The organism is Stenotrophomonas sp. GZD-301 (assembly GCF_049310345.1).
In the GTDB taxonomy this organism is placed as follows: domain Bacteria; phylum Pseudomonadota; class Gammaproteobacteria; order Xanthomonadales; family Xanthomonadaceae; genus Stenotrophomonas.
In genome coordinates this window covers 1-96,205 of the sequence record NZ_JBMOWY010000005.1, presented here as the reverse complement: position 1 = coordinate 96,205, position 96,205 = coordinate 1, and the positions used below count along the sequence as shown (strand labels likewise).

General features: G+C 68.4%; 84 protein-coding genes and 1 tRNA gene. 29 read left to right on the top strand and 56 right to left on the bottom strand.

Annotated elements, in window-relative coordinates:
• Positions 1 to 196: 196 nt before the first annotated feature.
• On the top strand, positions 197 to 2,194 hold the full coding sequence (locus ACO6VK_RS01345) for an AsmA family protein (protein ID WP_422505095.1): 1,998 nt from the start codon (positions 197 to 199) through the stop codon (positions 2,192 to 2,194).
• A 57-nt stretch (positions 2,195 to 2,251) separates the two neighbouring features.
• On the opposite strand, the gene ACO6VK_RS01340 is transcribed toward ACO6VK_RS01345, so the two are convergent.
• The 3 genes from ACO6VK_RS01340 to mtgA are packed head-to-tail and all read right to left on the bottom strand — an operon-like array spanning position 2,252 to position 4,453.
• Positions 2,252 to 2,683 carry a CBS domain-containing protein gene (locus tag ACO6VK_RS01340; protein WP_422505094.1) on the bottom strand — a complete coding sequence of 144 codons (432 nt, stop codon included), beginning with the start codon at positions 2,681 to 2,683 and terminating at the stop codon, positions 2,252 to 2,254.
• The gene (locus ACO6VK_RS01335) at positions 2,643 to 3,662 is read right to left on the bottom strand and encodes a glycosyltransferase family 2 protein (RefSeq protein ID WP_422505093.1); all 1,020 of its coding nucleotides are present in this window, start codon (positions 3,660 to 3,662) and stop codon (positions 2,643 to 2,645) included. The genes ACO6VK_RS01340 and ACO6VK_RS01335 overlap by 41 nt, the downstream gene beginning before the upstream one ends.
• A gap of 38 nt (positions 3,663 to 3,700) precedes the next feature.
• Positions 3,701 to 4,453, bottom strand: a complete 753-nt coding sequence (mtgA, locus tag ACO6VK_RS01330; RefSeq protein ID WP_422505092.1) for a monofunctional biosynthetic peptidoglycan transglycosylase — start codon at positions 4,451 to 4,453, stop codon at positions 3,701 to 3,703.
• Positions 4,454 to 4,532: 79 nt separating this feature from the next.
• Between mtgA and ACO6VK_RS01325 the strand changes: the two genes are divergently transcribed.
• The 3 genes from ACO6VK_RS01325 to ACO6VK_RS01315 all read left to right on the top strand — a co-directional run bounded on the left by ACO6VK_RS01325 (position 4,533) and on the right by ACO6VK_RS01315 (position 9,608).
• Positions 4,533 to 5,429 (top strand): Hsp33 family molecular chaperone HslO, encoded by an 897-nt coding sequence (locus tag ACO6VK_RS01325; RefSeq protein WP_422505091.1) that lies wholly within the window; start codon positions 4,533 to 4,535, stop codon positions 5,427 to 5,429.
• Positions 5,430 to 5,581: 152 nt separating this feature from the next.
• Positions 5,582 to 6,406, top strand: a complete 825-nt coding sequence (locus ACO6VK_RS01320) for a hypothetical protein (protein WP_422505099.1) — start codon at positions 5,582 to 5,584, stop codon at positions 6,404 to 6,406.
• A gap of 442 nt (positions 6,407 to 6,848) precedes the next feature.
• A complete protein-coding gene (locus tag ACO6VK_RS01315; protein WP_422505090.1) occupies positions 6,849 to 9,608 on the top strand; it encodes a TonB-dependent receptor in 2,760 nt (919 codons plus the stop codon).
• Positions 9,609 to 9,744: 136 nt separating this feature from the next.
• Here the strand turns inward: ACO6VK_RS01315 and ACO6VK_RS01310 are convergent, their stop codons facing one another.
• The gene (locus tag ACO6VK_RS01310) at positions 9,745 to 10,344 is read right to left on the bottom strand and encodes a TetR/AcrR family transcriptional regulator (RefSeq protein WP_017354611.1); all 600 of its coding nucleotides are present in this window, start codon (positions 10,342 to 10,344) and stop codon (positions 9,745 to 9,747) included.
• A 139-nt stretch (positions 10,345 to 10,483) separates the two neighbouring features.
• Between ACO6VK_RS01310 and ACO6VK_RS01305 the strand changes: the two genes are divergently transcribed.
• The 3 genes from ACO6VK_RS01305 to ACO6VK_RS01295 all read left to right on the top strand — a co-directional run bounded on the left by ACO6VK_RS01305 (position 10,484) and on the right by ACO6VK_RS01295 (position 14,475).
• Positions 10,484 to 11,404 carry an alpha/beta fold hydrolase gene (locus ACO6VK_RS01305; RefSeq protein WP_422505089.1) on the top strand — a complete coding sequence of 307 codons (921 nt, stop codon included), beginning with the start codon at positions 10,484 to 10,486 and terminating at the stop codon, positions 11,402 to 11,404.
• Positions 11,401 to 13,878 (top strand): acyl-CoA dehydrogenase, encoded by a 2,478-nt coding sequence (locus ACO6VK_RS01300; protein WP_422505088.1) that lies wholly within the window; start codon positions 11,401 to 11,403, stop codon positions 13,876 to 13,878. The genes ACO6VK_RS01305 and ACO6VK_RS01300 overlap by 4 nt, the downstream gene beginning before the upstream one ends.
• A gap of 87 nt (positions 13,879 to 13,965) precedes the next feature.
• Complete coding sequence (locus tag ACO6VK_RS01295; protein WP_422505087.1) at positions 13,966 to 14,475, top strand: hotdog fold domain-containing protein; 510 nt, start codon at positions 13,966 to 13,968, stop codon at positions 14,473 to 14,475.
• 521 nt (positions 14,476 to 14,996) lie between these two features.
• On the opposite strand, the gene ACO6VK_RS01290 is transcribed toward ACO6VK_RS01295, so the two are convergent.
• The gene (locus ACO6VK_RS01290; protein ID WP_422505086.1) at positions 14,997 to 15,353 is read right to left on the bottom strand and encodes a DUF1304 domain-containing protein; all 357 of its coding nucleotides are present in this window, start codon (positions 15,351 to 15,353) and stop codon (positions 14,997 to 14,999) included.
• A 28-nt stretch (positions 15,354 to 15,381) separates the two neighbouring features.
• Positions 15,382 to 16,716, bottom strand: coding sequence for an NTP/NDP exchange transporter (locus ACO6VK_RS01285; RefSeq protein WP_422505085.1), 1,335 nt, complete (start codon positions 16,714 to 16,716; stop codon positions 15,382 to 15,384).
• A 204-nt stretch (positions 16,717 to 16,920) separates the two neighbouring features.
• On the opposite strand from ACO6VK_RS01285, the gene ACO6VK_RS01280 reads away from it, so the two are divergent.
• Together ACO6VK_RS01280 and ACO6VK_RS01275 are read left to right on the top strand one after the other, a co-directional pair.
• On the top strand, positions 16,921 to 18,525 hold the full coding sequence (locus tag ACO6VK_RS01280; RefSeq protein ID WP_422505084.1) for a GMC family oxidoreductase: 1,605 nt from the start codon (positions 16,921 to 16,923) through the stop codon (positions 18,523 to 18,525).
• A 154-nt stretch (positions 18,526 to 18,679) separates the two neighbouring features.
• Positions 18,680 to 20,074, top strand: a complete 1,395-nt coding sequence (locus ACO6VK_RS01275; protein WP_422505083.1) for a serine hydrolase domain-containing protein — start codon at positions 18,680 to 18,682, stop codon at positions 20,072 to 20,074.
• A gap of 142 nt (positions 20,075 to 20,216) precedes the next feature.
• Here the strand turns inward: ACO6VK_RS01275 and ACO6VK_RS01270 are convergent, their stop codons facing one another.
• The 9 genes from ACO6VK_RS01270 to nudE form a co-directional block, all read right to left on the bottom strand.
• Positions 20,217 to 20,768, bottom strand: a complete 552-nt coding sequence (locus ACO6VK_RS01270; protein WP_422505082.1) for a hypothetical protein — start codon at positions 20,766 to 20,768, stop codon at positions 20,217 to 20,219.
• Positions 20,769 to 21,728: 960 nt separating this feature from the next.
• Entirely contained in the window at positions 21,729 to 22,124 is a 396-nt protein-coding gene (gcvH, locus tag ACO6VK_RS01265) for a glycine cleavage system protein GcvH (protein ID WP_422505081.1), read from the bottom strand.
• A gap of 96 nt (positions 22,125 to 22,220) precedes the next feature.
• Positions 22,221 to 23,333 carry a glycine cleavage system aminomethyltransferase GcvT gene (gene gcvT / locus ACO6VK_RS01260; protein ID WP_422505080.1) on the bottom strand — a complete coding sequence of 371 codons (1,113 nt, stop codon included), beginning with the start codon at positions 23,331 to 23,333 and terminating at the stop codon, positions 22,221 to 22,223.
• 94 nt (positions 23,334 to 23,427) lie between these two features.
• Positions 23,428 to 23,859: an NfeD family protein gene (locus ACO6VK_RS01255; RefSeq protein ID WP_422505079.1), complete on the bottom strand. Its 432-nt coding sequence runs from the start codon at positions 23,857 to 23,859 to the stop codon at positions 23,428 to 23,430.
• A 1-nt stretch (position 23,860) separates the two neighbouring features.
• The gene (locus tag ACO6VK_RS01250) at positions 23,861 to 24,823 is read right to left on the bottom strand and encodes an SPFH domain-containing protein (protein WP_017354599.1); all 963 of its coding nucleotides are present in this window, start codon (positions 24,821 to 24,823) and stop codon (positions 23,861 to 23,863) included.
• Positions 24,824 to 24,883: 60 nt separating this feature from the next.
• A complete protein-coding gene (locus ACO6VK_RS01245; protein ID WP_422505078.1) occupies positions 24,884 to 25,207 on the bottom strand; it encodes a YnfA family protein in 324 nt (107 codons plus the stop codon).
• A complete protein-coding gene (gene mazG, locus ACO6VK_RS01240; RefSeq protein ID WP_422505077.1) occupies positions 25,204 to 26,016 on the bottom strand; it encodes a nucleoside triphosphate pyrophosphohydrolase in 813 nt (270 codons plus the stop codon). The genes ACO6VK_RS01245 and mazG overlap by 4 nt, the downstream gene beginning before the upstream one ends.
• Positions 26,017 to 26,034: 18 nt before the next feature.
• Entirely contained in the window at positions 26,035 to 26,838 is an 804-nt protein-coding gene (cysQ, locus tag ACO6VK_RS01235; RefSeq protein ID WP_422505076.1) for a 3'(2'),5'-bisphosphate nucleotidase CysQ, read from the bottom strand.
• Positions 26,835 to 27,383, bottom strand: coding sequence for an ADP compounds hydrolase NudE (gene nudE / locus ACO6VK_RS01230; RefSeq protein ID WP_422505075.1), 549 nt, complete (start codon positions 27,381 to 27,383; stop codon positions 26,835 to 26,837). The genes cysQ and nudE overlap by 4 nt, the downstream gene beginning before the upstream one ends.
• 56 nt (positions 27,384 to 27,439) lie before the next feature.
• Here nudE and bioA point away from each other — a divergent pair, with 56 nt between their 5' ends.
• Together bioA and ACO6VK_RS01220 are read left to right on the top strand one after the other, a co-directional pair.
• Complete coding sequence (gene bioA, locus ACO6VK_RS01225) at positions 27,440 to 28,831, top strand: adenosylmethionine--8-amino-7-oxononanoate transaminase (protein WP_422505074.1); 1,392 nt, start codon at positions 27,440 to 27,442, stop codon at positions 28,829 to 28,831.
• Positions 28,822 to 29,556, top strand: coding sequence for a 16S rRNA (uracil(1498)-N(3))-methyltransferase (locus ACO6VK_RS01220; RefSeq protein ID WP_422505073.1), 735 nt, complete (start codon positions 28,822 to 28,824; stop codon positions 29,554 to 29,556). Before bioA ends, ACO6VK_RS01220 begins: the two co-directional genes overlap by 10 nt.
• A gap of 33 nt (positions 29,557 to 29,589) precedes the next feature.
• Here the strand turns inward: ACO6VK_RS01220 and ACO6VK_RS01215 are convergent, their stop codons facing one another.
• From ACO6VK_RS01215 to pilG, 7 genes are all read right to left on the bottom strand, one after another.
• The gene (locus tag ACO6VK_RS01215) at positions 29,590 to 30,060 is read right to left on the bottom strand and encodes a chemotaxis protein CheW (RefSeq protein ID WP_422505072.1); all 471 of its coding nucleotides are present in this window, start codon (positions 30,058 to 30,060) and stop codon (positions 29,590 to 29,592) included.
• 34 nt (positions 30,061 to 30,094) lie between these two features.
• Positions 30,095 to 31,405: a chemotaxis protein CheB gene (locus ACO6VK_RS01210; RefSeq protein ID WP_422505071.1), complete on the bottom strand. Its 1,311-nt coding sequence runs from the start codon at positions 31,403 to 31,405 to the stop codon at positions 30,095 to 30,097.
• Positions 31,392 to 38,126 carry an Hpt domain-containing protein gene (locus ACO6VK_RS01205; RefSeq protein WP_422505070.1) on the bottom strand — a complete coding sequence of 2,245 codons (6,735 nt, stop codon included), beginning with the start codon at positions 38,124 to 38,126 and terminating at the stop codon, positions 31,392 to 31,394. The genes ACO6VK_RS01210 and ACO6VK_RS01205 overlap by 14 nt, the downstream gene beginning before the upstream one ends.
• A gap of 94 nt (positions 38,127 to 38,220) precedes the next feature.
• Positions 38,221 to 40,257, bottom strand: a complete 2,037-nt coding sequence (locus ACO6VK_RS01200) for a methyl-accepting chemotaxis protein (RefSeq protein WP_422505069.1) — start codon at positions 40,255 to 40,257, stop codon at positions 38,221 to 38,223.
• 43 nt (positions 40,258 to 40,300) lie between these two features.
• Positions 40,301 to 40,831 carry a chemotaxis protein CheW gene (locus ACO6VK_RS01195; protein WP_422505068.1) on the bottom strand — a complete coding sequence of 177 codons (531 nt, stop codon included), beginning with the start codon at positions 40,829 to 40,831 and terminating at the stop codon, positions 40,301 to 40,303.
• The gene (locus ACO6VK_RS01190) at positions 40,831 to 41,193 is read right to left on the bottom strand and encodes a response regulator (protein ID WP_422505067.1); all 363 of its coding nucleotides are present in this window, start codon (positions 41,191 to 41,193) and stop codon (positions 40,831 to 40,833) included. The genes ACO6VK_RS01195 and ACO6VK_RS01190 overlap by 1 nt, the downstream gene beginning before the upstream one ends.
• Before the next feature lie 18 nt (positions 41,194 to 41,211).
• Positions 41,212 to 41,613, bottom strand: coding sequence for a twitching motility response regulator PilG (gene pilG, locus ACO6VK_RS01185; protein ID WP_017356958.1), 402 nt, complete (start codon positions 41,611 to 41,613; stop codon positions 41,212 to 41,214).
• A 258-nt stretch (positions 41,614 to 41,871) separates the two neighbouring features.
• Between pilG and gshB the strand changes: the two genes are divergently transcribed.
• Entirely contained in the window at positions 41,872 to 42,822 is a 951-nt protein-coding gene (gene gshB, locus ACO6VK_RS01180) for a glutathione synthase (protein WP_422505066.1), read from the top strand.
• Positions 42,819 to 43,706 carry a TonB family protein gene (locus tag ACO6VK_RS01175; RefSeq protein WP_422505065.1) on the top strand — a complete coding sequence of 296 codons (888 nt, stop codon included), beginning with the start codon at positions 42,819 to 42,821 and terminating at the stop codon, positions 43,704 to 43,706. Before gshB ends, ACO6VK_RS01175 begins: the two co-directional genes overlap by 4 nt.
• A gap of 37 nt (positions 43,707 to 43,743) precedes the next feature.
• On the opposite strand, the gene tsaB is transcribed toward ACO6VK_RS01175, so the two are convergent.
• The 8 genes from tsaB to ACO6VK_RS01135 form a co-directional block, all read right to left on the bottom strand.
• Positions 43,744 to 44,448: a tRNA (adenosine(37)-N6)-threonylcarbamoyltransferase complex dimerization subunit type 1 TsaB gene (tsaB, locus tag ACO6VK_RS01170; RefSeq protein WP_422505064.1), complete on the bottom strand. Its 705-nt coding sequence runs from the start codon at positions 44,446 to 44,448 to the stop codon at positions 43,744 to 43,746.
• Between the two features lie 5 nt (positions 44,449 to 44,453).
• A complete protein-coding gene (locus ACO6VK_RS01165; RefSeq protein WP_422505063.1) occupies positions 44,454 to 46,505 on the bottom strand; it encodes an ATP-dependent DNA helicase in 2,052 nt (683 codons plus the stop codon).
• Positions 46,506 to 46,672: 167 nt separating this feature from the next.
• On the bottom strand, positions 46,673 to 47,203 hold the full coding sequence (locus ACO6VK_RS01160) for a hypothetical protein (protein ID WP_422505062.1): 531 nt from the start codon (positions 47,201 to 47,203) through the stop codon (positions 46,673 to 46,675).
• 8 nt (positions 47,204 to 47,211) lie between these two features.
• Entirely contained in the window at positions 47,212 to 49,662 is a 2,451-nt protein-coding gene (gene mrcB / locus ACO6VK_RS01155) for a penicillin-binding protein 1B (RefSeq protein WP_422505061.1), read from the bottom strand.
• Between the two features lie 84 nt (positions 49,663 to 49,746).
• Positions 49,747 to 50,694 (bottom strand): glycosyltransferase family 2 protein, encoded by a 948-nt coding sequence (locus ACO6VK_RS01150; protein ID WP_422505098.1) that lies wholly within the window; start codon positions 50,692 to 50,694, stop codon positions 49,747 to 49,749.
• Between the two features lie 5 nt (positions 50,695 to 50,699).
• Complete coding sequence (locus ACO6VK_RS01145; RefSeq protein WP_422505060.1) at positions 50,700 to 51,689, bottom strand: glycosyltransferase family 2 protein; 990 nt, start codon at positions 51,687 to 51,689, stop codon at positions 50,700 to 50,702.
• 161 nt (positions 51,690 to 51,850) lie between these two features.
• Positions 51,851 to 53,404: a hypothetical protein gene (locus ACO6VK_RS01140; RefSeq protein WP_422505059.1), complete on the bottom strand. Its 1,554-nt coding sequence runs from the start codon at positions 53,402 to 53,404 to the stop codon at positions 51,851 to 51,853.
• A gap of 29 nt (positions 53,405 to 53,433) precedes the next feature.
• Positions 53,434 to 55,587, bottom strand: a complete 2,154-nt coding sequence (locus ACO6VK_RS01135) for a RelA/SpoT family protein (protein ID WP_422505058.1) — start codon at positions 55,585 to 55,587, stop codon at positions 53,434 to 53,436.
• 117 nt (positions 55,588 to 55,704) lie between these two features.
• Here ACO6VK_RS01135 and ACO6VK_RS01130 point away from each other — a divergent pair, with 117 nt between their 5' ends.
• Positions 55,705 to 56,241 (top strand): hypothetical protein, encoded by a 537-nt coding sequence (locus ACO6VK_RS01130; protein ID WP_422505057.1) that lies wholly within the window; start codon positions 55,705 to 55,707, stop codon positions 56,239 to 56,241.
• A gap of 39 nt (positions 56,242 to 56,280) precedes the next feature.
• On the opposite strand, the gene hrpA is transcribed toward ACO6VK_RS01130, so the two are convergent.
• The gene (hrpA, locus tag ACO6VK_RS01125; RefSeq protein ID WP_422505056.1) at positions 56,281 to 60,432 is read right to left on the bottom strand and encodes an ATP-dependent RNA helicase HrpA; all 4,152 of its coding nucleotides are present in this window, start codon (positions 60,430 to 60,432) and stop codon (positions 56,281 to 56,283) included.
• A gap of 89 nt (positions 60,433 to 60,521) precedes the next feature.
• On the opposite strand from hrpA, the gene ACO6VK_RS01120 reads away from it, so the two are divergent.
• The 6 genes from ACO6VK_RS01120 (at position 60,522) to ACO6VK_RS01095 (ending at position 67,076) form a co-directional block, all read left to right on the top strand.
• Positions 60,522 to 61,073, top strand: coding sequence for a Dps family protein (locus tag ACO6VK_RS01120; RefSeq protein ID WP_411851866.1), 552 nt, complete (start codon positions 60,522 to 60,524; stop codon positions 61,071 to 61,073).
• A 209-nt stretch (positions 61,074 to 61,282) separates the two neighbouring features.
• Positions 61,283 to 63,088, top strand: coding sequence for a DNA helicase RecQ (recQ, locus tag ACO6VK_RS01115; protein ID WP_422505055.1), 1,806 nt, complete (start codon positions 61,283 to 61,285; stop codon positions 63,086 to 63,088).
• Between the two features lie 94 nt (positions 63,089 to 63,182).
• Entirely contained in the window at positions 63,183 to 63,572 is a 390-nt protein-coding gene (locus ACO6VK_RS01110) for a CopL family metal-binding regulatory protein (RefSeq protein WP_422505054.1), read from the top strand.
• 104 nt (positions 63,573 to 63,676) lie between these two features.
• The gene (locus ACO6VK_RS01105; RefSeq protein WP_422505053.1) at positions 63,677 to 65,455 is read left to right on the top strand and encodes a copper resistance system multicopper oxidase; all 1,779 of its coding nucleotides are present in this window, start codon (positions 63,677 to 63,679) and stop codon (positions 65,453 to 65,455) included.
• Positions 65,452 to 66,477, top strand: coding sequence for a copper resistance protein B (locus ACO6VK_RS01100; RefSeq protein ID WP_422505052.1), 1,026 nt, complete (start codon positions 65,452 to 65,454; stop codon positions 66,475 to 66,477). The genes ACO6VK_RS01105 and ACO6VK_RS01100 overlap by 4 nt, the downstream gene beginning before the upstream one ends.
• Positions 66,478 to 66,563: 86 nt before the next feature.
• Entirely contained in the window at positions 66,564 to 67,076 is a 513-nt protein-coding gene (locus ACO6VK_RS01095) for a GNAT family N-acetyltransferase (RefSeq protein ID WP_422505051.1), read from the top strand.
• A 21-nt stretch (positions 67,077 to 67,097) separates the two neighbouring features.
• Here ACO6VK_RS01095 and ACO6VK_RS01090 read toward each other — a convergent pair whose 3' ends face one another.
• Positions 67,098 to 67,394 (bottom strand): zf-TFIIB domain-containing protein, encoded by a 297-nt coding sequence (locus tag ACO6VK_RS01090; protein ID WP_422505050.1) that lies wholly within the window; start codon positions 67,392 to 67,394, stop codon positions 67,098 to 67,100.
• A gap of 152 nt (positions 67,395 to 67,546) precedes the next feature.
• Between ACO6VK_RS01090 and ACO6VK_RS01085 the strand changes: the two genes are divergently transcribed.
• The 3 genes from ACO6VK_RS01085 to ACO6VK_RS01075 all read left to right on the top strand — a co-directional run bounded on the left by ACO6VK_RS01085 (position 67,547) and on the right by ACO6VK_RS01075 (position 69,532).
• Positions 67,547 to 68,317: a CPBP family intramembrane glutamic endopeptidase gene (locus ACO6VK_RS01085; protein WP_422505049.1), complete on the top strand. Its 771-nt coding sequence runs from the start codon at positions 67,547 to 67,549 to the stop codon at positions 68,315 to 68,317.
• 57 nt (positions 68,318 to 68,374) lie between these two features.
• Complete coding sequence (locus ACO6VK_RS01080; protein ID WP_422505048.1) at positions 68,375 to 68,776, top strand: response regulator; 402 nt, start codon at positions 68,375 to 68,377, stop codon at positions 68,774 to 68,776.
• A 90-nt stretch (positions 68,777 to 68,866) separates the two neighbouring features.
• Entirely contained in the window at positions 68,867 to 69,532 is a 666-nt protein-coding gene (locus tag ACO6VK_RS01075) for a DUF3011 domain-containing protein (protein WP_422505047.1), read from the top strand.
• Between the two features lie 12 nt (positions 69,533 to 69,544).
• On the opposite strand, the gene ACO6VK_RS01070 is transcribed toward ACO6VK_RS01075, so the two are convergent.
• On the bottom strand, positions 69,545 to 70,204 hold the full coding sequence (locus ACO6VK_RS01070; RefSeq protein ID WP_422505046.1) for an MliC family protein: 660 nt from the start codon (positions 70,202 to 70,204) through the stop codon (positions 69,545 to 69,547).
• A gap of 164 nt (positions 70,205 to 70,368) precedes the next feature.
• Here ACO6VK_RS01070 and ACO6VK_RS01065 point away from each other — a divergent pair, with 164 nt between their 5' ends.
• A complete protein-coding gene (locus tag ACO6VK_RS01065) occupies positions 70,369 to 70,761 on the top strand; it encodes a hypothetical protein (protein ID WP_422505045.1) in 393 nt (130 codons plus the stop codon).
• A gap of 125 nt (positions 70,762 to 70,886) precedes the next feature.
• Positions 70,887 to 71,042: a hypothetical protein gene (locus ACO6VK_RS01060; protein WP_422505044.1), complete on the top strand. Its 156-nt coding sequence runs from the start codon at positions 70,887 to 70,889 to the stop codon at positions 71,040 to 71,042.
• A gap of 82 nt (positions 71,043 to 71,124) precedes the next feature.
• On the opposite strand, the gene ACO6VK_RS01055 is transcribed toward ACO6VK_RS01060, so the two are convergent.
• Positions 71,125 to 71,373, bottom strand: coding sequence for a hypothetical protein (locus ACO6VK_RS01055; RefSeq protein ID WP_422505043.1), 249 nt, complete (start codon positions 71,371 to 71,373; stop codon positions 71,125 to 71,127).
• 68 nt (positions 71,374 to 71,441) lie between these two features.
• Positions 71,442 to 71,912 (bottom strand): PA2169 family four-helix-bundle protein, encoded by a 471-nt coding sequence (locus ACO6VK_RS01050; protein ID WP_422505042.1) that lies wholly within the window; start codon positions 71,910 to 71,912, stop codon positions 71,442 to 71,444.
• Positions 71,913 to 72,072: 160 nt separating this feature from the next.
• Between ACO6VK_RS01050 and ACO6VK_RS01045 the strand changes: the two genes are divergently transcribed.
• Positions 72,073 to 73,551 (top strand): S41 family peptidase, encoded by a 1,479-nt coding sequence (locus ACO6VK_RS01045; RefSeq protein WP_422505041.1) that lies wholly within the window; start codon positions 72,073 to 72,075, stop codon positions 73,549 to 73,551.
• Positions 73,552 to 73,650: 99 nt separating this feature from the next.
• Here ACO6VK_RS01045 and ACO6VK_RS01040 read toward each other — a convergent pair whose 3' ends face one another.
• The 20 genes from ACO6VK_RS01040 to aspS all read right to left on the bottom strand — a co-directional run bounded on the left by ACO6VK_RS01040 (position 73,651) and on the right by aspS (position 90,638).
• Positions 73,651 to 74,250, bottom strand: coding sequence for a DUF922 domain-containing protein (locus ACO6VK_RS01040; protein ID WP_422505040.1), 600 nt, complete (start codon positions 74,248 to 74,250; stop codon positions 73,651 to 73,653).
• Between the two features lie 160 nt (positions 74,251 to 74,410).
• Positions 74,411 to 74,486, bottom strand: a tRNA-Lys gene (locus ACO6VK_RS01035).
• A gap of 75 nt (positions 74,487 to 74,561) precedes the next feature.
• Entirely contained in the window at positions 74,562 to 75,227 is a 666-nt protein-coding gene (gene queC / locus ACO6VK_RS01030; RefSeq protein ID WP_422505039.1) for a 7-cyano-7-deazaguanine synthase QueC, read from the bottom strand.
• Positions 75,228 to 75,320: 93 nt separating this feature from the next.
• A complete protein-coding gene (gene queE / locus ACO6VK_RS01025) occupies positions 75,321 to 76,019 on the bottom strand; it encodes a 7-carboxy-7-deazaguanine synthase QueE (protein WP_422505038.1) in 699 nt (232 codons plus the stop codon).
• A gap of 123 nt (positions 76,020 to 76,142) precedes the next feature.
• Positions 76,143 to 76,946 carry a tol-pal system protein YbgF gene (gene ybgF, locus ACO6VK_RS01020; RefSeq protein WP_422505037.1) on the bottom strand — a complete coding sequence of 268 codons (804 nt, stop codon included), beginning with the start codon at positions 76,944 to 76,946 and terminating at the stop codon, positions 76,143 to 76,145.
• A gap of 3 nt (positions 76,947 to 76,949) precedes the next feature.
• Positions 76,950 to 77,468 carry a peptidoglycan-associated lipoprotein Pal gene (pal, locus tag ACO6VK_RS01015; protein ID WP_017357010.1) on the bottom strand — a complete coding sequence of 173 codons (519 nt, stop codon included), beginning with the start codon at positions 77,466 to 77,468 and terminating at the stop codon, positions 76,950 to 76,952.
• Between the two features lie 63 nt (positions 77,469 to 77,531).
• Positions 77,532 to 78,851: a Tol-Pal system beta propeller repeat protein TolB gene (tolB, locus tag ACO6VK_RS01010; protein WP_422505036.1), complete on the bottom strand. Its 1,320-nt coding sequence runs from the start codon at positions 78,849 to 78,851 to the stop codon at positions 77,532 to 77,534.
• A 143-nt stretch (positions 78,852 to 78,994) separates the two neighbouring features.
• Complete coding sequence (gene tolA, locus ACO6VK_RS01005) at positions 78,995 to 80,053, bottom strand: cell envelope integrity protein TolA (protein ID WP_422505035.1); 1,059 nt, start codon at positions 80,051 to 80,053, stop codon at positions 78,995 to 78,997.
• The gene (tolR, locus tag ACO6VK_RS01000) at positions 80,043 to 80,471 is read right to left on the bottom strand and encodes a protein TolR (protein ID WP_017354679.1); all 429 of its coding nucleotides are present in this window, start codon (positions 80,469 to 80,471) and stop codon (positions 80,043 to 80,045) included. The genes tolA and tolR overlap by 11 nt, the downstream gene beginning before the upstream one ends.
• A gap of 24 nt (positions 80,472 to 80,495) precedes the next feature.
• Complete coding sequence (gene tolQ, locus ACO6VK_RS00995) at positions 80,496 to 81,275, bottom strand: protein TolQ (protein WP_411851888.1); 780 nt, start codon at positions 81,273 to 81,275, stop codon at positions 80,496 to 80,498.
• A 10-nt stretch (positions 81,276 to 81,285) separates the two neighbouring features.
• Positions 81,286 to 81,717, bottom strand: a complete 432-nt coding sequence (ybgC, locus tag ACO6VK_RS00990) for a tol-pal system-associated acyl-CoA thioesterase (protein ID WP_017354677.1) — start codon at positions 81,715 to 81,717, stop codon at positions 81,286 to 81,288.
• Positions 81,707 to 82,747, bottom strand: a complete 1,041-nt coding sequence (gene ruvB / locus ACO6VK_RS00985) for a Holliday junction branch migration DNA helicase RuvB (protein ID WP_411851889.1) — start codon at positions 82,745 to 82,747, stop codon at positions 81,707 to 81,709. Before ruvB ends, ybgC begins: the two co-directional genes overlap by 11 nt.
• 299 nt (positions 82,748 to 83,046) lie before the next feature.
• On the bottom strand, positions 83,047 to 84,897 hold the full coding sequence (locus tag ACO6VK_RS00980; RefSeq protein WP_411852699.1) for a potassium transporter Kup: 1,851 nt from the start codon (positions 84,895 to 84,897) through the stop codon (positions 83,047 to 83,049).
• A gap of 121 nt (positions 84,898 to 85,018) precedes the next feature.
• The gene (ruvA, locus tag ACO6VK_RS00975; protein WP_422505034.1) at positions 85,019 to 85,609 is read right to left on the bottom strand and encodes a Holliday junction branch migration protein RuvA; all 591 of its coding nucleotides are present in this window, start codon (positions 85,607 to 85,609) and stop codon (positions 85,019 to 85,021) included.
• 10 nt (positions 85,610 to 85,619) lie between these two features.
• On the bottom strand, positions 85,620 to 86,141 hold the full coding sequence (gene ruvC / locus ACO6VK_RS00970; RefSeq protein ID WP_017354673.1) for a crossover junction endodeoxyribonuclease RuvC: 522 nt from the start codon (positions 86,139 to 86,141) through the stop codon (positions 85,620 to 85,622).
• Between the two features lie 129 nt (positions 86,142 to 86,270).
• The gene (locus ACO6VK_RS00965; protein ID WP_422505033.1) at positions 86,271 to 87,002 is read right to left on the bottom strand and encodes a YebC/PmpR family DNA-binding transcriptional regulator; all 732 of its coding nucleotides are present in this window, start codon (positions 87,000 to 87,002) and stop codon (positions 86,271 to 86,273) included.
• Between the two features lie 94 nt (positions 87,003 to 87,096).
• On the bottom strand, positions 87,097 to 87,729 hold the full coding sequence (locus tag ACO6VK_RS00960) for an esterase/lipase family protein (protein ID WP_422505032.1): 633 nt from the start codon (positions 87,727 to 87,729) through the stop codon (positions 87,097 to 87,099).
• Positions 87,730 to 87,848: 119 nt separating this feature from the next.
• Positions 87,849 to 88,373: a GNAT family N-acetyltransferase gene (locus tag ACO6VK_RS00955; protein ID WP_422505031.1), complete on the bottom strand. Its 525-nt coding sequence runs from the start codon at positions 88,371 to 88,373 to the stop codon at positions 87,849 to 87,851.
• Between the two features lie 22 nt (positions 88,374 to 88,395).
• Complete coding sequence (locus ACO6VK_RS00950; protein ID WP_422505030.1) at positions 88,396 to 88,740, bottom strand: DNA primase; 345 nt, start codon at positions 88,738 to 88,740, stop codon at positions 88,396 to 88,398.
• Positions 88,741 to 88,886: 146 nt separating this feature from the next.
• Positions 88,887 to 90,638 (bottom strand): aspartate--tRNA ligase, encoded by a 1,752-nt coding sequence (gene aspS / locus ACO6VK_RS00945; RefSeq protein ID WP_422505029.1) that lies wholly within the window; start codon positions 90,636 to 90,638, stop codon positions 88,887 to 88,889.
• Positions 90,639 to 91,073: 435 nt separating this feature from the next.
• On the opposite strand from aspS, the gene ACO6VK_RS00940 reads away from it, so the two are divergent.
• Positions 91,074 to 91,757 (top strand): DUF3011 domain-containing protein, encoded by a 684-nt coding sequence (locus ACO6VK_RS00940; RefSeq protein ID WP_422505097.1) that lies wholly within the window; start codon positions 91,074 to 91,076, stop codon positions 91,755 to 91,757.
• 25 nt (positions 91,758 to 91,782) lie between these two features.
• On the opposite strand, the gene ACO6VK_RS00935 is transcribed toward ACO6VK_RS00940, so the two are convergent.
• Positions 91,783 to 92,409, bottom strand: a complete 627-nt coding sequence (locus tag ACO6VK_RS00935) for a hypothetical protein (RefSeq protein ID WP_422505028.1) — start codon at positions 92,407 to 92,409, stop codon at positions 91,783 to 91,785.
• 124 nt (positions 92,410 to 92,533) lie between these two features.
• Here ACO6VK_RS00935 and ACO6VK_RS00930 point away from each other — a divergent pair, with 124 nt between their 5' ends.
• Together ACO6VK_RS00930 and ggpS are read left to right on the top strand one after the other, a co-directional pair.
• On the top strand, positions 92,534 to 93,799 hold the full coding sequence (locus ACO6VK_RS00930) for an MFS transporter (protein ID WP_422505027.1): 1,266 nt from the start codon (positions 92,534 to 92,536) through the stop codon (positions 93,797 to 93,799).
• A 62-nt stretch (positions 93,800 to 93,861) separates the two neighbouring features.
• A complete protein-coding gene (gene ggpS / locus ACO6VK_RS00925; protein ID WP_422505096.1) occupies positions 93,862 to 96,108 on the top strand; it encodes a glucosylglycerol-phosphate synthase in 2,247 nt (748 codons plus the stop codon).
• The last annotated feature ends 97 nt before the right edge of the window (positions 96,109 to 96,205 follow it).

The window sequence follows — 96,205 nt, the reverse complement described above, 5'->3', positions numbered from 1 at the left end:
GGCGCCCAGGATGGCGCCCACGAGCCTCCACGGACGGATTCACGGCGTGTCCCGTAAACCCACCCGCGCCACGCCAATCAGCACCCTCCGCAGACAACGGCCGTTGCCGTTGACGTAGCAGTTGCCACCGTCGCGCCCCCACCCTGACACCATCCTTACCAATGCTTCGCGTTGCCTGCACGATGAACAGGCAAGGATGGAACATGTGGATACCGTCGACTCCCCTGCTGCGTCTCCCGCACTTCCTCCTGCCGCGCGCCGCTGGCGCTGGCGTCGTCCCGGCAAGCGCGGGCAGCGCTGGTTGGCCATCCTGCTGTTCCTGTTTGCCGCGCTGCTGATCCTTCTTGCGCTGTGGGACTGGAATTGGTTCAAGGGACCGGTCGAACGCGCGGTACAGGCCAAGACCGGCCGCGCGTTCCATATCAACGGCGACCTCGACGTCGACCTCGGCCGCACCACCGTCATCCGCGGTGACCGCCTCACCTTCGCCAATGCCGAGTGGGCGAAGACCCCGCAGATGGCCACCGCCGATCGTGCCGAGATCGCCATCCGCGTCTGGCCGCTCCTGCGCGGTGAAGTGCGCATTCCCGAAGTGCGCCTGACCCGGCCCGACCTGCTGCTGGAAACCGGCCCCGGCAAGGACACCCCCGGCAACTGGGATTTTCTTGGCCCCTCCACCGGCAACCCGCCGCAACTGCGGCGCCTGCTGGTCGACGACGGCCGCCTGCAGTTCCTCGATGCGGCCGGCAGGACCGACGTCCTCGTCGCGCTCAACAGCGGCAAACCGCGCAGCCAGGACAGCGCACCGCCCCTGCTGGTCAAGGGCAAGGGCCGCTGGAAAGGCAACCCGTTCACCCTCGACGGCAACACCGAATCGCCGCTGGAACTGACCAACAGCGACCACCCGTTCCGCATCCACCTGGATGGCCGCGCCGGCGGCACCCACGCCATCGCCAGCGGCACACTGACCAATCCGTTCGCACTGCGCACCTTCGACCTGGAGCTGATGCTCAGCGGACAGGACATGGAAGACCTGTACCCGCTGATCGGCCTGGCCATTCCCTCCACACCGCCGTATCGGCTCAAGGGGCGGCTCAAGCGCAGCAACGACATATGGCGCTACGAGAACTTTACCGGCACTGCCGGCGACAGCGACCTCGGCGGCACCGCGCAGATCGACGTCAGCGGCCCACGGCCGTTCCTCAAAGCCGACCTGGTCTCCAAACGACTGGACTTCGACGACCTGGCCGGATTCATCGGCGCCCCGCCGAAAACCGGCGCGGGCGAATCGGCCAATGCCGAACAGAAGGCCAAGGCAGCCGCGCTGGCGGCGCGCGCCAAAGTGCTGCCCGACACGCCCTACAACCTGACCAAACTGCGTGCGATGGATGCCGACGTGCGCTGGAAGGCACAACGCATCAACTCGCCGGTGCTGCCCCTGGATGACATGGATGCGCACCTCAAGCTCGATGCCGGCCTGCTCCGCCTGGAGCCGCTCAACTTCGGCGTCGCCGGCGGCGACATCCGCAGCACCATCCGCCTGGATGCGCGCAAGAACACCATCGCCACCCGCCTGCAGGCCACCATCCGCAAAGTCCAGCTCGGCCGCCTCTTCCCCGATGCCAAGCTGGCCGAACAGGCCTCCGGCGGCATCAGCGGCAACGTCGACCTGGCCGGCACCGGCAACTCGGTGGCCGCCATGCTCGGCAGTTCGGATGGCAACGTGGGCGTGGCGATCGGCCGTGGCCATGTCGGCAACCTGATCATGGAACTGGCCGGGCTGGACGTCGCCGAGTCGTTGAAATTCCTGTTCACCGGCGACAAACAGATTCCGCTGCGCTGCGGCTTCGGCGATTTCAGCGTCGGCAACGGCGTCATGCGGTCACGCGCGTTGGCGCTCGATACCACCGACACACTGATCGTCGGCGAAGGCACGGTCGACCTGAAACAGGAACAGCTGGACCTGCTGCTGCGCCCGCGCCCCAAGGACATCAGCATCCTCGCGCTGCGCTCGCCGCTGCGCATCGGCGGCACCTTCAAGGATCCCTCGTTCCGCCCCGATTTCAAGGCGCTGGGCCTGCGTGGCGCGATCGCCCTGACCCTGGGCAGCATCACCCCGCCCGCCGCGCTGCTGGCAACCATCGAGACCGGGCCGGGCAAGGACAGCGACTGCGGTGGGCACTACGCCAAGTGAGGTCTGCCGGGGAGTACCGGCCGACCGCCGGTACCCACCGCGTCCGCACCGGGACGGTCAGCCGGCGACGATGTACTGCTGCAGCTGATCCAGCTTCTGCGCCTGCTCGTCGATCACCGACTTGACCAGGTCGCCGATCGAAATCACCCCGAGCACACCGCTGCCGTCCACCACCGGCAGGTGCCGGATGCGGTAGTCGGTAACCAGTTGCAGGCAGTGCTCGACCTGTTCGGACGGCGCGACGGTAACCACCTTGGCGGTCATGATCTCGCTGACCGGGGTGGTCCGTGACGAGCGCTCGTGGAGCACGATCTTGCGCGCGTAATCGCGCTCGGACAGGATGCCGACCAGCCGTCGGCCCTCCATCACCAGCACCGCACCGATGCCCTTCTCGGCCATCAGGCGGATCGCATCGATCACCGCCGTGTCCGGGGCAACCGCGAAAACCTCAGGGGACTTGCCTTCCAACAGCTGTCGAACCGTGGTCATGGCCTTGCTCTCCACCGACGGGATGCGCTGCCGAGTCTGCCACGATCGGCGCCTGCCAGGTGTCAATCAGGTACAGCGGCCGCTGTTTGGACTCCTCGTAGAGCCGCCCCAGGTATTCACCGATCAGCCCCAGCGCGATCAGCTGGACACCCCCCAGGAACAGGATCACCGCCATCATCGTCGGCCAGCCGGCCACGCGGTCGCCAAACAGCGCCGCCTTGGTCACCACCACCAGCGCAAACAGGAAGGCGAAGCTCGCCGCCGCCAGGCCCAGATAGGTGGTCACCCGCAACGGCGCGGTGGAAAAGCCGGTGATGCCTTCCAGCGCGAAATTCCACAACCGCCACAGACCGAACTTGCTGTCGCCCACCAGCCGGGCATGACGGTGGTAGGGCACCGCCTTGCGACGGAAGCCAACCCAACCGAACAACCCCTTCATGAACCGGTGGCGCTCGCGCAACTGGCCCAAGGCCTCCAGCGCGCGCGGCGACAGCAGACGGAAGTCGCCGGTATCGGCCGGAATCGGCGTCTTGGACAAGCGCCCGATCACCCGGTAGAACGCTGCGGCGGTGCCGCGCTTGATCCAGCCTTCGCCGTCGCGCGCCAACCGCGTCCCATAGATGTTGTCGTACCCCTCGCGCCACAGCGCGACGAACGCGGGAATCAGTTCCGGCGGGTCCTGGCCATCGGCGTCGAGGATCATCGCCGCGCCGCTGTCGACGAAGTCCAGCCCCGCGGTCAGCGCGGCCTCCTTGCCGAAATTGCGCGACAGCCGCAGCACGCCAACCCGCGGGTCCTGCGCGGCCAGCGTTTCCATCACCGCCCAGGTCGCGTCGTGGCTGCCGTCGTCCACATACAGGATGCGCCCGTCGATGCCATCCAGCGCGTCGAGCGCGGCGCACAGGCGCGGGTGCAGCAACGGCAGCGCCTGCGCTTCATTGTGCGCGGCAATGACAAGAGTGAGGCGATCGGCGGGCATGGCCGCGATTGTACGGGGCTGCCCGTGCGCACGGACCGTCACGGTTCCTCGGCAAGATAGCCCTGCCCGCCCAACTGGCGCGCCTGGCGCTGGATCCAGGCCGCACGCCGCTGCACATAGGGGCCGGGGCGGGCCGCGTTGTAGCGCCGCGGGGCGGGCAACACCGCCGCCAGCCGTGCGCTCTCCGCCGGGCTCAACCGGGCGGCGTCCTTGTTCCAGAACTGCCGCGACGCCGCCTGCGCACCGTAGATGCCATCGCCGAACTCGGCGATGTTGGCGTACATCTCCAGGATCCGCGATTTCGGCCAAAGCGCTTCGATCAGCAGCGTGTACCAGACCTCCAGCCCCTTGCGCACCCAGCTGCGGCCCTGCCACAGGAACAGGTTCTTGGCGACCTGCTGGCTGATCGTGCTTGCCCCGCGCAGCCGCCCGCCCCGGGCGTTGTGATCGCGTGCCTTCTCGATCGCCTGCAGGTCGAAGCCATTGTGATCGGGGAAGCGCTGGTCTTCGGCGGCCACCAGCGAAATCGGCAGGCTCGGCGCCATCTGGTCCAGGTCGCGCCACTGGTAGTGCAGGCGGTAGTCCCAGTCACGCTGGCCCAACGCCTCGCCATAGCGCCACATCATCACCGTGGACACCGGCGGGTCCAGGAAGCGCAGCAGCACCACCTGCAGGACCGTGATCGCCACGAACAGGACCGGCAGCCAGAGCAGGCGCTTCCAGCGCCAACGGCGCGCGCGCGGTGGGTCCAGGCCCGGGTCGGCCTTGTGGTTGCTGCGCTCTGCCCCCATTAGTGGTGCATCCTCTGCTTGCACGGTTGTCGGCGCATTATCCGGCAACTGCCCCTCCTTTCGCGCAGCCTTCGAACCGATGACCCACACCACCGACACCCTGACCCGTTTCCTGCTTCCCGATGCCGGCGTGCGTGGCGTCCACGTCACGCTCCAGGCGTCCTGGCAGGACATCCTCGCCCCGGCCAGCTATCCGGCCAACGCCACCGAACTGCTCGGCCAGGCCAGCGTCGCCTCGGCGCTGTTCACCGGCCACACCAAGGTCGACGGGCGCCTGTCGATCCAGCTGCGCAGCAGCACCGCGATGCGCACCCTGTTTGCCGAATGCACCGCGGCGGGCACCCTGCGCGGCATCGTGCAGCTGGCCGATGGCGGTGGCGACGCGCCGCGCGACCTGACGGCCCTGGGCGATGACGCCCTGCTGGCCATCACCATCGAGAACCCGGGCCTGGACCCGCGCGAACCGCAGCGCTACCAGAGTCTGGTCGGCCTGACCGCGCCCAGCCTGGACGAAGCCTTCGAAGACTATTTCCGCCAGTCCGAGCAGCTGCCCACGCGCCTGCTGCTGGCCGCCGATGGCGACCGCGCCGCCGGCCTGCTGCTGCAGAAGCTGCCCGGCGACCAGGGCGACGACGATGGCTGGTCGCGTGCCAGCGCGCTGTTCGAGACCCTGGGCAGGCAGGAGCTGCTGGAAGTGGCCCCCGAAGACCTCGTGCATCGCCTGTTCCACGAAGAGGCACCGGAACTGCTGGCCCAGCGCCCCCTGCGCTTTGACTGCTCGTGCTCGCGTGAACGGGTGCAGGGCATGCTGACCTCGCTGGGCGAGACCGAAGCCCGCGCCGCCGCCGAACCCACCGGCGCCGTGGAGATCCGATGCGAATTTTGTGGACGGGAATATCACTTTCCGTTGACGGAATTGGACATACTGTTCAGCGAGCCGACGGCCACCTCGCCGGCGCCTGAACGTCTTCAGTAATCGACGTACGAGTTTTGTTCTGGGGAGAACCAAGACTTGTTAAGAAATCATAAACGCCCTAGGATCGGTATCCCGCTTCGGCGGGAACTTGTGTTCATTGCCGCTGTCTGAGAGTTCCCATGCGTGCCCTTCTGCGTCTACCGCTTGCCCTGATGATCGCCCTCACCGCGATCCCGGGCGCGTATGCGCAGTCCAAGGGCAAGCAGGATGGCACCGTGCTGCCGATCTGGAACAAGGGCAGCGGCAAGGTCGAGGCCCTGCTGTACCTGGAGCCGACCGGAGAACAGAGTGCCGGTGCCCGCTGGCACTTCGGCCGCAGCTCGCTCGATGCCGCCTTCGGGCTGTCCTCGGGCGATTCGCTGGGTCTGCTGTGCAACAGCAGCCGCGGCACCAGCATCAGCGGTCTGGCCAGTCACTGCATGCTCGCCAGCCTGGGCGACGATGACGACGCCACGCTGTCGCGCCGGGTCACCGGTACGGCCGCCTTCAACCGTCCCGGTGGCCGCCTCGGCATCACCGCCGGCAGCGGCCGCGACACCCTGCCGGCCTGGTTGGCGGGGCCGAACAAGTCCCCGGCGATGCGCGCCGAACAGAACGACCTGACCGTGTTCGGCCAGAAGAACATCGGCCGCGAAGGGTTCGTGTCCATCGGCGGCACCTATGCCAAAGCGCGCCTGGTGCCGTTGTCCGACATGTCCCCGGCCCTGGTGGACCGCTGGGACAGCAAGAGCCTCACCATCGGTGCGGGCTACGGCAATTTCAGCGGGAACATCATCGGCCGCGTGGTCGATGTCCCCGGCCAGCCCGGCAAGTGGGAAGGGCTGGGCGTCGGCCTGACCTGGCGCACGCCGTGGAGCGGCCAGCTGACCGTCGGTGCCGAGAACGTCATTACCCGCGGCAAGAACCCCTTCGCGCCGCGCAACGAGAGCACCGAAGAGGGCACCGTGCCCTACGTGCGCTACGAACAGGATCTCTGATTCCGTCGGATGGCGGCATCGCCCAACAAAAAACGCGCTCTTCAGCGCGTTTTTTTGTGCCTGCGCCTCCTGCCCGGCGCCCCGTCGGACCTGCCCGGCGAGCGGATCGGCGCAGCGCGATGGGAGACGTTCGCATTCATGCCACATCCCGTCTGAACTGAATAGGAACATTGATACATTCGGTGACAAATTTGTCGCCCAATTTTCATCACACAGCCTTAATGATTGGGACCAGAATTGCCATATGTCTCATCAAGCCATTGTTTTAACTGAAACTTTTCAAACTTCACGCCGTCCACATCGTTTGTTAACGATGCTTTAATTCTTTGGAATCCGCAGTTACTATCGAGTCAGCCTAGTGGTCTTTGAAGCGCACTTTCGCTTCGCCACAGGCAGACACCCCAGTGATGTACCCAAGATTCCCCTTGGAGAGAGAGAGCAAATGAACGTTAAGTCCAACCCGCTGCGTGATGCAGTGGTGGTCGCGCTGATCGCGTCCGCCGCTGTTTCCACCGCGCAGGCGCAGGAAGCCGCCAACCCGACCAACCTGGACCGCATCTCGGTCACCGGTTCGCGCATCAAGAGCACCGACGTCGAGACCTCGCAGCCGGTCCTGAGCCTGAGCCGTGCCGACATCGACAAGCAGGGCGTCACCTCCGTGGCCGACATCCTGCAGCGCATCTCCGCCAGCGGCGCTGCCCTGAACCGTACGTACAACAACGGCGGCGACGGCAGCTCGGGCATCAGCCTGCGCAACCTCGGCAGCGAGCGCACCCTGGTGCTGGTCAACGGCCGTCGCTGGACCACCGGCATCACCGGCAGCGTCGACCTGAACACCATCCCGACCGCGATGGTCGAGCGTATCGACATCCTGAAGGATGGCGCCTCGACGATCTACGGTTCGGACGCCATCGCCGGCGTGGTCAACATCATCCTGAAGAACAACTTCGATGGTGCCGAAGCCAACGTCTACAAGGGCCAGTACAGCCAGGGCGACGGCGAGCGCGACGCCTATGACTTCACCCTGGGCACCACCACCGACCGCGCATCGCTGATGCTGGGCGCTTCCTACGTCAAGGAAGGCAAGGTCATGGCCGGTGACCGTGCGATCTCCGCCGGCGGCCCGCCGTTCTTCAGCGGCCAGAGCACCACCGGTGTGCCGGGTTCGTACATCCGTAACGGCGAACGCTACGTGATCATCAACGGGGCGGAAACCCTGTTCGATTCGGACATCCACGGCTACAACACCTCGCCGGACAACTACCTGCTGACCCCGCAGGAGCGCACCTCGCTGTTCGCGACCGGTTCGTACAACCTCACCGACAACATCACCTTCAAGACCGAAGCGCTGTACAACGAGCGCAAGTCCGAGCAGCTGCTCGCGGCGATGCCGGTGACCGGCCAGCGCCTCAGCGCCAACAGCATGTACAACCCGTACGGCGTTGACCTGACCAGCGTTGCCCGCCGCTTCAACGAAACCGGCGGCCGTTCGTTCAACCAGAACGTCAAGAACTGGCACTTCTACGGTGGCTTCGAAGGCTTCTTCGAGTTCGCCGACCGCACCTTCGACTGGGATGCCGGTTACCGCTACGACAAGACCGACGAGAACGTGCTGACCTACGGCCTGTTCAACCGTGCCAACCTGGCGGCCGCCTATGGCCCGTCGGAAATGCGCGATGGCAAGCCGGTCTGCGTCACCGCCCCGGGCGGCGCCGTGATCGCGGATTGCGTGCCGGTCAACCCGCTGGGTGGCGAAGGCTCGATCTCGCAGGATGCGATCAACTACACCGCCTTCACTGCGCACGACTCCTCGACCCTGATCTCGAAGGGTTACTACGCCAACATCTCCGGCACCATCGTGCCGCTGCCGGCCGGTGACCTGGCCTTCGCTGCCGGTTACGAGTACCGCAAGGAAAGCGGCCAGTTCGATCCGGACGCGTTCATTGCCTCGGGCCTCAGCACCGGCAACGGTGCCAAGCCGACCAAGGGCGGCTACGACCTGGACGAGGTCTACCTGGAACTGTCGATCCCGGTGCTGGCCGATCTGCCGGGCGCCAAGCTGCTCGACTTCAGCGCCGCAACGCGCTATTCGAAGTTCAGCAACTTCGGCAACACCACCAACAACAAGTTTGGCTTCCGCTGGAAGCCGATCGACGACCTGATGCTGCGTGGTAACTACTCCGAAGGCTTCCGCGCACCGAGCATCAACGACCTGTACGCAGGCGATGCCGATTCGTTCGAAACCTTCGTCGATCCCTGCTCGCTGCACAGCGGCCGCCGCTCCGGCGCGATCGCACAGCGCTGCGCCGCCGAAGGCGTCCCGGGCAACTTCGTGCAGCCGGGTGGCGGCAGCGGCGGTCGCCAGGGTCCGGAAGCCTTCACCTGGACCTCCAACGACAACCTGAAGCCGGAAACCTCGACCAGCAAGACGCTGGGCCTGGTGTGGAGCCCGAGCTTCGTCTCCGGCCTGAACGTGACCCTGGACTGGTGGCAGATCGAAGTTGAGAACGCGATCACCCGTCCGGACATCCAGGACATCGTGAACTACTGCTACACCGGTTCGGCGCAGCAGCAGGCCGTGTACTGCCCGCTGATCACCCGCGATCCGACCTACGGCACCGCGGTGCAGAACTACGCCATCACCAACGTGCGCATGCCGCTGCTGAACCTGGCCTCGTACAACGTGGAAGGCTGGGACCTGGGCATCGCCTACCGTCTGCCGGAAACCAGCTTCGGCCAGTTCAGCATCAACCTGGATGCGACCTACCTGAGCAAGTGGGAGACCAAGGCGACTGCCGACGCAGTGGCTGATGGCCGTCAGGGCACCTACCTGAACCAGGATCCGTACTGGCGCATCCGTGGCAACCTGTACGTCGACTGGAGCTTCAAGGACTTCGGCGTCAACTACGGCCTGCGTTACAAGTCGGGCCTGAAGGAAGAATGCCCCTTCGATCCGGATGAAGATCCCGTCGCGTTCGCCTACTGCTCCGACGGAGCGGCTGGCAACTACATCGGCGCCACCACGTACCACGACATCCAGTTCCGCTACAACACCCCGTGGAACGGCACCATCAACGTGGGCGTGAACAACCTGTGGGACAAGCAGCCGCCGACCTCGTACGTCGTGGCCTACAACATGTTCGACCCGCAGTACGACCTGCCGGGCCGCTACATGTACATGCAGTACAAGCAGAAGTTCTGATCGATCCACTGATCGGTACCTGATGCAGCAACGGCCCCGAAAGGGGCCGTTGTCATTTGCGCCGCCGGACGCGGTGCACGCATGAAAAAAGGCCGCGTTTCCGCGGCCTTTTCGTCTTCAGTTCATGCAGCGCGGATCAGCCCGGGATCAGCGTCTCGATCACGTGCTCGACGTAGGCCTCGAAATCCTCGCGCGCCTGCTTGGGCTGCTGCAGCTGCAGCGACAGCTGCAGGAAGCCGACGTAGGCGGCATAGGCCAGCCGTGCGCGGTGCTGGGCATCGGTGCGGCTGAGGCCGGCCTGGCGGAACGATGCCACCAGGTATTCGAGGCGACGATGCGACACGCGATCGATCACCGGGCGCACCATCGGATGATCCAGCGCCTTGAGCAGCTCGCTGTAGATGATGTGCGGCTGCACTTCGTGGGCCACCACCTGGAACAGCTGGCGCAGGCGCACACGCGGGTCGGTCACGTCGGCCAGGCTGCCGAACACCTGCTCCTGCTCGAACAGTTCCCAGCGCTCCAGCGCGGCCTGCAGCAGCGCATCGCGCGACGGGAAGTGCCAGTAGAAACTGCCCTTGGTCACCCCCAGCCGACGGGCCAGTGGTTCGACTGCAACGGCGCCAACGCCCTGCTCGGCAATCAGATCCAGTGCGGCTTGGGCCCAGTCCTCGGCACTCAGGCGGCTGTTGCGGCCGGCACGTGGCTCGCCGGCGGAAGCTTCAGGTTCATTCATGAGGTAATTTAACCATACGCTGGGGTTGGTTGCAGTACGTGGTTGCATCGGCAACCGCCCTATCCCAGTCAGGGCAAGGGATCTGCTCACCATACCCCCAAGTATTGACATCGACCAGCACCGGTCCATACTAGCGAGTATGGTCACCCCTTCTTCTACCCTGCCCCGTTTTGACGATGAGCGACTGACCGGCGCGCACGATGCCGTGCTGGCCGCCACCCGCTCATCCCCCGGGCGCCGTGGCACGGTGCTGTTCGCACATGGCTTCGGCCAGACCCGGCATGCCTGGACCGCCGCCGCGCAGACCCTCGCCGGCGCCGGCTACCAGACCCTGGCCTACGATGCACGCGGCCACGGCGACTCCGACTGGAATTCCGCCGCTCTGGCCTATCACGGCGAACAGTTCGCCGACGACCTGATCGTGCTGGCCGGCGAACAGCCGCAACCGCCGATCCTGGTCGCCGCCTCGATGGGCGGGCTGTTCGGTCTGCTCGCCGAGTCACGCTGGCCCGGCCTGTTCTCGGCGATGGTGCTGGTGGACATCACCCCGCGTTGGGATACCGCCGGGGTCGAACGCATCCTGATGTTCATGACCGCGCACCCGGACGGCTTTGCCTCGCTGTCGCAGGCGGCGGACGTGATCTCGGCGTACATGCCGCACCGTCCGCGCAAGTCCGAGGACTCGCTGCGCGCCCTGCTGCGCGAGGATGGCCACGGCCGCTGGCGCTGGCATTGGGACCCGCGCCTGGTCGCCGAACTGGCGCGCGACAGCGAACAGCACCAGGATGCGCTCGCCGACGCGGCGCGCCAGGTGAAATGCCCGCTGCTGCTGGTCAGCGGCGGGCGCAGCACCCTGGTCACCCCGCAGACGGTGGCTGAGTTCCTCGCGCTGGTGCCGCACGCGCGCCACGTGCAGTTGCCGGAGGCCACCCACATGGTCGCCGGTGACGACAACAGCGCCTTTACCGCTACTGTGTTGGACTATCTGGACGTGTTGCCCTCGGCCTCCGCCGTTGCACAGTCCGTCACTACCGAGCACGTCACCGGAGCACGCTCATGAGCATTGTCGTTCCCTTCCTGGCCATCCTGCTGGCGGGGGCCATCGTCGCCTACCACCGCATGCGGCTGATCACCTGGACGATCGTCAGCGTTGCGCTGTTGGCCGCCTGCTGGTTCATTCCCTACGTCAACCAGACCGCCACGATCGTGGCCGCCGCCATCGTCGCGGTGATCGCCGTGCCGCTCCTGCTGCCCTTCATCCGCAAGCCGCTGCTGACCGCGCCGATGATGAAGGTGTTCCGCAAGGTGCTGCCGCCGCTGTCGCAGACCGAGCGCATCGCCCTGGAAACCGGTTCGGTCGGTTTTGAAGGCCAGCTGTTCACCGGCGACCCGGACTGGAACATCCTGCTGAACTACCCCAAGCCGCAGCTCACCGCCGACGAACAGGCCTTCCTGGATGGCCCGGTCGAAGAGCTGTGCAGGATGGTCAACGACTGGGAAATCACCCACGTCTACGCCGACCTCCCGCCGGAACTGTGGAGCTTCATCAAGAAGAACAAGTTCTTCGGCATGATCATTCCGAAGGAATACGGCGGCCTGGGCTTCAGCGCGCTGGCGCACCACAAGGTGATCCAGAAGCTGGCGTCGGTGTCGAGCGTGGTCAGCTCCACCGTCGGCGTGCCCAACTCGCTGGGCCCGGGCGAACTGCTCAACCACTACGGCACCCAGGCGCAGAAGGACCAGTACCTGCCGCGCCTGGCCGATGGCCGTGAAGTGCCCTGCTTCGGCCTGACCGGCCCGTTCGCCGGCTCGGACGCGACCTCCATTCCCGATTACGGCATCGTCTGCAAGGGCGAGTGGAACGGCGAGCAGGTGCTCGGCGTCAAGCTCACCTTCGACAAGCGCTACATCACCCTGGCCCCGGTGGCCACGCTGATCGGCCTGGCCTTCCGCATGTACGACCCGGATGGGCTGATCGGCACCACCCGCGACATCGGCATCACGCTGGCGCTGCTGCCGCGCGACACCGCCGGTGTCGAGATCGGCCGTCGTCATTTCCCGCTCAACTCGACCTTCCAGAACGGCCCGATCCGCGGCAAGGACGTGTTCATTCCGCTGACCCAGCTGATCGGCGGCGCCGAGAAGGCCGGCAAGGGCTGGAACATGCTCAACGAGTGCCTGGCCGTGGGCCGCTCGATCACCCTGCCCTCCACTGCCAGTGGCGGTGCCAAGGCCGGTGCGGTGGTGACCGGCGCCTATGCCCGCATCCGCAAGCAGTTCGGCCTGTCGGTCGGCCGCTTCGAAGGCGTGGAAGAAGCGCTGGCGCGCATCGGCGGCAAGGCCTATGCGATCAGCGCGCTGTGCCAGGCAACGGCCGCCGCCGTGGACCGCGGCGACGTGCCGTCGGTACCGTCGGCGATCGCCAAGTACCACTGCACCACCATGAGCCGTGAAGTGATCTCGGACATGATGGATGTGATCGGCGGCAAGGGCATCATCCTGGGGCCGCGTAACTTCGCCGGCCGCAGCTGGCAGGCCGCACCGATCGCGATCACGGTCGAAGGCGCCAACATCATGACCCGCAGCCTGCTGATCTTCGGCCAGGGTGCGATCCTGTGCCACCCGTGGGTGCTGAAGGAAATGAAGGCCGCGCAGGATCCGGACACCCGTGCCGGCCTGCAGGAGTTCGACCGCAGCCTGTTCGGGCACATCCGCTTCGGCATCTCCAACGCCGTGCGTTCGTTCTGGTTCGGCCTGACCGGCGCCCGCTTCGGTGCCGCCCCGGGCGATGCCTACACCCGCCGCTACTTCCGCAAGCTGGACCGTTACTCGGCCAACCTGGCGCTGATGGCCGACATCTCGATGATGACCCTCGGCGGCAAGCTGAAGTTCAAGGAATCGCTGTCCGGTCGTCTGGGCGATGTGCTGAGCCACGTCTACATGACCAGCGCGATGCTCAAGCGTTACCACGACGAAGGCGCGCCGGCTGCCGACCAGCCGCTGCTGGCCTGGGCCTTCCATGACAGCGTGCACAAGATCGAAGAGTCGCTGTCGGCCGCGCTGCGCAACTTCCCGATCCGTCCGATCGGCTGGCTGATGTGGCTGCTGATCTTCCCGTTCGGCCGCCGCGCCGAGGCCCCGGGCGACCGCCTGGGCCACCGCGTCGCCGCGCTGCTGATGGCACCCAACGAAGCCCGCGACCGCCTGGCCAGCGGCGTGTTCCTGACCCCGTGCGAGAACAACCCGGGTGGCCGCATCAACAGCTACCTGTCCAAGGCGATCATGGCCGAGCCGGTCGAGCGCAAGTTCATCAAGGCGGTCAAGACCAAGGGCATCGAAGCCCTGGACTTCACCACCCAGCTGGACGAAGCCGTGGCCGAAGGCGTGATCACCCAGGACGAGCGCACGCTGCTGGAAGAGCTGCGCACGCTGACGCTGGAAACCATCACCGTGGACGACTTCGATCCGCACGAGCTGCGTTCGGCCAGCTACTACGATCGCGAACGCAAGGACGCGCGCTCGGAAGCAGCGTAATGCCTGCGTTGACGTAAACGGGAACGGCGGACTTCGGTCCGCCGTTTTTCATTGCAGCGGCACCCGGCCGCTTTCCAGGAGACCCCGATGTCCGCTCCCCTGCTGACCCTGTACCGTCGCATGCAGCGCTGGCCGGCCGGCCAATGGCTGTTCGCGCGCGCGGTGTGCTTCAAGGCGCCCTACTTCGCCAGCATCGCCCCGCGCATCACCGTGCTTGAACCCGGCCGCTGCGAAGGCCACATCGCGCACCGGCGCAGGGTCACCAACCACATCGGCACCGTCCATGCGATCGCGCTGTGCAACCTGGCCGAACTCACCGCCGGGCTGATGGTCGACGCCTCGCTGCCACGCGGCATGCGCTGGATCCCCAAGGGCATGGAGGTGCAGTACCTGGCCAAGGCGACGGGCACCCAGCACGCCGTCGCCACGCCCGCCCAACCGATCATCGCGGCCGACACCGGCTACGCCCTGCCGGTGGACGTGCAGATCCGCAACAGCGCCGGCACGCCCGTCTTCAGCGCCCGCATCCAGATGTGGCTCTCACCGCAGGACCGATCACGGAACGTGCCCACCACCGGTCACGTCATCGATCGGTAGGTGCCGACCGCTGGTCGGCACGCTCTGTGCCTTTAAACGCCAGAGCCAAAGCCAGAGCCGCCATCTGGATTCTCCCTGGCTTGGCTGGCGTGTGTGGGCATGCGGGACACGCCGTGAATCCGTCCTTGGAGGCTCGTAGAAAACATCCATGTTTTCTACGGTCCCACATACCCACACCCGCCAGCCATTGACAGTGGGTCGCGCGGATTCCCGGTAGGTGCCGACCGCTGGTCGGCACGCTGTACTCCTTCCGGGATGGCTGTTGCCCCGGCTCTCCCTGCACCGCCCGCCACAGGTCAAAGGCCGGTGGGAATGGGGGTACGGGACCGTAGAAAACATGGATGTTTTCTACGAGCCTCCAGGGATGGATTCACGGCGTGTCCCGTACCGCCATTCCCGCCGGCCACGCCCGGGAGAATGCGGATGAGGGCTGTGGCTGTGGCTGTGGCTGTAGCTCTGGCTCTGGCGTTGAAAGGCACAGAGCGTGCCGACCAGCGGTCGGCACCTACCGGAGACGTCGCCTACGCCGGCACGAAGTACCAGGCGATGGCGGCCAGGATTGCCGGGACTGCCTGGATGACGAAGATCCGCTTGTTGACGCTGTAGGCGCCGTAGCAGCCGGCCACGATCACGCAGCCCAGCATGAAGTTCACCAGCATCGGCAGATGATCGAACAGGCCCCAGAACAGGCCGGCGGCCAGGAAGCCGTTGTACAGCCCCTGGTTGGCCGCCAGCACGCGCGTGGCCTGGGCCTTCTCCGGCGTGTTGCGGAACGTCTTCAGGCCCAGTGGGCGCGTCCACAGGAACATTTCCAGCACGAGGAAGTACACGTGCAGCAGGGCGACCACCAGGGTCAGTATCAGTGCGGTCCAGTACATGGGCAGGCCTCGGAAGGATGGGGAGAGCTTACTCCGGGCGCTCGGCCGGCAGCTTCTTTTCTTCGCGCAGCAGACCGAACGCAGCGAACGTCATCAGCCCGGCCACCACCAGACCGCCCGCAAACAGCACGTGCGAACCGAACAGCGACAGCCCCTTGTGCACCCACGCAAAGCTCAGGTCCGCGCCGCGGTACACCACCGTGTCGATCGCCGCACCGGCCTTGTAGCGCCACTGCCGGTCCACCCGCGTGTACAGCGTCTCGCGCGCCGGCTTGGCCAGTGAGAACTCGCTCGCGCGCGTCATCACCTGCACCATCGCCACCAGCAGCGGCAGCGGCGAGGCCGCCAGCACCGAGAAGCCCACGATGATCGCAAAGCCCGGGATCAACAATGCCGGCGCGATCCCGTAACGCGACAACAGCCACCGGGTCAGCCCCAACTGCATCAGCAGCGTCAGCGCATTCACCGCCAGGTCCACCCGCGAGAAGAATGCCGTACTGGCCGCCGGGTCGGTGTACAGCCGGCGCACGATCGCCGCCTGCTCGTTGTACAGCAGCGTCCCGACGCCCACTCCGAACAGCACCATCAGCGCCAGCCAGCGCAGCAGCGGCTCGCGTGCGATCAGCTTCAGCCCGTCCAGCACGCTTCCGCCCATCGGCGTCTCGCCCGACACCAGCTGCTGATCCTGCTCGCGCGCCACCGCCCACAGGCGCAGCCGCCAGATGCAGAACAGACACACGCAGAGGAAGCCGGCCGAGACCAGCATCAGGTTGGCGATGCCCACCCGCTGCACCAGCGCCGAGGTGATGATCGGGCCGAGGAACGCCCCGATGGTGCCGGCCGCGCCGATGTAGCCGTAGAAGGCCCGAGCCTGCGTGTTGGAAAACACATCGGCCATGAAGCTCCAGAACACCGCCACCGCGAACAGGTTGAACACGGTGATCCAGAAGAAGAAGGCCATCCCGCGCCCGGGCACCCCGCTGTCGAACAGCACGTAGAACCCCAGCAGCGTGGCGATGAAGAACCCGTACACCACCGGCAGGAACACCCGGCGTGGGTAGCGGCTCACCAGCGCGCCGTACAGCGGCTGCATCACCAGCATGATCAGGAACACGCAGGTGAACAGAAACTGCAGCACGAAGTCCTGCAGGGCAATGCCGTGGCCGGCGAACCATGCGATCAGGGCAGACGGGAACAACGTCTGCAGGTCCGCCGAGGCGGCCATCGCCTCGCGCACGGGGCGCAGCACGTAGTAGCCGCTCAGCAGGCAGAAGAAGTACAGCGAGGCCCAGATCAGTGGCGGCGACTGGCGCAGCGCATCGCGCAGCCCCGATCCTCCAGCCTGCGTGGTCGCGGCGGTCATCGCACCCGCTCCGCGCTCAGGCGGCGTCGCAACGGCAGCATCGTGGGAACTCCGGGCGGCAAAGCGCGCAAGGTAAACGATGCACCGCAACATCGCCAGTAGCCGACCGTCGCACCCGCGCAACGCTGCGTGGCCCACACCGGCCGACCCGCTCACCGTCCGACTGCCCTATGCTCCGGGTAGACCGTCGGGGAGCTGCTGGCATTGGCACGGGACAGGTACGACTACATCATCGTCGGCGCCGGCTCGGCCGGCTGTGTACTGGCCAACCGGCTCAGTGCCGACCCGCAGTGCCAGGTGCTGCTGCTCGAAGCGGGTCCTGCCGACCGCAACCCCTTCATCCACATGCCGGCCGGCCTGGCGCGGCTGGTCAACAACCGCCGCATCAACTGGAACCTGGACACCGAGCCGGAGCCCGCCCTGGACGGCCGGCGCCTGTGGTGGCCACGCGGCAAGGTGCTCGGCGGCTCCAGCGCGATCAATGCGATGTGCTACATCCGCGGCGTGCCGGCCGACTATGACGGCTGGGCGGCAGCCGGTGCCACCGGCTGGGAATGGGCGCAGGTGCTGCCGTGGTTCCTGCACGGCGAAACCAACAGCCGCGGTGCCAGCGCACTGCATGGCGCCAGCGGGCCGCTGTCGGTCGCCGACCTGCGCCACCACAACCCGCTCTCGGCCGTGTTCGTGGCGGCCGCACAACAGGCGGGCCATGCCCGCAACGATGACTTCAACGGCGTCGACCAGCTGGGCGTCGGCCTGTACCAGGTCACCCAGCGCGATGGTGCCCGCTGCTCCAGTGCCACCGCCTACCTGCGCCCGGCGCGTGCACGGCGCAACCTCACCGTGCTCACCGGCGCACAGGCGGTGGCGCTGAGCTTCGCCGGCACCACCGCCACCGGCGTGCACTACCGGCGCGGCCGGCAGCATCGGCATGCCGCCGCATCCGCCGAAGTGATCCTCAGCGCCGGCGCCATCCATTCGCCGCAGCTGCTGATGCTCTCCGGGATCGGCCCCGCCCACACACTGCGCGGCCACGGCATCACCCCGCGCGTGGACCTGCCCGGGGTCGGCGGCAACCTGCAGGACCACCTGGATATCTGCACGGTCGTCCACACCCATCCCGGGGTGAGTTACGACCGCAGCAACGAGCTGCGCATCGCCATCGACTACTTCCTGCGCGGGCATCGCGGTGCCGGCACCAGCAACCTGGCCGAGGCCGGTGGCTTCGTCCGTTCGGCGTTGGCAACGGATGCACGCGCCGACGTCCAGTTCCATTTCGTGCCGGCCATGCTCGACAACCACGGCCGCCATCGCCTGCCCGGCGATGGCTACACCCTGCATGCCTGCCCGCTGCATCCGCGCAGCCGCGGGCGGCTGTACCTGCGCGATGCCGACGCGCGGTCGCCGCCGCGCCTGCAGCCCAACTACCTCGGCGATGCGGACGGCCACGACCTGCGGATGATGATCGAGTGCGCCCGGCTGTCGCGCCGGATCCTGGCCCAGCCCGCGTTCGATCCGTGGCGCGGTGCCCCCGTCTTTCCTGCCCGCGACGATCTGGATGATGACGCCCTGGCCGCGTTCATCCGTGCCAAGGCCGAGACCATCTACCACCCGGTCGGCACCTGCGCGATGGGCCAGCACGCCGATGCCGTGGTCGACCCGATGCTGCGCGTGCATGGCACCCAGCGGCTGCGGGTGGTCGATGCTGCGGTCATGCCCAGCCTGATCAGCGGCAATACCAACGCACCCACCCTGATGATCGCCGAACGGGCGGCGCAGTGGCTGCGCCAGGATGCCGGGTCAAGCTGAACAGGGCGGCGCCACGCAGGCGCGGCGGGCCGGGTTCAGCAGCGCAAAAACCCGCGCGTTTTCAATGCGATACGTATTCATCTTCGCTTCGTTTGTGCAATCAGGAAAAGCGGCGCTAGAATCCCTCACAGCAGTCGCGCACGGGCCCTACACGATGAATCAGAACAGCAGGCGCCGACCGATCCGTTCGGCGGCAACCGGGTTGCTGGGCATGTTGATGCCCATTGCAATGTCTTCCACTGCACAGACCCCCAGTGCCTCGCCGTCCGCGTTCCCCGTCAACATCGAGAACAGCGTCCCGGCCAACGTGCCGCATACCCAGCCGGCCGCGTATCGCGCCGCGCCGGCGGCGCAGCAGGTGCTGCCGCCCGCCGCGGGCTTCAATGTCGCCGCGATCGAATCGATGGCCCAGCAGCTCACCTATGGCGAGCGTGTGCCCGGCATGGCGGTGGCAATCGTCCAGGGGGGCCGCGTGCTCAGCGCGCGTGGCTACGGCGTTACCGACGTCAACAATCCGCAGCAGGTGGACGCGCACACCGTGTTCCGCCTCGCCTCGCTGTCCAAGGCCTTCGCCGGCACGATGGCCGGTCTGCTGGTCAACGATGGCACCCTGCGCTGGGACAGCAAGGTCACCGACTACGTCCCCGGCTTCCAGCTGAACTCGCCGGAAGCAACCGAGCGGCTGACCGTGGCCGACCTCCTCAGCCATCGGGTCGGCCTGCCCTACAACGCATACGACCGCGACGTGGAAGCCAACGCGGAGTACTACACCCTCACCCACAAGCTGGCCTCCACCTCGCTCAAGTGCCAGCCGGGCGATTGCTACGCTTACCAGAACGTTGCCTTCAGCCTGATCGGCGATGTGGTGTACGCCGCCTCCGGCAGTTTCTACGAACAGTCGGTCGAGCGCCGGCTGTTCAAGCCGTTGGGCATGAATGATGCCAGCCTCGGCCTGGCCGGCATCCAGGCCAGCTCGCGCTGGGCACGCCCGCATGTGCGCAGCCGCAACGGCTGGGTCGCGCTGACTCCCAAGCCCACCTATTACCGGTTGGCACCGGCAGCCGGCGTCAATGCCAGCGCCAGCGACATGGCGCAGTGGCTGCTGGCCCACACCGGACACCGGCCCGACGTGCTGCCGGCGCCGCTGCTGGCAACGCTGCACTCCACCCTGATCAGCACCCCGGGCGAAATGCGCTCCGGCTGGCGCCGCGAACGCCTGCACTCGGCCGGCTACGCGCTGGGCTGGCGCAACTTCGATTACGCCGGCCATGAAGTGGTATTCCATGCCGGCGCGGTGCAGGGCTACCGTGGCCTGGTCGCGCTGGTGCCGGAACGCGACCTCGGCATTGCGATCATGTGGAACGGTGAAAGCAGCCTGCCCAGCGGCCTGCTGCCGACCGTGCTCGACGCGGCGATGGGCCTGCCCAGCCAGCGTTGGCTGGACGTGGATACCGACTTCGGCAGCGACAGCCTGATGGCCGAAGACGCCGCCCCGCAGAACAAGCGCAAGGGCGTTTCGTCCAACCGTGCGGTGGCCTCGCCGCACTGATCGCAGCGACTGCCTGTTTGGAAAAGGCGGCCGCTTGGCCGCCTTTTTTCTGCCGGCTCCGCCCAAAAACGCGCCCATAAAAAAACTCCCTCCCCGCTGGGCTGCCGGGGAAGGAGTTTCAGGTGCGGCTATCGGGAAACGCTTAGATCAGCGGTGCCGGGGTTGCCGGCAGGGCGACCGGGGCAGCCTTCTTCTTGCGGGCCGCCGGCTTGCGCTTTGCAACCTTCTTGACCGCCTTCTTGGCGGTGGCCTTCTTCGCCGTGGCCTTCTTCGCCGTGGCCTTCTTGGCTACCTTCTTGACGGCCTTTTTAGCCGTCTTCTTGGTGGCCTTCTTGGCCGCAGCCTTCTTGGCTACCTTGCGGACGGCTTTCTTCGCGGTCTTCTTCGCGGTCTTCTTGGCAGCCGCCTTCTTGGCTACCTTCTTGACGGCCTTCTTCGCCGTCTTCTTCACTGCCTTCTTCGCGGTCTTCTTGGCAGCCGCCTTCTTGGCTACCTTCTTGACCGCCTTCTTGGCGGCTGTCTTCTTCACTGCCTTGCGAGCAGTCGCCTTCTTGGCGGCCTTCTTCACCGTCTTCTTGGCCGCTGCCTTCTTGGCGACCTTCTTCACGGCTTTGCGGGCAGTCGCCTTCTTAGCGACCTTCTTGGCTGCCTTTTTGGCGGCCGGCTTTTTCTTCGCAGCTTTCTTGGTTGCCATGGGATGGCTCCTCGTCAGTGATCTATGGAGTTGAAACGCCCAGGTAAAGCAAACCCGCCGTTGCTGCGTTGCGGGGACCGCCGTCGCGTCATGCGCGTCGTGACGGATACGGGGACACCTACCGGGATCGGCCAGGCAGATGTCGGATCAGGGGTGCCCTTGCATTTCACCGAAGGAAGCGAAGCCGACTCCACCGTCATCGGATGCAAGGTGGATGTCCTGGTTGTGCTTCGCGACTGGATGTCGATTCTGCTCACTCTCTTGGCAGGCAAGGTCTGCTTGGCGAAACCTAATCACGCTTTTTTTCACTGTCAACAACCCCGGCGAAAAATTTTCACACCGGACACGTCCAACGCGCCGCGCCGACCACCCGTTGGACACCCCGTACCGACACGTCGTGCCCGCACCAACGGGCATGCTGATGCCCTGGCAGCGGCAAGCCCTGAAACAAAAACAACTTAAAAGAAGCACTTTCGCGAAACGCGCCACGGTTGGCCGCATGCGTGCCGGCAGGTGTGCGAGCGGCGGCGCGCGTGTCTGACCGCCTGCCAACGAAGGGGTAAAACCCGTTGGAAAAGTTTTCACATCCGGCTGCGCTTTTTACTACCCGATTCACGCAAATGCGCAAACTTTCTGCCGTGCTGCGTCGACGCGATCGCACCGTCGGCAGGTCGGCAACGGTCGTCCTGCCACCGCATGTCGATGCGCGGCGACACGCATCGACATGCTCATGACCGGTCGCGATCGGTTCCCAACCCGACGGCATGAGCCGATGCCGGACGCGCCGACGGCGCGCGCGCACCGCAATATCGTCACGCGTCGCTAACGCCGCCGCGTCGGTGCACGCCGTTCGTCTGCCCGTCCGCGCCGACCGAGGCCGGTACGCACGCCCCCGCGCGGGGAACAGGAACCAAAAAAAAACGGCCGCACGAGGCGGCCGTTTTTCGGAGCGACGCAGGATCAGTGATCCTCGTTCTCCAGCAGCTCGGCGTAGTCGTCCGGCGCCAGCAGCTCGTTCAACTCTTCCGTGCCGGTCACTTCGACCACGAAGATCCAGCCATCGCCGTACGCATCTTCGTTGATGGTTTCCGGCTTGTCGGACAGGGCGCTGTTGACCTCGACCACGGTACCGGTGATCGGGCTGTAGACGTCCGAGGCGGCCTTCACCGACTCGACGACGGCGGCCTGCTCGCCCGCCTTGACCGTGTCGCCGACGTTGGGCAGCTCGACGTACACCAGGTCGCCCAGCAGGCCCTGGGCATGGTCGGAAATACCGACGGTGACGCGGCCATTGCCTTCGACGCGCGCCCACTCGTGGGACTTGAGGAATTTGAGGTCGCCGGGGATCTCGCTCATGGAACTGCTCCGAGAAAATTCAGGGGTTCGGGAAACGGGGGTAGTGTAACCAACCGGCGCGGGCCGCTGGGCAACCGCGCGCCGGAAACTGCTGGATCAGGCCTCGACCAGCACGCCGGGCTGGGCCTGACCTTCGCGCACGAACGGGAACTTCACCACGCGCACCGGGACCTGCTTGCCGCGGATGTCCACGTGCACCTGGCCCAGCTCGCCGGCCGGCACGCGGGCGAACGCGATGCCCTTGCCCAGCGTCGGGGAGAACGTGCCGGACAGGATCTCGCCCTGGCCGCTGGCGGTGAGCACCGCCTGGCCGTGGCGCAGCACGCCCTTCTCGTCCATCACCAGGCCGATCAGCTGGCGTGCGTCGCCGGCCGCCTTCTGCGCTTCGAGCACGTTGCGGCCGATGAAGTCGCGGCCTTCGTCCAGCGCCACGGTCCAGGCCAGCGCCGCTTCGTACGGGGTGATCTGCTCGTCCATGTCCTGGCCGTACAGGTTCATGCCGGCTTCCAGGCGCAGGGTGTCGCGCGCGCCCAGCCCGGCCGGACGCACGCCGGCCTGCGCCAGTGCGTTCCAGAAGGCGACCACGTCGCTCTGCGGGATCAGGATTTCAAACCCGTCCTCACCGGTGTAGCCGGTACGCGCCACGAACAGCGGCGCACCGCTGGCAGCGTTCGCCTCGACCGCAGCGAAGCGACCCAGCTTGTCCACGGCAGCGCGGTCGCCCTCGGCAACCAGGCCGATCACACGCTCGCGTGCGGTGGGACCCTGCACGGCGATGATCGCCAGGTCCTCGCGCTCGGTGACCTGCACGTCGAAGGCGGCCGCCTGTTCACGGATCCAGGCCAGGTCCTTCTCGCGGGTGGAGGCATTGACCACCATGCGGAAGAAGTCGTCGGCCAGGTAGTAGACGATCAGGTCGTCGATCACCCCGCCCTGCGGGTTGAGCATGCACGAGTACAGCGCCTTGCCGGTGGCCTTGAGCTTGTCCACCGAGTTGGCCAGCAGGCGGCGCAGGAACGGCTTGACCTGCGCGCCGCTCAGGTCGACCACGGTCATGTGGCTGACGTCGAACATGCCCGCGTCGGCACGCACCAGGTGGTGTTCGTCCAGCTGCGAGCCGTAGTGGATGGGCATGTCCCAGCCACCGAAATCGACCATCTTGGCGCCGAGTGCGCGGTGGGTGTCGTTGAGAAGCGTCTTCTGGGTCATGACCGGTTCCGGGGGAATGAAGGCAAGAGCGCCATTATCCCAGAACCGTCTTCACAACGCCTGCGGCGGTGCGGAATGCACCGCCGACGGCCGCTCAGACCGGCTGCACTTTCAGCGTCATGCCCGCCACCGCCACCACCCGTACCGCGCTCCCGGCCGGCAGGTCCGGGCCATCCACCACCCAGAACGCGTCGTCGATCTTGGCGCGGCCCTTGCCGGCGACGATCGGCTGGTCGAGCAGCACCACCCGCCCCACCAGCTGTTCGGCGCGCCGGTTCAACAACGGGGCGTCGCTCTGCCGACCGTGGGAGCGGCCCCAGCGCCGGTAGCACTGGATCGATACCACGCTGAGCAGCACGAACGCGACCACCTGCCACAGCAGCGGAATGTCGGCGAACACGGCCACCAGCACGAACACCGCTGCCGCCCCGATGCCGATCCACAGCATGAACGCGCCCGGAGCCAGCGCTTCGGCCGCGAACAGCACCAGTGCCAGCGCGCCCCAGCCTACGACCTCCCAGCGCATGTCAGCCTCCGATCCGCGGCGGTACCGCGCGCGCGGCCTTCTTCTCTTCCTGCTTGGCGAACGCTTCCTTGGCCAGTTCGGCCACGCCGGCGATCGACCCGATCACGCCGCTGGCCTCCATCGGCATCAGCACCAGCTTCTGGTTCGGCGAGGTCGCCAGTTCCTTGAAGGCTTCCACATACTTCTGTGCGATGAAGTAGTTGATCGCCTGCACGTCGCCCTTGGCGATCGCATCGGACACCATCTCGGTTGCCTTGGCTTCGGCCTCGGCCAGACGCTCGCGCGCCTCCGCATCGCGGAACGCGGCTTCCTTGCGGCCTTCGGCTTCGAGCACGGCGGCCTGCTTCTCGCCTTCGGCACGCAGGATCTCGGACTGGCGCGAGCCTTCGGCTTCCAGGATCTGCGCGCGCTTCTCGCGCTCGGCCTTCATCTGCCGCGCCATCGCGTCGAGCAGGTCGCGCGGCGGCTGGATGTCGCGGATCTCGATGCGGTTGACCTTCACGCCCCACGGGTTGGTGGCGTGATCAACCACGCTCAGCAGCTGGGCATTGATCACCTCGCGCTGGCTCAGCGATTCGTCCAGGTCCATCGACCCGATCACGGTGCGGATGTTGGTCTGCACCAGGGCGATCATCGCCACTTCCAGGTTGGCCACTTCATAGGCCGCCTTGGACGCATCGAGCACCTGGAAGAAGACCACGCCGTCCACGCGGACCGCGGCGTTGTCCTTGGTGATCACTTCCTGGCTGGGCACGTCCAGCACCTGCTCCATCATGTTCACCTTGCGGCCCACGCCGTAGACGATCGGAATCAGGAAGTGCAGGCCGGGGGACATGGTGTGGGTGTAGCGGCCGAAGCGCTCGACCGTCCATTCGTAGCCCTGCGGCACCATGCGCACGGCCTTGAACAGGATGACGACGGCCACGAAGGCGAGCACCAGCGAGAACAGCATGGTCGGAAACATCGGAAACTCCTTTCCCTGTGATGGTCCGATTGTACGGTCAGTTGCGCTGCGACACCCGGTTCAGGTACCGCGGGGCGCGAACATGATCACCGTCATGCCGGCCAGGCACAGGCCGACGCCGAGCAGATCCCAGCGGCTGGGACGAATGCCGTCCACCAGCCACAGCCACATCAGCGCGGTACCGATGTACACGCCACCGTAGGCGGCGTAGACGCGGCCGCTGGCGGCCGGATGCAGGGTCAGCAGCCAGGCGAACAGGGCCAGGCTGGCCGCTGCCGGCAGCAGCAGCCACACGCTGCCGTCCTTGCGCAGCCACAGCCACGGCAGGTAGCAGCCGACGATTTCGGCCACGGCGGTCAGCACGAACAGGAGCAGCGTGTTCACGCGCCGGATTCGTCGTTTTTGACCTGCTGCCAGAGGCGTTCCTGCGCGTCCAGGTCCAGCGCATCCATGCGCTGCCCGGCAGCGGCGGCGTGGGCCTCCATTGCGCGGAAGCGGCGCTCGAACTTGTGGTTGGCCTGACGCAGCGCCGCGCCGACATCGACCTTGGCATGCCGGGCCAGGTTGGCGCAGACGAACAGCAGGTCGCCGAGTTCTTCCTGCAGGCGCGCGTGGTTGTCGTGGACAGCACCGTGGGCGAATTCCGCCGCCACCTCATCCAGTTCCTCGCGCACCTTGTCCAGCACCGGCTGCGGGCCGGGCCAGTCGAAGCCGACCCGGGCCGCACGCGCCTGCAGCTTCACCGCCCGCTGCCACTCGGGCAGCCCGCGCGAAATGCCGGCCAGCGCGGAGGTATCGGTGTGGCCCTTGGCCGCGCGTTCGGCGCGCTTGATCGCCTCCCAGTTCAGGTTGACCTGGTCGGCGTCGTCGACCTGCACGTCGGCGAAGATGTGCGGGTGGCGCCGCTGCATCTTGTCGCTGATCGAACGCGCGACGTCGGCGAAGGCGAATTCGCCCTGCTCGCTGGCCATCTGCGCGTGGAAGACCACCTGCAGCAGCAGATCGCCCAGTTCGTCCTTCAGGTCATCCAGGTCGCCGCGATCAATCGCGTCGGCCACTTCGTAGGCCTCCTCGATGGTGTACGGGGCGATGCTGGCGAAGTCCTGCTGCAGGTCCCACGGGCAGCCCTGCGCGGGGTCGCGCAGGCGCGCCATGATCTGCAGCAGGCGGTCCAGTTCGGCGCTGGGGGTCATGCAACGTCCTCGGTGGGGTCAGGCGGGCAACCAGTCGCGCCACGGCAACCGGGTATCGCCCAGGGCGATGAAGTCGCCGTTCAACAGCGTATCGCGGCGGTTGTAGCGGAACGGCTTGCCGGTGGCCGCAGACAGCACCGCGCCACCGGCCGCGTGCAGCACGCACTGGCCTGCGGCGGTGTCCCATTCGGCGGTCGGGCCCAGCCGGGGGTAGACGTCCAGCGTGCCTTCGGCGAGGCGGCAGAATTTCAGCGACGAGCCCTGCGCGACCAGCTCGATTTCGCCCATGCGGTCCAGCAGCGCCTGCGTCTGCGGGCTGCGGTGCGAGCGGCTGGCAGCGACGTTCAACGGGGGCACGGCCGGCGTGCGGGTGCGCAGCACCGAGTCGCGCATGCCGTCGCGGCGATACGCCAGCTCGCCGCGCATCGCGTGCCAGACCGCGCCAGTGGCCGGCGCCAGCACCACGCCGAAGGCCGGTGCGCCCTGGTAGATCAGCGCGATGTTGACGCTGAATTCGTCGTTGCGTTTGACGAACTCGCGGGTGCCGTCGAGCGGGTCGACCAGCCAGTAGGCGCCCCAGTGCTGGCGCACCTCCCACGGCACCTGCGCCGATTCCTCGGACAGGATCGGCAGGTCCGGGGTGAGCTGGCCAAGGCCGCGCTCGATCACCTGGTTGGCGGCCAGGTCGGCGGCGGTGAGCGGGCTGTGATCGGATTTGATCTCCACATCGAACGCCGTGGCATACACCGCCATGATGGCGGCGGCGGCGTCCTGGGCGATGGCGATGACGGTTTCGCGCAGATCCGTCGTGAGTTTGATCATTCCCGGCGTCCCAGCCACTCACGGGCGATGAACAGGGCCGCCAGCGATCGCCCTTCGGAGAAGTCCTCGCGCAGCATCAGCTGGTCCAGCTCGGCCAGCTTCCAGGGCACCACCTCCAGCTCCTCGGGTTCATCGCCGACCAGGCGTTCCGGGTAGAGGTCGCGGGCCACCACCAGCCAGGACTGGTGGCTCATGTAGGTGGGCGCCAGCGTCATCGCGCGCAGCACATCAATGCGGCGGGCACCGTAGCCCGCCTCTTCCTTCAGTTCGCGGTCGGCGGCCTGCTCGGGGCTTTCGCCGGCATCGATGCGCCCTTTGACCAGGCCCAGCTCGTAACGGTGCACGCCGGCCGCGTATTCACGCACCAGCAGCACGGTCTCATCGTCCAGCATCGGCACCACCACCACCGCACCGTGGCCCCGGCTGACCAGGCGCTCGAAACGGCGGCGTTCGCCGTTGGAGAATTCCAGGTCCAGGTGCTGGCGCTGGAAGGGCCCGCTTTCCTCGTCCGTGATCTGGTGGATGATGGGCAGGCGACGGCTCATGCGAACAGGCTCTTGGATAGAATGTGTGCAGGTGAAAACGTGTTCATGAGCCCGAAATGCTAGCAGACCCAGCCCCCCTCACGCTGGCCGACCGGTGGCGGCAACGCGACCTGGCTGTGCTGTGGCACCCGTGCACGCAGATGCGCGAGCACCCCGACACCCTGCCCCTGGTGCCGATCGCGCGTGGCGAAGGCCCGTGGCTGATCGACCATGATGGCCGCCGCTACCTGGATGCGGTCAGCAGCTGGTGGACCAATCTGTTCGGTCACGCCGAACCCCGCATCGGCGCCGCCATCGCGCACCAGGCCACGCAGCTGGAGCAGGTGATGCTGGCCGGCTTCAGCCACGAACCGGCGGTGGCCCTGGCCGAGCGCCTGCTGGCGATCGCACCGCGGCAGCCCGGGCGCGACCCGCTGGCCAAAGTGTTCTACGCCGACAACGGGTCGGCCGGGGTGGAAGTGGCCCTGAAGATGGCCTTCCATTACTTCCGCAACCGGGGCGAGACGCACCGGACCCGGTTCGTGGCACTGGAGAACGGCTACCACGGCGAGACGCTGGGCGCGCTGTCGGTCGGGGACATCCCGCTGTACCGCCGGGTGTACGCGCCGCTGCTGACCGAGGCGTTGTTCGCGCCCTCCCCCGATGCCTATCTGGCCGAACCCGGTCAAAGTGCGGCCCAGCGCGCCCATGAGGCCGCCGACCGCCTGGCCGACCTGTTCGACCAGCATCCCGGCGAGATCTGCGCGGTGATCCTGGAGCCGCGTCTGCAGTGCGCCGGTGGCATGCGCATGCACGACCCGGTGTATCTGCAGCGGGCGCGTGCCCTGTGCGATGCCAATGGCGCCTTCCTGATCGCCGACGAGATCGCCACTGGCTTCGGTCGCACCGGCACGCTGTTCGCCTGTGAACAGGCCGGGGTGATGCCGGACCTGCTGTGCCTGTCCAAGGGCCTCACCGGCGGCTTCCTGCCGCTGGCCGCGGTATTGACCACCCAGGCGCTGTACGACGCGTTCCTGGATGACTCGCGCGAGCGCGCCTTCCTGCACTCGCACAGCTATACCGGCAATCCGCTGGCCTGCGCCGCTGCCCTGGCCACGCTGGACATCTTCGCCACCGAAGACGTGATCGCGCGCAACCGCGGCACCGCCGAGGTGATGCGTCGGCTGGCCGCGCCGTTCGCCGACCATCCGCATATGGCCGACGTGCGCCAGGCCGGCATGGTGGTGGCCTTCGAGCTCACCCGCAACGGCGACAGACGCACCCCCTTCCCCGCCGAGGCGCGGATCGGGCTGCGCGCCTACACCGCGGCGCTGAAGCGCGGCGTGGTGCTGCGCCCGCTCGGCAACGTGCTGTATTGGATGCCTCCCTACTGCGTGGAGGACGAACACCTGGACCTGCTGGCCCAGACCACCCTGGCCGCCATCGAGGACGCCACCGCATGCGCGTGACCCGCAGTTTCATTCCGACCGCCCTTGCGGTCGGCCAGACCGTGTCGCTGCCCGAGGACGCGGCCAACCACCTGGTGCGCGTGATGCGCCTGCGGGAGGGCGATGCCTGCGTGCTGTTCAACGGCGATGGGCATGACTACACCGCAACCCTGGTCGAAGCAGGCAAGCGCGATGCGCAGGTGCGCATCGACGACGCCCGCGAGGTGGCCAACGAATCGCCGCTGCACATCACCCTGCTGCAGGGCATCGCGCGCGGCGAGAAAATGGACCTGATCCTGCAGAAGGCCACCGAGTTGGGCGTGAATGCCATCGTGCCGGTGAACGCCGAGCGCACCGAAGTGAAACTGGATGCGGCGCGCGCGGAAAAGCGCCTGGCGCACTGGACCAGCGTGGTGGTCTCGGCCTGCGGCCAGTCCGGCCGGGCGCGTGTGCCTGCCGTGGCCGCGCCGCAGTCGCTGCTCGATGCAGCCCGCAGCCTGCCTGCCGATGCCCTCAAACTGACCCTGGACCCCCTCGGCGAGCACCGCCTCTCGACCCTGCAGGCGGCGCCCGGCGGTGTGGTGATCGCGATCGGGCCGGAGGGCGGCTGGTCGCCGCGTGACCGCCAGGCACTGCAGCAGGCCGGCTTCCAGGGCCTGCAGCTGGGCCCGCGCATCCTGCGCACGGAGACTGCCGGGCTGGCGGCGATTGCGGCCGTGCAGGCGCGCCTGGGCGATCTGGGATAAGGCGCGCCACGACCCCCGGTCGTGGCCTGCCGGTCACGCTACCGGGTGGGCCTGGTCCAACGCCGCTTCCAGCGCGTCCAGGTCCGGCAGCAGCGCGCTCTGCTCGCCCAGCAGCACACGCATGTGCACGCCCTGCGGCAGGGTTTCCTCGGAGGCATCGGCCAGCAGGCCGTCGCGCGGGACGGAAATCAGCTGCGGGAAGCTCTGGGTCAACAGGGCGAAATAGGGGCGTTGTGCATTGCCGCCCAGCGCCTTGAGCACCACCACCTTGTTGTTGCCGTGCACCGGCTCGTCGCCGAGCCCGGACAGGCGCGCGAACGAGAGCAGCGGCACGTCCCAGCCGTGCCACGCGATCTGCCCCACCAGCCACGCGGGCGCGTCGGCGATCGCCTCGACCGGCACTTTGGACATCATTTCGGCGACCGTGGCGTTGGGCAGCAGCACGCGCTCATGCCCGGCCTGGATCAGGACACCGCGGATTTCATCGTTGTTGGCGTAGCTCATGGGCTCTGGTTCCTGTGGTGGGCGGCGGCGTGGATCACGCGTCCCCGCCCCAACGATCGGCGATGACCTGGGCCAGCTGCTGCGGCTCACCGGCCTCCATGCCGGCGGCGACCACCGCATTGGCGGCGGTCGGGTCATAACAGCCCTCGCCCACCTGGCCCGCAACCCAGGCACCGGCCACGGCCAGCGCGAGCACGTCATCGACCTGGCCGGCATCGGCACCGCTGAGCAGCACCACCGCACTGTGCGCGGGCGGCAGCGCGCCGACCTGGATGCCGTGCGCATCGGCAACGAAATGCAGGCCGCGGTTGTGTACGGTCACGCCGATGTCGTCGGACAGGATGTACACCTGCCCGGCCTCCACCGGCTGCGCGGCTTCGGCCAGCACCACCGGCAAGGCGGAGACGCGGGCCATCTGCTTGACCAGGTTGCCGTAGCGGCCGCCGTCCAGGCGCATGTGCACCAGCACCGGCGTGGCCAGCGTGGCCGGCAGGCCAGCCAGCAGCCGGCGCAGTGCATCCGGGCCGCCGATGCCGGCCAGCACCAGCACCGCACCGGGTGCGGCACTGCCCGGGTCCACGTCGGCTTCCAGTGCCACCAGCGACAGCCGCTCGCTGTCGAAGACCGGCGACGGCGCGGTGGAGACGGCAGGCGCAGCGGCAGGCGTGCCGTGGTCATCGACCAGGGACCAGCTGCTGTGATCGCCAAGCGCGGCCAGCGGCAGCGGCGGCGGACCCGCCGGCGAGGCCACGTCGGCCGTCACCGGCACCGTTTCCGGTGACGACTGCAGGCCGGCCAGCGCTTCTTCCAGCGACATCGGCTCACGGATGCCCGCCGGGGCCTGGTAGAGGCCGTCGGCCGGCACGTCGGTCGCTGCGTCGAACGCCTCGCGGACGTGGAAGTCCAGCGGTGCATCGGCGTGCAGCTGTGCCGGGGTGGTCGGCAGGCCGGGTTCGGGTTGCAGCAGGTGGTCCTGCTCCGAGCCCGGCGGCAGCACGTCCTGGTGGCCGTGCAGCTTGGCGGCCAGGTGACGCGCCCACCGCTGGGCTTCCCAGCCATCGCGACGGGCGGCCAGTTCGGCCTCATCGAAGATCAGGGTCAGCGCGGGCGATGCCAGCACCGGGTCCAGCCGTTCCAGCGCATCCTCGATGGCCGGCTCCAGCGCGATCAGCACCGCGCCCGGATCGGCATCGCGCAGCGCCTGCGGCTCCAGGGTATTGGGATCGTCTTCGAACACCAGGCGTGCGCCGGCGTGGCCGAGCGCATCGCGCAGGCGGTCACGCGCCGCACCGGCACGGGCCAGCAGCGCCACCGACAACAGGGGATGGGAGTCACTCGCGGACACGGGCGATCCCCAGCAGGTCGTAAACGTTTCGCATCAGATCCAGTTCCTGGTACGGCTTGCCCAGGTAGCGCTGGACACCGATTTCGAACGCACGCTGGCGGTGCTTGTCGCCGCTGCGCGAGGTGATCATCACGATCGGCACCTGCTGGTAACGCGGATCGGCGCGCATCGCGGTGGCCAGTTCATAGCCATCCATGCGCGGCATCTCGATATCCAGCAGCATCAGATCGGGCACGCGCTCCTCCAGCCGCTCCAGTGCTTCGACACCGTCGCGGGCGACGGTCACCTCGAAGTTGTGGCGCTCCAGGATGCGGCCGGTGACCTTGCGCATGGTCAGCGAGTCGTCCACCACCATCACCAGCGGCACGTCGCGGTCGCTGACCTGGGTGGTCACGGCGATCGGCTTATGCGGATTGGCCAGGAAACGGCGCACCAGCGGCGCGACGTCGAGGATGACCACGACGCGGCCATCGCCGGTGATCGTGGCGCCGTAGATGCCCGGCACCGACGCGATCTGCAGGCCCACCGGCTTGACCACGATTTCGCGGTTGCCGAGCACCTGGTCGATGGCCACGGCTGCCCGCAGGTCGCCGGCGCGCACCAGCAGCAACGGTACCTGCGCCTGGCCTTCGGCACGCGCCTGGGCCTGGCCGACCAGGGTACCCAGGTCGTGCAGAGCGAACTCTTCGCCGCCGTAGTGGTAGACACCGGCGCTGGTGGATTCGAAACGCTCGCGGGAGATGCGGCCGATACCGCTGACCGACGCCACCGGCACCGCGTAGGTGGTGTCGCCGATCTGCACGAACACCGCCTGGGTGACCGCCAGCGTCTGCGGCAGGCGCAGCGTGAAGGTGACGCCCTGCCCGCGCACGGACTGGATGTCCACCGAGCCGCCGAGCTGGCGCACTTCGTTGTGCACCACGTCCATGCCCACGCCACGACCTGCCAGCTGGCTCACCGTATCGGCGGTGCTGAAACCGGAGGCGAAGATCATCGCGTCCAGTTCGGCGTCGCCGAGCACGGCATCGGCCTCGATCAGGCCGCGCTGTTCGGCGCGGCGGCGGATCGCATCGCGGTCCAGGCCGGCGCCGTCGTCGGCCACTTCCAGCACGATTTCCGAGCCTTCGCGGCGCAGGCGGATGGCGATCTCGCCCTCTTCCGGCTTGCCGGCGGCACGGCGCTGCTCCGGTGTTTCAAGACCGTGTGCGACCGAGTTGCGCAGCATGTGTTCCAGCGGCGCGACCATGCGGTCCAGGACGTTGCGGTCGAGTTCGCCGTGGGTCCCTTCCAGCGTGACATGCACCTGCTTGCCGGTGTCCTGGCCGGCCTGACGCACCACGCGGCGCAGGCGCGGCACCAGCCCGTCGAACGGCACCATGCGCGCGCGCATCAGGCCATCCTGCAGTTCCGAGCTGACGCGCGACTGCTGCTGCAGAAGCACGTCGTACTGGCGCGACAGATCGTCCAGCACGCCCTGCAGGCCGCCAAGGTCGGCCGCCGATTCGTTCAGCGCGCGGCTGAGCTGCTGCAGGGTGGAGAAGCGGTCCAGTTCCAGCGGATCGAACTTGTGGTCCGCCTGATCCTGCTCGCGCTGGTAGCGCGCGACGATCTGCGCTTCGGTTTCCAGGTCGAGTCGGCGCAACTGATCGCGCAGACGGGCGTTGGTGCGATCCAGTTCGGACATGGCCCCACGGAACGCGCCCAGCTGCTGCTCAAGCCGCGAACGGTAGATCGCCACTTCACCGGCATGGTTGACCAGGCGGTCGAGCAGATCGGCGCGCACGCGCACCTGTTCCTGCTGCGGCCGCGCCATCGCGTCGTCGTCGCCGGCCACTTCCAGCGGCACCGGCGCGGACAGCGGCGCGGCCACCAGGGCGGCGATCGCGTCGGCCACCGCCTGATTGCGGTCTTCCACCACCGGGGTTTCCGGCGGCGCGCTGTCTTCGACCACGACCACGCGGCCCTGGGTACGCTGCTCGAAGGCGGCGATCAGGTCCTCGGGCATTGCCACCGTGCGGTGATCGCCGGTGCGGGTGAGCATCTGGTGCAGGCGGTCGAAGCCACGCTCCAGCAGGTGCACATCGCTGCGGTCGATGTCGGTGCGGTTGGCGGCTACTGCTTCCAGCAGCGACTCGATGCCGTGGCCCAGATCGCCGATCGGGTTGATGCCGGCCATGCGCGCGCCACCCTTGAGGGTGTGCAGATCGCGCTGCAGCCCGGCCAGCACGTCGCGGTCCTGCGGTGCGGCGCGCAGCTCGCTGATCAGCCCATCGCAGTGGTCGAGCAGGTCCTTGCCCTCCTCCACGAAGATGTCGACCAGCTCCTGGTCGAGCACGCTGAAGTCCAGCGCGTCGGCGGCGTCGGTGGTGTCCGCCACGACCGCTTCGGCGTCGGCATCGGTATCGACGTCCGTATCACTGTCGGTGTCGACGCTGGCAGGCGATGCGGGCGTGTCGATCGATGCATCGACCGCGACCGTTGCCTGCTCCAGTTCGAAGAACGGCGTGGGCGCCACCAGCGTTGCGGTGTCATCCAGCGTTTCGGCGAAGGCCTCTGCCTCACCGTCGTCATCGTTGCTGGCTGCCAGCCCGATCACGCCGGTGACAGGCGCGTCCTGGCCGTCCAGCGTGTCGACCACGGTCAAGCCGTCATCCAGCGCCTGCTGTGCGTCCACCGGCTCGCCGAAGGACGGCACCGGCGGCAACACGTCGTCCAGGGCATGAGCGTCCGCCTCGAGAGCGTCCTCGTCCTCGTCGCTGAGTGCATCGGCGTCGGCGTCGAACGCCGGCAGCGCGGTATCGATCGCGTCGTGTTCTGCCGGCGCGGCGCCGGCGGGGTCCTGGACCACGCCGAAGTAGCGCGACAGGTCGTCGGCGGCGGTCAGCTCGACCGCGTCCAGACCTTCCGCTGCGGCATCGTTGCCGGCGGTGTCCAGCACGGCATCCACCGCGACAGCCACGTCGGCATCGGCGTCGTCGGCGCTACCGGCCGCAGCGGCCGCCGTACCGGTGCCGAGGGCCGCCGGGAGCGATGCTTCGTCGAGGAAACGGGACAGGTCGTCGCTGCCCGTCAGGTCGCCGATGGACAGGGCCAGCGCGTCTTCGTCCGCCAGATCGGCAGCGTCCACGACCAGCAGACCGTCGGCCTGGATCTCCGCGTCCTGCACGGTCACATCGTCGGACGCGTCGGCACGGGCGAACCCGGCCGCGTCGACGTCCTGTACGGACGCGTCGGCGTCGGACAGCACGTCCTCGTCCAGTGCGTCGGCGACCACAGGCTGTTCGGCGTCGCTGACTGCGACAGCATCGATGACCTCGATGAACTCGTCAGCGTCAGCGTCGGAGGGTCCGTCGATCCCGGCCGCGTCGACATCCGCAGTCGTCCCGCTGTCGACCACCGGCACGGCGTCGATGACCTCGACGGCCTCGACCACCGCCACGGCGTCGGCGTTGACGTCGGCGTCGAAGTCGGCGTCGAGCGGGTCCAGCTCCGCCGTCTCCGCATCGAACGCGTCGTCGTCGGCCAGCGCCGGCCAGCGCGCTTCGGGCAGCAGATCGGCCAGCGCCTGCAGGCGTGCGGCCAGGTCATGCTGCACCGGAATGCGCGGGAACTCGGTCTGCAGCGCGGTCATGGTCAGCGTGATCGCGGAGGCGGCATCGCGCAGCGCTGCCACGCCGTCCGCATCCGGGGTCGCATCGGCGGCCAGCGAGCGCTTGATGAACGATTCTGCAGCCCCGGTGACGGCGGTGATTTCCGGCACCTCGGTCATCGCGAACGCACCGTTCATGGTGTGCATGGCGCGCAGCAGAAGATCGGTCACCGGCGCCGGGGTCACCGCCGCCGAATCCAGCCACGCGTGCAGCGTGGTCAGGTGGGTGTCGACCTCGGCTTCGAGGATCTCGCGCAGCACGCTGTCGATATTGGCCGGCGTACCGGCATCGACCACGGCGTCTGCCGGCGCGTCGAGCGCGGGCTCGACAGGCGTCTCGGCGACCGTCTGCTCCGGCACGGGCGCGGCCACGGGTGCCGGGCGCTGCAGCGGAACGTGGAAGGTCTCTTCACCGGCCGCAACGCGGTCGGCGATGGCCTGCATGGCCTGCAGGTCCGCGGTCACGCGGCTGCCATCGCGCAGCGCGGCATTGAGCTGCGGCAGCACTTCATAGGCCTGGGTGACCATCGCGACCACCGCCGGGGTGGCCGCGCGGCTGCCGTCGAGCACGCGGTTGAGCATGCCCTCGACCTTCCAGCTGAACTCGCCCAGGGTGCGTGCGCCGACCAGGCGGCCGCTGCCCTTGAGGGTATGGAAGACGCGGCGGATCGGGCGCAGGCGGTCCAGGTTGTCCGGAGCGGCGCGCCACACCGGCAGCAGGTTGCCCAGGTTCTCCAGTTCCTCGTCGAACTCCTCGATGAAGACGTCGCGGATGTCCTGGTCGATGTTCTCGCCGTCGTCCTCGAAGCCGGCATCGATGCTGGCATCCACGGTATCGGCATCCGCCGTGAGCGCGGCCGGCGCCTCGACGGGCTGGGTGGTGAACTGGGCCGCGGCGGCATCGAGATCGGCCAGGAAGCGGGCCGATTCGTCGTCGAGCTCGATCTTGCCGATCACCGCTTCATGCACGCCGCCGGCGCTGACCGGAGCCAGCGGCACATCAACGGCACGGGTGTCCTCGGGCAGCACATCCTGCGCGGCGATGTCGTCGGCCGGTGCCGGTGCCGGTGCGTCCGCAGCCGGTTCCCCGTCGTCGGACACGGCAACGGCGTCGACGCTGTCGGCGGCCCTGTCCTGCAGGAAGGTCGGCAGTGCGTCCACGTCGAACGCATCCGGTTCGGCCAGGTGCGCGGCCTCCTGGACATCATCCTGGACGTCCAGCGACAGCACATCGTCGGCGTTGCGCAGGTCATCGTCGAACGTGAACTCGATCGGCTCGTCGCTGATCTGCAGCACGTCATGTTCGGCGGCCACCGGGTCGAAGCCGGCTGCGAAGCCCGCAACGACGGTGTCATCGACCACCGCCACGGCATCGGTGTCGTCGTCGTCGTCGGTGCGTGCAAGGGCGTCGTCGACGCCGCTCCCGGCGGTCTCGACGTCGATGCTCTGCAGCGTCGGCTCGAGGTCCCATGCGGCCGGCGCCGCCGGCGCCTCGGCCTGCACCGGATCGAAGGCGGCAAAGGCCGGTGCGACCTCCTCCTGCGACTGGACCGTGGACAGCTCCCAATGGGGCGCATCCGGTGCCACCGGCGCGGTGGAGGCGTTGAATACCAGCGCAACCGGCGCCGCCGGTGCGGGCGGTGCAGGCAGCGGGTCGAAGGTGAAGTCCGGCAACGGCGGCGGCTCGCTGCCCACCTCGGGCGCGGCGAAGGGGGCCGGCTCGAACGCGATCGGCGCTACCGACGGTGCATCCCACTCGGCCACGTCGATGCGCTCGGCCGCAACCGGCAGCGCCTCGGCGCTGGTGTCGGCGGGCACGCTGTCGGCATCCGGCAACGGCCAGTAACGCAGGGTTTCCAGGCTGCTGCGGGTAATGTCCAGAATCTCGTCGCGACCGGGACGGCGTTCGCGCAGCGCTTCCAGGTAGTACTCCAGGCTGGCCATCGCATCGGCCAGCGTATCGAGCTGGCGACCGCTGGGAACGCGCTGCTTGCCGATCAGCTCGACGGCAATGTACTGGCGCACGCCCTGCAGGTAGTCGGCCGGCACGGCCAGGTCCAGCATGCGCAGCGCGCCGGACACCTCGCCCAGCAGGCGCGGTACTTCCTGCAGCTGCGCGTGGCTCCAGTTGGTTTCGATGAAGGCGACGAAGTGCTCGCGCGCCGCGGCGAAGTTGGCGATCGCCTCGTGGGCGAGCACCTCCACCGTACGGCGGTTCTCCACCGCGCTGGGGTCGTCCTCGCCACTGCCGCCGGCGCCCAGATGAGCGACCTGGTCGTCCAGCGAGGCATCCACGTACAGCAGCGCGCCGGCGATATCCAGCAGCAGGCCTTCGTCGATCTGCTGTTCGCCGTCGACCACGCTGCGCAGCGCATCGCGCTGCTGCACGACCACGCCGCGGGCAACACCCAGGCCCATCATGCCGAGGGTATCGGCCACCGCGCCCAGCTCGTTGACCTGGGTCTGCAGCTGCACCGGTTCGCCATTGGTGCGCAGGTGCAGGTCGAGCGCATCCTTGATGCGCAGCAGTTCTTCCTTGACCGCGTTGCCCACGGTGTCGAGCAGCTCGCGGTTGCGGCCGCTCAGGCTGCCGCGCGCGTGGTCCAGCTCGGCTTCGGTGGCGCTGGCGCTGTCCGGCGCGAAGGCGAACAGCACGCTTTCGTTGATGCCCGGCGCGGCACGCGCGGCACGGATGTCGTTGAGCAGCGGCAGCAGCACGATGGGGATATCGCGGTGGCCGTTCTGCAGGCGCTCCAGATAGTCGGGCAGCAGCACGCTGCCGCGCATCAGGGTTGCGCAGGCTTCATCGCGATCGGGCACCTGACCGGCGCCGATTGCATTGGCCAGCTGCTCCAGCTCCTCGGCCACCATCGCCGGGGCGTACAGCTCGACCATGCGCAGGGTGCCCTGCACCTGGTGCAGGTAGCCGGCGCAGAAGCGCATGCGGCCGCCATCGGCCGGGTCTTCCACGAAGTACTCGACCTCGTGCCGGACCTGGCGCAGGGTTTCGTCCAGCTCCGGCTTGACCCAGCCCAGGGCAGCGTGGCTCATCGCATCGCGCAGCGTGCTCATGCCACGGCTCCGGGCAGGTTCGCGCACAGGATGTGCTGGGGATTGTGGCGATGCATCATCTGCTGATTCCTTCCCTCTCCGCCCTGCCGGACGTTCACGCCGGCAGCTTGAAGTCGGCAACCGAGCGGCGCAGGTCGGCCGCCAGCTGTGCCAAATGGCCGATCGACTCGGCGGTCTGTCCCGCACCCTGCGAGGTCTGGCCGGTAATCTGACGGATCACGCCCATCGTGCGGGTGATGTCCGATGCGGCGGCCGACTGCTGCTGAGCGGCGATCGAGATGTTCTTGATGAGGTTGTTGAGCGCGTTGGACACGCGTTCGATTTCGGTCAGGGCGGTACCGGCGTCTTCGGCCAGGCGCGCACCGGACACCACCTCGGCGGTGGTCTGTTCCATCGAGCTGACCGCTTCGTTGGTATCGGCCTGAATGGCCTGGACCAGGTTTTCGATACGTCGGGTCGCGCCGGAGGTACGTTCTGCCAGGCGCTGCACTTCGTCGGCCACGACCGCGAAACCGCGACCTGCTTCACCGGCCGAGGCCGCCTGCACGGCGGCGTTCAACGCCAGGATGTTGGTCTGCTCGGAAATGTCGTTGATCAGTTCCACGATCGAGCCGATTTCCTGCGAGGACTCGCCCAGGCGCTTGATGCGCTTGGAGGTTTCCTGGATCTGGTCGCGGATCTGGTCCATGCCCTGGATGGTTTCGCGCACCACGCCGGCACCTTCGGCGGCGATGACCACCGAGCGCTGGGCCACGTCGGCCGACTCGGCCGAGTTGCGCGACACCTGTTCAATGCTCGAGGCGATTTCGCCGATGCGGTCCGAGGCCGAGGTGATCTGGTTGGCCTGGTGGCCGGCTGCTTCGGCCAGCTGCATGGCCGTGGCCTGCGTTTCCTGGGTGGACACGGCGACCTTGGCCGAGGTGTCGTTGATGGTGGTCACCAGGTGGCGCAGTTCGTCCACGGCGTAGTTGATTGCGTCGGCGATTGCGCCGGTCATGTCCTCGGTCACCGAGGCCTTGACCGTCAGGTCGCCTTCACCCAGCGAGCTGATTTCGTCCAGCAGCCGCATGATCGCCTGCTGGTTGCGGCTGTTGAACTCCACCTGGGTCTGGTAGCGCAGCTCCTGCTCGCGCGAACGGCTGCGCACGGTGCTGCTGACGAAACCGACGATGGCGATCAGCGACAGCGCGCCGGAGATCACGCCCAGCCAGAAGTTCGGGAACAGCCGCGTATCGCGCACCGAACCGAACGAGGAGAAGGCTTCAAACAGCTTCTTGCTGTCATCCAGCATCCTGCCGGCGCCGGCGGTCAGTGCCGCGGCCGACGACTGCGCGGCGAACAGCTGGCGCGAGCTGGCCAGGATCGCGTCGGCGTCCTGCTTCATCGTGTCCCACTGCTTCTGCGACTGCTCCAGCGCGGTCAACGCGGCGGCGTTGCGGACCGGGCTGATGCCCAGCTCCTCGTTGCCGTTGCGCAGCGCGTCGAGCACCTGGGTGAACACCACCGAGTCGCGCGCCAGCGCATCGCCGGCGGCGGCGGCATTGGCGCCACCGGCGCGCATTTCGGTCACGCGGCGGGCCATCGAGCCCACCACCACGACCTGCTGCAGGGCGTTGTAGACCTGCGAGGCGGGCGCGCCGCCGGCCGACATCGCGCGGACCACTTCATTCAGCTGCGCCTGCAGCGCAGGCACGCCATTGACGAAGTTGTTGGCGTTGCCGGCCAGGGCCAGCACGGCCGGCTCGCTCGCGACCAGCTGGCCGGCGCTCTTGCCGAGCGGTTCCCAGGTCTGGCTGAGCTGCTCCAGCGGCCCGGACACGTTGGCTTCGTTGCCGTAGCGCCCCTTCAGGCTGCTGACCGTGCCTTCGATGCGGGTCTTGGTGTCCTTGAACGCGGTGAACGCCTGCGCGTTGCCCGAGACCGCTTCACGGCCCTGGTTGGCCAGCTGCTGGGACAACACCTGCAGATCGGCCGCGCCGGTGCTGGCACCGGCCAGGCGACTGCCCTGCCAGGTGGCCACGCCGGTGTTGACGCCGAACACGATCATCGACAGGGCCAGCAGGCCCAGCCAGAAATTGGTTCCCACCGAGCCCAGCTTGCCGGCCTTGGCGGATTCCGAAGCAGTACTCATGGTTCAACCTCGATCTTCAATGCGGTGAGACAGACGGCGACGTTCAGGCCGCGGCCTGCCTGAATTCGGGGGTGCGCGACAGCAGCGACAGCGAGAACACGCCCCAGTCATGACCATCGCCGTGGAAGGCGCGGTCGACGAAGTGGCCGTAGCGGCCTTCGGCGAGATCGCCGGCCGCCACGTCCTGGTCCTGCTCGAAGCTGCGCTGGCCGAACAGTTCATCGATGGTCAACGCGACGTCGCCGCCGGCCTGGCGCATGATCAGCACGCGCTGGCCTTCCTGCTGGACGGTGCGCTCGCCTTCCATGAAATATTTCAGATCGACCACCGGGAACAGGTTGCCGCGCAGGTTGCCCACGCCCAGCAGCCACGGCTGCGCGCCGGGCACCGGGGTCACCGGCGGCATCGGCACGATTTCAACCACTTCGCGGAAGTCGGAGACCAGCCGGCGCTTGCCGACCCGGTAGCCGACGCCACGCCACAGATCCTGCGAAAACTGTCGTTCCGGCAGCTGCACGGCATGGACCAGGCTGCGCCGTTCGTAGGCTTCCAGGATGTCGAAGGGAGAGCGCATCAGACCACCAGTTCGTTGATCCGCGCGATCAGTTCCTCCTCGCGCGGCGGCTTGACGATGTAATCGGCCGCCCCCTGTCGCAGCCCCCATGCCTTGTCGGTTTCCATCGCCTTGGTACTGACGATGACCACCGGAATGTGTTTGGTCGCCGCGTCGCGCGCCATTGCGCGGGTCGCCTGGAAACCACTCATGCCCGGCAGCACGACGTCCATCAGCACCAGCTGCGGCAACTGCTCGCGCACGAGCTGGAGCCCGTCCTCGGCGTTGTCCGCTTCCAGTACCTCATGGCCGGCCTTGCGCAACCATTGCGTGAACACCGCACGGTCGGTCGGTGAATCCTCGATCAGAACGATTCGAGCCATTGTGCCTTTCCCCCCTGGTCAGGCGTTTACGTATGTGCGGATGGCACCCAGCAGTTCTTCACGCGTGAATGGCTTGGTCAGGTACTGCTCCGAGCCGACGATGCGCCCGCGCGCCTTGTCGAACAGGCCGTCCTTGGAGGACAGCATGATCACCGGCGTGGACTTGAACAGCTGGTTGCCCTTGATCAACGCGCAGGTCTGATACCCGTCAAGACGCGGCATCATGATGTCCACGAAGATGATCTGCGGTTGCTGGTCGGCAATCTTGGCCAGCGCCTCGAAACCATCGGTCGCGGTCACCACCTCGCAGCCTTCGCGCTTGAGCAGTGTTTCCGCGGTCCTGCGAATGGTCTTCGAATCGTCGATGACCATGACCCTGAGCCCTGCGAGTTCCCCACCCGCAGCCATGTTTTCAGTCATTACCTTTCCCCGAGCGCGCGACGCTTCTGCTGGTCTGGCGTCGCTGCGAAAGCGTATCTATATCCCAATTCCGGCGCAGGCTTCAAGCACCGCGGCTGCCGCCAAGCGGGCCGCGGGTCCCGGGGCGCCGCCGGACCCGGAACTGCGCAAACCCGCGCCCGCCCCCGGCGCCGGCGGACACTGCGTTGCAGCCGTGCCGGGCAGGCAACCGGGGCCCATTGCCGCTACCATCATCGCCCTGCCCGCCAGGTTGCGACCATGCCGTTGAACGTCATCGTGGTGATGGACCCCATCGCCCACATCAAGATTGCCAAAGACACCACCTTCGCCATGCTGCTGGAAGCCCAGCGGCGGGGCCATGCCCTGCACTACGTCGCCCCGGGCGGCCTGGCACTGCAGGACGGCCAGGCGGTGGCCCGGACCGCACCGCTGCAGGTGCGCGACGACGCGCAGGACTGGTTCACCCTGGGCGAATTCAGCCAGACCGCGTTCGGCCCCGGCCAGGTGGTGCTGATGCGCAAGGACCCGCCGGTGGATGCCGAATTCATCTACGACACCCACGTGCTAAGCGTGGCCCAGCAGGCCGGCGCGATGGTCGTGAACGACCCGCAGGGCCTGCGCGATTTCAACGAGAAACTGGCCGCGCTGCTGTTCCCGCAGTGCTGCCCGCCGACCCTGGTGAGCCGCCGCAACGCCGACCTGAAGGCCTTCGTGCTGGAACACGGCCAGGCCGTGCTCAAGCCGCTGGATGGCATGGGCGGGCGCTCGATCTTCCGCAGCGGCACCGGCGACCCGAACCTGAATGTGATCCTGGAAACCCTGACCGACGGCGGACGTACGCTGGCGCTGGCGCAGAAGTTCATCCCCGACATCACCGCCGGCGACAAGCGCATCCTGCTGGTGGACGGCGAGCCGGTGGACTACTGCCTGGCGCGCATCCCGCAGGGCGACGAGTTCCGCGGCAACCTCGCCGCCGGCGGCCGCGGCGAAGGCCGCCCGCTGAGCGAGCGCGACCGCTGGATCGCCGCGCAGGTCGGGCCGGAAATGAAGCGCCGCGGCATGCGCTTCGTCGGCCTGGACGTGATCGGCGATTACCTCACCGAGGTCAACGTTACCAGTCCTACCTGCGTGCGCGAGCTGGATGCACAGTTCGGCCTCAACATCGCCGGGCTGCTGTTCGATGCGATCGAGGCCGGCCTGCCGCAATGAGTGCCCGTGTCGCTCCGGCGCCCAGCCCGCAGGCGCGCGAGTCGCAGCGGCTGGGCGCGACCCTGACCCTGTCGGCGATCGTGCACGGGCTGCTGATCCTCGGCGTGGGCTTTGCGGTCAGCGACCAGGCGCCGCTGGTGCCGACCCTGGACGTGATCTTCAGCCAGACCCAGACCGCACTGACGCCGAAGCAGGCCGACTTCCTCGCCCAGGCCAGCCAGGTCGGGGGCGGTGACCACGACAAGGCCGAGCGGCCGCGCGACAACCAGGCCGGCATCGTGCCGCAGCCGCAGGCCGGTCTGTCGCCGGTGCCGCAGCAGCGCCAGGATGCGGCCAGCCCACCGCCACCGCAGGCGCGCGTGATCAGCAGCCGCAACAGCGCCGATACCGTCGCCAGCGCGCAACCGCAGCCGCTGCCCGAGCACCCCACCCCGGACGCACCGGTCACGGCACGCGAACAGCGCGACGCGGAGATGGCGCGGCTGGCGGCCGAAGTGCACCTGCGCTCGGCGCAGTACGCCAAGCGCCCCAACCGCAAGTTCGTGTCGGCCAGCACCCGCGAGTACGCCTACGCCAACTACCTGCGGGCCTGGGTCGACCGTGCCGAACGCGTGGGCAATCTGAACTACCCCGATGAAGCGCGCCAACGCCGGCTCGGCGGCCAGGTGGTGATCACCGTAGGGGTCCGCCGCGACGGCAGCGTGGAAAGCAGCCGCATCCTGCGCAGCAGCAACAGCCCCCTGCTCGACGCCACCGCGCTGCGCGTGATTGCCCTGGCCCAGCCGTTCCCGCCGCTGCCCAAGACCGACGACGGCGTGGACATCCTGCAGGTCACCCGGACCTGGGTGTTCCTGCCGGGCGGCGAGCTCCGCGACGACCGCTGAGCACCGGCCGGTACCGACGCCGGGCGCCGGTACGCCACTATTTCTGCTTTGCCGCCCGCGCCGCCTGCTGTTCGACCAGGGTCAAGGCCACGTTGTCGCGCAGGTAGGCCGGCTCCACCCGCTCCGGCGCCACCGCCTCGCCCCGCTCGAACGCCGGCACGGCCAGCGTCAGCAGGTCCGAGGCGCGCGGCAGGGCCTGGGCATCCACGCCATCCAGCTGGGCCGCCAGGCGCGTGGCCAGCAGGCCATCGGCGGCACCGAAGCCGGTACCCACACCGAACCAGCGGGTGCCATCGGGCAGCACCACCGCATCGGGCGCGCACACCACTTCCTCGCCCTGCAGCTGCCAGCGGCCATCCACCCGCACCTGCCGGGCCACGTACACCTCGCCCATGCGCGCGTCGATGCTGGCCACTACCTGGTCGGCATCGGCCGGCGCACGCAGCGCCAGCGTCTGCAGCGTTGAAATCGGCACCAGCGGGCGGTCCAGCGCCAGCGCGATGCCCTGCGCGATCGCGATCGCCAGGCGCACCCCCGTGAAGGCGCCCGGGCCGCGGCTGAGCGCGATGGCGTCCAGCTGCGAGCGGGCCACGCCGGCCTCGGCCAGCAGCGCCTCGGCCCACGGCAGGCTCAGTTCGGCATGGCGGCGCGGGGCGATCTCGAAGCGCTCCAGCACCTGCCCATCCACATGCAGGGCGACGGAGCAGGCTTCGGTGGCGGTTTCAAAGGCAAGCAGTTTCATGGCGGTCAGAACAGGGAAGTAGGGAAATCGTCGGCGGCGGGCGGCGGCGCACTGGCGGGCACGGACACGGCGGGCGCACTGGCCGCCTCGACAGGCCATTGTGGCGCAAAGAAGGCGCGTACATCGTCCAGCGCGCGGGTGCGGCGGAACGGCGGCAGCGAATCCAGGAAGATCCGGCCGTAGCCGCGGCTGAGCAGCCGCGGATCGCACAGCACCAGCACGCCGCGATCGGTCTCGCTGCGGATCAACCGGCCCACGCCCTGCTTGAGCGCGATCACCGCCTGCGGCAGCTGTTCATCGCGGAACGGGTTGCCACCGTCGCGGCGGATCGCGTCCAGGCGCGCCTCGAACACCGGATCGTCCGGGGCGGCAAAGGGCAGTTTGTCGATCACCACCACGCTCAGCGCATCGCCGACCACGTCCACGCCTTCACGGAAGCTGGCCGAGCCGAGCAGCACGCCATTGCCCGACTCGCGGAAGCGCTGCAGCAGCGTGGCGCGCGGCGCCTCGCCCTGTACGAACAACGGCCAGGGCGCATCGCGCAGGGCTTCGGCCGCTTCGCGCAGCGCGCGGTGCGAGGCGAACAGCAGGAACGCACGCCCGTCGGACGCCGCCAGCACCGGGGTCAAGGTGCGGATCAGGGCGGTGCCGAAGCCCCGCGCGGCCGGATCGGGCAGATCGGTGGGCAGGTAACACAGCGCCTGCCGCGCCCAGTCGAATGGGCTGGCCTGCAGCAGCGTCACCGGGTCATCCAGGCCGAGCCGCTGCGCGATGTGATCGAAATGACCGTCCACGGTCAGCGTGGCCGAGGTGAACACCCAGGCCGCCATCGAGCGCTGCCGATGCTCGCGCAGCGGCCCGGACACGTCCATCGGGGTGCGCTGGCAACGGAAGCCGCGCGGGGTCAGTTCGTACCAGAGCACCTCGGCCGCAGCCGGCGCCTGCTCAGGGTCCACGTCGAAATCCAGCAGCGGCGCATCGTCGCCCAGCCACCGCGACAGCCGCGACACCGCCTCCTGCGCGCGCGCATGGCAGGCATCCAGGCCAGGCGACGCCTCGCGCACGCCGGCCAGGCCATCGCGCAGCGTCACCAGCGCGGTCATCGCCGCGTCGAACCCGTCGCGCACCTGCGGCACCGCCAGCGCACGCCATTGCGTGCCGCGCGGCGGCAGGCCATCCATCGCGACGCGCAGATCGCGCAGCACCTGCTCCAGTGCGGCGGCAGGCGCGTGCAGCGCGGCCTGCGCGCCGGCCACACTGCGGCTTTCGGCCAGGCAGTCGCGCGCCAGTTCCTGCCAGGGGCGCATGCCGAAGCCTTCGCCGAAGAAGTTGGCGGCCAACTCCGGCAACTGGTGCGCCTCGTCGATCACGAAGGCCTGCGCGCCCGGCAGGATTTCGCCGAAGCCTTCCTGTTTCAACGCGAGGTCGGCCAGCAGCAGGTGGTGGTTGACCACCACCACGTCGGCCGCCTGTGCACGCTGGCGGGCCTGCACCACGAAGCAGTCGTCCCAGAACGGGCACTCGGTGCCGAGGCAGTTGTCCACGGTGGACGTCACCATCGGGTACAGCGGCGAGTCTTCCGGCAGGGCGTCCAGTTCGGCCATGTCGCCAAAGCGCGTGCGCCCCGACCAGGCCAGGATGCGCTGGAACTGCGCCACCTGTTCCGGCGAGGAGAAGCGGGGTTCGCCACGCGCCTGCTGCAGGCGGTAGCGGCACAGGTAGTTGGCGCGGCCCTTGAGCAGCGCACTGCTGTGCCCCACGCCGAGTGCGGCGCGCACACGGGGCAGATCGCGGTGGTACAGCTGGTCCTGCAGCGCGCGGGTGCCGGTGGAGATGATGGTCTTCAACCCGGACAGCAGTGCCGGCACCAGGTACGCGTAGGTCTTGCCGGTACCGGTGCCGGCCTCGGCCAGCAGCACGTCGCGCTGATCGAAGGCCTCGGCGATGGCCGCGGTCAGGCGCAGCTGCGCCGGGCGCGGCACGAAGGCATCGAGTTGGCTGGCAAGCGCACCGCCCTCGCTGAGGGCGTCGCCGCTGGCAGTGGCAAGGCGGGACATCGCCCCATGATAAGCCCGACCGCCACCGCGCGCCGGATCGCCCTTGTAGAGCGAGGCTCTGCCCCGCTGTTTTACGTCACATGCTGCCGGGTAGTAGAGCGGGGCTCTGCCCCGCTGTTTTACGTCACATGCTGCCGGGCAGAGCCCGGCACTACGGGATTGATTGCTCAATACCGCTTGATGCCCGGCACGGTGCAGCCGTCCAGCTGTGCGTGCGCCGACACGGCGTTTTCCTTTTCGCCGCGGGCCAGGCGCGCCTGTTCGATGGTGGCCCAGTGGCGACGGCACAGCGGCCCGGTCTTCGAACCGAGGTCCACGGCCTTGCGCGACAGCGATTCGGCGCGCGCCCAGTCGCCCTGCAGCAGCGCGATCTCGGCCCGCTCCTGCAGCACGGCCGGATCGCCGTCGACGATCAGCAGGGCCTGGTTGAGCGCCTCGGCTGCGCCGGCCAGATCGTTGGCCTGGCGGCGTGCCTGGGCATGCGCGCGCAGATCGTCGACCTGGGCATCGCGCAGCGGCTGCACCGCCACTTCGGTGTCGTCATTGCCGGCGGCGGCCTCCACGGCGGCCAGACGCTGGGCCGGGCTGACCGTGGCAACCACCGGCGGCTTCACCGGCGGCGTGCTGCTGACACAGGCGGCAAGGGACAGGCTGACCGCGACCAGCGCGATCGGACGAAGCAGGAACACCGAAGACATGGCAGGACTCAACGCGCAGGAGGGGTAGCCGCCGGCGCGCTCTGCGCCGGTTCGGGGGCAGCATCCTGCTTGCGTTCCATTCCGAACCAGCTGCGCCAACCGCCGCCCTGGGCTTCACCGTCCCCCTGCCCGTCACCCTCACCCTCCGGCAGCACGGCCGGGGGCGCACAGGGCGCATAGGCGGGGGCATAGCCCACGACGAACGGGAAGCGACGGGCTCCCGGACAGGTTTCATCGGTACTGGCGGTGCCGCTTGCTTCCACGTACTGCCAATCCAGTCCTTTGTTGCTGACCCGCAGCGGCGAACTCGGCAGGCGGGTGAAGATGCCCGACCAGACCCGCATGGCGCCGCTGGCGCCGAACAGGCCGGTCTGTTCGTTCTGGTCGTTGCCGATCCACACCACCGCCAGGTGGTCGCCGGTGTAGCCGGCATACCAGCTGTCGCGGCCGTCGTTGGACGTACCGGTCTTGCCGGCGGGCTGCAGGCGGGCCAGGCCATCGGCGTTCAGGCGCTGTGCGGTGCCGCTGGACACCACCTGCTGCAGACCGATGCTGATCAGGTTGGCGGCAATCGAGTCGCCTTCCTGCGCCGGCGCGGGGGATTTGTCGTAGCGCTTGAGCAGCTTGCCCTGCGGATCGAGCACGCCGCGCACGGCATGCAGCGGCTGGATCTCACCGCCGGATGCCAGGAACTGGTACAGCTGCGCCATCGCATACGGGCTCTGGTCGGTCGCGCCCAGGATCACCGCCGGATTCGGCTCGGCCTTGATCCCGGCCAGCACATGGATCAGCTGGGTCAGCCGCTGCGGCTCGACCGCCATGCCGATCCGCACCGTGGCCTGGTTGTAGGAGTGCGCCAGCGCATCGATCATCCGCACCGTGCCGTGGCTGCGGTTGTCGGCATTGCCGGGCGTCCAGCGCTTGCCGCGGCTGAGCTGCACGGTCACCGGCGAATCGTCGACCCAGCTGGCCAGCGAATAGCGGTCAGGTTGCGCCAGCGCCAGCAGGTAGACGAACGGCTTGAGCAGCGAACCGACCTGTCGCTGCGCTTCGATCGCGCGGTTGAAACCTGGCTCGGACACGTCGCGGCTGCCGACCACCGCCAGCACGTCGCCGTTGTGCACGTCGGTCAGCACCAGCCCGGCCTGCAGCTCGGGGCGGCGCTTGGTCTCCAGCGACTTCAGCGTGCGCGTCACCGCGCCTTCGGAGTACGCCTGCGCCGAGGGCGACATGCCGGTCATCACGCTCAGGCCTGCGCCCTGCAGCGCGGCCTCCGGGTAGTCGTGGCCCAGCTGGCGACGCACCAGATCCACGTAGGCCGGGAACCGGTTGGCGGCGATCAGGCCGGGATTCTTCGGCACGCCCAGCGGTGCCTTCAGCGCACGCTGGTACTCGGCATCGTCGATCAGCCGGCTCTCATGCAGCTTGCCCAGCACGAAGTTGCGCCGGTCCAGCGCACGCTCCGGGTTGCGCCGCGGGTCGTAGTAGGACGGCCCCTTGACCAGACCGATCAGCAGCGCGATGTGCTCGGTGTTGAGCGAGGCAAGGTCGCGCCCGAACCAGAACTCCGCCCCCGAGGACATGCCGTGGATGGCCTGGCTGCCGCGCTGCCCGAGGTACACCTGGTTGAGATAGGCCTCCAGGATGGTGCGCTTGTCGTAGCGCGCCTCCATGATCAGCGCGTACAGCACTTCATTGAACTTGCGGGTGACGGTCTGTTCCTTGCCGATCCCGAGCAGACCGCTGCGGGCCAGCTGCTGGGTCAGCGTGGACGCGCCCTGGCGGCTCTGTCCGCCGGAGCGCACCGTCACCCAGATCGCCCGCGCGATGCCGCTAAGGTCGATGCCGTGGTGGCGGTTGAAGTCCTTGTCCTCGACCGCCTGCAGGCCGGTAACCAGCAGTTCGGGGGTCTCTTCGATCCGGACCAGGCGCCGTTCTTCCTGCTTCTGGCCGTAGAGGGTGGCGATGCGCGCCGGGTCCAGCCGTGCCGCCTTCACCGCCTTGCGGCTGTCGGCATCGCGCAGCGAGGCGACCTGGCCGCCGGACAGGCTGAGCTCGACCCGGCGCGGGGCCACGGGGCCGTCCACGTCGTTGTAGCCGCGGCTGGAAATGACGAAGCGGCCGCCTTCCTGGGAATAGGTGGCGACCGGCTTGCCGGTGCCGTCCTCCCGGTAGGCCGAGGCGGCCAGTTCGGTCTTCAGCGTCTGCGCGTCCATCGCCACGCCCGGCGCCAGCACCAGCGGGCGCGCATAGACGCGGGTGGGTATCTGCCAGCGCAGCTCGCCAAACCGCTGGGTGACCTGTTGGTTCAGGTACACCGTATAGGGAATCAGGAAGCCCAGAGCGAGCGCGAACGCGGCCATGCCCCAGGTGATCAGGCGACGACGCCACTGCGGCCAGCGGCTTTCGGTGTCGTCGTCGAACTCGTCGATATCGTCGGAATCGTAGCGTCGGGGCACGGGGCATTGCGCAACAGGAGGATCGCGGCAGTCTAACGCAGGGCGACAGCCGTTGCGGCGCCTGCCTGTGCGGCGTTCAGGCGGCTACGCAGGCGGCATGGGACCGCTGCGCCCGCGCACGCCATCCCACAGTCCGCGCAACATGAACCGCAGGCGAACCAGACGGGGCGCGATGAACACCCCGTTGCTGAGCAGCTTGAGGATAAGCCGTGGCAGATCCTGGCCCACCCAGACCCGGGAGGTGTGCGGACGCCCGTACAGCAGCACCCGGTTGCGCATGATGTAGTACAGGCGGAACGGCTTGTGCACGATGACGCCATCGCGCTTGATGCGGGAAGGCCTCAGCTGTTCGCCAATGCTGTGCTGCATCTGCGCATCGCAGATGCCATACAGGCCCAGGCCCGCCGCCGTAGCGCGGAAACACCAGTCCATGTCGATGTTGTCGATGAACAGCGACTCATCCATCGGACCCACACGGTCCAGCGATGCCAGCGGAATCAGCGAACCGGAGGTGATCAGGAAATCGCAGGGCACGTACTGGCCCGGGCCACCATAGAACTTGTGGTTGATCGGGAAGCCGAGGCGGATGAACGGCGCAAGGTCGCCACTGCGCGAATCGCGGAACTGGGGGCCAACCGCCGCCACCGGCCCCTGCTGCCGCAATGCGGCCAGCGCGGTGGCCAAGGTCTCCACCATGCCGGCTTCAAGCACGCTGTCCTGGTCCATCAGCATTACGTGCCCCACGCCGATCCGGCGCGCCTGTTCGCAGGCGCGGTTGAGCGCTGCGCCGAGGCCAACGTTGACCGGCGAGGCGATCACACTGACCCCCTCCCCGGCGAGTGTGTGCAGCCGGACGGCCACATCTGCCGCCGGGCTGCCGTTGTCGAACACCACCACGTGCCCGACCTGGCCACGCACGGCCTCGACCACGCGCGCCAGCAGATCCAGATCGGGCGCGTAGGTCACGATCACCGCGCAGATGTCGGCGGCGGCCACGGCCTGGCGGGGGGGCGCGGCCTGGGAAATCGTCATATCGGTCACTTCACATCCAGAAGATCGATGGCCAGCGAGCGCAGGCCATTGGAATAGCGCGTGTAGCGCCCGCTACGGTACTCGCCCCAGACGTGCCGCAGGCGTGTCCAGAACGCGTCGGGCAGCGAGGCGCGCGCGCGGGCGTGCAGAAGCCGCTGCTGCACCATCGCCTGGCGTTCCACCGACAGCGCCAGGCCATCGGCAATGCGCGCCGACAACGCCTCCATCTGCGCGAGTCGCTTGGCCAGGTACGCCCGGCGCGTCGCGCCGTCACGCACCACGCGGTCCCGCACGCCACGCCGTCGTGCGCCGACCTGGTTGCCGCCGTGCTGGCGGTAATCCACCAGCGGCGGCTCCAGGCAGTCCAGTCCATCGCCGGCAGCCGCGACCAGCGCCAACCACTCGTCATGGATCCAGCCGGGCGCGACCGGCAACGCTACGTCGACCAAGCCACGGCGCAGCGCGGCGGTGGCCCCGGTCACGACGTTGCGCCCGAGCAGCACCTCGAATGCCTCGCCGCGATGCTCGCGCGCGATCTCATCGACGCCCACCTCCAGTACCTCGAACAGACGCGCACCAAGCGGCTCGCCCTGCCCGTCGACCAGCCGGGCATCGCCGTGCAGCATCGTCAACGCAGGGCGGCGCTCGAACGCGGCCGTGAACACGGCCACCTTGTCCGGATGCCATACATCGTCCTGGTCGCACAGAAACACGACATCCCCCCGGCAGTGGCGCAGGGCGTACTCGAAGTTGCGCACGTAGCCCTGGTTGGTGGCATGCCGATGGAGGTCGACCTGGATGCCGAGCGCGCGCAGTGTCTCCGCCTCCTGCTGCAGGCATGACCAGGTCGCATCGCTGGAACAGTCGTCGCAAATGACCACCTGGTCAGGACGCCGGTGCTGGGCACCGATACTGCGCAACTGCTCGGCAAGGAATGCTTCACCATTCCAGGTGCAGAGTGCGACGGACACCTGCAGGCCGCCGGGCGTGGTCACGCCACGCCCTGGACGGCAGTCGCGCGCCGCGCCGGCACGCTGCCGCGCGGAGCGTGGCAGGGAGGGCGGATGAAGACACAGGCATGCGTGGGCATTGCGGAGCTGGGCAGAAATGACAACGGCGGCACTATAGCCGACCCGGGTCGCAGGTGCGCCGTGGCTCAGCCGCCCTGCGCGCTGCGCAGGCGCTCGGCGAAGGCAGGCAGCTCGGGCAGGTCCGGCTGCCAGTGGCGCGCCTGGTCCAGTGCCTGCGCGGCGAAGTCGATATCGCCGGCGCCAAGCCGCTCGCTGCCGATCGCCAGCCAGCGCTGCGCGAGGCGTTGCCGGGCCTGCGACAGGCTCGCATCGCTGCGCGTCAGGGTCTGCCAGGCCTCCAGGCATGCGCCTGCGGCGACCACCCGGTTCTCGCGCAGACGGTCTTCGAAGCAGGTGCGGCTGGCCGGCAGCAGCCGCCCGGCGGCGGCGCGCACGCGCACATCCTGTGGCGCAAGCGCCTGGGCTTCGCGCAGCGCGTCGTAGGCGCTGCGGCCCGGCGGCGCGAGAAAGTCACCACGCGCCTCGGCCTCCTCGATGCGCCGCAGCAGCGCCATCAGGCTGCGCTCGCGCTGGGCCCGCGGAGCGGTCGGCGCCTGCAGCGCCCGCTGCGCCTGCCGGGCCTGCTGGATACCGCGGCGCGCATCGGCCAGGGTGCGCGCCGGCGCCCCCAGCGCCTGGGCCGAGGCGAGCACCTGCTCGGCCGCTTCAAAGCGGAAGTCACCGGCCAGGCGCGCGGCACGCTGCAGGTGGGCCTCGGCCACGCGCTGCAGGCCCTGGCGCGCGGCGGCATCGTCCGGCGCCGCCGCCAGTACCGCCTGGAACGCGGCGGCCGCAGTCTCCAGACGCTGGCGGCGCAGTGCAGCCTGGCCGTCGCGCAGGCGCCGCTCCAGCGCGATGTTCAGCGCTTCCTCGGTGGCCGGCAGGTCCACGTGGCCGGCATCGAAGCCCCGCGCACGGTGTACGGCCGCCGCTGCCGCAGCCACATCACCGCGCACGGCGTTTGACCGCGCCTGCTGCAGCAGATCCGACAGGGCGTCTTCGCGCCCCTCCAGCGCCTGCACCTGGGTGGGCACCAGGACCAGCACCTGCTGGTAGAGCGGCAGCGCACTGTCCGGACCGTCGTCCAGGTGCTGCGCCTGCAACGCGGCGGCGGCGCGCGCCAGCAGGCCGTCCACGCCGGCGCGCGCCACGCGCTGCTGGCGCAGCTGCTGGGCCAGCCCATCGACATCGCGCTGCGGCACCTGCAGCGTGCGCGCCAGCGCCAGCGCCGTCTCGGCGGCATCGATGTCGCCACGCGCCAGCGCACTGCGGGCCTGCTGCACCGCAGCCTGGCCCGTGCGTGCCAGTCCGGCCCGCGCTTCGCCGCGGTCGCTGTCCACCGCCTGTGCCGCCAGGTACCACTCGCGCGCGCCGGTACCATCGGCGGCGGTCAGGCGACCGGCCGCGAGCGCGCGGTCGCCCTGCTGCAGCAGGTGCTCGATCGGCGGGGCATCCCAGAACCAGTTGGCCAGTGGCCGGCGCAGCAGCACCAGTGCGATGAACAGCACCGCCGCCGCCAGCAGCGCCCAGCGCCAGATGCGGCGGGCGTGGCGTGCCTGCAACCACCACCAGCGTCCCTCGCGGCGGACACGCGTCAGCACCTCGTGCGCGCGGTCCTGCCTGTCAGCGTCACGGCTCATGCCGCGAGCCTAGCCGGCGTCACGTGAGGTCAGCCTAGACGCCGGGCTTCGCTGACGCCCGGCAGGGCATCCAGCTTGCCCAGCAGCGTGGACAGCTGCCCGTAATCGCTGACCTTCAGGCGCAGCCGCAGGTGCGCGCGACCGCTGTTGCGCACGTTGTCGCTGTGGATGTCCAGCACGTATGCGTCTTCCTGCGCGATGAGGTTGGTGATGTCCTTGAGCAGCCAGCGGCGGTCCACGGCCTCGACCACCACGTCCACTTCGTAGCCACCGCCGGCCTGGCCCCACTCCACCGGCAGGATGCGCTGCGGGCTGGCCGCCGACAGGCGCGCCAGTGCGGCGCAGTCGGTGCGGTGCACGGTGACGCCACGGCTGCGGGTGAGGTAGCCGACGATCGGCTCGCCGGCCACCGGCTGGCAGCACCGCGCCAGCTGTACCAGCAGGTTGCCCACGCCCTGCACGGTGAATTTGGACTTGCCCAGGCTGTCGCGGCGCGCGGTCGGGCGCGGCAATGCCGGTGCCGCCGGCTGGCTGGCGGCACGTTCGGCCTCCAGCAGCGCGCGGCTGACCTGGCTGGGGCCGGTATCGCCCAGCGCGACCTGGATGTAGAGATCGTCCACGCTGTCGGCATGGAATTTCTTCGCCGCCACGCCCAGGTCGGCATGCTGCAGACCGAGCCGCTTGAGTTCGCGGTCGAGCAGATCACGGCCGGCCTGTACGTTGCGCGCCCGGTCCAGCTTGTGGAACCAGCCACGGACCTTCTCGCGCGAGCGGTTGCTGGCCAGGAAGCCGTTGGAGGCCAGCAGCCAGTCGCGCCGCGGATCGGCCTCCTTGGAGGTGAGGATCTCGACCCGGTCGCCGCTGCGCAGGCGATAGGTCAGTGGCACGATGCGGCCATTGACCTTGGCGCCACGGCAGCGGTGCCCGACCATCGTGTGCACGTGGTAGGCAAAATCCAGCGGGGTGGCCCCCTGCGGCAGGTCCATCACCTCGCCCTTGGGGCTCAGCGCGTAGACCCGGTCCTCGGTCAGTTCGGCATCCAGCGCGCCGGCCAATTCGCCGGCCTGCCCGTCCTGGGAATGCTCCAGCAACTGCCGCATCCAGGTGATCTTGCGATCGAATGCCTTCTCCGCGCCCTTGCTGCCTTCCTTGTAGCGCCAGTGCGCGGCTACGCCGAGTTCGGCCTGGGCGTGCATGTCATGGGTGCGGATCTGCACTTCGATGGTGCGCCCTTCCGGGCCGACCACCGCCGTGTGCAGCGAGCGGTAGTCGTTGGCCTTGGGCCGTGCGATGTAATCGTCGAATTCGCTGGGTACCGGTGCCCACAGCGCATGCACCACGCCCAGCGCGGCGTAGCAGGCGGCCACGTCATCGACCATCAACCGCAGCGCACGGATGTCGTACAGCTGCTCGAAGGCCAGCCGCTTCTTCTGCATCTTCCGCCAGATGCTGTAGATGTGCTTCGGGCGGCCACTGACCTCGGCATGGATGCCCTGTGCAGCCAGTTCGCGCGCGAGCGCCTTCTTGACGCTTTCCACGTAGCGTTCGCGCGCCACGCGGGTTTCATCCACCTCGCGGGCGATGCGGCGGTAGGTCTCCGGCTCCAGATGGCGGAACGCGAGGTCTTCCAGTTCCCACTTCAACTGCCAGATGCCCAGGCGGTTGGCCAGCGGCGCGTGGATGTCGCGGGTGAGCTGGGCCAGCGCACGGCGCTGTTCGTCCGGCAGGCGGTCGGCAGCGCGCATGCGCGCCAGCTGCCGCGACAGCAGGATCGGCACCACGCGCAGATCCTGGATGATCGACAGCAGCAGCCGGCGCAGGCCCTCGCTGTTGCGCCCGGCCTCGCGCCCGGCGTGCAGCGCCCACACCTGGTCGGCCGCGTCCTGGCCCTCCAGCAGGCCGACCACGGCCGGCTTCAGCGTGCCCAGGGGCAGGCCGTCCAGTCCGGCGCGCAGTCCCGGCAGGTCGAACAGCAGTGCGGCCAGCAACGCGCTTTCATCGGCCGACAGCAGCGCCAGCGCGTCCAGCGTGTCGGCCAGCACCGTCCAGCTGCTGCGCATCTGCTGATCGGTATCGGGGGCCTGCCAGCGCGCGCGCAGCGCCTCGCACAGGGCCGGCGGCAGCGACGCCGCCGAGGGTCGGTTCAACAAGGCATCCAGGCCGGGGACAGAAGCGCGGTTCACAGCATCGTGCAGACAAGACAGAGGTAGCTACACTAGCGCCGCCCGTGCAAGGGAACAATCAAAACCGCTGCACCGGCCCACTGGCCCTACACTGCGTTCATCCCAAGGAGACCTGCCATGCGCTTTTCCCGTCTGCGGTTGTTGGCCGCTGTGGCCGTCCTGCTCAGCCTGTCGGCACCTGCCTGGGCACAGCGCGTGGTCGAAGGCGACCTGCAGCAGCAGATGACGCCCGACGAGTTCAAGGCCGCCGGCCTGGACAAGCTCAAACCCGCCGAACTGGCCGCGCTCAACAACTGGCTGCAGGGCAAGGTCGCCGCCGTCGCCGCCGATGTGCGCGAGCAGGTCCGCGAGCAGGTCAAGGAGCAGGCGCGCGAGGAAGGCCGCCAGGAAGTGATCGTCAAGAACCGCGGCTTCTTCGACTTCGGCAGCAGCGAGCCGATCATCAGCACCCTGGAAGGCGAGTTCCGTGGCTTCGGCAAGGGCCGCCGCTATGTGCTGGCCAATGCGCAGGAGTGGGAGCAGACCGACAGTGCCAGCCTGTCCGGCATCCGCGCGCAGTCGCCGCAGGTCACCATCACCCCCGGCGTGATGGGCGCCTGGTACCTGCAGGTGAAGGGTGCCAACACCCGCGCCAAGGTCCGTCGCGTCAAGTAACCGCGACCGCCCCGCGCAACCCGCGGGGCGGCCGTTGGCTCAGGGTCTGCGCAGCGCCGCCACGCGCTGGGCCAGCTTCTTGGCCGAGATTCCGCTTTTCGCCCCGAGCTCCTGCGCGAACAGCGATACCCGCAGCTCTTCCAGATCCCAGCGCAGTTCCTGCCATTGCGGACGGTCGCGTTGGCCGCGCTGTTCGGCCTCGTGCAGCGCGTCCAGGAACGGGCGCAGTTCCAGCATCCGCGCCTGGTCACGTGGCGGATCGCGCTTGGCACGTTCGGCACGCAGGATCATCGCGCGCAGGTAGCGCGGCAGCTGCGCCAGCGCATCGGCCGGCGTATCGCGCAGGAAGCCGGGATGGATCAGCGCGGCCAGCTGCTGCTCCATGTCATCCAGGTTGCCGCGCGCCCAGCCCATCAACGGCGCTTCCAGCTGCGGCTTGAGCTCGGCCACGTGCGCCAGGATGTTCTCGGCCAGTTTCAACCGCGCCATCGCTTCACCGAACAGGCCCTTGCCCGCCGCATCGCGGCGCTGCGCGAACGCGGCCGGGTCGCGGATGTCGCCCAGGCCGTCGGCCAGCACGGCGTTCATCGCCGCCTCGACCAGATCCCCGCGCAACCGCTCCTGCGATTCGATCGCGGCATACAGCAGGCCGGTCTTGGGCGGAACGGGCAACTGCTTGCGGGCCTGCTTGGCCTTGTCGGCCAGCGCGATCTCCAGCAGGCGGCGCACCCCGCGCGGATGCTGCTCCAGCGCTTCATTGCGATCGGCGAAGATGCGCAGCGCGGCGCTCTCGCCCTCGTCCACCAGCGCCGGATAGGCCGGCACGCCGGCTTCGCCCGGCACCTGCAGCGGAATCGGCGTGGCCGGGAAATCACGCAGCCCGTCAGCCGCCAGCGCCCGCCCGGCCCGCGCGGCAAAGGCCGCGCCGGCCTTCTCGCCGAAGCGCGCCCGCAGCGCGTCCAGGTCGCGGGAGGTGGCCAGCAGCGTGCCATTGGCGTCGTGCAGGCGCAGGTTCATGCGCAGATGCGATTCCAGCGCGGCATCGTCGAAATCGGTAGCGGCCACCTGCGCCCCGGTGGCCCGCGACAGGAACCGCGCCAGCTCGCCGCGGATGTCGTCTGCCGTGGGGTCCGGGTACGCCTCGGCGAAGGCGCGGCCGAAATCCGGTGCCGGCACATAGTTGCGGCGCATCGCCTTGGGCAGGCTGCGGATCAGCGCGGAGGCCTTGTCGGCCACGAAGCCCGGTGCCAGCCACGACAGCCGTGCCGGATCCAGCGCATTGAGCAGGTGCAGCGGAACATCCAGGCTGACCCCGTCGTCCTCGCTGCCCGGCTCGAAACGGTAATGCAGCGCCAGCCGCGCATCCCCCAGCGGCAGGTACGCCGGATACCGGTCGGCATCGCTGCCCTCGCCCGGCAACAGATCGGCCAGCGTCCACGCCAGCGCGCGCCGCTTGTCCGGCGCCAGTCCCTTCCACCACGTGTCCAGGCCGGTCGCCGAATGGATCTCCGCCGGAACGCGGTCCAGATACCAGCGGGCCTGCCAGCCTTCGTCGGCGACGATGCCGGCGCGACGCAGCTTGGCTTCTTCCTCGCGCGCCTGCTCCAGTACCTTGAGGTTGTCGGCGATGACGCTGGCACGGGTGTTGATCTCGCCGGTCACCAGGCCCTGACGCACGAAGATGTCGTGCGCCTCGCCCGGTGCGATGCGGCCGTAATGCACCGGTTTTTTCGGCGCCAGCACCAGCCCGAACAGACTGATCTGCTCCGAGGCCAGCACCTGGCCCTGCGCACGTGACCAGTGCGGGTCGAAGTGCTTGCGCAGCAGCAGATGCGGCAGTTCGGCGATCACCCAGTCCGGTTCGATCGCCGCGTTGGTGAGGCCCCAGATCTTCTGGGTATCCAGCAGCGTCGCGGTGAGCAGCCACGGCGGCGGCCGCTTGGCCAGCACCGAGCCCGGGAACGGCAGGAACCGGCGTTGGCGCGGAGCGAGGAAATCGCCCTTGTCACTGCGGTGGCCGATCTGCGTGGGCAGGCCGGCAATCAGCGCCCGATGCAGCGTCTGGTAGGCCGCAGCGCGCACCTTCTCGCTGAAGCCACCGCGCGCCTCGCGGGCGTCGGCAGGCGCGGCCGATGCCGGTGCCGCCGTGGCGGGCGGCGGCTCGGCCTTGCCTTCACGGGCCAGGCGCGCGGCACGGTGTTGCTGGCCACGGGTAGCCTTGGCCTTGGCCTCATCATCGCGCGCCGGTTTCTTATGCTTTCTCGCTTCCTCTCCCCGCTCCCCTCTCACCCTCGCCGGCGCGGACGATCCGGCCAGCAACGGCTCCAGCGCAGTGGCGGCCGGCTCTTCGGTCCAGCCGAGTTCTTCGCACAATACGCGCAGCTGGCGATGCAGCTCGCGCCACTCGCGCATGCGTAGGAAGCCGAGGAAATGGCGCTCGCACCAGCCCCGCAGCTTGGATTGGGGCAGGTCCTCATGGGCCTGGCGGTAGCCGTCCCACAGGCGCAGCACCCCGACGAATTCGGAGCGGCCGTCGGCAAACAGCGCGTGCGCGTTGTCGGCGGCCGCGCGCGCTTCGGGCGGGCGCTCGCGCGGGTCCTGGATGCCCAGGAACGCGGCGATCACCAGCATCGGGCGCAGGCAGCCCTGGGCCTGCGCCGCTACCAGCATGCGTGCCAGTTTGACGTCCACCGGCAGGCGCGCCATCTGTCGCCCGACCGGCGTGAGCCGGCGCTCGGCGTCCACCGCGCCCAGTTCGCCCAGCTGCTGCCAGCCATCGGCGATGGCGCGCTCGTCCGGCGCCTCCAGGAACGGGAAGTCCTCGATCCGGCCCAGGCCCAGCTGCAGCATGCGCAGGATCACGCCGGACAGGCTGGAGCGGCGGATTTCCGGATCGGTGAACTCCGGCCGCGAGAGGAACTCCGCTTCCGAGTACAGGCGGTAGCAGATGCCCTCCGACACGCGTCCGCAACGGCCCTTGCGCTGGTTGGCGCTGGCCTGCGACACCGCTTCGATATGCAGGCGGTCCAGCTTCTGCCGCGGGCTGTAACGCTTGACCCGGGCCAGGCCGGGATCGACCACGTAGCGGATGCGCGGCACGGTCAGCGAGGTTTCGGCCACGTTGGTGGCCAGCACGATGCGCCGTTTGCTGCCTGGGTTGAACACCTGGTCCTGGTCCTTCACCGACAGCCGCGCATACAGCGGCAGCACCTCGGTTTCGCGGTACTTGCGCCGTTCCAGGGACTGGTGCGCGTCGCGGATCTCGCGTTCGCCGGGGAAGAACAGCAGGATGTCGCCGCGCGGATCGAGCCGGGTGATCTCATCCACCGCCGCCACCACCGCCTCGTTGACGGTGCGCTCGCCATCGCGACCGCCTTCCTCGTCGCCAGCGCCCTCGCCTTCCAGCGGGCGGTAGCGCACTTCCACCGGGAAGGTACGGCCTTCCACGCTGATCACCGGCGCATCGTCGAAATGCTCGGCAAACCGCGACGTATCGATCGTCGCCGACGTCACGATCAGCTTCAGGTCCGGCCGCTTCTTCAACAGCTGCTTGAGGTAGCCCAGCAGGAAGTCGATGTTGAGGCTGCGCTCGTGCGCTTCGTCGACGATGATCGTGTCGTACTGCGACAGCCAGCGGTCGCTGCTGATTTCAGCCAGCAGGATGCCGTCGGTCATGAACTTGATGCGGGTGTCGTCGCCGACCCGGTCGGTGAAGCGCACCTGGTAGCCCACCGTGGTGCCCAGCTCGGACTGGAGTTCCTGGGCCACGCGGGTGGCCACCGCACGTGCGGCAATCCGTCGCGGCTGGGTGCAGCCGATCATCCCGGCCACGCCCCGGCCGGCAGCCAGACACAGTTTGGGCAGCTGGGTGGTCTTGCCCGAGCCGGTCTCACCGGCGATCACCACGACCTGGTGGTCGCGGATCAGCGCGGTGATCCGTTCAGCTTCACGCGCAATCGGCAGGCTGTCATCCAGACTGATCGTCGGCCGGTTCCGTGCGCGTGCCTCACGCCGCTGTACCGACGCCTGCAAGGCCTGCTCGAACGCGGCCGCCACGGCCGCATCGGCCGGTTTGGCTCGACAGCGCGAGAGCATCCCCAGCAAGCGACCGCGGTCGCGGCTCATCGCCCCGTCGATCGCGCGCTGTTGCAGGTGCAGAGAGGAAACGGAAGGTTTGTTGATAGCGGTCATCAATCGGATCGTTTAAAACTTTGATTACATCTGAAAGGTTAGTCTGATCTATTGTGAAGGCCATCCCATCCACAAGGAGGATATCCCCCATGGCGAAAACCAAGACGCCGGCAAAGAAGACCCAGACCGGTAAGCAGAAGCTGGCAACGGCGGCCCCCTCGGCCCCGAACATTGATATCGGGATCAAGGAAGGCGATCGCAAGAAGATTGCCGATGGGCTGGCGGCCTTCCAGGCGGATGCGTTCACGCTCTACCTGAAGACCCACAATTTCCATTGGAATGTCACCGGGTCGATGTTCAACTCGCTGCACACCATGTTCGAGACCCAGTACACCGAGCAGTGGGCAGCCCTGGACGACGTTGCTGAACGTATCCGTGCACTGGGCTTCAATGCCCCGGGCTCCTACCGCGAATTCGCGGCCCTGACCTCGATCGCCGAGGAACCGGGCCTGACCGACAGCGCGGACTGGCGTGAAATGGTACGCCAGTTGGTCGCCGCCAACGAGGCCGTGTGCCGCACCGCCCGCAAGGTGCTCGACGTGGCCGACGACGCCGACGACGCTCCGACCGAAGACCTGATGACCCAGCGCCTGCAGACCCACGAAAAGTACGCCTGGATGCTGCGCTCTTTGTTGCAGTAATCCCTCTGGGGCTTTGCCCCTGCGGGATTTCCAAGGTTCCGCTTCGCGAAACCTTGGACCCTGCACAAGTCGCCGGCCACAGCCCCCGCGCCTGTCGGCGCGCCCCCCTTGACTCAAGGGGGGCTCCTTCCCCGGATGGCTCTTCGCTTACGTTCAAACCCAGAATTGGATGACCCTCCTCGGGTCGCTCAGCCCTGTAAACTACGAGGATGTCTTCCCGCCCCGCGCACGACCTGCTCAGCCGCATTTTTGGTTACGACGATTTCCGCGGTCCGCAGCAGGCGATCGTCGAACATGTCGCCGCCGGCAATGACGCGCTCGTATTGATGCCCACCGGCGGCGGCAAGTCGCTGTGCTACCAGGTGCCTTCCCTGCTGCGCGACGGCACCGGCATCGTCATCTCGCCGCTGATCGCGCTCATGCAGGACCAGGTCGAAGCCCTGCGCCAGCTGGGCGTGCGCGCCGAGTACCTCAATTCCACCCTGGATGGCGAGACCGCCGCCCGGGTCGAACGCGAGCTGCTCGCCGGCGAACTCGAACTGCTCTACGTCGCCCCGGAACGCCTGCTCACCGGCCGCTTCCTGTCCCTGCTGGCACGCAGCCGGATCGCCCTGTTTGCCATCGACGAAGCCCATTGCGTCTCGCAGTGGGGCCATGATTTCCGCCCCGAATACCGCCAGCTGACCGTGCTGCACGAGCGCTGGCCGGACGTGCCGCGCATCGCGCTCACCGCCACCGCCGACCCGCCGACCCAGCGCGAAATCGCCGAGCGGCTGGACCTCACCAACGCCCAGCACTTCGTCAGCTCCTTCGATCGTCCCAACATCCGCTACACCGTCGTCCAGAAGGACAACGCCAAGCGCCAGCTGCTGGACTTCCTGAAGGCCCACCGCGACGCGGCCGGCATCGTCTACTGCATGTCGCGGCGCAAGGTCGAGGAAACCGCCGAGTTCCTGTGCCGCGAGGGCATGAACGCCCTGCCCTATCACGCCGGCCTGCCCGCCGAGGTGCGTGCCGCCAACCAGCGCCGCTTCCTGCGCGAGGATGGCATCGTGATGTGCGCCACCATCGCCTTCGGCATGGGCATCGACAAACCCGATGTCCGCTTCGTCGCGCATACCGACCTGCCCAAGTCGATGGAAGGCTACTACCAGGAAACCGGGCGTGCCGGGCGCGATGGCGAGCCGGCCGAGGCCTGGCTCTGCTACGGCCTGGGCGATGTCGTGCTGCTCAAGCAGATGATCGAGCAGTCCGAAGCCGGCGAAGAGCGCAAGACGCTCGAGCGCGCCAAGCTCGACCACCTGCTTGGCTACTGCGAATCCATGCAGTGCCGCCGCCAGGTCCTGCTGGCCGGCTTCGGCGAAACCTACCCGCAGCCGTGCGGCAACTGCGACAACTGCCTGGTTCCCCCCGATGCGTGGGACGCCAGCGTGGCCGCACAGAAGGCGCTGAGCTGCGTGTACCGCAGCGGCCAGCGCTTCGGCGTGGGCCACCTGATCGACATCCTGCGCGGCGGCGAGAACGAGAAGATCCGCCAGTTCGGGCATACCGAACTGAGCACTTACGGCATCGGCAAGGACCTGGACGCCCGCACCTGGCGCAGCGTGTTCCGCCAGCTGGTGGCCGCCAGCCTGCTCGAAGTGGACAGCGAGGCCTACGGCGGCCTGCGCCTCACCGATGCCAGCCGCGACGTGCTCAAGGGCCGGCGCAAGGTCATGATGCGCCGTGAGAGCCCCGCCGCCGGCCGCGAACGCGACCGCAGCGGCCAGCGCACCGGCCTGTCCGTGCTGCCGCAGGACCTGGCGCTGTTCAACGCCCTGCGCGGCCTGCGTGCCGAACTGGCCCGCGAACAGAACGTGCCGGCGTTTGTGATCTTCCACGACAGCACCCTGCGCAACATCGCCGAACAGCGGCCCACCAGCGTCGATGCGTTGGCCCGGGTGGGTGGCATCGGCGGCACCAAGCTGTCGCGTTACGGCGCGCGGCTGGTCGAGATCGTGCGCGAGGAAGGCTGATGCGGCCGTCCCTGCCGACGGAGTGGGCTCCAGAGTTGAACCCCGCGTTCAGCCACGGGTGCGCCTCCGCCGCGTTGGCGGTAAGGTGACGCCCATGACCGCCGGTGGCCTGCTCCTGCGCCTGATCCTGATGCTCAGCCTGTTGCTCAACGGGTTGAACGCTGCCTTGGCCGGGCCAATGGCACTGGCAATGGCGCACCCGGTGGATGCCGCCGTCACCGCTCCCGCGCCGCCCTGCCACGGCCACGACGCCGTGGCCGCGCCGCCGCAGACGGCAGGGCTCGACCACGCCCAGGCACCGCACGAAAGCGACCCCTGCAAGATCAAGGATTGCCTGCGCACCTGCGCACAGCAGCCCAGCCTGGCTGTCCAGATTGCCTGGATCGCCACACCGCCCCCGCCCGCGCTGGCACCGCTGCCACCGGTCCGCGCCACCCTGCCCAGCCTGCCGCTGGACCGCATCACCCGCCCTCCGATCGCCTGATCCCGCGCTCCCCACGAGCGCCCGACTGACGCGATGCCCCGCGCTGCCTGCGCGGATGGCGTACTGGCACCTGCGCGTGCCATTGGATCCGATTCGGAGCTGCAATGTCTTTCCCAACCCAACCCGGCCCGGGCGCCCTGCCCATGCCGTCGCGCCGCCTGTTCGTCCAGGGGCTGGCCGCCGGTGGCGTCGCCGCCGGTCTGGCCGCCACCGGCCTCAGCCCACGCGCGTTCGCCGCCGCCGGTCCCGGCCTCGCTGCCGCCCCGCAGGTCCTCAGCGGCCAGGAATTCCAGTTGAGCATCGGCGAGTCGCTGGCCAATTTCACCGGCCGTACCCGCCCGGCGATCACCGTCAACGGCAGCCTGCCCGCCCCCATCCTGCGCTGGCGCGAGGGCGACACCGTCGCGGTCCGCGTGGCCAATGCGCTGCAGGGGCATCCCACTTCCATCCACTGGCACGGCATCCTGCTGCCGGCCAACATGGACGGCGTGCCCGGCCTGAGCTTCAACGGCATCGCGCCGGGCGAGGCCTACCAGTACCGGTTCACCCTCAAGCAGTCCGGCACGTACTGGTACCACAGCCATTCGATGTTCCAGGAACAGGCCGGCCTGTACGGCGCACTGATCATCGACCCGCTGCAGCCGGCGCCGTACCGCTACGACCGCGAGCACGTGATCATGCTCTCGGACTGGACCGACATGGACCCGGGCGCACTGTTCCGGCGCATGAAAAAGCTCGCCGAGTACGACAACTACTACAAGCGCACCCTGCCCGACTTCCTGCGCGACGTGCGCCGCGACGGCTGGGCGGCGGCCACCGCCGACCGCGGCATGTGGGGCCGGATGCGGATGACCCCCACCGACATCTCCGACATCAACGCGCACACCTATACCTACCTGCTCAACGGCACCACGCCGGCCGGCAACTGGACCGGTCTGTTCCGCAGTGGCGAAAAGGTGCTGCTGCGTTTCATCAACGGCGGCTCGATGACCTACTTCGACGTGCGCATCCCCGGCCTGAAGATGACCGTGGTCGCCGCCGACGGGCAGTACATCCATCCGGTCACCATCGATGAATTCCGCATCGCACCGGCGGAAACCTTCGATGTCATCGTCGAACCCAGCGGCCAGGATGCCTACACCCTGTTCTGCCAGGACATGGGCCGCACCGGTTATGCCGCCGGTACGCTGGCAGTCCGCCACGGCCTGCAGGCCCCCATTCCCGCGCGCGACCCGCGCCCGCTGCTGACCATGTCCGACATGGGCCACGACATGGGCGGCATGGGCCACGACATGAAGGGCATGGAAGGCGGCTGCGGCGCGAGCATGGGCCACGCCGCGCACGGCGGCAACGACAAGGCGCCGCGCCACGCACCGAGCGAGACGGGCAATCCGCTGATCGACATGCAGAGCATGGCCACCGAGCCCAAGCTCGACGATCCCGGCATCGGGCTGCGCGACAACGGCCGCCAGGTGCTTACCTACGGCGCGATGCGCAGTCTGTTCGACGATCCGGATGGGCGCGATCCCGGCCGCGAGGTCGAACTGCACCTCACCGGCCACATGGAAAAGTTCAGCTGGTCCTTCGACGGCATTCCCTTCGCCAGCGCCGAACCGCTGCGCCTGAACTACGGCGAGCGCATGCGCATCGTGCTGGTCAACGACACCATGATGCAGCATCCCATCCACCTGCACGGCGTGTGGAGCGACCTGGAAAACGCCGATGGCGACTTCCACCTGCGCAAGCACACCATCGACATGCCACCCGGCACGCGGCGCACCTACCGCGTGCGCGCCGATGCGCTGGGCCGCTGGGCGTACCACTGCCATCTGCTGTACCACATGGAAGCGGGCATGATGCGCGAAGTGAGGATCGAAGAATGAGCACGCTCACCGCTCACGCCCCCCGCCTGCTGACGGCGGCACTGCTGGCCGCACTGTCGGCGCCTGCCTGGGCACAGTCGCATGCGCATTCCACCGCGCCTGCGGAGACCGCCCCGCCCGCCACCGCCGGTACATCCTCGCACGCGGGCCACGGCGGCATGGACCATAGCAAGATGGACCATTCGACGATGGACCACGGCAACATGGACCACAGCACGATGGACCATTCGACAATGGACCACGGCAGCATGGACCACGGCACGATGGACCATTCGACGATGGACCACGCGGCCCCCGCGCCGCGGGAACCGCTCGAGCCGATTCCCGCCGTCACCGCGGCCGATCGCATCGCCGCGTTTCCACCGATCGACCACGGCGCGATGGAACACGCGCCGGAGATCCACAGCATGCTGCTGATCAACCGCCTGGAGCAGTGGGACGGCAAGCACGGCAATGGCCAGGCCTGGGAGGCCAGTGGCTGGATCGGCGGCAACATCAACCGCCTCTGGATGCGCAGTGAAGGCGAGCGCAGCGATGGCCGCACCGGATCGTCGGATCTGGAACTGCTGTACGGCCGCAGCGTGTCGCCGTGGTGGGACGTGCTGGTCGGGGTGAAGCAGGATTTCCGTCCTGCCGACGCGCGCACCTGGGCGGCCATCGGCATCCAGGGCCTGGCGCCGTACAAGTTCGAGACCTCCGCCACCGCCTACATCGGCGAAGGCGGCCAGGTCGCGGCCACGGTCGAAGTGGAGTACGAACTGCTGCTGACCAATCGCCTGATCCTGCAACCACTGGTGGAGGCCACGTTCTCGGCCAAGGATGAACCCGAGTACGGCACCGGTGCCGGCCTGAACAAGGTGGAGGCCGGCCTGCGCCTGCGCTACGAGTTCAGCCGCCGCTTCGCGCCTTACATCGGCATCAGTCACGAGCGCCTGTTCGGCGACACCGCCGACCATCACGCGGCCGCCGGCGAAGACGCGCGCGACACCCGCTGGGTAGCCGGCGTGCGGGTCTGGTTCTAGGCCTGCATGCGTCCCGGGCGCCGCGTGCGCCCGGGGCATGCCCGGGATGCCGTAAGCTGCCGCACCGTTTCCCCGTACGCGCTCCCATGTCCCTGCAGATCCGCCGCGCCAGCGTGGCCGATGCCGACGCTGTGTCGGCCATTGCCATCGCGACCTACACCGAAACCTTCGGCGATTCGTATCCGCCGGAGGATCTCCATGCGTTCCTGCAGGCGCACTACAGCCCGGCACCGCAGCGGCGCGAGCTGGACGATCCGCACAGCGCGGTGTGGTTGCTGGAAGAGGACGGGCGCGCGGTGGGCTATCTGGCGGCCGGCCCGAACGGGTTGCCACACGCCGACGCGCGCCCCGGCGATATCGAGCTCAAACGCCTGTATGTGCTGGCCCGCCACCAGAGCGGTGGTCATGGCGCGCGCCTGATGGACGCGTTCCTCGCCTGGCTGGACCAGCCCGCACGCCGCACCCTGTGGGTGGGCGTGTGGTCGGAAAACCACGGTGCGCAGCGCTTCTATGCGCGCTACGGCTGCGTGCCGGTCGGCCAGTACGACTTCGTGGTCGGCGACAGCCGCGACCTGGAATTCATCCTGCGCCGGCCCTGAGACCGGCGCAGCCGGGCCGGCTCAGAAATCGAACAGGTCCGACAGGAAGCTTTCTTTCTTCTTCTTGCGATAGCCCTGCTGGTCGCCGTACTGCTGGCCCAGATGACGCGTATCGCGATGCTGCACCGACGGCGGCGGCGGGGGGGGCGTGGCCGCACGCACCGGTGCCGGCGCGGCGCCGCCCACCGAGCGTTCGATGATCTTGTCCAGTTCGCCACGGTCCAGCCACACGCCACGGCACTGCGGGCAGTAGTCGATCTCGATGCCCTGGCGCTCGGACATCACCAGCGCCTGGGTCTTGCATACGGGGCATTGCATCGTCGCCACTCCATCGATCAAACCCCGACTCTACCCTGCCGTGGCTGAGTACGGCGCAACGCCGCGTGACCAACGGCCCCCCGACCTCTGCCCCATGTCCCCGCGTTGCCGGCGCCGCACACTGCGCGTATCGCACGCCAAGGAATCCGGCCATGCCCGCGTCCCACCGCCGTCCCCGCTGGCTCAGCGCCAGCCTGATCGTCGCCACCCTGCTGGTGTCGATCAACCTGCGTGATCTCGCTGGCTGGGCCGGCCTGCCGATTCCCGGCCTGCCCATCCCCTTCGGCGGCGCCATCCTCGACAACGGGCTGGGCGTGCTGCTGGTCATCGCGGTCGCGGGCTGGCTGCGTCCGGACCTGCCGCTGCGGCAGGCGCTGGGGCTGGGTGGCAGCGGCTGGCAGGGCCCGGCCATCGTGCTGCTGGCCACGCTGCCGTGCTGGCTTGGCCTCTGGTGGCTGGGCGGCATCAGCACGGAGGCGCGCCTGCTGCCGCTGGTGATGCTGGCGCTGCTGTTTCCACTGGCCGAGGAAATCGTCTTCCGTGGCTTCGGCTTCCTGTTCGCCCACCGCCAGCAGGGCTGGCCCTGGTGGCTCGCCGCGCTGGTGCAGGCTGTGATCTTCGGTGCCATCCACTGGTGGTCGTTCGGCGGTGGCGGCGGAATGGCGCTGCAGGTGTTTGCGATGACCGGCATCGGCGGTGTCGTGTTCGCCGTGCTGTGCAGCCTGGATCGCAACACGCTGTGGAGCGCCGTGGTCCTGCACGTCTCGCTGAACATGGCCTGGAACGTCATGCAGGTGAGCGACGCCACCGCGATCGGCTGGCAGGGCAACAGCCTGCGGCTGTCGGCCGCGCTGCTGGCCGTCGTCGGCGTGTACCTGCTGCATCGGCATCGCACCCGCCGGGCCGCCTGCACGAGCCGCTAACCTGCGCCGCCCCATACTTGCGCGCCGTTTCCGGCCAACCCCAGGGAATTCCGCGTCATGTTGCTGTCCAAGCGCCACGTCATCCCGCGCGTACTGCTGATCGAAGACACCGAAGATACCCGCGAGCTGAGCCGGCTCGCGCTGGAAAGCCAGGCCTGCGAGGTGACCGCGGTCAGTTCGGCCGAAGCGGCGCTCGGCCTGCTGCGCGCGGGCGAGCGTTTCGATCTGGTGTTCACCGATGTGTGCCTGGGCGACCTCAATGGCATCGATGCCGCGCACCTGATCCGCAGCGCCCAGCCCGGGCTGCCGGTGCTGGTCACCTCGGGGCTGGACCCGGCCGAGGTCACCGCACGCCTGCGCGAAGGCATTCATTTCCTGCCCAAGCCCTACTCGATGAGCGAGCTGCTCGACGCCATCCGCTCCTGCTTCGGTGCAATGGAAACCGGGCGCGCTGCCTGAGCCGCGCAGGCCCGCGCCTTCATCCATTCTTCATCCGCCACTGGCATCGTTCGATCCACAGGGCCCGCCCGTGGGCCACGGACCGATACCATGCAGACCCGTCTTCTGTGGAGCGCACCGCTGTTGCTGATCGCCAGCCTCGCCGATGCGCGGGCCGATGATGTCGTCACCTGCGAAAGCCGCGACAACCGGTATCACGCCTGCTCCCTGCCGTACGCCGGCCATGTCAGCCTGGAGCGGCAGTTGTCCGGCGCGGACTGCCGCCAGGGCCGCAGCTGGGACTACGACCGCCGCGAGGTGTGGGTGGACGACGGGTGCCGGGCCACCTTCCGCGTGCAGGGGGGCGGCTCACGCCATGACCGGGACGACGATGACAATCACGACGCCAAGGTTGCCGCCGGCGTGCTGATCGGTGCGGCCATCCTGGGCGCGCTGGTCCACAACGCCAACACGTCAGACGACCGCTACGACGACGACCGTTACCAGGGCGCCCGGCACACCTCGTATGTGCCGTCCTGGATGATCGGGGAGTTCGAGGGCTACAACGCCATGTACGGTGCCGACATCCGCATGCGCATCGACACCGACGGCCGCATGTCGGCGCAGGCGCGCGGCCAGACGCTGTCCGGCTGGGTCAACGGCGGCCGGCTGAATGTCGGCGACAGCGTGTTCGACATCAGCCAGAGCCGCGACGGTTTCGTCACCACCGAAGTGGGCGACCGCCAGAACGAAGTGCGCTACCGCCGCGTGCGCTGACCGGCGCGCGCGTCAGGGTTCGACCGTGCAGCGCAGCGCGGTGCCGTAGAAGTCCAGCGTCGCCTCGCCTTGGTGTTCCCAGAACTCCACGCCTTCGCGGCCGTAGCGGCTGCCGCTGGCGCTTTCGATCGGGAACACGATGGCCTGGTCGGTGCCCAGAGTCACGATCGCCGCCGCCGGGTCGATGTCGTTGTAGAACACCACCTTCAGCGGCTTGGCGGCGTCGTCGCAGCGATAGCTACCGGTCGCGCTCGCGCGCACGCCGCCGCTGTTGACGGTCAGCTCCACCAGACGCGTCTGGTAGGCCTCGCGCAGGCACTGTCGCGGGTCCACGGCGCGGGTGCAGGCGTCGCGGCCCTTGATCCAGCCGCGCTGCTCGGCGGCGATGTCCAGTTCGTCCGGCGCGGTCTGCACGCGCTTGTACTGCGCGGCCAGCTGTCGGTCCAACGCTGCCAGGCCCTCATCGGTGCACACCCACTTCTCCGCGTCGGAGGTTGCCTTGGCGCAGTCGAACGACGGGCTGGCCGTGGCCGTATCCGACGGCGCTGCGGGCAGTGCGACGGGGGCGGTGCGCGCCGGCGCGGCGGACGCGGCGGGGTCGGTCGCCTCGGGACTGCGCGAGCAGCCTGCCAGGACCAGTGCAACGGCAACGGTGAGGACGATACGGTTCATGCAACCTCCAGCGGTACGACGACGGACAGCCTCGTATTCTGCGCGCACCGGCGCGCAACGGGTATCGCCGCGCAGTATCGCCGCCGCCCCGTTGACGGCAGGTGCACGCGTCCGCACGGCCGTCGCAGCGGTAGGATGTGCCCTGCCTGCAACAAGGACCTTGCATGACCACCGCCAGCAACGCCGCCGTACCCGTATCCGCCGCCACGGCCAGGACGCCGCCACGCCGCCGCGCGCGCGTGGCGTGGCTGATCCTGCTGCTGTCGTGGCTGTGTTTCCTGCTTCCGCTGGGCTGGGCCGGGCTGCTGCTGGGGATCGCGCTGGGTCTGTGTGGCGGCGTGCTTGCCATCGTCACGATGTTCAAGGGCGGTGTACTGCTGGGCCTGTTCCCGCTGCTGCTGTCGCTGCTGGCCTCGCCGGTGCTGCTGCTGGTGGGCATGGTGTACTTCAGCGGCTTGATCGATGATGACTATCTCCAGTCGCACGATCGGCAACGGTACGAGCGCGGGCACGACAGCAGCGACACCGTGATCGACGTCATCGACCTGTTCACCTGAACGCCGCCACGCGCAGGCACACGCAGGCACACGCACTAACCCTACCCTCATGCGCGTGCGACCCCTGCGTAACGGCACCGGGTCCAGCATGGTCCTGCGACATCACGTCGTATTGGAGTAACACCATGTCCAACATGCAGAACAACGAAAACAACGTCCAGAAGAATGCCGCTGCCCAGACCGATCAGCAGAAGGAGCAGGAGCGCAAGGACGCGTTGGCCAAGCAGCAGAAGCAGGAACAGGGCACCAAGGACAGCACCCGGTCGCCGCAGCAGAAGTAACCGCGGCGTCGCTGCACAGGTACGGTGGGGCTGCGCGTTCGCGCAGCCTCACGGATGTCCGGGATCACGACGGTCCCGAGGATCAGGTCGGCGCGTGCAGGGTTTCCCAGCGCAACGGCCGCACGGCCGGATGGAGCTGCAGGTCCGCCGACAACCACACGCTGCCGGCGACCGACGCGTTGATCACGTCCAGCACGCCAGGCGGCAGGCGAAGCCCATCGCCCACCGCCACCAGCATCATGCGACGGTGGAACAGCACGCCGTCTTCCAGCAGGCATCCCTCGCCCAGGCGCAGTCGTCTGCCCGTCGCGTCTTTCAGTACGATCATCATTGACCCACTCCGTGGCGGGCACGCCTTGCGTGCCGCCGGTACTGTTGCATGAGATGTCCGACGCTTCCTCAGGGATCGCGCGCGCGCATGGTGTCCAGCCGCCCGCGCATGTCGTCGCGGCACAGGCGTGTGTCGCGCAGCATCGCGTCCAGCGTCCCGCACGTGTCCTCACCAAGGTCACCGTGGCGTACCGCCGCTTCCATGACCCGGATCAGCCGGGCCTCGCTGGCCTGGCTTTCGCTCAGATACTGGATGCCTGCATCGCCCAGCACCGTCCCCAGCCAGCCGAAATAGCCGCGTACATGGCCGGCGATCGTGCCGTGTCGCACGGGCCGGCCGCCTTCCAGGCGTACCAGGCCGCTCACGCGGTCCACCACCCTGGCGTTCGACTCGGCCATGCGCATCAGCAGCGCGCCCAGGTCCGGGTCGTTGTCCTGCATGTCCGCTACGCCGCGCGCATACAGGTCATGCCCGTCGCGGGCCACGCCAATGATCTGATTGAGGGCGCGGACGCGCGGGCCGGTGTTGATGGTCTTCATGGCACCGCTCCGCGGGATCGTCGATCCCGACTTCAGGGGTACGGCCTGATCATGCGCGCGGTTGCCGAACGGGGGTGTGAGGGCGCTGTTGTTTGCTAGCATCCTGCAGGTTCCATGCAGACACCGGCGCAACGGCGCGCCGCACCCGCGGAGATCACGGATGACACCACGCACGCTACGGATGGCGCTCACCGGCGCACTGCTCGGGGTGCTGGCAACGGCACCTGTCCACGCCGCCACCGAGGTGGACCGCGCCGCCTGGCGTGCCGATCTGGCCGCGCTGACGCAGACGCTGCAGGACGACTACGCCCACCTGGCGTGGATGGCGTCGCCGCAGAGCGGTGTGGACCTGCCGGTCCTGGCGCATGCCGCCGCCCGCGCGGTGGACGAGGCGCACAGCGATGCCGAAGCGGAACAGGCACTGCGCACCTTTCTGGCCGGTTTCCATGATGGGCACCTGGCCCTGCTCGACCGCCAATCAACCGATGCACCCGGGCCGATGCCCGCTGCGGTGGACCCGCGCGCCCTCGACGCGACCACCGGCTGCGCGGTGCTGGGCGTGGTCGACGAAGGCCGCCAGGACTACAGCCTGCCGCTGCAGACGCTACCGGCGTACCGCGCCGTCGGCGGCAACGCCGAGCCGGCCCTGCGCAGCGGTGTGATCACCCTCGCCGACGGGCGCCGCCTCGGCCTGCTGCGCCTGCACGAGTTCGACGCGCTGCGCTATCCCGGCCTGTGCCATCGGCTGTGGCCGCAGCTGCGCCACGCCGATGGGGTGCGCACCATGCGGGCCACGCTGCAGGAGGCCTGGGTCGCGGAGATCGCCGCCACACTGCGTCGCTTCCGGCAGCAGGCCGTGGACGCCGTGCTGGTCGACGTCGGCACCAATCCCGGTGGCGACGACAGCGGCGACACCCTCGCCCGCCTGTTCACCGATCAGCCGGTGCGCTCGGCCACGTTGCAGATGAGCGCGTCCGGCGCCGGCGTCGACTATCTGCAGGAGCAGTTCGAGCGGCTCGACGACGCACTGACCCGGCACCATCCCGATGCCCGTGCCCGCCCGTTGCTGGTGCAGCAGCGCACGGCGTTCGCAGCCGCGCTGCGCGCCGCACAGTCTCCCGCCTGTGTTCTGTCATGGGTCTGGCAGACCCAACAGGACTGGACGGCACAGCGCTGCCGGCGTCTGGTCGCGGCCGGGACATCGGGTGGGCCGTTGGCCGACCCGGCGGTGGACCGGCTCGACGACTTCCTCATCGCCCACCGCCTGGACTGGGCGCAGGACGTGCGTGCGCATCGCGGCGCCTGGACCGGTCCGGTCTATCTGCTGATCGACGGCAAAACCTCGTCCTCGGCGGAGATGTTCGCGGCCCGCCTGCAGGACAACGCCATCGCGCGCGTTGTGGGCAGCCGCAGCGGTGGTTACGGCTGCGGGTTCATGAGCGCCGCGTCACCGGCCGAACTGCCCAACAGCCATCTGCGCGTGCGCATTCCCAACTGTGTGCGGCTGCGTGCCGATGGCAGCGACGAGGTCGCCGGCATCGTCCCGGACCTTGCGGTCGGCGCGCGTGCCGGCGAATCCGCGCGCGCCCGTGCGCAGCGTCTACTCGACGTCATCGACCGCGATCTGGCACGACACTGACGGGACCACCTCGCGCCGGTTGATCACTGGTTGATCGACAGGCGCGTTCAGCGCGGACAGCGCCTGCTCAACGTGGAGCCGGCGCTCATCGCGTGGTGTTCAGATCTGCGCGCCCTGCGTAGCGCCGTGCCCGGTGGTCGCGTCGTACTCGACATCGCGCGCCTTGAACTCCTGAACCACGGCCTTGCCGATGCCATCCAGGGTGGTGCCCAGTGCCGCGCAGGTCGAGCTGCGTTTGACCGCCGCCGCGCGACGTTCGATCTCGGCTGCCGCGAGCGCACCGGTTTCGACATGGCCGTCCTCATGCAGGCGAAGCGCCTGGCTGTACCGCTCCCATTCGCTGCGCAGCGCCGGCGACGCGCGATCCACATCCACCCAGCGCGGCAACTGCATGGTGGTGCTGCGCTGGACGGCGAACCCGGTCAGCCGGCAGCCACCGCGATCGGTGCTGTAGTTGTAGCGCCATTGCAGGTTCCAGTTCACCTGGCCGTGGTGGCGTTCGCCGTCGTCATCAACCGGCCCGAGGGCGCTCAGCGACGCGCGCAGTTGAGGGAGCGTGGTTCCCTGCACGTCGTAGTACTCGACCGTCAGCCCGGCATCCGGCGCTGCGTGCGCGGTCGCAGTGCCCAACGCGGCGAGCAGCAGAGCGGCCCCGCCTGCGCGGCGCCACCCGGGCGCGATCCCGGTGCGTGCAGCCACCGCTCCGTGTGTTGCCGGCGCTGCCGTCGTGTGCGTTCCCTGCGTCATGCGCTGTCCCTGCCGTTCAATGAAGCAGAAAGATTGCGTGAAATGCTGGCGGCCCGCAACGTGGCGCAACGAAAAAAGGCGCCCTCGCAGGCGCCTTCGTTCATCGATGCAGTGGTGGGCCGTGATGGATTCGAACCATCGACCAAAAGATTAAAAGTCTTCTGCTCTACCGACTGAGCTAACGGCCCATTGCATGCCCCGACATCGCTGCCGGGGGTGCGCATTCTAACCTATCTTGGCGCGCAGGCGTACCCGTGTGGCGATCAGGCGTAACGGGTGGGATCGGCCACGCCGGCATCGGCGAAGCCCTGCGCGCGCAGGCGGCAGGCATCGCAGTGGCCGCAGGCCGCGCCGCTGTCGTCGGCGTTGTAGCAGGACACGGTCAGCCCGAAGTCCACGCCCAGGCGCACGCCTTCACGCACGATGTCGGCCTTGCTCAGGAACTGCAGCGGCGCGTGGATCTGGATGCCCGCCCCTTCCACGCCGGCCTTGGTGGCGAGGTTGGCCAGGGTCTGGAAGGCGGTGATGAACTCGGGGCGGCAGTCCGGGTAGCCGGAGTAGTCCACGGCGTTGACGCCGCAGAAGATGTCGTTGGCGCCCAGCACTTCGGCCCAGCCCAGGGCGACGGACAGCATGATGGTGTTGCGCGCCGGCACGTAGGTGACGGGGATGCCCTCGCCGCCCGCCTCGGGCACGTCGATATCGTCGGTCAGCGCCGAGCCGCCGATGCTGCGCAGGTCGACGTTGACGGTCTTGTGGGCGACGGCGCCCAGCGCCGTGGCGACCGCGGCGGCGGCATCGAGTTCGGAGGTGTGGCGCTGGCCGTAGCGCACGCTCAGCGCGTGGACGGCGAAGCCCTGCTCACGGGCGATGGCGACGACGGCGGCGGAATCCATGCCGCCGGACAGGAGGACAACTGCATTCTTCATGGGGGGTATTTCCGGTAGGTTGCGGGAAAGCCAGCACGCTGTCCCGCGCCGGAAGTGATCAGGAAGGGAGGCCCGGGGCCGCCCGGCAGCCGGTCATCGCCCGGGTGCGTCGTCCCAGAGGAGCTTGTGAAGCTGCATCTGGAAGCGGACCGGCAGGCGGTCTTCGACGATCCAGTCGGCCAGTTCGCGCGGGCTCACCTGGTCCTTGCTCGGCGAGAACAGCACCATGCTGCGCTCGTTGAGCCGGTGCTCGGCGACCATGCTGCGCGCCCAGTCGTAGTCCTCGCGGCTGCACAGCACGAACTTGATCTGGTCGCGGCGGGTCAGCAGCGGCAGATTTTCCAGCCGGTTGCGGGCCATTTCACCCGAGCCGGGGGTCTTGAGGTCAACCACGCGCGAAACGCGCGGATCCACCGCGCTGACGTCCAGCGCACCGGAGGTTTCCAGCGAGACGTCCAGGCCGGCATCGCAGAGCTTCTCCAGCAGCACCAGGCAGCGCTTCTGCGCCAGCGGCTCGCCGCCGGTCACGCAGACGTGGTGGACGCCCTGCGCCAGCACCTCGGCGACGATCGCATCGATGTCCCACCAGGTACCGCCGTGGAAGGCGTAGGCGGTGTCGCAGTAGGTGCAGCGCAGCGGACAACCGGTCAGGCGGACGAACACGGTCGGCCAGCCGGCGGTATCGGCTTCGCCCTGCAACGAGGTGAAGATCTCGGTGATCTTCAGGCGCGGCAGGGGCGATTGCACGATCTCGCTGGGGAGCGCGGCGGCGGCGGACAGGGATACGGTCATGAGGGTGTTCTGGGACTACGGCTGCGGAAACGACGACGGCCGGGCATGGCCCGGCCCTACAGGGTGACGACCGCACTGGCGGTTGCCCAACAGCCAAGTATACCGGCCTGGGCCGGCGGGGTCTCAGCGGATCTGCTGGCCCAGCCGGATCGACTGCAGGCGGTCCTGCGCGGTGCGCGCGGCATCCGAGCCCGGGTAGGTGCTGACGACCTGCTCCAGGGTGGCCTGGGCGGCGTCGATCTTGCCTTCGCCATACTGCGACAGGCCGATTTTGAGCATGCCACCGGACGCCTTGTCGTGGGTCGGGTAGCGCGAGACGAGGTCGCGGAACTGCGCCTCGGCCAGCGGGAAATTGCGTGTGGCGTAGTAGCTCTCGCCCAGCCAGTACAAGGCATTGGGGGTGTACACGCCGTTGGGGTACAGCTCCAGGAAGCTCAGGAAGAGCTGCGAGGAATCGTCGTACTTGCCGGCCTTGAGGGCGTCGAAGGCGACGTTGTAGGCGGTGCGTTCGTCGCCGCTGGCCGACAGGCTGCCAGGATCGCCGTGCACGGAAGGCGGCCGCTCGGAAGCGGCCGTTGCCGGTTTCGGGGGGGCCACGGGGGCCTTGGCAGCAGGCGCGGCAGGCAGGGCCGGCGCAGCGCCGCCTTCCAGCCGGTTCAGCCGCCCGTCCAGATCCAGGTACTGGTCCTGGCTGGTCTGCTTGAGCTGGGCGTTCTCGTGCTGCAACTGCTCCACCTGCGACTGCAGCGCCTGCATCTGCGTGCGGAGCTGGTTGAGCTGGTTGAGCATGTCCGTGTTGGACTGGTTGTTGAGCACCTGCTGCTCAAGCGACCCCACGCGGTCGGCCAGACTCTGGCGTTGCGCGTGGGCCGGTGCGGCAGCCACGAGGGCTGCCGCAACGATCATCGATATGAATCGAAGGCGCATCTATTACTGAGCGGTGTAGACGATTTCGACGCGACGGTTCTGCGACCAGCAGGACTCGTTGGTCTCGGTGCAGACCGGACGCTCTTCACCGTAGGACACGACGGTCAGCTGCGAAGCCGAGCCACCGTTGGCCTGCAGTGCCGAGGACACGCCATTGCCACGACGCTCGCCCAGGGCCTGGTTGTAGGCACGCGAACCGCGCTCGTCGGCGTGGCCCTGCAGGGTGATGCGCGAGGACGGACGGTCACGCAGGTACTTGGCGTGGCAAGCCATGATGGCCTGGAATTCCGGCTTCAGGCTGTCCTGGTCCAGGTCGAAGTACACGACGCGCTGACGCAGGCAGGAATCGGTATCCAGGTCGCCCGGACCGTACAGGCCCGAGGTGGACGGACCGGTGGGCTGGGTGGTCGAGGTGCCGGTATCGACCGGAGCTTCCGGCGCTTCCTTCACCTTCTTGGAGCAACCGGCCAGGACGGCCACGGACAACAGGGAGACAAGCAGAACACGGGTGGACTTGTTCATGGCGATACCTTTGAGGCTCCTAAAGCCGGATGAGGGATGAATACGGCGAATCTTAACACTCTGTTAGCGCTTTGTACGGTATGGCGACCACGAAGGTTCGCGGACGTCACCGTCCGCCAAAACCAGCCGCTGGCGCACGCGCGCATCGGCCGAAACGGCATACAACACGCCACGACCACCTTCGCGGGCGGCGTACAACACCATGCTTGCGTTGGGCGCAAAGCTCGGCGATTCGTCCAGCGAACCCGGCGACAGCGTGCTCCAGCGCGCCGAACCCAGGCTGCTGTCCATCAGCGCGATCTTGTAGGTGTTGCCGCTGCCCTGGGCCACCACCAGCTTCTTGCCGTCGTAGGACAGGCTCGGGGTGGCGTTGTAGTTGCCCTGGAAGGTCACGCGCGAGGCGCTGCCACCGCTGGCCGGGACCTGGTAGATCTGCGGGCGGCCGCCACGGTCGGAGGTGAAGTAGACGTTGCTGCCATCCGGGCTCCAGGTCGGCTCGGTGTCGATGGCGAAGTGGTTGGTCAGCTGGGTCAGCTGCTTGCTGCCCAGGTCCATCACGTAGATTTCCGGGTTGCCGCTGCGCGACAGCGACAGGGCCAGGCGGCGGCCGTCCGGGGAGAACGAGGGGGCGCTGTTGATGCCGCGGAAGCTGGTGACCAGCTCACGGGCGCCGGTGGCGATGTTCTGGATGTAGATGGCCGAATTGCCGCGCTCGAAGCTGACGTAGGCCAGCTTGCTGCCGTCCGGGCTCCAGGTCGGCGAGAGCAGCGGCTCGGCCGAACGCACGATGGTCTGCGGGTTGAAGCCGTCCGAGTCGGCCACCATCAGGGCATAGCGCATGGCATCGCCCTTGCCGCTGGCGGTGACATAGGCGATGCGGGTCCAGAAGGCGCCGCGTACACCGGTGATCTTCTCGTAGATGGCATCGGCCATCTGGTGGGCGACATCGCGCATGGCGGTGCCGCGTGCGGTCATTGCCAGGCCAAGCAGGCGCTCGCCCTTGGGCACGTCGTACAGCTCGTACTCGACGCGGTAGGCACCGGCGCCGGCGTCCATGACGCGACCGACCACGATGTAGTTCTGCTTCAGCGCGCGCCAGGTGGGGAACTGGATCTCGCTGCCGCGGGTGGGCTTCTCGACGATCTGCGCTTCGGGCAGGGTGCTGAACTGGCCGGAACGGTCCAGGTCGGCGCGGACCACGGCGGCCACATCGGTGGCCGGTGCGGCGGCGGAGCCCTGGTAGGGCATCGGCACCACGGTGATCGGCGTGGCCGAGACACGGCCGCCGATGATGTCGATTTCAAGGCCCTTCTGCTGCGCCAGGGCAGCAAACGGGAGCAACAGGGCCGCACACGCGACCAGTAAACGAGACATCATCTTCATGGAATGCTCAGTCGGGAAACCACAACGAGGGATAACAGAACCGGGTTGAACGGTTTCGCAATCATGAACCAACCGCACGTGAAATCCGAGTGTCGAACCGGGGCGCTCTCACATCGCGTTAACGATACGGGCGCCCCACGGGCTCACTCCGGCCGGAAATTCAGGGTCAGTTCGCGCGCGAAAACGGTTTCGAAGCCTCGGTAAGGCAACGGCTGGGCGTTCAATACTGCCGCCTCCAGCGAGCGTTTGGCCGCATCATCGTAAGGGCACGGCGGCACCACGGTAGCCGACATGACCCGCCCGCCCGGCAGCTGCACGATCGCGATCCGGCAGCCCTGCCCCGGCGAGACGCTCGGCGGACGGATCCAGGTTTCGGTGACCTTGGCCTGGATGGCGGCAGCGTACTTGGCCCGCAGGTCGTCGCTGGTACCGCCCGCCCCGGCCGCCGGCTGGGCAGCCCCGGTAGCGCCAGCCGTCGAGGCGGCCGCGCTGGCCGCGCGCGCGGCGGTGACCTGGCGCAGCTTCTGCTCGGCCAGCTTGGCTTCGTTCTCGGCCTGGGCACGCTTGGCGCGGATCTCGGCCAGCTTCTTGTCGCGCTCGGCCTGGGCCTTGGCGTCATTGGCCTTCTGTTCCTGCTCGGCCAGCTTCTTTTTCTGGTCGGCCTCTTCCTGCTGCTTGGCCAGCCGCAGCTTCTGCTCGGCCTGTTCCTGGCGCTTGCGCTCGGTCAGGTCGATCTGTTCCTGGCGGCGCTTGGCCTCCTGTTCCTGCTTGGCCTTCTCGGCCGAGACCGCCAGGGCGTTGACGGCTTCCTGATCGATCTTGTCCGGCTGCGCCACGCGCTCCTGGGCCTGTTGCTGCTGCGGGGTCGGCGCGTCCTGCGGGCGCGGCTCGGGCAGCGGCTGCGGCGGCGGCACGGTGTCTTCGGGAATGGGCTCGGGCTGGGCTACCGGCTCGGGCAGCGCAGGCAGCGATTCGGAGGCACGCAGCGCCTGGCGCGCGGCCGAGGCCTCGGCGGCCGACAGCTGCAGGCTCGCCTCGATCGCCGGGTCGCCGGCGGCGGCCTCGGTGCTGCGCTGGGGCGACCACAGCCAGGCGGCGATGAACACCAGCGCCAGCAGCAGGTGCACGGCCAACGCCAGCGCGATCGGCAGACCCCACTTTTCCTCGGGCTGGCGCTGCGGTGGCAGGGCTTCAGCGTGCATCGGTCGCCAGACCCACCTTTTCGACGTTGGCGCGCTTGATCACGTCCATTGCCGCAACGACCTTTTCATAGGCCACGGCGCGGTCGGCAGCGACGATCACGCGCAGGTTCTTGTCCTGCGCCGACAGCGCGCCGAGGCGCGCCTGCAGTTCGGCCGCCTCCATCACGGCCGGCTCCTTGGCGTCGGGCAGCTTCAGCGTGAGCTGGCCGTCCAGGCGCACCGAGACGACGACCGGGTCCTGCTTGCTCTCCAGCGCCTTGGCCTGGGAGTTCGGCAGGTCCACATCGAAGCTCAGCGTGAGCAGCGGCGCGGTGACCATGAAGATGATGAGCAGCACCAGCATCACGTCGATGTACGGCACGACGTTGATTTCGGATTTGAGCTTTCGGCGCTTGCGGCGGCCAATGGCAGCGGTCATGGCAGGGTCCTTGGTGCTGGGCGCTTACTCGTCGCCCGCGGTCTGGCGCTGCAGGATCGAGCTGAACTCTTCTGCGAAGGTTTCGAAGCGGACCGACAGGCGCTCCACGCGGGTGGTGAAGCGGTTGTAGGCCCACACCGCCGGGATCGCCACGAACAGGCCGATGGCGGTGGCGAACAGTGCTTCGGAAATGCCCGGCGCGACCGAGGCGATACCGGCCTGCTCGCCGCTGTTGATCATGTCGTGCATGGTCACCATGATGCCGAACACCGTACCGACCAGGCCCACGTACGGGGCGGTCGAGCCGATGTTGGCGAGCAGCTCCAGGCTGCGCTCCATCTGGTCCACTTCACGGGTGTAGCTTGTGCGCATGGCGCGCTGGGCGCCTTCGAGCTGGGCGCGGCCGTCCAGCCGGCGCTTGTCGCGCAGGCGGGTGAACTCGCGGAAGCCGGCTTCGAAGATCGCTTCCAGGCCGCCCACCTTGCGGTTGCGGTCGGTGGCGGCGCTGTACAGCTTGCCCAGGTCCGCACCGGACCAGAAGCGGCTTTCGAACTCATCAGCCTCGCGGTTGGCGGCGTTGAACACGCGCGCCTTGCGGAAGATGATCACCCAGCTGATGAACGAGCCGGCCAGCAGCAGCAGCACGATGATTTTCACCGGGATGCTGGCCTTGACCATCAGGTCCAGGTAATTGATGCCACCGCCATGCGCGGCTTGCGCGACGGTCTGCGACGCGGCGCTGGTGACTTCCTGCGGCAGCGCCTCGACCACCGTGGCCTGCAGGGCCAGGAGCATTGCGATCATCCGTTGTTCCTCAGTGTGCGGATTCTGGAAATTCGTGGTGTTTCAGCACGGCATGGAATGCATCGTCCATGCCGCGCGGTTTGAATGTGGTGGCGTCCAGTGCCGCGATCTTCACCTGCGCGGTCAGCAGCGTTTCATCGCCGCGACACACCGCCTGGTGGAACACCAGGCTGGCGCGCTTGCACTGCACCAGCGTGGCGGTCACGGCCAGCGCATCGTCCAGTCGCGCCGGCCTCAGGAAATCCATGCTCATCGAGCGGACCGCGAACACCAGCCCGTGGTCGGTGCGCGTGCGCTCCTGCCCAAAGCCCAGTGCCCGCATCCATTCGGTGCGCGCCCTCTCCATGAAGGCGACATAGCGGGCGTGGTAGACCACACCGCCAGCATCGGTATCTTCCCAGTAAATGCGTGTCGGCCAACTGAACCCGGGGCTAACCGACATCCGGAACCTCCGCGAACAGGTCGGCGGGCGGGTTCTTCGGCTTCAGGCCCATGTGCCGGTAGGCCTTGTGCGTGCACATGCGGCCGCGCGCGGTACGGATCAGAAAGCCCTGCTGGATCAGGTACGGCTCGACCACGTCTTCCAGGGTGCCGCGTTCTTCGGACAGGGCCGCTGCCAGCGACTCGATGCCCACCGGGCCACCGTCGAAGTAGTCGACCATCGTCCTGAGCAGGCGCCGGTCGAGGTCATCGAACCCTTCCGGGTCCACTTTCAGCATCTGCATGGCGGCCTGGGCCACGTCCTGGTCGATATGGCCGGCGGCCTTGACCTGGGCGTAGTCGCGCACCCGGCGCAGCAGCCGGTTGGCGATGCGCGGGGTGCCGCGCGAGCGCCGCGCGATCTCGGCGGCGCCTTCGGCGGTGCAGTCGATGTTGAGGATGGCGGCCGAGCGACGCACGATCCGGGTCAGTTCCTCGGGCGTGTAGAACTCCAGCCGGTGGACGATGCCGAAGCGGTCGCGCAGCGGCGCGGTCAGCAGGCCGGCCCGGGTGGTGGCCCCGATCAGGGTGAACGGCGGCAGGTCGATCTTGATCGAGCGGGCCGCAGGGCCCTCGCCGATCATGATGTCGATCTGGAAATCTTCCATCGCCGGGTACAGCACTTCCTCGACCACGGGCGACAGGCGGTGGATCTCGTCGATGAACAGCACATCGTGCGGCTGCAGGTTGGTCAGCAGCGCCGCCAGATCACCGGCCTTTTCGATCACCGGCCCGGAGGTCACCCGCAACGCCACGCCCAGCTCGTTGGCGATCACGTGGCTCAGGGTGGTCTTGCCCAGTCCGGGCGGGCCGAAGATCAGCACGTGGTCGAGCGCGTCGCCACGTCCCTTGGCCGCGTCGATGTAGATCGACAGCTGCTCGCGCACAGGCGCCTGGCCGAGGTAGTCGGCCATGCGCTTGGGGCGGATGCTGGCGTCGGTGGTGTCATCCTCGCGGGTGGCACCGGCACCGATGATGCGGTCGTCAGTCATGGGGCAATTATGCGGCAAAAGGAAGAGGATTCGGTTGGGCTGCGCCCGGCGCCCGCAGAGGCCGAAGCCGAAACCAAGGCAACGGCGCCAGCCGGTTTACTGAGAGACGGCGACACTCCGTGCGCCGCCGAGGCAAGCAAAGCCGGGACATCTTTGTCCGCGGCTCGCGCCGAGCGTCTGGAGGAGAGCCCCCTTGGTGTTCAAGGGGGCGCACCGAAGGTGGGGGGATCAGGTGGAATGTGCCCGGGACCCAAGGTTTGCGACGCAAACCTTGGGCCGCAGGTGGCGATCTGACGCAGTCAGATCTCCACCTGCGCGCCCAGTTCGACCAGCCGGTTGCCCGGAATCCGGAAGAACCCGGTCGCCGGCGCGGCGTTGCGATGCATCAGCGCGAACAGCTTGTCGCGCCAGATCGGCATGCCGCGGTTGGCGGTGGCCACGATGGTTTCGCGGCTGGCGAAGAAGGTGGTGTCCATCGGGTCGAAGTAGATTCCGCCGTGGTCGCACGAGCGCATCAGCGCCAGCGGCACGTCCGGGGTCTCCATGAAGCCGAAGCGCACGTAGATGCGGTAGAACTCGTCGCCCACCGACTCGATCTTCAGGCGCTGGCCCTCCGGCGCGTACGGCACCGGCAGGGTCACCACGTGCAGGAACACGTTGCGCTCGTGCAGCACCTTGTTGTGCTTGAGGTTGTGCATCAGCGCATGCGGGGCCACCGACGGGTCGGCGGTGAGGAACACGGCAGTGCCCGGCACGCGTACCGGCGGGGCCAGCATCAGCCCGGGCAGGAAGGTATCGATGCGGATGCCGTCCTTGCGGATTTCATCGCGCAGCAGCTCGCGGCCACGCCGCCAGGTACGCATCATGGTGAACAGCACGATGCCCAGCACCACCGGGAACCATGCGCCCTGCAGCAGCTTGGCGCCGTTGGCGATCACAAAGCCGAGGTCGATGACGAAGAACACCGCGCACAGCGGGATGATCCAGTAGCGCGAGGTGGGCCACAGCGCGCGGGCCACCAGGGCCAGCAGCAGGGTATCGATGAGCATCGTGGCCGACACCGAGATGCCGTAGGCCACGGCCAGGTTGGAGGAGCTGCGGAACGCCAGCACCAGGCCGATCACCATCACCGCGATGCCCCAGTTGATGCCCGGGATGTAGATCTGGCCGATGGTGTCGTGCGAGGTATGGGTAATGCGCATGCGCGGGATGTACCCCAGCTGCATGGCCTGGCGCGAGACCGAGAACGCGCCGGTGATCACCGACTGCGAGGCGATCACCGCCGCCATCGTGGCCAGGATGATCATCGGGTACAGCGCCCACTCCGGCACGGCTTCGAAGAACGGGTTCTTCACCGCTTCGGGGTTGTTGAGCACCAGCGCGCCCTGCCCCAGGTAGTTCAGCACCAGGCACGGCAGCACGAAGAAGTACCACGCATGGCGGATCGGCTTGGCGCCGAAGTGACCCATGTCGGCGTACAGCGCCTCGCCACCGGTCACCGCCAGCACCACGGCGCCCAGGATGAACACCCCGTGCCAGCCGTGTTCCATGAAGAAGCGCAGCGCCCACATCGGGTTGAAGGCCTTGAGCACTTCCGGGGAATCGATGATGTTCCAGATGCCGATCGCGGCCAGCGAGATGAACCAGATCGAGGTGATCGGCCCGAACAGCTTGCCGATCCGTTCGGTACCGAAACGCTGCACCGCGAACACGGCAAGCAGCACCACTACGGTGATCGGGACGATGAAGGCATGCAGGCCGGGCGCGGCCACCTCCAGGCCTTCGACCGCGCCGAGCACGGAGATGGCCGGGGTAATCACGCCATCGCCGAAGAACAGCGAGGCGCCGAAGATGCCGAGGATGCCCACCACGTAGGCCGAGCGTGAGCCGTGGCGCAGGGTGCGCTGGGTCAACGCCATCAGGGCCATGATGCCGCCCTCGCCGTCGTTGTCGGCCCGCATGATGATGGTCACGTACTTGAGCGTGACCACGATGTTGAGCGCCCAGAATGCCAGCGACAGCACACCCAGCACGGTGTCGTGGTCGCTGTTGAGCCCGTAGTGCGGCGAGAACGCTTCTTTCAGCGTGTACAGCGGGCTGGTGCCGATGTCGCCGAACACCACGCCGATGGCGCCGATCATCAGGGCCATGCCGCCGGCCGCCGGCGCGTGGCCATGCGGGGCCTGGCCGTTGCTGTGCTGGGTGGTGGTGGTGGACATGGGGCTCCGGGGCGGACGTCAGGCGTTCAGGATCGGGGAAGCGGCCGGCGGCTCAGCGCAGCGCGGCCTGCAGGGCCTTGCGGATGACGGTGGCAACATCGTCGCCCTCGGCATTGGCGTCGCGCGCCATGCGCGCCGCCTCGGTCGGCTTGTAACCCAGCTGCTGCAGGGCCACGGTGGCTTCGGAGACCGGATCGGTGGCCGGTGCGGCCCCGGCGATCGGTGCTCCGCCACCACCAAACGTGGCGGCACGGTCGCGCAGCTCCAGCACCATGCGCTCGGCGGTCTTCTTGCCGATGCCCGGGATGCGGGTAAGAGCGGTGATGTCACCGGCCTGCACCATGCGCGCGAACTCGTCCACGCTGACGCCGGACAGGACCGCCAGCGCGATCTTGGCGCCGATGCCGCTGACCTTCTGCACGTCGCGGAACAGCCGGCGCTCGCCCTCGCGCAGGAAGCCGTACAGCGAGACGCTGTCTTCCTTCTGCGCGTAGTGGGTGAACAGGGTGACCTCACGGCCCAGATCGGGCAGGTCGTAGAAGGTGCTCATCGGGGCTTCCAGCTCATAGCCGACGCCGTTGACGTCAACCATCAGCCACGGCGGTGCCTTGTAGGCCACGATCCCGCGCAGACGACCAATCATGCAGTGTTCCTCATTTCCGGCTCCAGGCCATGCGCGCGTTGACGCCCAGGCGCTGCGCCGTCGCCCGTACATGGGCGTGGGTGATGGCCACCGCCAACGCATCGGCGGCGTCGGCCTGCAGCTTGGTTTTCAGGTTGAGCATAAGCCCGACCATGTGTTGGACCTGTTGCTTTTCGGCACCGCCGCGGCCGACCACGGCCAGCTTGATCTCGGTGGCGGCGTACTCGCTGACCGGCAGGTCGCGCATGACCACGGCGGAGATCGCCGCGCCGCGCGCCTGGCCCAGCTTCAGCGCCGAGTCCGGGTTGCGGGCCATGAACACCTTCTCGATGGCGACCTCGTCCGGGCGGTATTCCTCCACCAGGGCGGTCAGCCCGACCACCAGCAGCTTCATCCGCTGCGGGAAGTCGTCGGCGCCCAGCAGCACCAGCGGCAGGTGGTGCACGTGCACGACCTTGCCGGTGGCGTCCACATCAATGATGCCCACCCCGGTGCGCTGCGAACCGGGGTCGATGCCGAGAATGCGGGTCATGCGGCACGCACACGGCCGGCCGCGGCCCGGAACGGACGGCTGCGGCGGCGATAACAGGGAACGGCAGGAGTCATCATGGTCCGCATTGTCCGCTCACCGGTCGCGCAAAGCGACCGGTGAGGCGCACGGTCAGGCGTAGGCGTCCGCGCCGAGATCGGCGTTGGAGAACACGTCCTGCACGTCGTCCAGGTCTTCGAGCATGTCCAGCAGCTTCTTGACCTGCAGGGCGGTGTCGCCCTCGACCTTGATGTCGTTGTCGGCGCGGAAGGTCAGCTCGGCATGGTCCGGCGTATGACCGGCCGCGGCCATCGCATCCTTGACCGCGTGGTAGCTGTCGGCGGCGGTGAGCACGTCGATCGCACCATCTTCGGGATAGACCACGATGTCGTCCGCGCCCGCCTCGATGGCGGCCTCGGTGACGGCTTCTTCATTGGCGCCCGCGGCGAAGTGCAGCACGCCCACGCGCTTGAACATGAAAGACACCGAGCCTTCGGTGCCCATGTTGCCGCCGCACTTGCTGAACGCATGGCGGACATCGGCCACGGTGCGCACGCGGTTGTCGGTCAGGCAGTCCACGATCACGGCCACGCCACCGGGGGCATAGCCCTCGTAGCGGATCTCCTCGTATTCCACGCCTTCCAGTTCACCGGTGGCTTTCTTGATGGCGCGTTCGATCACGTCCTTGGACATGTTCGAGGCCAGGCCCTTGTCCATCGCCACGCGCAGCCGCGGGTTGTTGTTGGGGTCGCCTCCACCGCCGCGCGCGGCAACGCCGATCTCGCGGATGATCTTGGTGAAAATCTTGCCGCGCTTCGCGTCGGACGCGTTTTTGCGGTTCTCGATGGAGGGGCCTCTACCCATGGGTATTTCCGTGCTTGCGTGAGGAACAGGGCGCGGATTCTACCTGATCGCCCGGCGCGACCGTGTTAGTCCGCCCCCGGGAGCCCGCCGGGACTCAGGCGGCGTGGGCGGCGCGGTCGTGGCGAAAGCGCCCATCGCGCAGGAACGCGGCGGTCTGGCGCGCGGCGTCCGGGGAGAACACCAGCCCGCTGTGGCTGGCCGGCACCACGCAGTGGTCGGCCAGCCCGGGCAACTGGGTCTCATCCAGTGCCACGGTGCCGTCGGAGGCCTCGCCCATCGCGCCGAGCAGGCTGCCCAGGCCGTGCGGGACCGAGCCGGCGATCAGGCCGACCTGCGCCCTGCCCTCCCAGGCCGGCAGTCCGTCCAGCAGCAGGTCGCTGCTGCGGCCCAGCGCCAGCGACCAGCCGTGATCGGCCAGCGACCGGGCGGTACCGCTGCCGCGCAGCGGCGAGCCCAGGCAGACCACCCGCGAGACCGGCAGATCGGGTTGCCGGCGCAGCGCCTCCAGCGCGACCAGCCCGCCCAGGCTGTGCCCCACCAGCGACACCGGGCCGCTGTCGCGGAGCCGCTCCAGCAGCTGCGGCACGGCCACATCGGGGCCACCGAACACGCTGGCGTAGCCGAAGGTATCCACGGTGAAGCCACGGGCGCGCAGGCGCCAGGCCAAGGGGCCGACCCAGGCGCGGGCATTCCAGATGCCGTGCAGCAGTAAAACGGGGGGAGTCATGCACTCAGCCTGGCCATGCGGCCCTGGAACCTGCGGGAGGAAACGACCCCATTAGACGAAGGACGGCCGCAACGGCGGGTGAAGCCGGTGCAGCCGGTGCGTCGGCAGGGAATGGGGGATCAGCGCGCCGGTGCCGGCGGACGCCGCAGGATGAATTCCAGGTCGCGCACCGTGCCGACCGGGAATTCGTAGGTGCCCACCTTGCTGAAGCCGTAGCGGGCGTAGAAGCGCTGGGCGCCGAAGTTCTCCGACCAGACCCCCAGCCAGAGCGTGCGCGGCCCCTCGCGTTCGAGCCAGTCCAACGCCGTTTCCAGCAGCCGGCTGCCCCAGCCGCAGCTCTGCTCGTCCTTGATCAGGTACAGCCGCTTGAGCTCGCCGTCGCCCGGGGCGACCTCGGGGTGCGGCAACCCGCACGGACCGGCCGCGGCATGACCCACGGCGACACCGTCGCGTTCCAGCAGCCACACCGCGTAATCGGGGTGGGCCAGGATCACGCGCTGGCGTGCGGCCGGGTAGGCCTCGTCAAGGAAGGCCTGCAGATCCTCGGCCGGGTACAGGGGGCCGAAGGTTTCAACGAAGGTACGCGTGGCCAGCGCCGACAGGATGTCGGCATCGGCTTCGGTGGCACGTCGGATGGCGTACATGACGGGGGCCGGGAGGCAGGCGTTACGCCCGCGCTCCGTCGGTGGCGTCGGCGTCCTCGCCTTCCTCGTCCTCGTCCTCGTCTTCCTCTTCGTACTCCTCGTCTTCGTCGGCGTCTTCCTCGCCGTCCTCCTCGTCTTCGTACTCTTCTTCGTCTTCTTCGTCTTCTTCGTAGTCTTCCACGCCGAAGTCCTCGCCATCCCAGCGGCCTTCACCGTCGGCGACGAAGGTCAGGGCCATCGCGGCGGGGCTGGTCCCTACGCGCACCAGCCAGCCGCCGAAGACGCGGGCGCGTTCGGTGACCAGGGCGGCGTCGGCGCCCTCGTTACCCAGCTTTTCCCACTCCAGCGAAAATGCGAATTCGGTCATTGCCTGGCTCTCCTGGACGACAGTGGATGTGGTGTAGCCGGGCAGAGCCCGGCTCTACGGGACGATGTGGATGTGGTGTAGCCGGGCAGAGCCCGGCTCTACGGGACGATGTGGATGTGGTGCAGCCGGGCAGAGCCCGGCTCGCCTTACTGTTTTGCCGGGCGGACCTGGACGTGTACTTCGGCCAGCTGCTCGTCCGGGATCGGCGACGGGGCGCCGGTCATCAGGCACTGCGCACCGGTGGTCTTGGGGAACGGAATCACGTCGCGGATCGACTCGGTACCGGCCATGAGGGCGGCGATACGGTCGATGCCGAAGGCGATGCCGCCGTGCGGCGGCGCGCCGAAACGCAGCGCGTCGAGCAGGAAGCCGAACTTGCCTTCGGCCTCTTCGGCACCGATGCCGAGCAGTTCGAACACCGCGCTCTGCATGTCCGAGCGGTGGATACGGATCGAACCACCGCCGATCTCGTTGCCGTTGAGCACCATGTCGTAGCCGCGCGAGACGGCGGTCTTGGCATTGGCGCGCAGGTCGGCGATGTCGTCCACGGCCGGAGCGGTGAAGGGGTGATGCAGGGCAACGTAGCGCTGGGCTTCGTCGTCGTATTCGAACATCGGGAAGTCGGTGACCCACAGCGGGGCCCAACCGGCGGCGACCAGGCCGAAGTCCTTGCCGGCCTTCAGGCGCAGCGCTCCCATGAAGTCGGACACCTTGTTGTAACCACCGGCACCGAAGAACACGATGTCGCCATTGCCGGCACCGACGTGCGCAACCAGGCCGGCGAAGGCCTCTTCGCTGAAGAACTTGGCGATCGGCGAGCTGACCTCGCCGTTCTCGGCGATCTTGATGTAGGCCAGGCCCTTGGCGCCGTACTTGGCGGCGTGCGCGGCGTACTCGTCGATCTGCTTGCGCGACAGGCTGGCACCGCCCGGGATGCGCAGCGCGGCGACACGGCCGTCGGCATCGTTGGCGGCGGCGGTGAACACCGGGAACTCACTGGTCTTGACCAGCTCGGCCACGTCGACCAGCTCCAGCGCGATGCGCAGGTCCGGCTTGTCCGAGCCATAGCGACGCATCGCCTCGGCCCAGGTCATGCGCGGGAAGCTGGCGGCCAGCTCCACGTCGACCACTTCCTTGAAGATGGCGCGGATCATGGTTTCGACGAAGTCCTGCACGTCGCGCTCGCGCACGAAGGCGAACTCCATGTCCAGCTGGGTGAACTCCAGCTGGCGGTCGGCACGCAGGGCTTCATCGCGGAAGCAGCGCGCGATCTGGTAGTAGCGGTCGAAGCCGGCCACCATCAGGATCTGCTTGAACAGCTGCGGGCTCTGCGGCAGGGCGTAGAACTCGCCCGGGTGCATGCGCGCCGGCACCAGGAAGTCGCGCGCGCCTTCCGGGGTGGCCTTGGTCAGGATCGGGGTTTCAATGTCCTGGAAGCCGGTCGCGTCCAGGTGGCGGCGCAGCGCCTGCACCAGCTTGATGCGGGTGCGCTGCATGCGCTGCATTTCCGGGCGGCGCAGGTCCAGGTAACGGTACTTCAGGCGGGTTTCCTCGCCCGGGTTCTCGTGGGCGTGGAACGGCAGCGGCTCGGCCTTGTTGAGGATGGTGATGGCCGTGGCGATCACTTCCACGGTGCCGGTGCGGAGCTTGTCGTTGACCGCATGGCGGGCACGCACCACGCCTTCCACCTGCAGCACGTCCTCGTAGCCCAGGCTGGCGGCCACGGCGAACACGGCCGCGTTGTCGACTTCCACCGTCACCTGCACGATGCCCTCATGATCGCGCAGATCGATGAAGCACACGCCGCCCTGGTTGCGGGCAACGTCGGTCCAGCCGGCGAGGGTAACGGTTTGGCCAATCAGGGTCTCATCGACCAGGCCACAGAAGTGGGTACGCATGGGGGTAAAGCTCCGCAGGAGAGTGCCGGCACCAAGCTGCGCCGGAAAGCCCGTTATTCTGCGGCCGTCGGCGCGGCGGGGCAAATCGAGCCGCCGGGGGCCGGCATCACGCGTTCTGAACCGGGGGCCTTCCTATAGTCCGCCCACCAACGACCGCAAGGGGATGTCGCCATGAACCGCCGCCTGACCGTCGCCTGCCTGACCGCCGTGCTCGCCCTCGCCGCCCCTGCCGTGCAGGCCCAGATCAGCTCCCGCGCCTACGCCCCGGAGAATCTGTCGCAACTGTCGTCGTCCGACCGCAGCCGGGTCATCAGCCAGGAGTACGCCGACCAGTCCAATGGCCGCCGCATCCCCGACGACCAGCTGCGCTTCTACCTGGCCCAGGTCAATTCGGGCTGGGGCTTCTCGCAGATCAAGCAGGATATCGCCACCTCGCTGCGCGGCAGCGGCAATGGCGGGGGCTGGAACGGCGGTGGCGGCGGCAACAACGGCACCGTGCGCTGTGAGAGCCAGGACAACCGCGAGCGGGTCTGCAACACCGGCTGGCGCAGCGCGCGCCTGTCCCGGCAGATCTCCGGCACCACCTGCGTGGAGGGCCGCAATTGGGGCTCGCGCAACGGCACGGTCTGGGTCAGCGGCGGCTGCCGGGCCGAATTCGTCGAAGGCCGTGGCAACGGCGGCAACTGGGGCGGCGGCAACACCGGTGGCACGGGTGGCACCGTCCGCTGCGAGAGCCAGGACAACCGCGAGCGCACCTGCAACACCGGCTGGCGCAATGCGACCCTGGTCCGGCAGATCTCCGGCTCGGCCTGTGTGGAGGGCCAGACCTGGGGCGTGCGCAACGGCAGCGTGTGGGTCAACCGCGGCTGCCGGGGCGAGTTCGCCGAAGCCCGCGGCAACAGCGGCGGCGGCTGGGGCGGCGGCAACAGCAATTACAGCGTGACCTGCAGCAGCAACAACAACCGCCAGCAGACCTGCGCCTGGGATGCCCGCCAGGGACGCCCGGCGCTCATCCAGCAGCTGTCGGGCACCGCCTGCGTGGAAGGCCGCAGCTGGGGTTACAGCAACGGCAGCCTGTGGGTGAACGGCGGGTGCCGGGCGCGCTTCGGGGCCCGGTGACCGGTCCCAGGGGCAGCGGCCTGCGTTACGGGGCGCTGCCCCAGGGCGGGGGCGGCAGCGCCACCGGCCTGCTCAGGTCGAAGGCGACCTGGAAGCGGCGGCCGCCGGGCCGGGTCAGCTCGTAGATGAAGCGCTGGTCCGGATCAACCTCCATCGCCCAGGTGTTCTGCACGGAGGGCAGCATGTCGGCCTTGCGGAACATCGCCACCGAGTCGGCATCCACCGGGAACTCCTGACGCTGCGCGGTACCCGGCGGCTTGCTGTCGCCGCCGTAGAGGCTGATCGCATCGGGGCTGCCGTCGGCATGGCGATGATCGTGCTTCAGGCGCAGGCCGTGATCGGTGCGGGTCAGCACCCACGTCCGCGAATGATCGTCGCCGACATGGAAGGGAATGCGCAGTTCGTGGGCCGGATCGTCGCACCCGCGGACATGCATCACCAGCCGCTTGCCCTCGAACGGATCGGGCGTGTCGGTACGCGGCTCGTTGGCCACGATGCGGCCTTCAAACGCCTTGCCGCAATGGGCGGCCACCGCAGCCATGAAGGCGTCCGACGGCGCCAGCGAGATGTCATGGGCGAGTGGATCGCGTTCGCCGCTGCAGGCGGCAAGCCCCAGCGCGGCGGCCAGAGGCACGAGCTTCAGTACATTCATGGCCCCACCCTAACGGCCACGGCCGGGCAGCGCAAACGCGCCGCACCGCGCGAAGGGCTTCATCGCCGCTGTGCTAAGGTCGTTGCGTGACCGGTTCGCCTTCTTCCCCACGAAGGTCGCACGCGTGTTGCGGCTGACCGCCCTGCTCACGGGAGTAGCGCTGCTCCTGACGGGCAGCGGGCTTCTGGGTACCTTGCTGGCGGTGCGCGGCGGGCAGGCCGGCTTTGGTGCCGGCACCCTGGGTCTGGTGATGTCCGGCTATTTCGCCGGGTTCTTCATCGGTACCTTCTTCGCCCCCTCGCTGATCGGCCGCATCGGACATATCCGTGCGTTCGCCTTCTTCGCTGCGCTCGCCGCCATCGCGGTGCTGCTGCATCCCCTGTGGCTGAACCCCTGGGGCTGGGGCGTGCTGCGCATTGCCACCGGCATCGCGCTGGTCGGCCTGTACACCGTGATCGAAAGCTGGCTCAACGCCGAGCCGGACCCGGCCCAGCGCAGCCGCGCATTCTCGCTGTACATGGTGGTCAACCTCTCCGCCCTTGCGCTGGGCCAGCTGCTGCTGATGCTCGGCGATGCCAGCGCGACGGCCATGTTCATGCTGACCGCGATCCTGGTCTGTGCCGCCGTGCTGCCGGTGACCGCAACCCGCCTGCGCCAACCGGAGGTGCCGGTGATGACCCGGCTGAGCCTTCGCCGCCTGTATGCGATGGCGCCGGTGGCGACCGTGGCGGCGGGTCTGTCCGGCCTGGCGATGGGTGCGTTCTGGGGGCTGCTGCCGGTGTATGCCGGCGCGGTCGGCCTGGACGACGACGGCGTGGCGCTGTTCATGCTCGTGGCGATCATTGGTGGCGCAGTGCTGCAGTGGCCGCTGGGCCAGCTCAGCAACGGCCACGACCGGCGCAGCGCGCTGGTGGTGTTGAGCCTGATCGCCGCGGGCATCGCGCTGGTGGCGTCGCTGCCGATGATCCAGCTGCAGACTCACCTGCTGTTCGGCCTGTTCTTCTTCTATGGCGGTCTGGCGTTTGCGCTGTATCCGTCGGCGGTGGCGCACATGCTCGACTACCTGCCGCGCGAGCACCTGCTCTCGGGATGCTCCAGCCTGCTGCTGGTCCACGGCGTCGGCGCCGCGTTCGGCCCGGCCCTGGCCGGTGCCGGCATGCAGCGTTTCGGCCCGGCCGCGCTACCCCTGTATTTCGCGGTGGTGCTGATGGCGCTGGCGCTGTTCACCACCGCGCGCCTGCTGCGCTTCCAGCGCCTGCGCACCCATCCGGTCGGCTTCCGCCTGATGCTGCGGACCACGCCCGGCGCGCTGGAGCTGATGCCCGAAACCGACCTGCAGGCGCCCCCCGACACCCCCTACCCCGCCGACTCCGAAAAGGAAGTGCATTGACTGTATCGACACCCACCCTTCCCACCTCACCCCGTACTCTGCCGGCCACGCCGGCCGCGCAACTGATCCTCGCCACCGATCTGGATGGCACCTTTCTCGCCGGCGATGCCGCCGCGCGCCACCGCCTGTACCGGCTGGTCGACCAGCACCCCGGTATCCGCCTGATCTTCATCACCGGCCGCGGGCTTGAAGCGGTGATGCCCCTGCTCTCCGATCCGGCCATCCCGCGCCCGGATGTCGTGGTCTGCGACGTTGGCGCGACCGTGGTCGACGGGCACACGCTGCAGCCGCTGCAGCCCCTGCAATCGATGATCGACGCGCACTGGCCCGGCGAGCAGGTCGTGGCCGCCGCGATGCGCCCGTTCGCCGCGCTGCAGCGCCAGGACGTGCCGCAGGAACGCCGCTGCTCCTACTTCTGCGATCCGGACACACTGGCGCCGCTGCGCGCGCAGATCCAGGCCGCCGCGCAGGCGCTCGGCTGCGATGTGCTGTACTCGGCCGACCGCTATCTGGACATCCTGCCGCCGGACACCGACAAGGGCCGCACGCTGGCCGCGCTGGCGCGCCTGCTGGAACTGCCGCGCGACCGCATCCTGGTCGCCGGCGACACGCTCAACGACCTCTCCATGTACACCGCCGGGTTCCGTGGCGTGTGCGTCGGCGAATCGGAGCCCGCGCTGACCGCGGCCACGGCTGCGCTCGGCCACACCTTCCACGCCGACGCGCCGGGCTGCGGCGGCATCCTCGAAGCGATCGAGCACTTCGGCCTGCTCGCCAGCGATGACCCGTACCTGCACCCACCGGCACAGGCACGCGCCGATGGCGCCGACCTGGTGATGGTCTACCACCGCCTGCCGTTCGATGAGGTCCTGCAGGACGGTGTGCTCGTCCAGCGCCCGCCGCGCTCGCCCAACGGCATCATTCCCTCGCTGCTGAGCTTCTTCGACGGCGGGCAGAAAGGCTCGTGGGTGGCGTGGGGGATCGACGACCCCAAGCGCGGTCCGTTCCAGACGCACCTGGCGGTGGACGCCGTGCGCTACCCCACCCTGACCGCCGCGCGCGTGCCGCTGAGCAAGCAGGAAGTGGACATCTTCTACAAGCGCTTCTCCAAGGAAGCGTTCTGGCCGATGCTGCACGTGTTCTGGGAACGCGCGCGCTTCCGCGAAGACGACTGGCAGGTATTCCTGCAGGTCAACCGCAAGTTCGCCGAATCCACCGCCGCCGAGGCCGCGCACGGCGCCACGGTGTGGATCCACGACTACAACCTGTGGATGGTGCCCGGCACGCTGCGCGAACTGCGCCCGGACCTGAAGATCGCCTTCTTCCACCACACCTACTTCCCGTCGGCCGATGTGTTCAATGTGGTGCCCTGGCGCCGCGAGATCATCGGCAGCCTGCTCAGCTGCGACTACATCGGCTTCCACATTCCGCGCCAGGTGGAGAACTTCGTGGACGTGGTGCGCGGGGCGATGCCGGCCGAGCGGCTGGCGTGGGAAAGCTGCGCACCGCGCTTCCTGACCTACGGCTGCGCGGTGGGCCTGGACACCATGACCACGCGGCTGCGCGTGGGTGACCGCGAGATCGCGCTGGGCGCGCATCCGGTCGGCACCGACCTGCGCCGCATCCACGCCGTGCTGGCGCGCGGCGACGTACGCAACGACATCTTCAAGCTGCGCCGCGAGATCGGCGCGCGCAAGCTGGTGCTGTCAGTGGAGCGGCTGGACTACACCAAGGGCACGCTGGCCAAGCTGGAGGCGTTCGAGCGGCTGCTCGAGCAGCATCCGGACCGCCTCGGCAAGGTCACCCTGCTGATGATCTGCGTGCCGGCGGCGCGCGAGATGACGGTCTACCGGACCCTGCAGAACCAGATCGAGCAGGCGGTGGGTCGCATCAACGGACGCTTCTCGCGGCTGGACTGGACGCCGGTGCGTTTCTTCGCCCAGGCCCTGCCGTTCGAGGAGGTGGTGGCGCATTACGCCGCCGCGCAGGTGATGTGGATTACTCCGCTGCGCGACGGACTCAACCTGGTGGCCAAGGAATTCGTCGCCACGCAGGGCATCGAAGGCAGCAGCGGCGTGCTGGTGCTCAGCGAATTCGCCGGCGCCGCCGCCGAGCTGAAGGGGGCGGTGCTGACCAATCCGCACGATCCGGCCGATCTCACCGCCGGGCTGCTGCAGGCGTTGTCGATGCCCGACGATGAAGCCACCGGGCGCATGCGCCAGCTGTTCGACAGCGTGGAGTACTACGACGTGGACCGCTGGGGACGGGAGTTCCTGGAGGCGGTGCGCACCAGCCACCCCGAAGGCTGACGCGGGAACGGTAGTGCCGGCCGCTGGCCGGCTCCACGCGGTGCCGGCGGCGGGCGATGACGGGTTCATGGGGAGCCGGCCAGCGGCCGGCACTACC

Coding starts and splice junctions, on each gene's coding strand:
- ACO6VK_RS01165 (WP_422505063.1), bottom strand. CDS start 46,505: ATGTCCCGCCTTGCCACTGCCAGCGGCGACGCCCTCAGCGAGGGCGGT.
- ACO6VK_RS01140 (WP_422505059.1), bottom strand. CDS start 53,404: ATGAGCCGTGACGCTGACAGGCAGGACCGCGCGCACGAGGTGCTGACG.
- pilG (WP_017356958.1), bottom strand. CDS start 41,613: ATGACTGAAAACATGGCTGCGGGTGGGGAACTCGCAGGGCTCAGGGTC.
- ACO6VK_RS01085 (WP_422505049.1), top strand. CDS start 67,547: ATGCCCGCGTCCCACCGCCGTCCCCGCTGGCTCAGCGCCAGCCTGATC.
- ACO6VK_RS01295 (WP_422505087.1), top strand. CDS start 13,966: ATGTCCGCTCCCCTGCTGACCCTGTACCGTCGCATGCAGCGCTGGCCG.
- ACO6VK_RS01190 (WP_422505067.1), bottom strand. CDS start 41,193: ATGGCTCGAATCGTTCTGATCGAGGATTCACCGACCGACCGTGCGGTG.
- ruvB (WP_411851889.1), bottom strand. CDS start 82,747: ATGACTGACGACCGCATCATCGGTGCCGGTGCCACCCGCGAGGATGAC.
- ACO6VK_RS01275 (WP_422505083.1), top strand. CDS start 18,680: ATGAATCAGAACAGCAGGCGCCGACCGATCCGTTCGGCGGCAACCGGG.
- ACO6VK_RS01050 (WP_422505042.1), bottom strand. CDS start 71,912: ATGAAGACCATCAACACCGGCCCGCGCGTCCGCGCCCTCAATCAGATC.
- ACO6VK_RS01045 (WP_422505041.1), top strand. CDS start 72,073: ATGACACCACGCACGCTACGGATGGCGCTCACCGGCGCACTGCTCGGG.
- ACO6VK_RS01110 (WP_422505054.1), top strand. CDS start 63,183: ATGACCGCCGGTGGCCTGCTCCTGCGCCTGATCCTGATGCTCAGCCTG.
- ACO6VK_RS01250 (WP_017354599.1), bottom strand. CDS start 24,823: ATGTTTCCGACCATGCTGTTCTCGCTGGTGCTCGCCTTCGTGGCCGTC.
- ACO6VK_RS01300 (WP_422505088.1), top strand. CDS start 11,401: ATGAGCATTGTCGTTCCCTTCCTGGCCATCCTGCTGGCGGGGGCCATC.
- ACO6VK_RS01320 (WP_422505099.1), top strand. CDS start 5,582: ATGATCGCCCTCACCGCGATCCCGGGCGCGTATGCGCAGTCCAAGGGC.
- tolB (WP_422505036.1), bottom strand. CDS start 78,851: ATGAAGATGATGTCTCGTTTACTGGTCGCGTGTGCGGCCCTGTTGCTC.
- ACO6VK_RS00950 (WP_422505030.1), bottom strand. CDS start 88,740: ATGACCGAATTCGCATTTTCGCTGGAGTGGGAAAAGCTGGGTAACGAG.
- ACO6VK_RS01340 (WP_422505094.1), bottom strand. CDS start 2,683: ATGACCACGGTTCGACAGCTGTTGGAAGGCAAGTCCCCTGAGGTTTTC.
- gshB (WP_422505066.1), top strand. CDS start 41,872: ATGCCGTTGAACGTCATCGTGGTGATGGACCCCATCGCCCACATCAAG.
- ACO6VK_RS01315 (WP_422505090.1), top strand. CDS start 6,849: ATGAACGTTAAGTCCAACCCGCTGCGTGATGCAGTGGTGGTCGCGCTG.
- ACO6VK_RS01175 (WP_422505065.1), top strand. CDS start 42,819: ATGAGTGCCCGTGTCGCTCCGGCGCCCAGCCCGCAGGCGCGCGAGTCG.
- ACO6VK_RS01100 (WP_422505052.1), top strand. CDS start 65,452: ATGAGCACGCTCACCGCTCACGCCCCCCGCCTGCTGACGGCGGCACTG.
- mtgA (WP_422505092.1), bottom strand. CDS start 4,453: ATGGGGGCAGAGCGCAGCAACCACAAGGCCGACCCGGGCCTGGACCCA.
- ACO6VK_RS01075 (WP_422505047.1), top strand. CDS start 68,867: ATGCAGACCCGTCTTCTGTGGAGCGCACCGCTGTTGCTGATCGCCAGC.
- ACO6VK_RS01160 (WP_422505062.1), bottom strand. CDS start 47,203: ATGTCTTCGGTGTTCCTGCTTCGTCCGATCGCGCTGGTCGCGGTCAGC.
- ACO6VK_RS01205 (WP_422505070.1), bottom strand. CDS start 38,126: ATGAGCACGCTGCGCGATGCGATGAGCCACGCTGCCCTGGGCTGGGTC.
- ACO6VK_RS01255 (WP_422505079.1), bottom strand. CDS start 23,859: ATGCGCTGGGAGGTCGTAGGCTGGGGCGCGCTGGCACTGGTGCTGTTC.
- ACO6VK_RS01130 (WP_422505057.1), top strand. CDS start 55,705: ATGCGCTTTTCCCGTCTGCGGTTGTTGGCCGCTGTGGCCGTCCTGCTC.
- ACO6VK_RS01335 (WP_422505093.1), bottom strand. CDS start 3,662: ATGCCCGCCGATCGCCTCACTCTTGTCATTGCCGCGCACAATGAAGCG.
- ACO6VK_RS01070 (WP_422505046.1), bottom strand. CDS start 70,204: ATGAACCGTATCGTCCTCACCGTTGCCGTTGCACTGGTCCTGGCAGGC.
- ACO6VK_RS01220 (WP_422505073.1), top strand. CDS start 28,822: ATGCGCGTGACCCGCAGTTTCATTCCGACCGCCCTTGCGGTCGGCCAG.
- ruvC (WP_017354673.1), bottom strand. CDS start 86,141: ATGACCCGCATTCTCGGCATCGACCCCGGTTCGCAGCGCACCGGGGTG.
- ACO6VK_RS01285 (WP_422505085.1), bottom strand. CDS start 16,716: ATGACCGCCGCGACCACGCAGGCTGGAGGATCGGGGCTGCGCGATGCG.
- tolA (WP_422505035.1), bottom strand. CDS start 80,053: ATGCACGCTGAAGCCCTGCCACCGCAGCGCCAGCCCGAGGAAAAGTGG.
- gcvH (WP_422505081.1), bottom strand. CDS start 22,124: ATGAGCGAGATCCCCGGCGACCTCAAATTCCTCAAGTCCCACGAGTGG.
- tsaB (WP_422505064.1), bottom strand. CDS start 44,448: ATGAAACTGCTTGCCTTTGAAACCGCCACCGAAGCCTGCTCCGTCGCC.
- pal (WP_017357010.1), bottom strand. CDS start 77,468: ATGAACAAGTCCACCCGTGTTCTGCTTGTCTCCCTGTTGTCCGTGGCC.
- tolR (WP_017354679.1), bottom strand. CDS start 80,471: ATGACCGCTGCCATTGGCCGCCGCAAGCGCCGAAAGCTCAAATCCGAA.
- gcvT (WP_422505080.1), bottom strand. CDS start 23,333: ATGACCCAGAAGACGCTTCTCAACGACACCCACCGCGCACTCGGCGCC.
- ACO6VK_RS01270 (WP_422505082.1), bottom strand. CDS start 20,768: ATGGCAACCAAGAAAGCTGCGAAGAAAAAGCCGGCCGCCAAAAAGGCA.
- ACO6VK_RS01290 (WP_422505086.1), bottom strand. CDS start 15,353: ATGTACTGGACCGCACTGATACTGACCCTGGTGGTCGCCCTGCTGCAC.
- ACO6VK_RS01105 (WP_422505053.1), top strand. CDS start 63,677: ATGTCTTTCCCAACCCAACCCGGCCCGGGCGCCCTGCCCATGCCGTCG.
- ybgC (WP_017354677.1), bottom strand. CDS start 81,717: ATGTCGGTTAGCCCCGGGTTCAGTTGGCCGACACGCATTTACTGGGAA.
- ACO6VK_RS00965 (WP_422505033.1), bottom strand. CDS start 87,002: ATGGGTAGAGGCCCCTCCATCGAGAACCGCAAAAACGCGTCCGACGCG.
- ybgF (WP_422505037.1), bottom strand. CDS start 76,946: ATGCGCCTTCGATTCATATCGATGATCGTTGCGGCAGCCCTCGTGGCT.
- ACO6VK_RS01080 (WP_422505048.1), top strand. CDS start 68,375: ATGTTGCTGTCCAAGCGCCACGTCATCCCGCGCGTACTGCTGATCGAA.
- ACO6VK_RS01090 (WP_422505050.1), bottom strand. CDS start 67,394: ATGCAATGCCCCGTATGCAAGACCCAGGCGCTGGTGATGTCCGAGCGC.
- hrpA (WP_422505056.1), bottom strand. CDS start 60,432: ATGACCGCTATCAACAAACCTTCCGTTTCCTCTCTGCACCTGCAACAG.
- nudE (WP_422505075.1), bottom strand. CDS start 27,383: ATGAGCCGTCGCCTGCCCATCATCCACCAGATCACGGACGAGGAAAGC.
- ACO6VK_RS01325 (WP_422505091.1), top strand. CDS start 4,533: ATGACCCACACCACCGACACCCTGACCCGTTTCCTGCTTCCCGATGCC.
- ACO6VK_RS01345 (WP_422505095.1), top strand. CDS start 197: ATGGAACATGTGGATACCGTCGACTCCCCTGCTGCGTCTCCCGCACTT.
- ACO6VK_RS00960 (WP_422505032.1), bottom strand. CDS start 87,729: ATGACTCCCCCCGTTTTACTGCTGCACGGCATCTGGAATGCCCGCGCC.
- ACO6VK_RS01215 (WP_422505072.1), bottom strand. CDS start 30,060: ATGAGCTACGCCAACAACGATGAAATCCGCGGTGTCCTGATCCAGGCC.
- ruvA (WP_422505034.1), bottom strand. CDS start 85,609: ATGATTGGTCGTCTGCGCGGGATCGTGGCCTACAAGGCACCGCCGTGG.
- mazG (WP_422505077.1), bottom strand. CDS start 26,016: ATGACCCCCAGCGCCGAACTGGACCGCCTGCTGCAGATCATGGCGCGC.
- ACO6VK_RS00935 (WP_422505028.1), bottom strand. CDS start 92,409: ATGAATGTACTGAAGCTCGTGCCTCTGGCCGCCGCGCTGGGGCTTGCC.
- queE (WP_422505038.1), bottom strand. CDS start 76,019: ATGACCGTATCCCTGTCCGCCGCCGCCGCGCTCCCCAGCGAGATCGTG.
- ACO6VK_RS00980 (WP_411852699.1), bottom strand. CDS start 84,897: ATGGCCCTGATGATCGGCGCCATCGGCGTGGTGTTCGGCGACATCGGC.
- queC (WP_422505039.1), bottom strand. CDS start 75,227: ATGAAGAATGCAGTTGTCCTCCTGTCCGGCGGCATGGATTCCGCCGCC.
- ACO6VK_RS01065 (WP_422505045.1), top strand. CDS start 70,369: ATGACCACCGCCAGCAACGCCGCCGTACCCGTATCCGCCGCCACGGCC.
- ACO6VK_RS01150 (WP_422505098.1), bottom strand. CDS start 50,694: ATGACGATTTCCCAGGCCGCGCCCCCCCGCCAGGCCGTGGCCGCCGCC.
- aspS (WP_422505029.1), bottom strand. CDS start 90,638: ATGCGTACCCACTTCTGTGGCCTGGTCGATGAGACCCTGATTGGCCAA.
- bioA (WP_422505074.1), top strand. CDS start 27,440: ATGCTAGCAGACCCAGCCCCCCTCACGCTGGCCGACCGGTGGCGGCAA.
- tolQ (WP_411851888.1), bottom strand. CDS start 81,275: ATGATCGCAATGCTCCTGGCCCTGCAGGCCACGGTGGTCGAGGCGCTG.
- ACO6VK_RS01200 (WP_422505069.1), bottom strand. CDS start 40,257: ATGAGTACTGCTTCGGAATCCGCCAAGGCCGGCAAGCTGGGCTCGGTG.
- cysQ (WP_422505076.1), bottom strand. CDS start 26,838: ATGATCAAACTCACGACGGATCTGCGCGAAACCGTCATCGCCATCGCC.
- ACO6VK_RS01195 (WP_422505068.1), bottom strand. CDS start 40,831: ATGCGCTCTCCCTTCGACATCCTGGAAGCCTACGAACGGCGCAGCCTG.
- ACO6VK_RS01095 (WP_422505051.1), top strand. CDS start 66,564: ATGTCCCTGCAGATCCGCCGCGCCAGCGTGGCCGATGCCGACGCTGTG.
- recQ (WP_422505055.1), top strand. CDS start 61,283: ATGTCTTCCCGCCCCGCGCACGACCTGCTCAGCCGCATTTTTGGTTAC.
- ACO6VK_RS00955 (WP_422505031.1), bottom strand. CDS start 88,373: ATGTACGCCATCCGACGTGCCACCGAAGCCGATGCCGACATCCTGTCG.
- ACO6VK_RS01310 (WP_017354611.1), bottom strand. CDS start 10,344: ATGAATGAACCTGAAGCTTCCGCCGGCGAGCCACGTGCCGGCCGCAAC.
- ACO6VK_RS01060 (WP_422505044.1), top strand. CDS start 70,887: ATGTCCAACATGCAGAACAACGAAAACAACGTCCAGAAGAATGCCGCT.
- ACO6VK_RS01305 (WP_422505089.1), top strand. CDS start 10,484: ATGGTCACCCCTTCTTCTACCCTGCCCCGTTTTGACGATGAGCGACTG.
- ACO6VK_RS01055 (WP_422505043.1), bottom strand. CDS start 71,373: ATGATGATCGTACTGAAAGACGCGACGGGCAGACGACTGCGCCTGGGC.
- ACO6VK_RS01120 (WP_411851866.1), top strand. CDS start 60,522: ATGGCGAAAACCAAGACGCCGGCAAAGAAGACCCAGACCGGTAAGCAG.